The sequence below is a fragment of the Pseudomonas sp. CC11G genome (assembly GCF_056174845.1).
Genome location: NZ_JBWBZC010000004.1, coordinates 115,344 through 228,634 on the forward strand (window position 1 = coordinate 115,344; position 113,291 = coordinate 228,634).

Here is a 113,291-nt window from a genome sequence, read left to right on the forward strand (position 1 = left end):
AAAGTGCGAGAGGTCGGCCGTCAGCTGCAAATCGGGAATCGCATCGAGCACTTCGAGGGTGTAATACAGGTCGTTGAGAATGCCGTTGCGGTGGGTTTCCAGCAGCAAGTCAAAACCCATCGCACGCGCCTGCTCCAGCCAACGGTTGATCAGCGGAATGGCGCCGGCCACGCTCACCGGCATCACCTGGGCGATGGTGTTGACCTTGACCGCGTGCGCCTCACGGGCAAATTCCAGCAGCGGCTGCATCTCCTCCATGCGCCGCGGGAACAGGTTGACCATGCTCTTGAGGCCGTACTTCTCGAACAGCGGCACAGTCTCGCGGTAGTAGGGTAATTCGTCGGTATTGGGGTCCAGGCAGATGCCGGCAAAACCCGCCTCGGCGGCCATGGCGAAGTTCTCTTCATGGCTGCGCTCGGGCAGGGTCGGGTGCTTGAGTTCCATGCCCCACAGCGATTGAAACACTTCCAGTTTTTGCATGCGGCCGCTATCCAATCAGAAAGACGTAAGGAACGAAGCGGCGTTGCCACCACTGATATGGCCGGTTTGCAGCAGCGGCAGATAGTCCGCCGAATCTGCCGACGGGCCTTCCATCATCACCACCCGCGAGACGCGGAAGCGGTGAAAGCTTTTTACCTGCGCCCAGAACGGAATCAGCATCTGCTGTTGGTCACCATACAGCTCGCGGTGCACGGCCGGCAGCCGGTACCAGGGCGTGGTCGGCTTGGCGTGGTGGGCGTTGTGAAAACCGAAGTTCAGCACCAGCACATTCACCCACGTGTGGCGCGCCGACAATAAGTTGCTGAAGGTATGGGCCTGCTCATAGGTGCGGTCGCCCTTGTACGGCCCCGGTACTTTTTCAAACAAGGTGGGCGTGCCGCCGTAGTCGTGCTGCGGCGCATCCATAAAGCGCAGCACCGTCATCATCAGCAGATAAGCCACAGCGTAGAGCAACGCGGCAAACGGGAAGAACCACAGCAACGCCGCAAACAAACTGCCGCGCAGCACGATAAACGCCAGGTTGCGGGCCCGCTGGACTTTGCGCTGGGGAATGATAAAGGCGCCGAACACCATCACCCCGTGCATCAGCACGTCGTGGGCGGGGATATAAAACCACTCCAGCACCTGGATGGTTTTCAGCGCCAGCGGGTGGCGGGCAAACCATTTGTCGTACTCGAACCAGATGATGTCGGCGTTATCCACGTGGTGGCGGAAGTGCTTGAAGCGGATGTCTTCATAGGTGCCGTAGCAGCTGCCGGTTACCCAGGTGAGCAGCTTGCCCAGGCGGGCGTTTTGCTCGTTGGTTTTGAACACGGTGTTATGCGCGCACTCGTGCAGCAGATACCCGGCAATGATCATCGCGTGGGCCAGCCACAGCGTGGCCAGCAGGTTGATTGCCAGGTGCGGGCTGAACAGCCCGGCAATGCCCAGTCCATAGCCGGCCAGCGCATAGGCCAGGGCCAGACCGTGATACAGGGCGCCGCGGGTTTCCTTGAACATCTCACTCTCCAAACCTGTGCCCGTCACGGGGCATTTCATGGAGCCCAGCGTGACAAAAAGCCCACGGCGGGGGATATCAATAAAACCGCATGCCTGATATGACTAGCACGCATACCAGAAATCCCGCCGAGCCCCGCCATGACACGCTTCCCTTCCCTCGATGCATTGCGCACCTTTGTGCTGGCGGCCACCTACCTCAACGTCAGCCGCACTGCCGAAGAACTGTGCTTGACCCAGTCGGCCGTCAGCCGTCAGCTCAAGCAGTTGGAAGCACAGCTCAACATTCAGTTGTTCCATCGCACCAACCGGGGTTTGGCGCTCACCGACAGCGGGCAGAAGTACCTGGCGCAGATCCAAAAACCCATGCAGCAGATTCAACGCGCCACCGCCGAACTGCTGCCCAGCGCCAGCACGCTGAGCCTGTTTGTTGACGGTGCCTTTGCCTATACCTGGCTGATCAAACGCCTGCCGCAGTTCCGGGCGCAGTACCCGGATATCGAACTGGAGCTCAAGCTTGGCGCCTCGATGTTCACCCTCACCGGCAGCACGCTGGGTAGTGGCGCCGACGTGCAGATCATCTTCGGCAGCCCGCCGTGGCCCGGCTTTACGGCCTTGCCATTGCTGCGCATGGAAGAGTTTCCGGTGTGCAGCCCGGGCCTGCTTGCCGGTGAGGTGGCATTGAATAACCCGGCTGACCTGCTCAACCACACCCTGATTCACGAAGGCGACCGCAGCACCTGGCGCCGCTGGCTGGCCAGCGCCAATGCCCTGCCCTATGAAAGCCAGCGCGCCACCACCGCCCACGACTCGCTCACGTGCCTGAGCATGGCCGTCGACGGCCAGGGCATTGCCATTGGCGACCCGCTGACCTGCGCCGACTACCTCGCCGCCGGCCTGCTGGTGCAACCCTTCACCCACCGCGTGCAGTTGAACGAAACCTTTCACCTGGTGGTGGCCGACGGGCAACGCAGCCAGCCCAGCGTGCAGGTGTTCTGCCAGTGGCTGCAGGGGCTGTTCGCGCCGCTGGGCTGACGACAAAAACCTTTAACTTTCTGCGCGTACCGGGATCCACAGGCAACCAAGGCCTGCGCGGTTGATCGTCACCTGCAACCGGTCGCAAACATCGAAAAAAACCTGCCGCCGCGAGTGGCTAGCAGAAAGATTTCGGGCTTTAGTTTTAGGTGATATGCGTAATGGGAGGCTCATGGAATGACAGCCGTGCAACTCGCTGACCTCATCGCCCTTAGACCACAGGGGATATCCGACTCCAGCTACATCGACCGTGTGCTGAAGGCTTTGCGCACGCACTTGGGTATGGATGTCGCCTTTCTCGCACAGTTTCGCGTAGACGATCGGGTGTTCACCCATGTCGACGCCGAGGGCAAAGCGCCCATCAGCCCCGGTGACACCCTGCCGCCCGAAGCCGGTTACTGCCAGCGCGTGGTAGACGGCCTGCTGCCTGAGCTTATCGCCGATACCTCACTGTGCCCGCTGGCCATGGAGCTGCCGGAAACCACCGAATTGCCCATCGGGGCCCATCTGAGCGTGCCCATCTGGCTCAGCGACGGGCGGCTCTACGGCACCCTGTGCTGCTTTGGGTACGCCGCCGACGACTCGTTGAGCGAGCGCGACGTGCAAGTGATGCGGGTGTTCGCCGACCTGATCGCCGACCAGCTCGACAGCGAGCTCAAGCGCGTGCGCGACCGCGTGCAAAAGCACCGGCGCATTTCCGAAGTGCTGGCCAGCGACCAGCCCACCATCGTGTACCAACCGATTCTGGCGGCGCAGACGCTGGAGCTATGCGGCTGGGAATGCCTGGCGCGCTTCAATACCCAGCCGCAGCGCAGCCCGGACCAATGGTTTCTTGAGGCCGCCGAAGCCGGTCTGGGCGTAGATCTGGAATTGCGCGCGATTCAACTGGCGGTCACCGCACTCAGCGAATTGCCGGGGCATACCTACCTGGCGCTCAACTGTTCGCCGCAGCTGGTGTACAGCGGCCGGCTGACAGCGCTGCTGCAAAACCTGCCGCCGCGCCGGCTAGTGCTGGAGATTACCGAGCATGCCGCCGTGGCCGACTATGTGCGGCTGGAACAGGCGCTGGCGCCGCTTCGCCAGCGCGGGGTGCGGCTATCCATTGACGATACCGGGGCCGGCTACGCGAGCATGCGGCACATTCTTGAACTGAGCCCAGACATCATCAAGCTGGACATGAGCATTACCCAGGGCATTGATAACGACTTCAAACGCCGGGCGCTGGCCTCGTCGTTGATTGCGTTTGCGCGGGAGACGGGGAGTAGCGTGGTGGCGGAAGGCGTGGAAACGCAGCGGGAGCTGGACGCGCTCCGGGCGTTAGGGGTGCATAAGGTTCAAGGGTACTTGCTGGGTCGGCCACAGCCGTTGATGCAGGCGCTCAATGAGGTGAAAACCAAGACCGGGTAAACGTCGCCGCGTTTATTTTTCCTCGCGGCGAGCGTTCAAGCAGGCACCCCCTGAACCCCCTGCACCTGATTCCTCCCGCCCTGCTTGGCCACATACAACGCGCGATCCGCCGCACTCAACAACGCCTGTACATCCAACGCATGCTCCGCCGAATTACACGCCACCCCAATACTGACCGTCAGCTGCACCGACACACCTTCGGCATCCAGCGTAATCCCCGCCACGGCTTGTCGAACCTGCTCGGCCAACTCAAATGCATCCTTGGGATTGCTATCCCGGAGCAGCACCACAAACTCCTCACCGCCATAGCGCGCCGCCAGGTCGGCACTGCGCCGGGTAGCCTGCTTGAGCACCTGCGCCACCGCACTGATGCAGGTGTCACCAAAGGGATGTCCAAAGGTGTCGTTGATGCGTTTGAAGTGGTCGATATCAATCATCAGCACTGCCAACGCCGGGTCGTTCAGGTGCGCCAGTTGCTGATCGCAGTAACGCCGGTTAGCCAGTTGGGTCAGGGCGTCGGTGTGGCTGATACGGGTGAGCTCGGTGTTGGCCTGTTCCAGATCCTGCTTGGTACGTTGCAAGGCCGAAGTGCGCTCTTGCACCCGGTGTTCCAGCTCTTCGTTCGTACGGCGTTGCACTTCAAGCATTTGCTGCTGGGTGCCCAGCGCATTTTCGCGGGCTTCCAGCAGGCTGTGCTGGGCCTCCACGCGCTGGGCACGTTCGCGGTTCAGGCGGTCGGCCAGGGCCACGGACAGCAGAATAAATTCGACGAAAAAGCCCAGGGTCTGCGCGCGCAAGGTCATCTGGTTGATCGGCAACAGACCTTCCAGCGCGGCCACATGCACAAAGGTGCAAACGATCAGAAAGCTCCAGGCCAGGATAAACATCGGCGCCGAGGCATTGCCCCGACGCCAGGCCGACACCGCCACCACTAGGGCGAGAATGCACGAGGTTAGCGCTACCTGGTTCACACCAATCCAGTACACCCAGTCGGGCTCCACCAACACCAGCACCAGCGCCACTACCCAGTAAATCGCCAGCAGATTGGTGGTCCACAGCGGCCAGCCGCCATAGCGGGGCAACCGCAGAAAGGCGCGAATGAACATAGCCGCCGCGAAAAAGCTCCAGATCGCCGACAGCGCGTAAATCTGCCGCGCCGGCGTGCCCAGGTCGGGCCAGACGTAGAGCGGGCCAATGCCGGTAATGCTCAGCTCGTAAACAATCACCCCGAGCAAAAACAGGGTGTACCAGATATAGCTGCGGTGTTTGGTGAACAGGTACAGGCTGGCGTTGTAGAGCAGGATGGCGAGCATGGCGCCGAAGAACATGCCCAATACCATGCGCAGGCTTTTCTCTTGGGCCTGAAATTGCTCATTGCTGAAAATCTCCATGGGCAGCACGAGGTTTTCCTTGCTGCTGACCCGCATATACACCCAGGCCTCTTCGGCTTTTTCCAGGCTTAGCGGGAACACCAGCTGACGCTCGGCGCGCGGCCAGGTGCTGAAGGGCAGATGATCACCAGCCGACTGCATGGCGCCCCAGCTGCGGCTTTCGGGGTAATACAGGCGCACGTCGGCGCGGTCGAGGATGGGCCAGTCCACCGAGAGCAGCCAGTCGTTGACGTTGGCGATATTGAGCAGGTGCACGCGCACCCAAACTGCTTGTTCCTGGTGGCCGAGGTTTAGCGCGTCGGCATTGACCACCTGCCAGCCACGCGAGCGCTGGGCGTCGACAAATTGCAGGGGTTGCTGGGGGAGCAAATATTCAAGCTGCGGGCCCAGGCGCAGGGGCTCCATATCATCTTGCAATTGCACCAGGGCGGCGTGGCAGGAAAAGGCTGCCAACCAGCACAACAACACCGTTATGACGTGTAAGCGCAGCCGCATTGCTCACCCTATGCCTGTGCGTCGGTCCTTGACGAAGATTGACGTTCTGCCAACAGGCTAGCAGGGGACTTCAGTCGCCGCCCACGGCAAAGTTGGGCAAGGTGTCGACTGGCTGCACAAAATCAAACGGAATCGACTCCAGCGCCAAGCCCATATTGCGCTGAATGACGAAATGCAGGTGCGGGCCGCTGCTGTTGCCGGTATTGCCCGAGCGCGCCAATGGCGTGCCGAGGGCGATGCGCTGGCCCTCGTTGACCAGCACCGAGCCGCGCATCAAGTGCAGGTAAACGCCCATGGTGCCGTCGTCGTGCAGCACCCGCACAAAGTTGCCGGAGGGGTTGTTGCCACGCCCGCTCTGGCTGTTTTCCACTTTTACCACCGTACCGGCGCGCGCCGACACAATCGGCGTGCCTTCGGGCATGGCGATATCGATGGCGTAACGGCCTTTGGGGGTGAAGTGGCTGTATTTGCCGTTGGCGCCCTGGCTCTGCCGGAACGGCCCGCCGACCCACGGCAACGGGTAGTCGTAACCGATGGGTTGCAGGCGCGGGTCGCCCAGGGCGGTGCGTAGTTTCGGCTTGTAGCGCATCGCCTGGCTGGCATCACGCGGGGCCAGGGTGGCCAGGCGGATCTTGCTGCGCGGCGGGAGCACCCAGTGGATGGGCTTGTCGGGCATGCCGGACACGTTCACCGCGTTGTTGATGCTCAGCTCCACTTCCACCGGCGCATACAGGTCGTTGCGCACCACCAGGGTTTCGCCGGCATCGTGCTTCTGGGTTTCCAGCTTCACCTGAGTGTCCAGGCGCTCGACCATGCGGTCGCGGAACACAAACACCTGCGCGCCGGGCGCGGCTTTGTCGGTGTAGGTCACCACACCATTGGCGTCGGTGTATTTGTAGATGGTCAATGCCGCGGCTGGATTGGCGGCGGCAAGTGTCAGACCACAGAGAAGGATAATGCGCCCTAGCATAACGGCATCGTTCTAACGGGTATTTGGACGGGCAAGACTAGCAGCGCTGCGCTTGGCCCGCGAGATGCGGGCGGCCTGGCTGTGAACCACCGCGCGCCATCGGTCGGCTGAACCGCCTCACGCCCCTGGCACAAAATGCTTCTGCGTGGTGCCGCGAGCGATCAGACGCGAGAGGTAGTCGAGCTTCTGCGGGTCGCGGTCGACGAAGCGGAAGATCAGTTGCAGCCATTCGCTGTCAGGTTTTGGCTCGAAGGCGGCAACCGAGTGCAGGTAACCGTTCAGACGCGCCACTTCGCCGCCGTCGCCTTGCTCCAGGTCGAGCACGGCGCTTTCCAGCACTTGCGGCAGGTTATCCAGACGTTTTACCAGCAGCGCGGCTTCTTTCAGACTCAGGGCTTTGATAACGCAGGCCAGGTTGCCGCTGGCCAGACGCAGTTGGCCTTGGCCGCGGCCGGAAGGCGCCGCAGCCGCAGCGGCGGGCTTGGCGGCGCCGCCGAGCAGTGCGGCGGCAGAACCGGTAGCAGCAGGGCTGGGGCGGCGGCATTGGGTTTGACCACTTCGGCCTTACCGCCGGTAAGGGCTGACAGTGAGTCGTTGCCAAAGGGCGAGGCAGCGGTTTTCGGCGCGCTGCCCATCAAGGCTTCGAGTTTGCCGGCTTTGTGCAGGGCTTTTTTGACCTTGGTGATCAACTGCTCGTTGGTGAAGGGCTTGCCGATAAAGTCGGAGACGCCGGCCTGAATGGCCTGCACCACGTTCTCTTTGTCGCCGCGGCTGGTGACCATGATGAACGGCAGGGTTTGCATCGTTGGCTGTTCGCGGCACCAGGTCAGCAGTTCCAGGCCGGAAAGCTCGGGCATTTCCCAGTCGCAGAGAATCAGATCGAACGCCTGCCGACCCAGGATTTGCTGGGCTTTACGGCCGTTCACCGCGTCTTCGATCTGGATGCCGGGGAATGCGTTACGCAGGCCCTTCTTGACCAGATCACGGATAAACGGCGCGTCATCCACCACCAGCACGCTGATTTTGCTCATCGACCACCCCTTCAGTAATGGCATAAGCATAGCCTCGCCTCAGGACGAATAGCCAAACCGCGTGCAGGAAGCCGACGCTAACGCACAAAAACGACAACGCCCGGGCAATGCCGGGCGTTGTTGATGGCGCAAAACAAAGGTTTAACCTTTGTCGGCTGTGCCTTTTACTTCTTCTTCCATACGCGCTAACCCGAGGTGTTTTACGTCCGTGCCGCGCACCAGGTAAATCACCAGCTCGGCAATATTGCGTGCGTGGTCGCCGATACGCTCCAGCGAGCGCAGCACCCAGATGATGCTCAGCACGCGGGTAATGGAACGTGGGTCTTCCATCATGTAGGTGACCAGCTCGCGCAGCGCGGTTTTGTATTCGCGGTCGATGGTCTTGTCGTATTTGGCCACCGACAGGGCCAGGTCGGCGTCGAAGCGGGCGAAGGCGTCCAGGGATTCCTGAACCATCTTGCGCACCTGGTCGCCGATATGACGCACTTCCACATAGCCGCGTGGCGCTTCGCCGTTTTCGCACAGCTCGATGGCGCGTTTGGCGATCTTGGTGGCTTCGTCGCCGATGCGTTCCAGGTCGATCACCGACTTGGAGATGCTGATGATCAAACGCAGGTCGGAAGCGGCAGGCTGACGACGGGCCAGAATGCGGATGCATTCTTCGTCGATGTTGCGCTCCATCTGGTTGATCTGGTCATCGATCTCACGCACCTGCTGGGCCAGACCGGAGTCGGCATCGATCAGCGCGGTAACGGCGTCGTTGACTTGTTTTTCCACCAGGCCGCCCATGGCCAGCAGGTGGCTGCGCACCTCTTCCAGCTCGGCGTTGAACTGGGCGGAGATGTGGTGGGTGAGGCTGTCTTTGTTGATCATGTGCACGTCCTGAACCGGGGTTTTTCTCCCCTCTCCCGCTTGCGGGAGAGGGGCCGGGGGTGAGGGTCGGCTGCAACGCAAAGGCCCCTCACCCTAACCCTCTCCCGCACGCGGGAGAGGGGACTGATCGAAAACTAACCGTAACGACCGGTGATGTAGTCTTCGGTTTGTTTCTTCGCAGGGTTGGTGAACAACGTATCGGTGTCACCAAACTCGATCAGCTTGCCCATGTACATAAACGCCGTGTAGTCAGACACCCGCGCGGCCTGTTGCATGTTGTGGGTCACGATGACGATGGTGAACTTGGATTTCAGCTCGTAAATCAGCTCTTCCACTTTCAGGGTGGAGATCGGGTCCAGTGCCGAGCACGGTTCGTCGAGCAGCAGCACTTCGGGCTGCACGGCGATGGTACGGGCAATGACCAGACGCTGTTGCTGACCACCGGACATACCCAGGGCCGACTCGTGCAGACGGTCTTTTACTTCGTCCCACAACGCGGCGCCACGCAGCGAGGCTTCAACGGCTTCGTCGAGTACGCGCTTCTGGTTGATGCCTTGGATGCGCAGGCCGTAGGCCACGTTCTCGTAGATGCTTTTCGGGAACGGGTTGGGCTTTTGGAACACCATGCCAACACGACGACGCAGCTCGGCCACGTCTTCGCCTTTGCGGTAGATGTTGGTGCCGTCGAGGTTGATTTCGCCTTCAACGCGGCAGCCGTCCACCAGGTCGTTCATGCGGTTGAAGCAACGCAGCAAAGTCGACTTGCCGCAGCCGGACGGGCCGATAAAGGCGGTCACGCGCTGCTTGGGGATGTTCATCTTGACGTCGTAGAGCGCCTGCTTCTCGCCGTAAAAAAGGCTCAAGCCAGGTACTTCAAGGGTGACCGGCTCATTGGCCAGGCTCAGGTTCTGTTTTTCACGGCCAAGGGCAGAGATGTTGATGCCGTGTGGCTGGGATTCGTGCTGCATGGAGAAACCTCGATGCGTAATTTACGTTTGGCTGACCGGTGCACTGGCCAGCGATAAGTCATTCGAATTCTTTACTCCGTCATCCCAGCGCAGGGTGGGATCCAGATTCGGTCAGGAGCATGCGTTGTCCAAACCATTCTGGGTCCCGGCGTGCGCGAGGACGACGGTGTTTTTCTTAGTGATCCAGCGCTTTGTACTTCTCACGCAGGTGGTTACGAATCGCCACCGCCGAGAGGTTCAAGCCGGCGATCACCATCACCAGCAGCAATGCCGTGGCGTACACCAACGGGCGGGCCGCTTCTACGTTGGGGCTCTGGAAGCCGACGTCGTAGATGTGGAAGCCCAGGTGCATGATCTTCTGGTCCAGGTGCAGGTACGGGTAGTTGCCGTCTACCGGCAGCGACGGTGCCAGTTTCACCACGCCCACCAGCATCAGCGGCGCCACTTCACCGGCGGCGCGGGCCACGGCGAGGATCATGCCGGTCATCATGGCCGGGCTGGCCATCGGCAACACCACTTTCCACAAGGTTTCAGCCTTGGTAGCACCGAGCGCCAGCGAGCCTTCGCGCACGGCACGCGGAATACGCGCCAGGCCTTCTTCGGTGGCCACGATCACCACCGGTACGGCCAGAATCGCCAGGGTCAGCGAGGCCCACATCAGGCCCGGCGTACCGAAGGTTGGCGCCGGCAGCGCTTCGGCGAAGAACAGGCGGTCGATGGATCCGCCCAGCACGTAAACGAAGAAGCCCAGACCGAACACGCCGTACACAATCGCCGGCACACCAGCCAGGTTGTTCACCGCGATGCGGATGATGCGGGTCAGCGGGCCCTGCTTGGCGTATTCGCGCAGGTACACCGCAGCCAGCACACCGAACGGGGTAACGATCATGGCCATGATCAGGGTCATCATCACGGTGCCGAAAATGGCCGGGAAGATACCGCCTTCGGTGTTGGCTTCACGTGGGTCGTCGGAGAGGAATTCCCACAGGTTGGCGAAGTACATGCGCAGCTTGGTGAACACGCTCATGCCGTTAGGCTGGTAGGCGTGAACGATCTTGCCCAGGCTGATTTCGATTTCTTTGCCGTCAGCTTCGCGCACCACGATGCTGTCGCGGTCCACGGCCTGGTGCAGCTCCAGCAGTTGGCCTTCCAGGCCTTTGTACTTGGCGTCGAGCTCGGCGCGCTCGGCGTCGATATCGGCTTGCGCTTCGGCGGTCAGCGTTTTTTCCAGTTCCAGCTTGCGGGTTTTCAGACGCAGGCGTTCGAGATCATGGTTGATCGCGCCGATGTCTTTCTTCTCGAGCTTGGACAACTGCGCGGCCAGGCCTTCGACACGCACGATGCGCTCTTGCAGGGTCGGCCAGCCGGCCTCGCCTTCGGCGATCACCTTGCCGCTTTCTTTGACGCTGACCAGGGTGCCGTAGAAGTTGCCCCACTCGCGACGCACCAGGGTCATCAGCTCGACGGGTTTCTTCTGATCCACCAGCCAGTCACCGACCAGCCAGGTGAAGTCGGCGCCGTAGATATCGCGGTTACCGACCTTGAGCAGCTCACGGGTCATGAATTCCGGGCCGTTGTCCGGCACCGGCAAGCCGGCACCTTTCAAGCGTGCCAGCGGCACTTCTTCGGCCTGCACCACTTCACCGACCACCAGGTGGCTAGGTTGCCCCGGAATGGAGTAGGTGGCTTGCAGCAGGTCGGCTGGCCAGAAGTGGCCCAGGCCACGGAAGGCGATCACCAGCAGCAGGCCGATGGTCATGATCACGGCGATGGACACCGCGCCGCCGCTCATCCAGATACCTGGCGAACCGCTTTTGAACCAGGCGTTGAGAGAATTCTTCTTCACGGCATTCATCCTTTAGAGCGCTGCGTATTTCTTGCGCAGACGCTGACGAATCAGTTCGGCCAAGGTGTTCATGATGAAGGTGAACAACAGCAGTACCAGTGCCGAGAGAAACAGCACGCGGTAGTGGCTGCCGCCGACTTCCGATTCAGGCATTTCCACCGCGACGTTGGCTGCCAGGGTGCGCAGGCCTTCGAACAGGTTCATTTCCATAACCGGGGTGTTACCGGTGGCCATCAGCACGATCATGGTTTCCCCGACCGCTCGGCCCATGCCGATCATCAGCGCGGAGAAGATGCCCGGGCTTGCGGTAAGGATCACCACACGGGTCATGGTCTGCCAGGTGGTGGCACCGAGTGCCAGGGAACCCAGGGTCAGGCTGCGCGGCACGCTGAACACGGCGTCTTCGGCGATGGAGAAGATGTTCGGGATAACCGCAAAACCCATGGCCAGGCCGACGATCAGGGCATTGCGCTGGTCGTAGGTGATGCCCAGGTCATGGGAGATCCACAGGCGCATGTCGCCGCCGAAGAACCAGTTTTCCATGTACGGGCTCATGCCCAGGGCCAAGGTGCCGACGATCAGAATCACCGGGATCAGGGTCAGCGATTCCCAGCCTTCCGGTACGCGCAAGCGGATGGATTCCGGCAGGCGGCTCCAGCCCCAGCCGGCGAGCAGAATGCCCAGCGGCGTCAGCACCAGCAGGCTGAAGATGCCCGGCAAGTGGCCTTCCACATACGGCGCGAGGAACAGGCCGGCGAAGAAGCCGAGAATTACCGTCGGCAGCGCTTCCATCAGTTCGATGATCGGCTTCACTTTGCGGCGCATGCGCGGCGCCATGAAGTAGGCGGTGTAGATGGCGGCGGCGACGGCCAGAGGCGCGGCCAGCAACATGGCGTAGAACGCGGCCTTCAATGTACCGAAGGTCAGCGGCGCCAGGCTCAGCTTGGGTTCGAACTCGGTGTTGGCGGCGGTGGACTGCCAGATGTATTTCGGCTCGTCGTAGCTTTCGTACCAGACCTTGCCCCACAGCGCGCTGAAGGACACTTCCGGGTGCGGGTTTTTCAGGGTCAGCGGGTGCAGCTCGGTACCGGCCTCAACCACCAGACGATTAGCGCGTGGCGACATGGCCAGAACGCCTTTGCCGTCGACAATCTTTTCTACCAGCAAGGTGCGTTCGGCGGTGCTGTGGTACACGCCCAGCTCACCGGCAGCGTCCAGGGCGACGAAGCCTTTGCGGCGCTCCTCCGGGTTGATCTGCACGATCGGCGAATCGCCTTGCTGAAAGTCGCGAATATGTTTGAAGCGCGAGGAACCATCCGGGTCGCGGGCCATGAACCACTGACTGATGCCGCCTTTGGAGTTACCGATCATCAACGAGATGCCGCCCAGCAACTGGGTACTGGCGGTCACTTCGGTGTCGGCGTCTTCCAGCAGTTTGTAGCGGCCATTCAGGCTGCGCTCACGCAGGTTGAACACGTCGGCCTGGGCGCGGCCGTTAAGCACGTACAACCACTGCTGACGCGGGTCGATATACAGGGCCTTGATGGGCTCGGCGATCTGCGGCAGGGCGATGCGGTCCTGGGTCAGGGTGGTTTCGCCGGTCATCATGTTTTCTTCGCTGGTCAGCGACAGCATCAGCAGTTCGCTGCCTGAAGACGCGCCCAGCAACATGGTTTCGTCGGTGGCGCTGAGGCTTACGTGCTCGAGCGCACGGCCCTGCGGATCGATCACCAGCGGCGCTTCGCCGTAGGGGTATTCGAGCTGCGGGGTGATGGTTTTGTGGTTGTCCGGGTAGGTGACGATGTAGTTGTGCTTGAACACCAGGGCCTGGCCGTTGGAGAGGCCGAGCACCACCAGGTTGTTACCGGCTTGCGCCTGGCCGATGGACGCCACGCTGGCGCCGGCCGGCAGAGTCAGGGGCACGCGTTTGATTTCGTCGCCGTTCTTGGTGGCGAAGAAAATCACTTCACCTTTATCGGAAACGCGCATGGCGACCTGGTTCTGCTCTTCGATGGCGAGCAGCAGCGGTTTGCCGGCGTCCTGTTGCAGCCATGCAGGGCTTTGCACCTTCTTCTCGGTCAGCTCGGCGCCCTGGAACAACGGGAACACCACATAACCCAGATAGAAGAAGATCAGCGTGATGGCGCCGAGCACGGAAAGGCCGCCGATCATTACGTACCAGCGGGCCAGATGGTCTTTAAGCGCGCGGATACGGCGCTTGCGTTGCAGCTCGGGCGTATTGAAATCAATGCGTCCGGAGGAGGAATTCGCAGTCATGGGGGAATTTGCCAGATCGTTCATGCGCACACCCTAGCGGCTCTGTATGACAGAAACATGACAAAGCTGTGACGCAAAAAACCCACTGACCAATGACACCAAAGTGTAATGGAGCAGCAGGCTTGCGAGTGCTTGTCGGTTTTCCCAGTCGTCGGCCAGACGGCGTTGAGGCCGGGCCGCCCATGCTCACGTACTGAAGTACGCTGCGCTGGTCGGCCCGGCCTCGCCTTGTCTGGCTCTAGCCTGGGAATCCGAACTTAGAGACCGAGGTCTTTAAGAGCTTTTTCAGCAACTTTTGCCGGAAGCGGGATGTAGCCGTCTTTGACTACAACCTGCTGACCTTGCTGGGACAGAACCATCTTCACGAATTCAGCTTCCAGCGGAGCCAGAGGCTTGTTCGGCGCCTTGTTCACGTACACGAACAGGAAACGCGACAGCGGGTAGGTGCCGTTCAGGGCATTGGCTTCGTTGTCTTCAACGAACTCGCCGCCTTCTTTCTTGGCCAGGGCCACGGTGCGAACGCTGGCGGTTTTGTAGCCGATACCCGAGTAGCCGATACCGTTGACCGAGGAGCTGATCGACTGAACAACCGAGGCCGAACCTGGTTGTTCGTTCACGTTGGCTTTGTAGTCGCCTTTGCACAGGGCTTCTTCTTTGAAGTAGCCGTAGGTGCCGGAAACCGAGTTACGGCCGAACAATTGGATTGGCTTGTTGGCCAGGTCGCCGGTCAGGCCCAGGTCGCCCCAGGTCTTGATGTCTTTCGAGCCACCGCACAGGCGGGTAGCGGAGAAGATGGCGTCAACCTGGGCCATGGTCAGGCCTTTGATCGGGTTGTCTTTGTGTACGAATACGGCCAGGGCGTCGACGGCTACCGGAACGGCGGTCGGCTTGTAGCCATACTTGGATTCGAACGCTTGCAGCTCGACGTCCTTCATCTTGCGGCTCATCGGGCCCAGGTTAGCGGTGCCTTCGGTCAGAGCGGGTGGCGCGGTGGAAGAACCGGCGGCCTGAATCTGGATGTTGACGTTCGGGTACAGACGCTTGTATTCCTCAGCCCACAGAGTCATGAGGTTGGCGAGGGTGTCGGAACCAACGCTGGACAGGTTGCCGGAAACGCCGGTGGTCTTGGTGTAAGACGGAATCGACGGGTCAACAGCGGCAACCGCGCTTGCGGTGGCGACGCCAGCGGCGACAAAAGTCAGGGCCGCCATCAAACGCTTCAGTTTCATGCCTTGCTCCTAGCAGGAAAGGGGGGTGTTGGAACGGGGCCAAGTATCTGTAGGCCGTGTGACGACTCTATGACTTGAATGTGACAATTAGATTAAAGGCCATCATGGAGCTGCTGCGCTCGGCCAGGCGGCGTTAAAAGCAGACTCGCGATGCTCATTGGCTGTATGCCAACTCCGCTCGCTCACCTGCTTTTGCCTTGCCTGGCCTTCGCTCGCGACGCTCCACCCAGTCCCAACTAGATATCCCCTTGCTACCTTTTCATAACAAGCAGATGAACACGTTGTCCTTAAATTGAGCCATTTGAAACGACCTGGAGACTGCCCGATGCAACTCGCTCGTTTACTGCCCTTCACCCTGCTCGCCATCGCGTGCAGCAGCTGCGCTGAAACCGCTCCGCAATCGGCTGCCGTCGGCTACGGCCCCAATCCACCCTTGCCGGCTCCCGAATCCAGCCTGGTGCCCACCGTAAATGTGGCCAAGGCGGTCGGCTGGGCCAAGGGCAGCATGCCTGTGGCGGCGGCAGGCACTCAGGTCAAGGCGTTTGCCGAAGGCCTTGATCACCCGCGCTGGCTGTACGTGTTGCCCAACGGCGATGTGCTGGTGGCCGAGAGCAACACGCCGCCGCCGGAGCAAGACCCAGGCTTTAGCATCAAGAACTTCGTCGCCGGCAAGATCATGGAAAAGGCCGGCGCCGGCGTACCGAGCGCTAACCGCATCACCCTGCTGCGCGATGCTGACCACGACGGTGTGGCGGAAGTAAAAACTGCTTTCCTGGAAAACCTGCACTCGCCGTTCGGGATGGTGCTGGTCGGTAACGACCTCTATATCGCCAACGCCAATGCCCTGGTGCGCGTGCCTTACGTGACCGGCCAAACGCAGATCAGCGAGCCGCCGACCCAGGTCACCGCCCTGCCCGCCGGGCTGAACCACCACTGGACCAAAAACGTGATCGCCAGTGCCGACGGCAAAAAGCTGTACGTCACGGTCGGCTCCAACAGCAACGTCGGCGAAAACGGCCTGGATATAGAAGAAGGCCGCGCCGCCATCTGGGAAGTGAATCCAACCAATGGCGACAAACGCCTGTTCGCCACCGGCCTGCGCAACCCCAACGGGCTGGCGTGGGAACCGAGCACCGGCAAACTCTGGACGGCGGTGAACGAGCGCGACGAGCTGGGCAATGACCTGGTGCCCGACTACATCACCTCGGTAAAAGACGGCGGCTTCTATGGCTGGCCCTACAGCTATTACGGTCAGCATGTGGATGATCGGGTAAAACCGCAGAACCCGGACCTGGTGGCTAAAGCGCTGGTGCCGGATTACGCCCTGGGGGCGCACACGGCGTCACTGGGTATCGTGTTTGGGGAGAAAAGCGCGCTGCCGGACCGCAAGGAAGGCTTGTTCGTGGCCCAGCACGGTTCGTGGAACCGCGACCCGCGTGCCGGCTACAAGGTGATCTTCGTGCCGTTCAGCGCCGGTATGCCCAAAGGCGAACCGGTGGATGTGCTGACCGGCTTCCTGAACGCTGAAGGCGAAGCCCAGGGCCGCCCGGTGGATGTCGCCAACGACAGCCAGGGCGCCCTGCTGGTGACCGACGATGTCGGCAATAAAGTGTGGCGAGTCAGCGCTTCGAAGTAAGCAGGTAGAGCCCCACGCAAAAGCCCACGCCGCACAGTGCGGCGACGTAGTAGGCCGGCCCGAGCGGGTCGGTCTTCAACAGCAGGGTGACCATCATCGGTGTCAGCCCGCCAAAGATCGCGTAGGCCAGGTTGTAGGAAAACGACAACCCGGAGAAACGCACCACCGGCGGGAAGGCATTCACCATCACGAACGGCACCGCGCCGATCATGCCTACAAACAACCCGGTCAACGCATACAGCGGGAACAGCCATTCCGGGTGCGCGCCGATGCGGGTGTAGAAGGTCCAGGAACTGGCCAGCAGCAACAGGCTGCCAATGATAAACACCCGGCTCGCGCCAAAGCGGTCCGCCAGGGCACCCGCGCCCACACAGCCCACACTCAGGAACACGATGGCCAGGCTATTGGCCTGCAACGCCGTGGCCGCAGTGAAGCCGTAAACGGTTTGCAGCAGGGTCGGGGTCATGAGGATGGCCACGATAATGCCGGCCGACAGCACCCAGGTGAGCAGCATCGACAACAGAATCGCGCCACGGTGATCACGCACCACGGCTTTGAGCGGTACTTCTTCGGCCAGCGCCTTGCGCTGCTGCAGCTCGGCGAACACCGGGGTTTCGTGCAGCCAGCGGCGCAGGTACACCGAGAGCAAACCAAACACACCGCCGAGCAGGAACGGCCCGCGCCAGCCGTAAGCCAGCAATTCTTCGGGGGTGAACAGGCTGTTGAACAGGGTGGCCACCAACGAACCCAGCAGAATGCCGGCAGTCAGGCCCGAGGTCAGGGTGCCGCAGGCGTAGCCGATATGCCGCTGCGGCACATGCTCGGCGACAAACACCCAGGCGCCCGGCACTTCACCGCCAATGGCGGCGCCCTGAATCACCCGCAACAGCAGCAGGGCAATCGGCGCCCACATGCCGATTTGCGCGTAGGTGGGCAGCAAGCCCATCAGCAAGGTCGGTACGGCCATCATGAAAATGCTCAGGGTGAACATCTTCTTGCGTCCCAGCAGGTCGCCAAAGTGGGCCATCACGATGCCGCCCAATGGGCGCGCCAGGTAGCCGGCGGCGAAGATGCCGAAGGTTTGCATCTGGCGCAGCCACTCGGGCATTTCCGCCGGGAAGAACAGCTTGCCGACCACGGCCGCGAAGAACACGAAAATAATGAAGTCGTAAAACTCCAGCGCACCGCCCAGGGCAGACAGCGACAGAGTTTTGTAATCGCTGCGGGTGAGCGGACGAGTAGAGGGAGTGGTCGGCACGGCGGCGGTGGACATAAATAGGCTTCTCATCGGCTGAAAGCGCAGCCACAGCGGGCGCAAGCCCCGCGCGGCAGGCGCGCACGATAGCAAATTGCACACAGAAACCGTAGGTTGCGTAGTTTTCGGTCAATTCGAAGACTGCGTAGTCGTGCTAGGCGCGAAGCCTATATATACTGCGCCCTGTCTGCGTCTGGCCCCGGCTAGAGCGGCCGGGTCTTCTGCGAACCCAACTTGCGGCCTGTTAGCCGAGTGAGCAGTCAAGCCCGAGACTGGCCACATCCAATAAGAGTGACGGGCAAGAGGCACCAACGCATGATCGAACTCGAACAAGAAGACCCAACCCCGCAGGGCGATCTGGCGCTGCAAATTACCGCGCTCCCCCGCGAAACCAACGGGTTTGGCGATATTTACGGCGGCTGGCTGGTCTCGCAGATGGACCTCGCCGGCACCGCGATGGCCAGTAAGGTTGCCGGCGGGCGGGTATCCACCGTCGCCATCGACCGCATGGCCTTTCTGGTACCGGTCGCCGTCGGCGCGCAGCTCTCCTTCTATAGCCAAACCCTGGAAATCGGCCGCAGCTCGATCCAGATGCTGGTGGAAGTGTGGAGCGATGACCCGCTCTCCAGCGAATGGCGCAAGGTGACCGAAGCAGTATTCGTGTTTGTTGCCATCGACGGCAGCGGCCGTACGCGGCCTGTGCCACGGCGTTAAGTCCCAACTCAGTCATGCTCCCCTCGCCCACGTGTGGGAGAGGGGCTGGGGGAGAGGGCCGGGCGTAACGCCATCGCAAGACCGAGTCGCCTGCCACCCTCTCCCCAACCCTCTCCCGCCAGCGGGAGAGGGGGTTAAAAACTTCAGAACCGGAGCCCCGCCCTATGCCCACCGCCGCCCCTCAGGTCGAACGTATCGAGTTGGATGAACTGGTGTGCTGGCGCGTTCGCACCGCACAGGCGGAATTACTGGTGGCGCAACAGGGCGCGCAGGTGCTGCGCTATCAACCCCATGGGCAGCAGCCGGTTATCTGGCTAAGCGAAGAAGCCGCCTATAAAAAAGGCCAATCAGTGCGCGGCGGCGTGCCCGTGTGCTGGCCATGGTTTGGCGACCTCGCGCGCAACCCTGAACCCATTCAACAGCAGCACGCCGGCGGCGCGGCACCCGCCCATGGCCTGGTACGCGGCCTGGACTGGCAGCTGCAAGGCATCGACAGCGACGAAACCAGCGTCAGCCTGCGTTTCAGCTTCCCCACGCACACCCTGGCCACGCTGCCCAAAGGCATCGAACTCAGCTTCGACGTGCGCCTCGACGAACGCCTGACCCTCAGCCTCACCACCCGCAACACCGGCAGCCAGCCGCTGACCCTGAGCCAGGCGCTGCACACCTACTTTGCCGTCGCCGATATTCACCAGGCGCGCATCGAAGGCCTCGACCAGACCCGCTATATCGAAACCCTGGAAGACTGGCAGCAGCGCCGGCAACAGGGCGACGTCACCTTTGCCGGCGAGACCGACCGCATCTACCTGGATATTCCCGCGCAGCTGAGCATTCTCGACCCGCTGTGGCAGCGCCGCATTCACCTGGCCAGCAGCGGCTCGCGCTCGGCGGTGGTGTGGAACCCGTGGATAGACAAGGCCCAGCGCCTCAGCCAGTTCGCCGATGACGCCTGGCCCACCATGCTGTGCATTGAAACGGCCAATGTGCTGGATGACATCGTGACCGTGGCGCCGGGTGCCGAGCACGTTATGGCTGTCACCTTGTGGTCTGACTCTCTATAGATGATGGGTTTCGGCTTCGCCTCGCCTGCGCGGCCCGACCCATCCTACCCAAGGCATTTCGCGGCACCTTCCACGCTTTAGGTAGTGGCCCCTTGCCAATAACCCCGCGCTGTATTGCAATGCGCGATCACTCGAATCGCAGTGTTCGGCCCCATGCTCATCAAATTTGGTGTATCCGCCGGCAAGAACGGCCTGGAAGAAACAGGCAAGCGCTCGCTTATGCGCCTGATTCTGGTCAGCACGGGCCTGGTGCTCACCAGCTTCGCCATCCTGCAATTTCTCGCCGGTAACCCCCTGACCGCCACTTTTGAACTGGTTGCCAGCACCGTGCTGGTGTGGGGCGGCTGGAAAATTGTCAGCGCGCGTCACCTGGTGCCGTGGATCTACCTGTTTCTGGTGCCGACCTTCTGCTTCCTGCTCTACATCATCGTGATGCCCGCGGCCTCCACCACGGCCTATGTGTGGATTTACATCATTCCGTTGCTGTCGTATCTGCTGCTCGGCCGGGTACGCGGATTTCTGCTGACCACTCCGTTCGCCCTGGCCGCCATTGGCCTGTATTTCCACCGTTTCCCTCTGCCCGACACCTCTGCCGGCATGATCGACATCCTTAACGCCGTGCTCTGCGGCGTGATGATCGTCATCTTCGTGCACCTCTACGAAGCCCGTCGCGCCGCCGCTTACGAAGAGCTTGAACGGCAGGCGCAGACCGACGCGCTCACCGGCGTTGCCAGCCGTGGCAGTTTCCAGCAGGCGTTGGAGCGCAGCATTCTGGAAGGCGAGCGCAGTGGGTTGCCGTTGGTGCTGGTGATCATGGACGTCGACCATTTCAAGCGGGTCAACGATTGCTGGGGGCACGATGCCGGTGACAAGGCGCTGATCCATATCTGCGAAGGCTTGCTGCTGCGCCTGCGGGTAACCGACAGCCTGGGGCGCCTGGGCGGCGAAGAATTTGGCCTGATTTTGCGCAACACCGATCTGGCTGCGGCTACGCCGCTGGTGGAAACCCTGCGCCAGCAGATCGCCAACCATGCGTTGCAGTACGGCAATGAAAGCATTCCGCTGTCGGCGACCTTCGGCCTGGCGCAGTGGCCGGCCGATGGGCATAGCGCCAGTGAGCTGTACCGCTGCGCGGATCAGCGGCTGTATCGCGGCAAAGAGTTGGGGCGCAATCGGCTGGTGCTCAGCAGCACCGTGCCGTAATCAGCCCAACGCGGTATCCAGAAACATCATCACCGCAAACCCCGCCATCAGCCCCAAAGTCGCCGGCGTCTGGTGACCATTGCGATGGGTTTCCGGAATCACTTCGTGGGACACCACAAAAATCATCGCCCCGGCCGCCAGGCCCATGGCAATCGGGTACGCCAGGGCAAACCCGCTCGAGACGCCAATCCCGATCAACGCGCCCAACGGCTCCATAGCCCCGCTGAGAATCGCCAGCACGGCCGCCTTCACCGACGACATGCCGGTGGCGCGCAACGCCATGGCCACGGCCAGACCTTCAGGAATGTCCTGAATGGCGATGGCGGTGGTCAGCGGCAGGCCGACGCTCATATCGCCGCCGGCAAAGCTGACGCCAATGGCCATGCCTTCAGGAATGTTGTGCAGCGTCACCGCCAATACAAACAACCACACGCGGTTGATGCGCTCGGCCTCCGGGCCGCAGGGGCCGGTGCTGTCGTGTTCATGGGGAGTGAAGCGGTCCAGGCCGAGCATCAGCAATACGCCAAGACCCAGGCCGACCACCACGGTGAGCGCCGCCATCGGCCCGTTGCCGGTGATTTCCTTGGCCGCAGCCAAGCCCGGCAGAATCAGCGAGAAGGAGCTGGCGGCGAGCATCATGCCGGCGGCAAAGCCGAGCATGGTGTCTTGGGTTCGGGCTTTGATCGAACCCAGCGCCAGGGCAAACACAGCGCCCGCCGCCGTGGCGCCAAACCCGGCCAGGCCGCCGAGCAAGGCGTAATTGAGGTGGCCCGAGCCGTCGCCCTGGAAAGCGTTGTAGATGCTGATCACCACCAGTACGACCACCGCCAGGCCGGCAGCGCCGAAGCCCAAGGTGGTGAACGGGTGGGTGTGGGCCTGGTTTACCCAGGCGTTACGCATGGCATTCAGGGAAGTCGGCATAACGGCAACCAGCGGCAAATGAACTGGTTGCCAGACTAAAACCTATCGGCGCCTTCTGGCCATAAGAAAAAATCTATTACTCGCTTACATTCTCTATTTATAAGTCAGCTTCGGTGACCGCGCGCACGTTGCTGGCATCCAGCGCGTAGGCGGCATCGGCCAGGTCATTGCTGACCTTTTCTACCTTCAACGTGCCGGTCACCCACAGCGGGTTATAGATGTCGTTGAGTTTGAGGCCCTTGGGATAACGCACCAGCACCATCTGATTCGGCGGCGGTGGCGGCACGTGAATGCAGGCGCCCGGGTACGGCACGAGGAAAAACAGGGTGGCGCGGCCCTTGGCGTCGGTTTCCAGCGGCACCGGGTAGCCGCCGATGCGGATGTTCTTGTTGTTCATTTCGGCGACGGTTTTGGTGGAATACATCACCGCCGGCAGGCCCTTCTCCTGCTTCAAACCGCCTTTGCTGTTGAAGGTGCCGTCGCCTTCCGGGGTGTTGTGGCTGATCTCGGGCATGTCTTCGAGCGCCTTTTGATCGGACTTGGGCATCAGCGACAACCAGTCGGTTTCCGGGAGCTGCGCGTGGGCGAAACCACTGAGTAACAGCAGGCTGAACAATAAGCGGCGCATGAGAAAACTCGGGCGGGAGGGGAAAGCCGGCGAGTCTATCAGCCGGCTATCAAGAGGTGCAGAGCCAGCAGGGCCAGACCGATAAAGAACACCTTTTTGAACAGTGCGGCGCTAATGCATTGGCGCAACCATTGGCCCAACACCATCCCGGCCAGCGCCGGCAGTAAGGCAATAAAGGACGCACCCAGCTCTGCACCGCCCACTTCACCGCGCCAGAACAGGCCGGCACCCAAAGCCAGCGTGGAGACGGTGAACGACACGCCCAACGCCTGCACCAGCTCATTGCGCTGCAACCCCAACGCTTGCAGATACGGCACGGCGGGAATCACGAAGACGCCGGTGGCCGCCGTCACGATGCCGGTCAGCAACCCGCACAGCGGCCCCAGCCAGCGCTCCCAGCTCGCCGGGATCCGCAGCGGCGGCAGCAGCAAACCGCTTAACGCGTACAGCAGCAGCGCGGCGCCCAACGCGCGGGTCATAGATTGCCCGCTGCCCATGCCCAGCCAGGCCGTACCCAATCCGGTACCGAGCACGACCATCAGCAGCATCGGCCACAACCGCACTAGCAACGCCTGCAACGCACCGCCAAAGGCCAGCTGCCACAGGTTGGTTACAGTCGACGGCACCAGCAGCAGCGCCGCAGCCTGTGGCGGCAACATAGCCACGCTAAGCAAGCCCATGGCGACGGTGGGCAAGCCCAGGCCGATCACGCCCTTCACGGTGCCGGCGAGCAGAAAGGTGACCAGCACCAGCAGCGACAGGCCAAGGCCCAGGTGTTGATAAAAATCGAGGTAGGTCGTCATGGCGTTATGGTGCGGCGGCGCGGCGCTGATGAAAATCGGCAAGTGGCAGAGCCTGCCTCTGGCATAGACTGAGGCTTAGGAGGAACGCCAATGCACTTTGATCTGATCGACCTGCGCCTGTTTGTGCGCATTCTCGAGGCCGGCACCATCACCGCCGGTGCCGAGCGCTGCCATCTCACGCTGGCCTCGGCCAGTGCGCGGATTCGCGCGATGGAGGACTCGCTGGGTACGCCGCTGCTGGAACGCGGGCGCCGTGGAGTTACCGCCACGGCGGCCGGCACGGCTCTGTCCCGGCATGGGCGATTGATCATGCAGCAGGTCGAGCATTTGCAGTTCGACCTGGCCGACTACGCACAGGGCTTCAAAGGCCAGGTGCGGTTGCTGTGCAACACGTCAGCGCTCAGCGAATACCTGCCGGAGGTGCTGGCCGACTTTCTCGCCAGCCATCCGCATATCGATATCGACCTGCAGGAGCAGCCGAGCCTGCGCATCTTGCATGGCATCCGTCAGGGCGCGGCAGATATCGGCATCATCTCCGATGCCGTGGACAGCAGCGGCCTGCAAACCCGCCCGTTTCGCCGCGACCCGCTGGCACTGGTGATGCCGCTGGAGCATCCGCTTGCCGGGCGCAAGGCCGTGCACTTCAGCGAAACGCTAGACCATGAATTTGTCGGCCTGGCGCTAAACAGCGCGCTGGCGATTTACCTGGAAGAACAGGCACTGCATGCCGGCCGGCGCTTGCGCATTCGGGTGCGGGCAGAGAGTTTTGATGGGGTGTTGCGCATGGTGGCGCGTGGCGCGGGGTTGGGCGTGGTGCCCCAGGCAGCGATTGAACGCTGGCAAGGCACGAAAGGATTTAGCAGCGTGGCGCTAAGCGATCCGTGGGCACAGCGCACGTTGCTGCTGTGCGCCACGGACTTTGCCGCCCTGCCCGGTTATGCCCGGACGTTGCTGGAGGCGCTTACTTCTTCTTAACGATGCTGTAGATCACCAACAGAATGATCGCGCCGACCACCGCACCGACAAAGCCTGCACCCTCGCCTGCGTGGTACAGGCCCAGCGCTTGGCCGCCGTAAGTGGCTGCCAACGAGCCGGCGATGCCGAGCAGAATGGTCATGATCCAGCCCATGCTGTCGTCGCCAGGCTTGAGGAAACGAGCGATCAGGCCCGCAAAGAAACCAATAAAGATGGTGCCGATAATGCCCATGGGAACTCCTTACTCAATGGCAAGCGCCAACAGTGGCGCCTTGAGATCAGAGGATAGGGGACGGGGGAGGTTCCATGTTTGAAGAGCCGCGTTCAATCCGGAATTCTGGATCCCAGCCTGCGCTGGGATGACGGAGTTCGGCATAAAAACCTCCGTCACCCCCGCGAAGGCGGGGGTCCAGAATCCAGAGGCCAGCGCCTATTTGATCAGCGCCTGCACCTTGGCCACTTGCGCATCCAACGTCGCGCGGTCGGCACTGCGCACAGTCGCATGCCCTACCTTGCGGCCGACCTTGAACGCCTTGCCGTAGTGATGCAGATGGCAATCGTCGATCGCGATCACCTGCTCCACCGCCGGCACTTCGCCGATGAAATTGAGCATGGCGCTTTCACCCAGTTTGGCGGTCGAACCCAGCGGCAAACCGGCTACGGCACGCAGGTGGTTTTCGAACTGGCTGCACTCGGCGCCTTCGATGGTCCAGTGCCCGGAGTTATGCACACGCGGGGCAATTTCGTTGGCCTTGAGGCCACCGTCGACTTCGAAGAATTCGAAGGCCAACACGCCGACGTAATCGAGCTTGGTCAACACGCGGCTCACGTAGTCTTCGGCCAGCGCTTGCAGCGGGTGCGCGGTGCTGGCGATGGACAGGCAAAGAATGCCGTTCACATGGGTGTTGTGCACCAGCGGGTAGAAACGGGTTTCGCCATCGCGGGCACGCACGGCCACCAGCGACACTTCGCCGCTAAACGGCACAAAACCTTCCAGCAGGCACGGCACGCTGCCGAGTTCGGCAAAAGTGCCGACCACATCTTCCGGCTTGCGCAGCACTTTCTGGCCCTTGCCGTCGTAACCCAAGGTGCGGGTTTTCAGCACGGCCGGCAGGCCGATGCTGGCGACAGCAGCGTCAAGGTCAGCCTGGGATTGGATATCGGCGAACTCGGGCGTGGGAATGCCCAGCTCACGGAACATGCTTTTTTCGAACCAGCGATCGCGGGCGATACGCAGCGCTTCGGCGCTCGGGTACACCGGCACGAATTGCGAGAGAAAGGCCACGGTTTCGGCCGGTACGCTTTCGAATTCGAAGGTGACCAGGTCCACTTCGTCGGCCAGTTGGCGCAAATGGTCCTGGTCATTGTAATCGGCGCGCAGGTGCTCGCCGAGGGCGCCGGCACAGGCGTCTGGCGCCGGGTCGAGAAAGGCGAAGTTCATGCCCAGCGGCGTGCCTGCCAGAGCCAACATGCGACCCAGTTGGCCGCCACCGATTACACCGATTTTCATCTCAACAGCCCTATTCGAACTCACATACAGCGGCGCTCGGCACCGCGTAAAACCCACGGCCTATCAGGCGATGCGCGGGTCCGGGTTTTCCAGCACGGTGTCCGTCTGCTCGGTACGGAATTGCTTCAGCGCGGCATGGAACTCAGGGTGCTGGTGACCGAGGATGCTGGCCGCCAGCAGGGCCGCGTTCACTGCGCCGGCCTTGCCGATAGCCAGGGTGGCGACCGGAATACCGGCCGGCATCTGCACGATCGACAGCAGCGAATCGACGCCCGAAAGCATCGACGACTGCACCGGCACGCCCAGCACCGGCAGGTGCGTTTTGGCCGCGCACATACCTGGCAAATGGGCCGCGCCGCCGGCACCGGCGATAATCACCTGAATGCCTCGGCCTTCGGCTTCTTCTGCGTATTGAAAGAGTAAATCCGGCGTGCGGTGAGCGGAGACAACCTTCACTTCGTAAGGAATGCCCAGCTTCTCCAGCATATCGGCGGTATGGCTAAGGGTGGACCAATCGGACTTGGAGCCCATGATCACGCCAACCAGTACGCTCATCGTCGTGCCTCTTCTCATTGGCGCCTGTCGGCGCGGCAAAAACTAACAAGCCACGCTGGAAAACCAGGCGTGGCTTGTATGCGAAGACCGGAGCGGAGCCGGCCAAAGGCCGCGCAGTATAACGTAAAGGTTGGCGCTGGGAGTACCCGCGAAAAGTGACCGTTTAGCGGGGCATTCTACGATCCCGCGCCGGCTTCAAGCTTGCGCCACAGTAGGCGGATCGCGGCCTTGCGCACCAACGCACAGCGGTACAACCGAATCTCTAGCGGCAACTGCCACTGCGGTCCGCCGCATTCCACCAACTCACCTCGAGCCAGTTCAGCACCAATGCTCAGCCGCGGCACCCACGCCACACCCAACCCTTGCAGCGCCATGCTTTTCAAACTGTCGGCCATCGCCGTTTCATACACGGTGGTGGAACGCAGCCCGCGCTGGCGCAGCAGCGCATTTACCGAGCGCCCGAGAAACGCCCCAGCGCTATAAGCCAGCAACGGCACACTCTGCCCGCTCTCCAAATCGAACAGCGCTTTTCCGTCGGCATCCACACCGCACACCGGCAGCATTTCGCTGCGCCCGAGCAGCATCGACGGAAAGATTTCCGGGTCCATCTGCAGCGCGGCATCGGGGTCGTAAAACGCCAGAATCAAATCGCACGCGCCTTCGCGCAATGCATGCACCGCCTCGCCGACGTTGGTGGCCACCAGGCGGCTGGCGATATTCAGCCCTTCATTACGCAACCGCGCGATCCACGCCGGGAAGTAGCTCAGCGCCAGCGAGTGCGCGGCGGCAAATTGCAGCACTTCGCCCTGCTGACCCTCCAAATGGTGAAGGTGACGCACCACTTCACCCAACTGCTCGATCACGCTTCGCGCGGTGACCAGAAACAATTGCCCGGCTTCGGTCAGCTCCACGGGGGTGCGTGAACGGTTCACCAACGTGAGGCCCAGCGACTCTTCCAAGCTGCGAATTCGCCGGCTAAACGCCGGCTGGGTAACAAAGCGCTTTTGCGCCGCCTGGGAAAAACTGCGGGTGCCGGCCAGGGTGACAAAGTCTTCCAGCCATTTGCTTTCGAGGTTCATGGGATCTCCGTCGCGATACCGCTTATTACGCTCGCCGACAAGCGGCAGTCACACCTGCATTATGCCGTTTGTGCATACCCCAGTATCTAACAGCATTGGCCATAAAAACCGCTCAGCCCTAGTCTAGCCTGCATCGCGGCCTAGCCCGTGCCTACCCTGAGATGAACCTCATCATGTCCCCCGTTGCATCATCGCGCATCGAAAAAGATCTGCTTGGTACCCTCGAAGTTCCTTCCGACGCTTACTACGGCATCCAGACCCTACGGGCTGTGCACAACTTCCGCCTGTCCGGCGTGACGCTGTCGCACTACCCGAAATTGGTGGTAGCGCTGGCGATGGTCAAACAGGCTGCCGCCGACGCCAACCGTGAATTAGGCCACCTGAGCCCAGCCAAACACGCGGCCATCAGCGAAGCCTGCGCCCGTCTGGTACGCGGCGAGTTTCACGATCAATTTGTGGTCGACATGATTCAAGGCGGTGCCGGTACTTCGACCAACATGAATGCCAACGAGGTAATCGCCAACATCGCCCTTGAAGCCATGGGCCACAACAAGGGCGAGTACCAATACCTGCACCCCAACAATGACGTGAACATGGCGCAGTCCACCAACGACGCCTACCCCACCGCCATTCGCCTGGGCCTGCTGCTCGGCCACGACACGTTGCTCGCCAGCCTCGACAGCCTGATTCAGGCATTCGCCACCAAAGGTCAGGAATTCAGCCACGTACTGAAGATGGGCCGCACCCAGCTGCAAGACGCCGTGCCGATGACCCTCGGCCAGGAGTTCCGCGCCTTCGCCACCACTCTCGGTGAAGACCTGGCGCGCCTGAAAAGCCTGGCGCCGGAACTGCTCACCGAAGTGAACCTGGGCGGTACCGCCATCGGCACCGGCATCAACGCCGACCCGCGTTACCAGCACCTGGCCGTAGAGCGCCTGGCGCTGATCAGCGGCCAACCGCTGGTGCCGGCTGCCGACCTGATTGAAGCCACCTCGGACATGGGCGCCTTCGTGCTGTTCTCCGGCATGCTCAAACGCACCGCGGTCAAACTTTCGAAGATTTGCAACGACCTGCGCCTGCTCTCCAGCGGCCCGCGCACCGGCATCAACGAAATCAATCTGCCGGCGCGTCAGCCGGGCAGCTCGATCATGCCCGGCAAGGTCAACCCGGTAATTCCGGAAGCGGTGAACCAGGTGGCCTTCGAAGTGATCGGCAACGACCTGGCCCTGACCATGGCGGCCGAAGGTGGCCAGTTGCAACTGAACGTGATGGAGCCCCTGATCGCCTACAAGATCTTCGACTCGATCCGCCTGCTGCAACGCGCCATGGACATGCTGCGCGAGCACTGCATCGTCGGCATCACCGCCAACGAAGCGCGCTGCCGCGAACTGGTGGAAAGCTCCATCGGCCTGATCACCGCCCTCAACCCCTATATCGGCTACGAGAACGCCACGCGCATTGCCAAGCAGGCGCTGGAAAGCGGGCGTGGGGTGTTGGAGTTGGTGCGTGAAGAGCAGCTGCTGGACGACGCCAGCCTGGCGGAGATTCTGCGCCCCGAGAACATGATTGCGCCGCGCTTGGTGCCGCTGAAAGCGGCGGTCTGACGGCTACACGGTTTTACAGTCACCAGGCATTGGGGCCACTCATCCCAAGCCCTTCAAGGAGATACGGTTTAGGCCGTGTCTCCTTTTTTATGCCCGCACAAACGCAAACCTTGTAGGAGCGAGCTTGCTCGCCAAGCCCTTGATCTGAGAGCTTCGCCAGCAAGCTGGCTCCTACAAAATAAAAGGCTCCGCGCCGCCGATCAAAACACCGACCACCCAATCCGCTGACTCAACAACTCCAACGCCGCCATCCCCACCAGCGAATTCCCGGCCGCATTCAATTCCGGCGACCACACGCACACCGTAAACCGCCCCGGTACCACCGCCACAATGCCGCCGCCCACCCCGCTCTTGCCCGGCAACCCCACGCGGTAGGCAAAGTTGCCGGCCTCGTCGTACAGCCCGCTGGTGGCCATGATGGAGTTCACCTGCTGGGTTTGCCGCGCGGTCAGAATCTGCTCGCCGCTGTGTTTGCAGAACCCGTCGTTGGCCAGAAAACAGAAAGCCCGCGCCAGGTCCACGCAGCTCATGCGCAGGGCGCAGTAACTGAAATAGCTGCGCAGCACCGTTTCGACGTCGTTGTGGAAATTGCCGAAGGATTGCATCAGGTAGGCCATGGCGGCATTGCGGGCGCGGAACTGGAATTCCGAGTCGGCGACATGGCGGTCCACCGTGACGGTCGGGTTACCAGACAGACGCCGAACAAAGTCGCGCATCGACAACACCGGCGCCGCAAAACGCGACTGGTTGATATCGCAGATCACCAGCGCGCCGGCATTGATAAAGGGGTTACGCGGTTTGCCGCGCTCGAATTCCAGCTGCACCAGCGAGTTGAACGGCTGCCCGGACGGCTCATGGCCCAGGCGCTCCCAGATGGCTTCACCGGAATGCTCAATGGCCTGCACCAGGCTGAACACCTTGGAAATGCTCTGCACCGAGAACGGTGTGTCGGCATCACCGGCGGTAAACACCTCGCCGTCATTGCCATACACGGCAATGCCCAACTGCGCGGCCGGCACCTCGGCCAATGCCGGAATGTAGCTGGCTACCTTGCCCTGACCAATCAACGGGCGAACTTCATCGAGAATTTCAGTCAACAGCGCTTGCATGCGTGGGCTCCCTGGCAACCTTGTTCTAGACGCAGGCAGCGCCAAGCAAAGCACAGGGCGCGCTAACCATCACGGATTGGCACTTGTCGTAACTGAATATTTCAACCGATACTCGGCCCGGGCAGCGCCACTTGCCCACCCTCAAGGACGCAACACCCACATCAAGGAATGAAACATGGCGAAGCTCCGTAGCCCCGGGCAAAACGTAAATTGTGGATCCGCATCAGCATGGTCGTGCTGGCCGTACTGGGCCTGACAGCGGCCTACTTCATCAAAGGGCCGGCGCAAGTCGCAGCCATCCAACTCAGCAAACACCACAACAGCGCACAAGCCACCGTCGCCTCGCTCGACCAGGCCGAAGAAGAATACCGTGGCCGTAAAGGCCGCAAGAAAACCCGCATCGTCTACTCGGTGAGCTACGCCTACGACATCAACGGCACCCGCTACGAACACGAACAGTCCATCACGGCGGGGGAATACGACGCCCTGGAAGGTCACGACGACCTGGAAGTCTGGTACCTCGAAGGCAAGCCGGACAGCGCCAAACCGCAGCTGGTAGTCGAGCACCAAGCCAAAGAGCCCGCGGGCGAGCGCGTGTTCGACGCCGCCACCTGGTTTATCCCGCTGGTGGTCATCCTCAACCTGCTGCTGACCTTTCTGTTCGGCCGCGAGCCCAAAGGCAAATTGCCGGAAGGGTTCTATACCGAGAACAGCTGGCTGGACGTGGAAGACGACCGCCTGATCGTGCTCGACGGCAACCATGTGTTGTCCATGAGCTTCGACAAGAAGCACCGCGACCAGGTACAGGAGATTTATCAACGGGGCGGCCTGAACGGTAACTACCTGGAAGAGATCCTTTCCAAGGTCGAAACCAAGCGCACCCTGGTCGACCTCAGCACCGTGAGCAAAATGACCAGCGAGCACTACGACGACGTGATTCGCCTGACCTACAGTCTCGAGGGCAAGGACGAAACCCTGAGCCTGGAATTCCTGAGCGCCACCGTCAAAGCCCACGCCCTGCAACGCATCGCCCGCGCGTTGCCGGCCAGCCTGAATATGCAGGTGGAAAAGCTCACCCGCCTGCAGGCCGCCCGTGTGCCACTGGCGGTGGCGGTGGTCAGCGCCGGGGTGGCGTATTACTTCCTGGACCATATCTGGGTGGTCGGGCTGCTGGGTTTGCTTGGGCTGTACGCGTTGAAAGTCGGCCTGGCGCGTTTGATCGACCCGACCATTACCACCACGTTCAAAGCCGAACCGGCGGCTAGCAAGTTGGTGGTTAACGGCTGATCGGACCGCCGCACGGCCGCTCCTACAGAATGCGCGGTTTGTAGGAGCGAGCTTGCTCGCGAAGCTTTTCCCGCACTGAGTTAGTTTTTTTTGGGCCCAGCTACTGTATAAATCCACCCCCCATTGCCCGAGGAGAGCCAGCCATGGAAGAAGTCATCGACGAGCTGCGTGAACTCAACGAGAAAGTCCCGGTACCGCTTGAGCTGCCGGATGAAGAATTGCTGGTGGAGATCGAAGAACAGCTGCTGATCAACATCCCCTTCGAATTCCGCGAATTCCTGCTCAAGGTGAGCGACGTGGTGTACGGCCGCCTGGAGCCAGTCACCGTCACCGACCCGCAATCGCACACCTACCTGCCCGAAGTGGCCTCGGTGGCCTGGTCGCTCGGCGTGCCGCGCGAGCTGATTCCGCTGTGCGAGGACCGAGGCAACTACTACTGCGTCGAACTCGACGGCACGGTGCTGCTGTGGGACGGCGACGAAGAAGACCTCACCGACGAAGCTGGGACTCGGTGTGGAAATGGGCGCGTGAGGTGTGGTTGGAAAGCTGATTTCCCGCAGGGATATCGGGGTCCGCCTCAATGCGGATCCCGCTGCTCCAACGTTTCCAACAACGCAATCTGCATCCGCGTATGCACGCGAATCAGCCAGCGCCACAGCAACGCGCTGATGCCCGCTGCGAGCAGGGCAATCAATAGCAGCAACTCCAGCGTCGGCAGAATGCTCGCCGACAGCGCCATCAACAGCAGCAAAATCACCACCAGCGACAACGCCGGAATCAGCTCGGCCACCACCTTGCGCACCCGCGCCGTGTGGCGTCCGGCCATTTCAGGCTTCACGCCCATTTCCGCCAGCAGCATCGACAGCGCCTTGAGCTTGCGGTACGCGGCAATCAGGAATGGCAGCGACAGCAACAACGCAGCCCCCAGATCAGCCCTTTCTGCCCATTCTCGGCCTGCACCCAATCCACCAGGTACAACGCCAGGTTGTCGGCAAAGAACGCGCTGACAAAGAAGATCGCCACCACCAGCGCCAGGTTGACCCCGACCTGCAGCAGAATCCGCCGGATCATCGCCGCCAGCAGCGCGCTTTCGCCTTGCGGCTGAATGCTGCGCAGCCATTCACCGTACATGCCGAATACCCGTGCCACCGGCAGAGGCACCACGGTAGCAAGCTTGTTGGAAAGCGGGTCCGCCACGCGAATCAAATAAGGCGTGGATAAGGTGGTGAGCACCGAAACGGCCACGGCCACCGGGTACAGAAAATCGCTGGTCACCTGCAGGCTGATGCCCAACGCGGCGATGATGAACGAGAATTCGCCGATCTGAGACAAGCCCATGCCGACGCGCAGCGAGGTGCGCCCGTCGTTGCCGGCGATCACACTGCGATGCTGCACGACACCACTTTGCCGACCACCACGGCAATGGTGATAACCACGATTGGCCAGGCGTATTCCACCAGCACGGCGGGGTCGATCATCAGGCCGATGGCGACGAAGAAGATGGCGCTGAACAGATCGCGCACGGCTCCACCAGCCGCTCGATCTGCGCCAATTGCCGCGACTCGGCCATGATCGCGCCGATCAAAAGGCGCCGAGCACCATGCTGTATTCGAGCTTCACCACCAGCAGGCAGAAGCCAAAACACAGGCCCAGCACGGTGACCAGGAGCATCTCGTTGCTCTCGAACTTGGCCACATAAGCGAGCACGCGCGGCACCAGCAGAATGCCGATAACCAGCGCCACCACCATAAACAGGCTGAGCTTGCCGACCGTGGCAAACACCTCGCCGGTCTCCACGCTGCCGCTCAGGGCAATGCCGGACAGCAGCGCGATAATGCCGATGCCGAGGATGTCTTCCACGATCAGCACGCCAAATATCAACTGGGCGAAGCGCTCGTTTTTTCATCTTCAGGTCGCCGAGCGCCTGACGATGATGGTGGTGGACGAGATGGCCAGAATGGCGCCGAGGAACAGCGAGTCCATGGTGCTCCAGCCGAAATAGCGGCCGATCTCGAAGCCGAGCCAGATCATCAGCACGATTTCCAGAAACGCCGCGATAAACGCCGTGGCACCGACCTTGAACAACTTGCGCAGGCTGAATTCCAGACCCAGGCAGAACATCAGAAAGATCACCCCCAGCTCAGCGAGGGTCTTGATGGTTTGCTCATCGTGGATCAAACCGAAGGGCGGGGTGTGCGGGCCGATGATAAAACCGGCAAGGATATAGCCCAGCACCACCGGTTGTTTGAAGCGATGAAAGAGGATGGTGACGATGCCGGCGACCAGCATGATGACGGCCAGGTCTTGAATAAAGCTGATGGCATGCATGGCGTCGGACTCCTGTTTCAACGCACCCCCACCATGGGGATTGTGGGAAAAGTCCGACCATATCACCGCCGCCCGGAGGGTCTGGGTGGGGGCAATAGAATGAAACATTTAAGGGTGCGTTGGGCCGGGATTGGCGCCTGGCTTGAGATTCTGGATCCCGGCCTTCGCCGGGATGACGGATGTCTCTTATACCAACACCGTCATCCCAGCGAAGGCTGGGATCCAGAATTCATCAGGTGAGGACAATCGCCAGGTGTTAACCCCGCGCCTGGCTCTGCACATTCTCCAAATCCAGCAGATTCAGCAAAAATTACCGAAGTACGTCAGGTCCTGCTCCATCGCCGCCCGCGCCGCCTTGCCGTCCCCGGCCCGCAGCGCCTGCAGCGTGTCGTCATGGAAGTCATTCAGGCGCAGCGACAAGTCCGCCTCGGTAAACAGCCGATTGAAGAACGGCCCCACCTGCAACCACAGACTCTCGATCTGGCGCAGCAGAATCGGATTGCCGCAGGCGCTGTAGAGCGTCAGGTGGAATTGGCTGTTGTCGTTCAAATAGCCCTGCACATCGCGGCGCTCCAGCGCCCCCTCCATGCGCTCGACACAGCCTTCCAGAATGGCCATGTCGGCGGCCGTCAGTTGGCTGGCGGCGATTTCCACGGCCAGCCCTTCAAGGGCCAGGCGCACCTGGAAAATATGCAGAAAACGTTCGCGGGTCATGGCCGGCACGCGCAGTGAGCGCTGCGGCTCGCCTTCCAGTGCGCCCTCGGCCACCAGGCGCTGCAAGGCGGCGCGCACGGGCATCGGGCTGGTGCCCAGGGCACTGGCAAGGTCTCGAATCTTCAGGCGTTCGCCCGGTTTGAATTGCCCGGCCAACAGGCCGGCGCGTAATTGCTGGTACAGCAGGTCTTGGAGGTTCTCGGCCATGGCGTTCTCACTCGGCCGAAACCGGCGGTGCCGGCAGTTGGTTCAGGGTCAGGCTGCATTCGTGGGTCATGGTTAAGGTGCCTTGTTTTCGATCAGACAATTGCCACCGTCCACCACCAGCACTTCGCCGGTGATATAGCTGGCTTCGGGGGATGCCAGGAACGCCACAGCAGCGGCGACCTCAGCGGGGTGCCCGGCACGGCCGAGCGGGGTGTAATGGGCGGCGCGGTGTTCTTCTTCGGTGCTGGAGCCGGTGGCGATCCAGCCCGGCGCCACGCTGTTTACGGTAATACCCTGCTTGGCCACCTCCAGGGCCAGCCCCATGTTCATGCCGAGCATGCCGGCCTTGGCCGCACTGTAGGCCGCCTCGCCCGGGTTGCTGCCATGGGTGCCGGTGGTGGAGCTGATATTGACGATGCGCCCATACCCGCGCGCCTGCATGCCGGGCAGCAATGCGCGAGTCAGTAAAAAGGCGCTGGTGAGGTTGCGCGCGATGGACAGGTTCCAGGTGGCCAGATCCATCTGCGCCACATTGGCAAAGGGCTCTGCGCTACCCAACTGCGCCATGCCGGCGTTGTTCACCAGAATGTCCACGTGGCCCCATTGCGCCTGCGCCCACTCGGCTAGCGTCTGCACTTGCGCCTCATCGGTGAGGTCGGCCACCGCCCAGCGCGCTTCGATACCTTCGGCCTGCAATGCCTCGGCGCGCTGGGCGACCCGTTCGCTGCTGCCGGTGAGCAGCAGCCGCACGCCTTCGCGGGCCAGACGCCGGGCAATGGCAAAACCAATGCCTTGGGCACTGCCAGCGCCGCTGATCATCGCCACTTGTCCTTTCCAGGTTACGCCAGTCATGGGCTGCTCTTGTGATCACAAAGAGGCACCATCATAGCCAAAAGCGCGATTATGGCTAGCTATTGACTTATCTGTGATCACAAAAGAGGATGGCGAGATATTCGTTCGAGGCTTTTCGCATGACTGCCAGTGGCATCAGTGACCGCGTAATTACCGAATTTGCTGCCCGCGAGCGGGCGCACTTTCTGGCCAATAACCCCAATTCCGTCGCCCTGGCCGAACGTGCTCGTGGCTCGTTGTTTGGCGGCGTGCCGATGCACTGGATGAGTGATTGGTCGACGCCCTCGCCGCTGTTTGTCAGCCGCGCTCAGGGCGCTCGTTTCTACGACGTGGACGATCACGAGTACGTGGATTTCTGCCTGGGAGACACCGGCAGCATGTTCGGCCATTCCCCCACGCCAATTGCCCGCGCCCTGGCCGAGCAAGGCGCCAACGGCCTGACCACCATGCTGCCCGGCGAAGATGCCGTGGTGGTGGGTGAGCTGCTCGCCGAGCGCTTCGGCCTGCCCTATTGGCAAGTGGCGACCACCGCCACCGACGCCAACCGCTTTGTGGTGCGCTGGGCCCGCGCCATTACCCAGCGCAAAACCTTGCTGGTATTCGATGGTTGCTACCACGGCACCGTTGATGACGTGATGGTGCGCTGCCAGGACGGCCGCACGGTGCACCGCCCCGGTCTGCTGGGCCAGGCCTATGACCTGACCGAACACAGCCGCAGCGTGCCCTTCAACGACCTCGCCGCCCTGGAAGCCGCACTGCAAACCGAAGACGTCGCCGCCGTGCTGTGCGAGCCGGCGATGACCAATATCGGCATGGTGCTGCCGGCGCCGGGCTACCTGGCCAAGCTGCGCGAGCTGACCCGCCGTTACGGCACCCTGCTGATCATCGACGAAACCCACACCATCTCCACCGGCCCCGGCGGCTGCACCCGCGAGTGGAACCTGGAGCCCGACTTCATCACCCTCGGCAAACCTATTGCCGGTGGCGTGCCGTGTTCGGTGTATGGCTGCACCGCTGCCATGGCGCAGGCGATGGTCGAGGCCCGCACCCGCGCTAGCAGCCACGGTCAGGCCCACGGCCACAGCGGCATGGGCACCACGTTGTCCGCCAACGCGCTGGCCATGCACTGCATGCGGGTGAACCTGGAAGAGGTGATGACCGCTGCGGCCTACGCCCATATGTTGCCGCTGGCCGAGCGCCTGGCATCGGGCTTTGCGGCGTTGATCGGCAAATACCAGCTGGCCTGGTCGGTAACGCAACTGGGCGCGCGCTGCGAGTTCCAGTTCTGCACCCGCTTGCCGGCCACCGGCGCGGAGGCCGAAGCGGCGTTCCATGACGAACTGCAAATGGCGCTGCACCTGTACCTGATCAACCGCGGCATTCTGATCACGCCGTTCCACAACATGACCCTGTGCTGCCCGGACACCACGTCGGCCGATGTCGACCGCCTCCTTGCGACCCTCGACCAGGCCCTGACTGAACTGCTGGCGATGCCCGGCGCCCGCGAAACTAATAGGTAATTCAACATGGCCTTTGCCGACGCTTCATTCGCCGACATTCAGGAAGCGCACGCCTTCCTCGCCGCCAACCCGCAGGTGCGCAGCATTGAGCTGTTTATCATCGACAGCAACGGCGTGCCGCGCGGCAAGCTGCTGCACCGTGACGAGCTGCTGGCCATGTACGCCAACGGCCGGCCGCTGCCGAGCACCATCCTGGGTCTGACCATCAACGGCGACGACGTCGAAGACACTGGTCTGGTCTGGGAAGTGGGCGACGCCGATTGCTGGACTTTTCCCCTGCCCGGCAGCCTCACCCTGCAACCCTGGCGTGACCGGCCCACCGGCCAGGTGCAAGTGAGCATGCACCCGCAGCAAGGGTTGCCGGCCACGGTGGCCGACCCTCGGCATGTGCTGGTGCGGGTGATCGACAGCCTGAAAGCCGACGGCTACCACCCGGTGATGGCGGTGGAGTTGGAGTTTTACCTGCTCGACCGCGAACGCGGCGAAAACGGTCGGCCGCTGCCGGCGCGCCAGGCCAACGGCGCGCGCCCCCACGCCACGCAGGTGTACGGCGTGTACGAGTTGGAACAACTCCAGCCGTTTCTCAACGACCTCTACGACGCCTGCGAAGCCCAGGGCTTGCCGGCGCGCACGGCCATTTCCGAATACGCGCCGGGCCAGGTGGAAATCACCCTGGAGCACCGCTACGACGCGCTGCAAGCCATCGACGAAGGCGTGCGTTACAAGCGCCTGGTCAAAGGCGTGGCCAACAAACACGGGCTGCAGGCCTGCTTTATGGCCAAGCCCTTTGGTGACCTGGCCGGCACCGGCATGCATATGCACGTCAGCCTGGCCGACGCCGAGGGCAATAACCTGTACGCCAGCGAAGACCCGGCGGGCACCCCGCTGCTGCGCCAGTCCATCGCCGGCATGATGGCCACGCTGCTGGACTCGCTCGCCCTGTTCTGCCCCAACGCCAACTCATTCCGCCGCTTCCAGGCCAACAGCTATGCGCCGTTGGCGCTGACCTGGGGCATCAACAACCGCACCGTGTCGCTGCGCGTACCGGGCGGGCCGGCCAGCAGCCGGCATATCGAGCACCGCATCTGCGGCGCCGACGCCAACCCCTATCTGGCCGCGGCGGCGATTCTGGCGGGCATTCAGCACGGCATCCGTCAGCAGCTCGATCCGGGTGCGCCGATTACCGGCAATGGCTATGCCCAGGCGACAGAGTTTTTGCCGACGGATTGGCTGACGGCACTGAAAGCACTGGAACAGTCGGAGTGGGCGAAAGAGGCGTTGGGTGAGGCGTACCTGAAGGTGTATTTGGCCATCAAACACGATGAATACAGACAATTCATGGGTGAAGTAGGCGAACAAGATTGGCGGTGGTATTTAACTCAAGCCTGATTGAGCAACCCAGCTGCTACGTTTTAGTGAACAGTTTTCGGAGTAGATGCATGCGGTCTTTGTTGTTGCTGACAGCGCTGCTGATGTTTGGCCAGGTACAGGCTGAAACGCTGCGCGTCGGCATTGAGAGCCACGACTATATGCCGTATTTCCGCGCCCAGCCGGGGCAGCCGGTGGAAGGCTACGCCGTGGAATTGCTGCAGCGCTTTGCCGCCGACCAGGGCATGACGCTTGAGCTGCTGCCACGACCGCTCAATCGCCTGCACCACGACCTGCTCAATACGCAGAACCTGGACATGATCTTCCCCGACAACCCGCAATGGTCGCGCGCGCTCAAGGGTGACCGGCGTCTGCATTACAGCCATGCCGCCATCAACGTGGTGGACGCCAGCCTCGTGCCGCACGAGCGCATGGGTTTGGGGCCAGACGCAGTAAAACGGCTCGGTACGGTGCGCGGCTTCACCCCGCAAGCCTGGCAGGACGAAATGCAGAAGGGCGATGTGCAACTGCTGGAAGCCAACGATATTGCCGGCTTGATTCGCATGGCGCTGCGCGGGCGTATCGACGCGCTGTATGCCAACCCGGAGGTGGTGCGCCTGCAATTGCAGAAAATGGGTGAGGACAGCAACCGCCTGATGGCCGACCCTAACCTGCCGCTGGAACACACCAGCTACCACTTGAGCACGGTGAACCGGCCGCAGTTGCTGGAGCGGTTTAACCGGTTTCTTGAGCAGCATGCCGGGGAGTTGGCGGCTCTGCGTCAGCATTACGGCCTGGCATGCAGCGCCAGCGACCTCAACGAAGAACAGCCGGCCTGCCGCGCCAGAAGCCTGGCCAATACGCGGTAACGGCCCGGCTTTTGCCTATTTTTCTTCACGCCCGTGGCGCATTCGGGCGTGACGAGCTATTCCTTTCCATCGTTCCAATAGCCAATGGCAAACAGCGCCAGGCGCTGCCGGCCATTACGGTTGGCGAACCTCTTCTTCAAAGGCCAAAAGAGTCGACCATGGAACCCGGAAACTCCCAGCTGACGATGACCGTTTTAATGACCCCCGACATGGCCAACTTCTCTGGCAATGTGCACGGCGGCACGCTGCTCAAATACCTCGACGAAGTGGCCTTTGCCTGCGCTAGCCGTTACGCCGGCACCTATGTGGTGACGCTCTCGGTGGACCAGGTGATTTTTCGCGAGCCGGTGCATGTGGGTGAGCTGGTGACCTTTCTGGCCTCGGTGAACTTCACCGGCCGCACGTCGATGGAAATCGGTGTGAAGGTGGTAACCGAGAACATTCGCGAGCGTTCGGTGCGCCACACCAACAGCTGCTTTTTCACCATGGTGGCGGTCGGCGACGACGGCAAACCAATTGTGGTGCAGCCGCTGGAGCCGGAAGACGAAGAAGGCAAACGCCGCCTCAAGCAGGCGCAGCAGCGCCGGGAGTTGAGGCAGGAGCTGGAGCGGCGGTATCAGGAAATTCGCCAGGACAGCGATCACCGGTAACGCCCAAAGCATCGAGGCTAAAGCTTCTCCCACAGGGTTATGTGATCCATTGTGGGAGAGGCTTCAACCACGATGCTCTTAACCTTCCCCCAGCACGCCATAAACATCCTGTTTAAAAACACCGCAAAATCCGCGACCGAACTGGCACGTTCGCTGCGTTAGACTGTGGCTCGCCACGCGTCCGCCGACCAACGGCATAGCCTAGCTGCCTCCCCTCCAGCTTAGGCTCCCGGCAGCGCGTTGCTTCAGACTGGCCCACACTGCATGCACCGCGGCCAGCCCATCGCGCACTATTCGGGAGATTTCATGGTTCACCACACCCCTCTGATTGCCGCACTTGCCACCGGCTTCGTGCTGGCGTTTGTGCTCGGCACCTTGGCTAATCGCCTGCGTTTATCACCCCTGGTCGGCTACCTGCTGGCGGGCGTGCTGGTCGGCCCGTTTACCCCCGGCTTTGTCGCCGATAAAGACCTCTCCAACGAACTCTCGGAAATCGGCGTCATTCTGCTGATGTTCGGCGTGGGCCTGCATTTCTCCCTCAAAGACCTGATGTCGGTAAAGAACATCGCCATTCCCGGCGCGCTGGTGCAAATCGGTGCGGCCACGCTGATGGGCATGGGCCTGGCCTGGCTGCTGGGCTGGCCGTGGGGCGCGGGGTTGATTTTCGGCCTGGCGCTGTCGGTGGCCAGTACCGTGGTGCTGCTGCGGGCGCTGGAGTCTCGGCAACTGATCGACAGCCGGCGCGGCAAGATTGCCGTGGGCTGGCTGATTGTCGAAGACCTGGTGATGGTCGTAGCGCTGGTGCTGATTCCCGCGTTGGCCGGTGTACTGGGCGGTAAAGATGCCGCACCCGACGAAGGCATCTGGCTGCAACTGGCCATCACCCTGGCCAAGGTGGCGGCCTTTGTCGCCCTGATGATCGTGGTCGGCGGCAAAGTCATTCCCTGGCTGCTGGAGAAAAGCGCCGGCACCGGTTCACGCGAATTGTTCACCCTGGCCGTGCTGGCCATTGCCATGGGTGTGGCTTATGGCTCGGCGGTGCTGTTCGGTGTGTCGTTCGCCCTGGGCGCGTTCTTCGCCGGCATGATTCTCAACGAGTCGGAATACAGCCATAAGGCCGCCGAAGACTCGCTGCCGCTGCGCGATGCCTTCGCCGTGCTGTTTTTCGTGTCGGTGGGCATGCTGTTCAACCCGATGGTGCTGATCAACGAGCCGCTGCTGGTGCTCGCCACGCTGGTGATTATCGTGTTCGGCAAATCGGTGGCGGCGCTGTTGATTGTGTTGGCCTTCGGCAAACCGCTGAGCACGGCGCTGACCATCTCTGCCAGCCTGGCGCAGATCGGGGAGTTCTCGTTTATTTTGATCGGCCTGGGCGTGGGTCTGGAGTTGGTGCCCGAAGCCGCGCGTGATTTCGTGCTGGCCGGGGCAATTCTCTCCATCGTCATCAACCCGATGCTGTTCACCCTGATCGACCGTATTCAGCCGTGGCTCGACGCACGGGAAAACACCGCGCCAGTCGGCACCGTGGAGGAAGTGCCGGCCGAGGAATTCCAGCCGATTACCGAAACCGGTCACGCCATTCTGATCGGCCATGGCCGCGTGGGCAGCCGCATCAGCGCACGCCTGCAAGCCGAGGGCATTCCGTTGGTGATCATCGAAGACAACCGCACCCAGGCCCAGGAGCTGCGGGAAATCGGCCATAGCGTGGTGCACGGCAATGCCGCCAGCAGCCGCGTGCTGGAGCTGGCCAATGTGGCCGGAGCGCGCTGGCTGTTGATCGCCATTCCCAACGGTCTGGAGGCCGGGCAGATCGCCATTCATGCCCGCGCCGCCAACCCGAACCTGGACATCATCGCCCGCGCCCATTTCGATGACGAAGTGGATTACCTGCAAGCCCACGGTGCCGATCTGGTGGTGATGGGCGAGCGGGAAATCGCGCGCATCATGTTCGATCGCCTGGGCCTGCAAACCACCGCGCCCAGTTGAACCAGCCGCCTGGCAGCGACCTTGAAGTGTCACTGGAGTTGCCAGGCATCTGGCGAGTAAGCTTGGCGCTCACGTTGGAGCGCTCTCACCATGTTTACCCTGGGCAATATGTTCGTGCTGATGTTGCTGGCTGCCGGCGCCGCCTGGCTCTGGCATGCCCATGGTTTACGTGAGCAGGCCCTTGCACGGGTCAAGCAACATTGCCAGCGCATGGAAGTGATTCTGCTCGACGACAACGTGGCGCTGCGCAAAGTAGCGCTGCTGCCCGACGCCAAAGGCCGTCGGCGCCTGGCGCGGGTTTACGGCTTTGAATTCACAGTTACCAGCGAACAACGCCACGCCGGCACCATCACCATGTTTGGCGCGCACGTGGGCACCATCGAACTGGCGCCCCACCCCTTTGTGGAAAAACCCGGTCAGATGAATGAGCAGCCCATCGTGGTCGGCGACAGCGTAGTGATGGACCCGCACGCCAGTGACTCGGTGATCGAGGTGGTGCCGGAGCGCGTCAGCGTTCACCCCGCCACCAACAACGTGGTGCAACTCAGCGACTGGCGCCGCAAGCACGACAAGCTGCACTAACCCCTTCGCGTTTTACCCCGGTAGCAAAAAGCTGCGCACGCGCTCGGCGCTGTCTTCAGGTGTCTGCTGCATAAAGCAGTGCCCGCCGGCCACCACCTGGGCGCGCACGTGGCTGTTCAATGCCGTCACCCGCGCCACCGCTTTGGCCACGAACGGGTAGCTGTGCTGGCCGTGCAAAATCTCGGTGGGGGTGACGATCTTGTTCAGCGAACTCCACAACCGACGCGGATAAGAGCTGAAGATTTCCGCCTCGCGGCTGGGCCGGCATTTCAATTCGACGCCGTCTTCCACGTCCTTCAACGCATTTTCCACGTAAGCCCACAACGCCGCGTCGTCCCAGCCTTTGAACGTGCCACGGCCATGCAGACCGGCGTAGGCCGCCGCGCGATCCGGCCAATGCTTGCGCCGCGCCGCCGACTTGCGCGCCATGGTATGGCGACGGTGCAGCCCCAACACTTCCGACACCGCCATTACGCCGATCAACGAAGGCGGAAACAGCACCGGGTCGAGCAGCACCGCGCGCTTAAACAGCTCGGGGTGTTTGGCCACAATCAGGCTGGTGAGCACCCCGCCGAAGCTGTGGCCCAAAGCAAAACGTGGCACCTCACCAAACTGTCCACGCCCAGCCTCAAATGCCTCCACCGCTAATTCGGCGCTGCGGTTCCAGCCATGGAAACGGCCACCGTGATCGCTGTCGCCATGGCCCTGGATATCGCACAACCACAGATCAAAATCCGCCGCCAGGTGCTTAAGCATCGGCTCATAGGCGCGCCCGCAAAAGCCATTGCCATGCAGAAAATGCAGCAACGGCTTGCCGCTCGGCTCGCTGTGCCAGCCACGCAGGGTGAAGTGGGCGGAGCTGGCGTGGGACCAGGGGTGGAGAGTGAAGGCGGTCATGGGTGTGGGCTTTTGGGAAACGAGGGCGGGAGTTTAGCGTTGTGGTTTGGATGGTTAAAAGCATCGAGGCTAAAGCCTCTCCCACAGGGAGGCGCATTCCATGTGGGAGAGGCTTTAGCCTCGATCGATTTGAAGTCGGTCGCCTACACCAAACACCCCGCAAACCCCGCCCCCAACACCTGCTCATCCTGCGGCTCGCTAAAAATAAGCTCCAGCCGCGAGTCCTTGCGCCATTCAATGCTCTGCCAATGCAGCGCCTCGCCATTCAGGGCGTTGGCCGACAGCCAGCCGGCGTTGGTGTGCAGCACCAGCTTCGCGCGGCGCCAGGGCAAGGTGGCCAACCACATCTGTACGCGCATCAACTCGAACTGCTGGCTGGGGTGCCAGCGCCAGCCGATACTCCAGCCCTCGGCTTGGCCGCCGCTTTGGCAAATGGGTTGGCGGGGGTCGAGCCAGATACTGGTCAGGCTCGCGGCGCTGCTAGGCACGTTCAGCGCGCCAGCCTCGGCGCTTGCTTGCTCCGCCACACCGGGCAATTCGGCAACGGGAAGCGCGCCTTGGGTCGTCCAGAACAGCGGTCGCGGCGGCAGCTGACTGGCGAGTTTTTCCCGCGTTAGGGCATCCAGGCTTTCCGCTTTATTCAGCACCAGCAAACCGGCATCGGCCAGCGCAGCCTGTTGAGTAGCGGGCAGCGCTTGGCCGCTTGCCAACGCTTGCGCATCCAGCACCAGCACGCTCGGTTGCACCGCCAGAACGCCTTCCCACGGCGGCTCACGCAGCTGCTGCAGCAGCTCGGCGGGATGGCCAAGGCCGGAGGGTTCGATAAATAGACGATGGGGTTTGGCTTTACGCAGCAAGCGCGCCAAGCCGATCTGAAACGGCGCGCCATTGACGCAGCACAGGCAGCCGCCAGCGAGTTCACTCAGGGCAATTCCATCGTCGGCGGTGGTCAGCAACGCGGCGTCCAGGCCGATCTGGCCGAACTCGTTGATCAGCACGGCCCAGCGTTCGTCCGCCGGGCGTTGGGCCAGCAGGTGTCGGATCAGGCTGGTCTTGCCGGCACCCAAGGGGCCAGCGATCAGGTGCGTGGGAATATTGCTGAGCATGCGCGGCGGTTCTCGGTGCTGATGGCCTGGGTGACTATACCGGCCCAGGCGCCAGGCTGGGCATGCTAGAGTCGCCGGCAAATTTTCCGGCCCTGGAGACCGAACATGCGCGTACTGCTGTTGCCTTTGCTGCTTCTGCTATCCGGCCAGGTATTGGCCGAAGCCTGTGTGGTGCACAGCCAGGGCGATCGCCTGGATGTGAAAGTCTGCCAGCAAAACCGCAGCATCCCGGCCAACCTGTTTCACTCCGGCTTTTGCCAGCCTACGTTGAAAGGCCAGAAGGTGACCGTGGAATACGCCGACCAATGCCCGGCGGGCTCGTTCGGCGTATGCCGCTCCGCCCAGGTGGCCGGCATGCCGTATCAGCAGGACATCCACTACTACGGCGTGGCCAGCGACGCGGCTTACCTGAAACCGGCCTGCGAGAAGCAAAGCCGCGGCGTGTGGATGGACCGCTAAGCGCGGTTACGCGGCTTCGTGCCAATCTCCGAAAGGGTCGGCGTAATGCGCCCAGCCCTCGCTGCCCGAGGCCATTTCCGCATCGCTTAGCAGACAATCATCCAGCTCGGCACTGAGCAGGTTGAAGTCGATGTTCTGCCCGATAAACACCAGTTCCTGCCGGCAATCGCCGACCTCCGCGCTCCAGTGACGCATCACGGTGGCCACGCCTTCGTCATCCTGCGGCCAGTGGTCTTTGGGCACGTGCCGCCACCAACGGCCGGCAAAGCCATAACGCATCAAACCGCCGGCCTGCGACCAGCTCCCGGCATCCTGGTGCTTGCTCGCCAACCAGAAAAAACCTTTGGAACGCAGCAAGCGGCCGTTACTCCATTCGCGGTTAATAAAGTCGTAGAAGCGCTGCGGATGAAACGGCCGGCGCGCGCGGTAGGCGAATGAGGCGATGCCGTACTCCTCGCTTTCCGGCAGGTGCTCGCCGCGCAGTTCCTTGAGCCAACCGGGCGCCTGGGCGGCGCGCTCGAAGTCAAAGCGGCCGGTGTCGAGTATTTTGCCAAGCGCCACCTGGCCCATCACCATCGGCAGAATTTCCGCATGGGTGTTCAGGCTGCCCAGAATGCTCATCAGCTCGGCGCGCTCTTCGCGGGAGATCAGGTCGATCTTGCTGATCAGAATCACATCGGCAAATTCCACCTGCTCAATCAGCAGATCAGTGATCGAGCGCTCATCGTCTTCGCCCACTACCTGGCCACGGCTGGCGAGGCTTTCGGCCTCCTGGTAATCGCGCAGAAAATTCAGGCCATCGACCACGGTGACCATGGTATCCAGGCGCGCCACGTCGTTCAGGCTCAGGCCGTCCTCGCCGCGAAAGGTGAAGGTTTCGGCCACCGGCAAAGGCTCGGCAATGCCGGTGGACTCGATCAGCAGATAGTCAAAACGACCATCGCGGGCGAGGCGGTTCACCTCTTCCAGCAGGTCCTCGCGCAGGGTGCAGCAGATGCAGCCGTTGCTCATTTCCACCAGTTTTTCTTCGGCGCGGTTCAGACTCACATCGCGCTGCACTTCGCTGCCGTCGATGTTGATTTCACTCATGTCGTTGACGATCACGGCCACGCGCAGGTTGTCGCGGTTTTTCAGAATGTGATTGAGCAGCGTACTTTTGCCGGCGCCGAGAAAGCCGGAAAGGACAGTGACGGGTAAACGCGGATCGTGCATGGGAAAGTCCTCATCCGGCTGCTCGAGCGCAGCGCTGGGGGTGTCGATTGCAGTGTTATACTATAACAACTAAATCTAGCTTTCCCGCAAGCTTTCACTTTTGTCCGCCCACAAAAAACCCCTGCACCACCGCTGTAAGCCAGCAGGGCCAGGGGTTCCACATGGAACGTGCGTTTTAAACCGCTTTCGGCAGACCGCCTTAAGGTTGACGCTTTGGCAAGCTTGAGCAGTCTGCCGCCAACCAACGCCCCTGCGATTCGGAGCGCCCTTGCTGGTTCTGCCCGCCCATCAAAAACGTGCCGTTGATGGTGGTCGCAAATTCGCGCGAACTGAGAAACGTGGTCTGCCCTGGCCTTTACCCTGTGGGCAGCTGACGTTGAATTTCATCATCTGCGGCGTGCGCTGAGTGATCTGCTGGTTGCAACCGGCCTGAGTGCCTTGGGTAGGAAAACTGTCGGTTTGCGCTTGCTGCGGGGTGATGCACATGCGCACGCCATTGCCCGACATGGCCACGCCTTGTTTGGCCATCGCCTGTTCGGCCATTTTGCGTTGCTCGGGCGGCAGGCTGCCCATCAGCAATTGCAGGTCAGGCAGTTGCTGGCCGTTAACCTGCAGGGCCGTCGATTTGATTTCCCAGAGCCCGGCTCCAACTGCTGGGCGTGTGCGAAATAGGGCAAACAGCACGCAGCGGTGGTGGCGAGTACAAGGCGCAGATTCATACGACGAGGTCCTTCTGGCAGATAGGTTACTGATGTAGACGTTAACCAAGGGTGACAGTTGCAGCTGCACACGGCACATTGCGTGTCAGCACATTGCCCAAGCGAACCCGGCATGGACCTGATCATTCCACCGATCTTCGGTTACCTGTTAGCCCTCACCCATATTTTGGGCGTGTGCGCCGCGCTGCACGCCATCCTTACCGTGCGCACCGCGCAAGGTTCGATTGCCTGGGCACTGTCGCTGTTGTTTATCCCCTACCTCACCCTGATTCCCTACCTGGTGTTCGGTCGCAGCACCTTCGACGCCTATGTGCGCGCGCGGCGCCATGCCGACCGCGAGATGCGCGCCGCCATGGGCAACCTCAACTGGCGCCCCTGGGCCGAAGAGGCGCTCGCCGCGCAAGACAGCGACGCTTACCGCACCCTGCGCGCCCTGCCCGCGCTCGGCCATATGCCGTGCCTGGCCAATAACAGGTGCGTCTGCTGCTCGACGGCCACGCCACGTTCGAGGCGATTTTCGCCGCCATCGCCAAGGCCCGGCAGGTGGTGTTGGTGCAGTTTTTTATCATCCATGACGACGAACTCGGCCGCCGCCTGCAAGCCCTGCTGCTGGAACGCGCCGCCGCCGGCGTGGCCATCTACGTGCTGTACGACAGCATCGGCAGCCACGCGCTGCCCAAGCGCTACGCGCAAACCCTGCGCCACGGCGGCGTAGACGTACGCGCCTTCAGCACCCACCGCGGCATCCTCAATCGCTTCCAGCTGAATTTCCGCAATCACCGCAAAATCGTGGTGGTCGACGGTGAGTTCGGCTTTGTCGGCGGGCTGAATGTGGGCGACGAATATATGGGCCTGAAAGCGCCCTTGGCGCCGTGGCGCGACACCCATCTTGAGCTGCGCGGCCCGGCCGTGGCATGCCTGCAGGAGTCGTTTGCCGAAGACTGGTTCTGGGCCACCCGCCAGTTGCCGCCTCTGATGCTGCCGGAAGCCTACGGCGCCGAAGGCAAACTCTGCCAGGTGCTGACCACCGGCCCAGCCGATGCTCAGGAAACCTGCTCGCTGTTTTTTGTGGAAGCCATCAATTGCGCCCGCGAGCGCCTGTGGATAACCAGCCCGTATTTCATTCCGGACGAGTCGGTGTCAGCCGCCTTGCGCCTGGCCGTGCTGCGCGGCGTGGACGTGCGCATTCTGCTGCCCTCACGGCCCGACCACCGCACCGTATACGCCGCCTCCAGCCTGTACGCGTTCGCCGCGCTGCATACCGGGGTGCGGGTGTTTCGTTATCAGCCGGGTTTTCTGCACCAGAAGGTGGTGCTGATCGACCAGAAAATCGCCGCCATCGGCAGCGCCAATCTGGACAATCGTTCCTTCCGGCTCAACTTCGAAATCATGCTGATCACCGCCGACGAAGCCTTCGCCCTGGACGTGCAGCATATGCTGGAAAACGACTTTTCCCAGGCGGTGGAACTGGCCGCCGGCGATGACCAAAACATCCACCGTTTGCGCCAGCTGGGCATGCGCATCGCCCGGCTGATTTCGCCGATTTTGTGATCGGCGAACGGTCTCATCAGGCCTCGGTTTCTTCCTTGTAAACCTGCAACCCCCGCGCCTTGTAATTCCCCAACGCACTCGGGTGATCGAGCGTGCAGGTATGCACCCACACTCGCTTGGTACCTGCCCACGCCCACGCCGATTGCAGCGCATGCGTCAGCATCGGGCCGCCGAACCCTTTACCGAAAAACGCTTCCACCAGGCCGAAATAGAGAATCTCCACATCGCCTTCAGCACTGCGTTGCAGCTCGTAGTAACCAGCAATCGCGCCCTGCTCGTAGGCGACAAAGGTGCGGTGGCTGTCTTGCTCCACCAAGTCGCGCCATTGCTGATCGGTCCACACCAGTTTGTCAGTCCATTCCCACGGGCCGCCCACCAGTTGGTAGAGAAAGCGGTTCAGCGGGAACTGCTTGATGGCACATTCGACAATGCTCAGCGCGGCCGGCATCGGCTTGCCACGAATGGCGTCGCTGCTGTGCATTTCCAGGTAGTACGTGATGTTTTCAACAGCTGCCATAACCGGCCCCTGAGTGGAATTCGGCGCCGAGATTAATCCACCAGCGCGCTCAGGGGCACATCCAGCTGACGGTTTTTTTATCCGTACAGATCGGCACGTTGCAGCAGCCCTTCGCTTAGCCATTGCTTGAGCCAGCCCGCCGCCTGGGGTGCGGCGCCGTCGTCCAGATGAGCAAGGCTCAGGCACAGCTCGGCGAAGGTCCAGCTGTGTTCTGTCATGCCCGCAAAGGCTTCACTTTCGCTCGGACCCATGGTGCGAAATTGCCCCTGCAACTCGTGCCGCCACACCAGGCACAGCATCGGTTCTGACAAGGGTTCGCTGGTCGGCAACGGATCTTCATTTTTGTGCGCGCGCCAGATCGCCAGGCTATTGAACGCCAGCGGCACGCGCTGCACCGTCGGCAGGCATTGCACGCGCAGCTCCGGCCACTCGGCGGGCGGCAGGCTGGCCATTTGCGGCAAGGTGAGGGGCGTGCCGGGCGCCGCATCGAAGGCCAGGGTGAAGGCCCATTCCAGCTGCGCCAGCTCGGCCCAGGCCGGCTCGTGAATAAACGCCGGAAACTGCGCACCCAGCCAGCGCAGGCTGAAATGCTGCGACGGATGCGCCTGCAAGTAAGCCGCCGCCAGCTCGGCAAACACCTCATCCCCCACCAGCGCGAGCACGGCCGGAAAATCGCCGCGCAGGGTTTCCTGCAACCGCGCGCGGTACGCGTTGTGGTAAATCGCTAACCCGGTTTCGGCACTTAGCGTGGCACTGCCCTGCAACGTGCTGAGTAATGCCGGTGCCGGCGTTTCCTGAGCGTCTAGCAGGTACGCCTCCAGGCTCAGCTGCCACTCCCTCAGGCGCATACCGGTTCTCGCATCAAGGCCAGGGTGCCAAGGTTGCGGGCTTGCTCCAGTTCGGCCAGCAAGTCGCTTAGCGGCGGAAAATGATCATCGCGCTCCAGCAAGGTGGCCACCGGCCCCAGGTGCTGCACAGTGCGTTGGTACAGCTGCCACACCGGGTCGCTCACCGGCTGGTCATGGGTGTCGATCACATAGCTGCCGTAATCGCTGTGGCCGGCCAGATGCAACTGGCGGATACGGTCGGGCGGCAAGGCGCGGATAAATTCCCACGGCTCAAAGCCGTGGTTGCGCGAGCTGACGTACACATTGTTGATATCCAGCAGCAGCTCGCAGCCACTGAGCTCGCTCAGGGCCGCCAGAAACTGCCACTCGGTCAATTCATCGGCGGCGGTGCGCACATAGCTGGAGACGTTTTCCAGCACCAGCGGCCGACCCAGCACGTCCTGCACCTGGCGCACCCGGGCGGCCACGTGTTGCAGGCTTTCTTCGCTGTACGGCAACGGCAGTAGATCGTGCAGTTGGTGGGCGCTGCCACGGCTCCAGCACAGGTGATCGGAAATCCACGCCGGGTGAATACGTTGGGCCAGTTGCCGTACCTGCTTGAGGTAGTTCATATCCAACGCGTGCGGGCCGCCAATGGACAGCGACACGCCATGCATCACCATCGGATAACGCTCGGCGATGGCGTCGAGGTAGTGCAGGGCTTTGCCGCCGTCGACCAGGTAATTTTCGGTCAGCACTTCAAACCAATCCACAGCGGGGTTGGTCTGCAGAATTTCGTCGTAATAGGCGGTACGCAGCCCCAGGCCATAGCCCAGAACGGTGCTGCCATTAATGGTTGGGGTGACAGGCATCGTGCGCTCCAGAGCAGCGGGGCAGCCGCGAAGGCCGCCCCGTAAACCCTTATTCCCCGACCTTGCCACCGGCTTTGGTGCAAGCTTCAGAGGTCATGGCCTTGAAGCCCTGGCCTTTGCACGAGCCCTGCCCTTTGCAGGCGTTGCTGGCAGTTTTGCAGTCGTTCTGGCCTTTGCAGCCGTTCACGCCATAGCAATGCACATTGGCGTCTGCAGCGAATACCTGGGTCGACATGCCGGCAAACAGGCCAGCGGCAGCCATCGCGAGGGCGGCACCAGCAGCAGCGGTTTTCATAGTCATGTTGTTCTACCTCGGTGAAGGGTGCCGGCCGTAATAGGCTTATTCAGTCCCGGCATAGAGATAGAGTTAAGACCTATAACGGCGTTACAGCGGCCGGTAAAAATACTTCATTATTTTTTACCGACCGGTGGCCAGCCCTCGCCGTTCGTGGGTTTGCGCTTATTCGCTGGCAGGACGAAACAGGTGCGCGTGACCGGCGCGGTACAGGTTGGAATCGGCAAACGCATCGGCCGCCAGCACCCGCCCGACCACAATCAACGCAGTGCGTTGAAACCCTTTGGCCGCTACGCCGGCTTCGATATCGGCGAGCGTGCCCAGCACCCAATCCTGATCCGGCCAACTGGCGCGGTGCACCACGGCAATCGGGCAGTCGGCGCCGTAGTGCGGCAGCAGTTCCTCGACGATCTTCGCCAGGTGCTGCACGCCGAGGTGGATAGCCATGGTGGTGCCGTGGCGCGCCAGGTCAGCCAGCTCTTCGCCGGCGGGCATTTTCGAGCGGCTGCCGTAGCGGGTCAGAATCACTGTCTGGGCGATACCCGGCAGGGTCAGTTCGCTTTCCAGCAGCGCCGCGCAGGCGGCCGTAGCGGTAACACCGGGGATGATTTCGAAGGGGATATTCAGCCGGCGCAAATGGCGAATCTGCTCGCCGATGGCGCCGTATAACGACGGGTCGCCGGAGTGCACGCGGGCCACGTCCTGGCCGTTGGTATGCGCGGTTTCGATCAGGCCGATGATCTCGTCCAGGTGCAGCTCGGCGGTGTTTACCACGGTCTCGGCGTTATGCCCTTCCAGCACCGCTTCGGGCACCAAAGAACCGGCATACAGCAGCACCGGGCAGCTGCGAATCAGGCGTTGACCCTTCACTGTGACCAGCTCCGGATCGCCGGGGCCGGCGCCAATAAAATAGACCGTCATGCGTGTTCCTCTACCCCTGCCAGGGCCACGCTGGCCTGGGCACTGCTGTGTTTGCCGATACGCAGGTTGGCCCGGCGTCCGCTGACCGCTTCCACTTGAGCCAACGCGCAGGCTTCGGCGACGCTGGCTGTGCCGATGGCGCGCTGGGCGATCTCCGACACGTGACCAACTCGATCTTCCACGGCCTGCAATTGCGCCGGCGTAAAAAAGGCCAGCGGCAGGTTCAGTTGCGCCGCCAATGCCAACAACCCCGCTTCGTTGCGCTTGTGCTCCACGCTGGCCAAGCCGCTGAGGTCGGCCAGGCTCAAGCCATTGGCCGCCAGCGTCTGCTCCAGCAACTGACGCAACTGCGCCGCATCGCACCCTGCGCGACAGCCAATTCCAGCAATAAAGGGCGGCACAATCGGCACAAGAAAAACGCCTGCAAGAATTAAGAAAAAACCCGCTGGGGGCATGCCCACCAGCGGGTTTGTGCGCAGCAGCGGCGAATTAAACCGCGTTGCTGCCGGCGAAGCGACGGTACAGCCACGCGCTCAGCAGGCCCAGGGCCGACCAGAACAGCGCGTTGGTGATTAACGAAGCCCAGATGAACTGATGCTCCAGTGCTTCCGGCGCCAGGCTCGAATGCACTTCAGGCTGTGGTGCGCCGATCACATGGGGAACCACCAGCAACACGGCACCCACAACCTTCACCGCCCAGTGACGGGCAAACACCAGCAAGGCCAGGCCGACCGCAGTGCCGGTCGCGGTGCCAATCCACCAGTACTGACGCAGCTGCAAATCGGCAGCGGCGGTACCCGGCAGTTCCGGCGGCAAGCCCAGCGATGGCGCCAGGCAGAACGTGGCGAAACCGGCCAGGCCCCAGAACAGGCCATCACGGGTACGACCCGGCGCACGCAAGGTGTAGAGGCCAGCCAGCATCAGGGCGAAACCGACAGCGACCACCAGGTTGCCGCCAGTGGTGGACAGCACGCGCTGCCAGCCATCTTGCGGCGACCAGGCTTCGCTGCTGTGTTCATGCTCGTGTGCTGCGGCGCCAGCGTCATGGCTGTGTTCGGTAACCACTTGCTCGGTAGCGGGCTCGGCGTTCTCGAAGGTTTCACCCTGGAGAATCAGCGGGGCAACCCAGAAGCTTTGCAGCAAAGTGAGGAACAGGGCGCCCAGCAGGCCGGTAAAGCCGGCGGTCTGCGCAATACGCTTAATCATGACGGCTACCCCTTAGTGGCACGGAAACGCGGCACTGTGACGGGTATCGTGGGCTGCGTTGTGCACCGCCTCGATATGCGAAAAGCCGGCGAAATACACCAGCAAGGCGCCCAGCAAGCCGGCGCCAATCGCCAGAACCAGGCGTTGGGATAGCGAGGCGCTGGCCTCGGCAGAATGTGTAAGGGTGCTACTGGACATGACCGTTCCCTCTGAACTGGAAATGAAAACGTAGCAGAAGGGAACGCACGAGGAGCCGAATGCGCGCGCATTCAGACTTCCGGCTTGCGCCCGCCCACCGCGGGTTTTGCCTACTGGTATGAATTCAGGCCGGTCTCCGGGCTCGCGCTGTAAACAGCGCCTACCGTTGCGGGGGCAGCGTCGGACTAACCACAAAAGGGCGCACCGACTTCCCGTTTCACCTTGCGCACGACGACGCAAGACACCTGAAACAGCGCGCAAGGACACCATTTTCAACGGCAAAGGTCAACGGTGGACTCTTGCTGCCTACCGCCATCTACGCTTATCCGTAAATCTGGATCCCCGCCTGCGCGGGGATGACGGTGATAGCTGCAAAAAACTCCGTCGCCCCCGCGAAGGCGGGGGCCCAGACTGGCTCGCCGGGCGGGATTCTTTTGCAAGAATCTGAACTGCGTACCGACTCATCAGAATGACGGGGGCCTTGATAGGTGCCGAATTTGACCCACACCCCATCACTGCGTAGCCTTGCTCGCTTCGAGGTTCTCCACGCCGTTCAGGTGTGGAGCTAAGAGGGAACGCGGTCTAGCCGCGGCTGCCCCCGCAACTGTGAACAACCTGCTTTCTTCCAATGCCACTGCACCTGCGGGAAGGCGAAGAAAGCGGCCCGGACAACGGGCCAGGTTGAAAGCCAGGAGACCTGCCTCGTAAAGCATTCACGACAACCGGGCGGGGTGATCCGGTAGCGAACGCCTGCTGCGTGCACCCTGCTCGCCGCCGTCCTCGCCGCTGCCCGCCGATCCGATTTCGCTCGCATCACACAGGGCTGCAACCGATGAAAAGCTTGGCCAAACTTCCCGTCACCATCGTTACCGGCTTCCTTGGCGCCGGCAAAACCACCCTGCTGCGTCATATGCTCGACAACGCCGAAGGCCGCCGCATCGCGGTAATCGTCAACGAGTTCGGCGAGCTGGGCATCGACGGCGAAATCCTCAAGCAATGCTCCATCGGCTGCACCGAAGAAGAAGCCAACGGCCGCGTGTATGAGCTGGCCAACGGCTGCCTGTGCTGCACCGTGCAGGAGGAGTTTTTCCCGGTGATGCGCGAGCTGGTGGCGCGCCGTGGCGACCTCGACCAGATCCTCATCGAAACCTCCGGCCTGGCCCTGCCCAAGCCGCTGGTGCAAGCCTTCAACTGGCCGGAAATCCGCAACGCCTGCACCGTGGACGCAGTGATCACCGTGGTCGACAGCCCAGCCGTGGCCGCCGGCACCTTCGCCGCTTTCCCCGACCAGGTGGACGCCCAGCGCCGCGAAGACCCGAACCTGGATCACGAATCGCCGCTGCACGAGCTGTTCGCCGACCAACTGGCCAGCGCCGATCTCGTCATCCTCAATAAAGCCGACCTGCTCAGCCCCGAAGCCCTGGCCGCCGTGCGCGCCGAAGTGGCCGAAGAGCTGCCGCCAGCGGTCAAAGTGATCGAAGCGCGCAGCGGCGTGCTGCCGCTCTCCGTGCTGCTGGGCCTGAACTCGGAAACCGAGCTGCACATCGACAGCCGCAAAACCCACCACGACCTGGAAGACCACGAAGAGCACGACCACGACGAGTTCGACTCCTTCTCCTTCGAGCTGCCGGAAGTGGAAGAAGCCCAACTGCTGGCCGCCCTCAATGGCCTGGTCGAGCGCCATGGCGTGCTGCGCATCAAGGGCTTTGCTGCCATTCCGAACAAGCCGATGCGCCTGCTGATTCAGGGCGTGGGCAAGCGCTTCGACAAACACTTCGACCGCGCCTGGCGCAGCGACGAAGTGCGCGCCAGTCATTTGGTGATCATTGGCCAGGAGCTGGATCAGGCGGTGATTAGCAACGAACTGCGTACGGCGTTGGTGTGACGGTCACGCTCTTTGCTTTTGCCCCCTCTCCCGCTTGCGGGAGAGGGCTGGGGAGAGGGCCGCTTTTCTTCGCCGCTCATTACGGCGCTAAAGATCAAATGCCCCTCTCCCTCGGTCCCTCTCCCGCAAGCGGGCGAGGGATGCAAAACGCGGCGGGCTATTAACCATGCACTTACTCCGCACCCAACCCGGTGGTTTCGTTCCCGCTGATGGCATCGCCCATCTGGCGCAAACCCCTGCGGATGTTGTGATTCTGTGCACCGGCGACTCGCACCTATCCTTGCTCGCCGCCGCCGCACAAACCCTGCCCGACCACTACCCCACCCTGCGCCTGGCAAGCCCCGCGCAATTGCAGAACCACGCCTCGGTCGACCTGTACGTCGAGGAAGTGCTGCAACACGCCAAGGTGATTCTGGTGTCGGTGCACGGCGGCCTGAGTTATTGGCGCTATGGCATCGAGCGTCTGGTGGAGTTGGCCGAGCGCGGCGCGCAGCTGATTCTGGTACCCGGCGACGACAGCCCGGACCCGGAGCTCACCGCCTTGGGCACCGTCAGCGCCGAACAAGCCGACCGCCTCTGGCAGTACCTGCGCCAGGGTGGTGTGGATAACGCCCGGCAGCTATTCCATTACCTGGCCAGCACCTGGCTTGACGGTGAGTACGCCTGGGTCGAACCCAAGCCGTTGCCCCGCGTCGGCGTGTATCACCCGACTGTGGTCAACGCCGGCCTGGCCGACTGGCAGGCTGCCTGGCAACCCGGCCAACCGGTCGTGGGCATGCTGTTCTACCGCACCCATGTGCAGTCGGCGAACACCGCGTTTATCCACAGCTTCTGCGAGTGCCTCAGCGCCCAAGGCCTGAACCCGCTGCCCATCGCCGTCGCCAGCTTGAAAGAAGCGGCGTGCCTGGCCGTGGTGGAAGACCTGCTCGACCAGAGCGCCGCCAGCCTGATCATCAACACCACCGGCTTTGCCCAGTCCAACCCCGAGCAACCCAACCTGCGCCCGTTCCGCCGCGACGTGCCGGTGCTGCAAGCCATCTGCGCGCTGGATAACCAGCCGCTGTGGCAGGCCAACCCGCAGGGCCTCGGCTCGCGCGACCTGGCCATGCATATCGCCCTGCCAGAACTGGACGGGCGCATCATCACCCGGCCGATCAGCTTCAAGGGCCTGGCGTGGCGCAGCGAGCGCAGCCAGAGCGATGTGGTGTGCTACGAGGCGGACCTGGATCGCATGGCATTTGTTGCCGAACTGGCGCGCCGTTGGGTCGAGCTGGCGCAGCGGGGTAACGCGGATAAACGTATCGCCCTGGTGCTGGCCAACTACCCCACCCGCGACGGCCGGATCGGCAACGGCGTGGGTCTGGATACGCCCGCCGCGGCGCTGAATATTCTGCGTGCGCTGCAAGCCGAGGGTTACCCGGTTGACGGTTTGCCGGCCACAGGCACGGCGTTGATCCACGAGCTGCTCGGCGGCGTCACCAATGACCTCGACACCCTCGACCTGCGCCCCTGCGCGCAAAGCCTGGCGCTGGACGATTACCACCGCCTGTTTGCCCGTCTGCCCGAGGCCAACCAGCAGGCCGTGCGCGAACGCTGGGGCGAGCCCGAGCAAGACCCAATGTACCGACGCGATGGCCGCAGCGGCCGCATGATGATCGCTGGCCTGCGTTACGGCCTGACCTTTGTCGGCATCCAACCGGCACGCGGCTATCAGCTGGACGCCAGCGCCGTGTATCACGACCCCGATCTGGTGCCGCCCCACGGCTACCTGGCGTTCTATTTCTGGCTGCGGGACACCTTCGCCATGAACGCCGTGGTGCATGTCGGCAAGCACGGCAATCTGGAGTGGCTGCCGGGCAAAAGTGTCGGCCTGTCCGCCACCTGTTGGCCCGACGCCATTCTTGGCCCGACGCCCAACGTCTACCCGTTTATCGTCAACGACCCCGGCGAAGGCGCGCAGGCCAAACGCCGTACCCAGGCGGTGATCATCGACCACCTGATGCCGCCGCTTACCCGCGCCGAAAGCTACGGCCCGCTGCGCGATATCGAGCGCCTGGCCGATGAGTATTACGACGCCTCGCTGCTGGACGAACGCCGCGCCACCGAACTGCGCAGCGAAATTCTTGCCCTGGTGCGCGTCACCAAACTGGACCATGAGCTGCAACTGCAGATCAACGAAGACCCCAACTCCTGGCTGCCGCAGCTGGATGCGTACCTGTGCGACCTGAAGGAATCGCAGATTCGCGATGGCCTGCATGTGTTCGGCGAATCGCCGGCCGGGCGGCTGCGTCTGGATACGTTGCTGGCCTTGCTGCGTATTCCCCGTGGCGACGGCAAGGGTCGCAATGCCAGCCTGTTGCAGGCGTTGGCCAAAGACTTTGAGCTGGGTTTCAACCCGCTCAATTGCGAGATGGCGGCGGTGTGGGAAGGGCCGCGACCGCAGGTGTTGGCCGGTGTCAGCAGCGACAGCTGGCGCAGCCACGGCGATACCCGCGAACGCCTGGAGCTGTATGGCGTGCAGTTGATCGAAGCCACCCTGAACGACGCGTCACCTGTTTGCGGCGAACAAACCCAGGCCGTGCTGCACGCCCTGCGCGAACAGGTCGCGCCGACCCTGGACGCCTGCGGCCCGGCCGAAATGCACGGCCTGCTCGCCGCCCTGCGCGGCGCCTTTGTGCCGGCCGGGCCGAGCGGCGCGCCGAGCCGCGGGCGGCTTGATGTGCTGCCCACCGGGCGCAATTTCTACTCCGTGGATGTGCGCAACCTGCCCACGCCAACCGCCTGGCGTATCGGTTTCCAGTCCGCCAGCCTGCTGCTCGAACGCCATCTGCAAGACCACGGCGACCACCTGCGTCAACTCGGCCTGTCGGTATGGGGCACCGCCACCATGCGCACCGGCGGCGACGATATGGCCCAGGCCATGGCGCTGATGGGCGTGCGCCCGGTATGGCAGGCCGGCAGCCAGCGGGTGGAAGATTTCGAGATTCTGCCGCTCTCCCTGCTCGACCGCCCGCGGGTGGATGTGACCTTGCGCGTGTCCGGCTTTTTCCGCGATGCGTTCAGCAACCTGATCCGTCTGTTCGACGCCGCCGTGCAAGCGGTGGCCGAGCTCGACGAACCGGACGATATGAACCCGCTAGCGGCCCGCGTCCGCCAGGATCGTCAGCGCCTGGAGCAGCAAGGCATGGCGACCGAGCAAGCCCGTCGCGAAGCCGGCTGGCGGGTGTTCGGCAGCAAGCCTGGGGCATATGGCGCCGGCATACAAAACGCCATCGAAGAGCGCCTGTGGCAAACCCGTGCAGACCTGGCCGAGGTGTACCTGAACTGGGGCAGCTACGCCTATGGCGCCGGAGATGCCGGCACCCCGGCGCGCGAGCAGTTCGTGCAGAAGCTCGAGCGCTTGCAGGCCGTTTTGCATAACCAGGACAACCGCGAGCACGACATTCTCGACTCCAACGATTACTACCAATTCCAGGGCGGCATGCTCGCCGCTGTGGAAACCCTGCGCGGCGCGCCGGTGGCCAGCTACCACGGCGACCACAGCCAGGCCGACAACCCGCGCATTCGCACCCTGAAAGAAGAACTCAACCGGGTTGTGCGCGCCCGCGCGGCCAACCCGAAATGGATCGCCGGGATGAAACGCCACGGCTACAAGGGCGCCTTCGAACTGGCCGCCACCGTGGACTATCTGTGCGCCTTCGACGCCACCAGCGAGCTGATCGACGACCACCAGTACCAGTTGCTCACCGATGCCTATTTGCTCGACCCGGACACCCGCGACTTTATCCAGCAGCACAACCCCGGCGCCCTGCGCGATATCACCGAGCGGTTGCTGGAAGCGCAGCAGCGCGGGTTGTGGCAGGAGCCGGGCGAGTACCGTGAGGCGTTGGAGAATCTGTTGATCGACACGGAAGAATCCTGAGCCTCTCCTACAGGGTTACTCGTTCGCCATTACACTGCAGCCAACCTGCTATCGAGCTATTGCCATGACCCCTCAATTCCCCCTCGCCGCCGTCGTCGCCGCTGACTCGCTAAAACTGGCGCTGTGCCTGGCTGCCATCGACCCGGCCATTGGCGGGGTATTGATTGAGGGCCCGCGCGGGATGGCCAAATCCACCTTGGCACGTGGCGTGGCGCAGCTGCTGCCGGGCGGGCATTTCGTCACCCTGCCGCTGGGCGCCAGCGAAGAGCGCATTGTCGGCACCCTCGATCTGGATGCGGCATTGGGCGAAGGCCGTGCACAGTTTTCTCCCGGTTTGCTGGCCAAGGCAGATGGCGGTGTTTTGTACGTGGATGAAGTGAACCTGCTGCCCGACCACCTGGTAGACCTGCTGCTGGACGTGGCCGCCAGCGGCATCAACCACGTCGAGCGCGACGGCATTTCCCACCACCACAGCGCGCGCTTTGTGCTGATCGGCACCATGAACCCGGAAGAAGGCCAATTGCGCCCGCAACTGCTGGATCGCTTTGGCCTGAAGGTGATTCTCGACGCCCAGCCACAACCGGCCGAGCGTGCGGAAATCGTCCGTCGCCGGCTGGCCTTCGATGCCGACCCGGCGGCCTTTGTGCAGCAGTGGGCCGGGCCGCAACAAGTGTTGCGTGATCGCTGCCTGGCCGCCCGTGATCTGCTCACACAGATTGCCCTGGACGATGCAACCGTCAACGCCATTGCCGAACGTTGCTATGCCGCTGGCGTGGACGGCTTGCGCGCCGATCTGGTGTGGCTACGTGCGGCCCGTGCCCATGCGGCGTGGCGTGGGGATAGGCAAATCACTGCTGAAGATATCGATGCGGTCGAGGCGTTTGCCCTGGAACACCGGCGGCGCCACACCCCTCCACCGGCTGCCCAGCCGCCGCAATCGGCACCGCAGTCTCCCGCCAGTTCGAACGCGGCAACTGGCGAAGGGCAATGGGGTGAGCTGCCGGCGCAAGCCATGCCCACCGGCGCCGCACGCGAGCTGCCGCGCTGGCCAAAAAAGCCCTGAGCATCCGCCCGCGACAGGTCACTGGCGCGGATGCCCTACCCAGACCCGGCGCCCAGCGCGGCGCCATCGATTGGCTCAGCACCCTGCTACGCGGCCGCCCCAAACGCGCCAGCGAGCTGCAGCGCAAACCCCGCAGCCAACGCCCCAGCGAGCTGTGGGTGTTGGTGGTGGATGCGTCCGCCTCTACCCGTCGGCATGGCGCCCTTAGTCAGGCCAAAGGCCTGCTCGGCACGGTGCTGCAACAGGCTTATCAACAACGCGCGCGGGTCGCCGTTCTGCAAGCCACGGGCGTGCAGGCGCAGTGGCCGTTTCAGGGTCAGAAAAGCTCGGCGGCGATGCTGGCGTGGGTAAATGAATTAGGTGCGGGCGGCGGTACGCCATTGATCGAAGGGTTGGTGCAAACCACTACATGGCTGGTGCAACGCCAGCGCAGCAAGCCGGCGGAACAGCAGCGCGTGCTGGTGATTACCGATGGGCGTTTGCGTGAGTGGCCGGCATTGGCGCCGCTGGTTTGCCCGACGGTGCTGGTGGATATCGAAAGTGGGCCGATTCGACTGGGAAGGGCGCGGGTGTTGGCTGAGCAGCTGGGGGCGAATTACCAGCATATCGAAGACTTGCGCTCGAACGTATAACGATGCCGTAACTCCGTCGTCCCAGCGCAGGCTGGGACCCAGGCGCGGAGATGCACCGGCAAACGGTATTTCCATACAAGATTCTGGGTCCCAGCCTACGCTGGGACGACGGTGTAGGTTTTTCGAGAAGGGTTACTCGTAAACCGTCACCCGGTTACGCCCATCTTCTTTCGACGCATACAACGCCTCATCCGCCCAACGAATCCACTCTTCGTGGTGGTCGCAGGTCATGGACAAGTCCGCCACCCCGGCGCTGATGGTCATACGCAACACTTCCCCAGCATGCTCGATCTTCAGCGCCGCTACGTGCTGGCGTAGCCGCTCGGCAAACACGCGGCCGCCTTCCTTGCTGGTGTCGGGCAGCAGAATCACGAACTCTTCACCACCATAGCGGCCGGACACATCCATATCGCGGGTCAGCTCGCGAATGGAGTCGGCCACGCGCTGAATCGCCTTGTCGCCGGCCTGGTGGCCGTAGGTGTCGTTGATGCGTTTGAAGTGGTCGATGTCGAGCATGATCAGCGTCGCGGTGCTGTCGTAGCGACGGTGACGGGCGTGTTCTTTCTGCAGCACTTCTTCCCAGTGACCGCGGTTGTACAGGCCTGTGAGGCGGTCGGTGCTGGAGAGTTTCAGCAGCTCGGCGTTGGCCGAAAGCAGTTGCCGACGGTTGTTGGCCACGTCGGTCACGTCGTAGATCACCAGGCAGATATGGCCGATCTTGCTGTTCGCCGAACGCAGTGGGAACAGCGTGGTGTTCTGGTACATAAAGTCTTCACGGCCGGTGATCGGCTGGTAGTTCTTGAAGCGCAGCAGGTACGGGCGTTGTTCCCAGACGGTAAACGCCGGGGTGCCGAGAGCAGCTACGCCTTCAACCTTTTTGCGGAACCACTTGCCGTCCACTTCCGGAAACAGCTCGAAGAACGAGCTGCCGTGAGCGGTGCCGGGCTGAATGCCGGAGCGGTTTTCCATAAAGGTGTTCCACACCAGCACCCGATAATCCTCGTCGAACACCACTACGCCCACGTCGATGCTCTGCACAATCGCGAGCAGCCAGTGGAATTCGTTGAGGTCGATCGGCTCGTTCATGGTGGCCGCCTAGTTCATCAGGTACGCGAGTTTTTTGTTCAACAGCTGCACCGAGTCTTCACTGAACAGCATCAGCAGGTCGAAGTGAATATCGTGGCCTTCCAGGCTGTAGCTGATCTCCACCGCCAAGGTTTTCTGGTTGCGTCGGCTGTTCACGGAAATCAGCTCATCGATGGCCAGGTGCTCGCCGAGAATCTGCGGGTGGCTCTGCGAGAACACCACGTCGATCTGCTCGGCGATGCCCGAGAGGCAAGCGCCGATCAGCAGCGTCGACAGGTCGAGGAGCATTTCCAGGTCGCCGCCGTCATTGCCGTCGCGGTGCAGCAAGGTGGCCATATCGGCGATTTCGGAGTCGTGAAAAATCAACAGCGCTTCGCCGGCAATGCCGCTGCCGATATAGCCCTGGCAGATGGCGGTCAGGCGCTCGTCGCCGCGTTGCACGTCGGCCAGGGCCATGTGCAGTTCGCCGACTTCCAGCAGGTTGACGTTGGGCACCGGCAGTTGCACGAACACGTCCAGCACCCGCGCCAACATGGCACCGGCGCGGCCGATGGCGACGTTCACGGTTTCCTGCAGCGCATCGCGAAAACTGCTCGGGCCGTCGATGGCCGGCGCGTTGGCGGCCACGTCCTGCTGCGGCACGGCGAGCAGGCCGTGTTCGTGCAGGGTGGCGCGAAATTCGGAGGGGTCGAAGGGCTTGCGCAGAAACGCCAGGGCGCCGAGGTCGAGCACGCGGCGTACCGCTTCTTCCTGCACGTCGGCCGAAATCACGATGATGTGCGATTCCAGGCCTTCCTCGCGCACCGCGTTGAGCACCTGGTAGCCATCCATCACCGGCATGGTCAGGTCGAGCAGCACCACCTTGCCCAGGCCGTTGCGAATGGCCTCGAGGCCGGCCTTGCCGTTGTCCACTTCAGTGACCGATACCGCCCATTCAGGCGGCAGCGCACGCAGCAGCTGCTTGCGCACCATGCTCGAGTCATCACAGACCAACAGAGGAATTGAAGGCATTGCGGGGTCACTCTACGCGCTCGTACTACGCCGAAATCAGCCAATCGAGAACAAGGTGTCGATAATGGCTCAATGATGGCAATTGCGTCCACGGCAAAATGATGGCAAGTAACGCGCCACAACCGCCGTCGTAGAGATTTAGCCGAGGAAAACCCTGGCTATTCGGTCAGGCCGAGAATGGCCCGGGCGGCCAACTCGCTACCCGGATTGCTCTGCATGGTGGCACTGATGCCCTGCAAACGAGCAGTCAGGGCCTCGTCCGCCAGCAGTTGGCGCAGCGCTTCGGGCAATGCCGCCAGCGGTTCGGCGAACCGCGGGAGGTAAGCACCAACCCCCACTTCTTCCGCCCGTCGGGCGTTGTCGTGGCCGTCCCAGCAGTAGGGAATAACCACCGACGGCAGGCCGAAATACAGCGCCTCGCAGAAGCTGTTATTACCGCCGTGATGCACGAACAGCCTGCATTCGCGCAGTACCGCAGGCTGTGGAAACCAGCTGTCGAGGTACACGTTGTCGGGCACGCTGTCGTACATCTCGCGGTAGGCGCCCACGTTGATCAGAAAGCGGTACGGCAAGCCGGCCACGGTGGCGATCAAGCGCTTCATCATCTGCACATCGGCGGCGCCCAGGCTGCCGAAACTCACGTAGATCAGCGGCGCCTCGTTGTAGGCCGGAAACTCGGGCACCACATAGGGCGCTTCCGAGCGCACGCAACCGTCGAGGTACACGTAACGCTCGGGTGTTAACGGTTGTTCACGGTTGTAACGGACCGGCGTCGGCGACAGCAGCAGGTTCAAGTACGGCGAATCTTCGAGAAATTGCCCAGGCGGGTGCAGCGGGTGCTGGCAGCTTTCCAGAAAGCGCGAAAAGCGTGCATGGGCCGGTGCCACGGCGGCGTTATAGCGGCTGACAAACGTCTGCCTGGCAGCCGTGTCGCTCGCCGCACAACCGGACAAATACGGCGGCACTGCTGCATCGGGCAATTCGGTTTCCGCGCACGAAACCATGCGCACCCAAGGGCAGCCGGCATTGCTGATGGCCGGAAAGGTCACCACGTTGTCGAGCACGATCACGTCGGGGCGCAACCGGGCGAGCAGCTGCTGCAACGGTTTTTCCGCCTCGATGGCGGTGTCGATGATCGCTTCCCAGGCTGGCGCCACGTAACTGTCGATCTGCGCCAGCGGCGTCTGATCGAAGTACGGGATGTTCTTTTCGATAAAGGTTTCCCAGTAGTGCTGGTGCTCGGCGGCGGACAGCTTGGTCTGGGTGGGAATCGGAAATTCGGCAAAACCGTACTCGGCGAAAATCCCCTGGAAATGCCCATGGCAAATAAACACCGGCTTGGCGCCGAGGCCCTTGAGCACCTGGGCGATGCCAATGCAGTTGAGCGCCGCGCCAAAGCTGGCTTCAGGGAAAAAGGCGATTAGCGGTTCTTTGGGCATGCACGGAAATCCAGCAGGAACATCAACATTCGCATAAACCCACCGTCGCCCCAGCGCAGGCTGGGGCCCAGGTACGAAGATCGCCGACCTAACGGTGATCCCTTCCCGATTCTGGATTCCGGCCTTCGCCGGAATGACGGTGGATGGTTGGGGCTTTTAGCTATGCGGTATTTTTTAGCACAAAAAAACCAGCAATGTAGGAAATTGCTTACCGTCGCAACGGCCCCACTTGCGGCACACCCCGGTTAGCCGTCTGCGGCCGCTGCGCCGAAGACAGGCGCAAATGCAGGCGCATCAGGTCGGCGGCGATGTCCAATTGGCCGCGCTCGATATGCTCGATGATGCGCAAATGCTCGCGCAGCGCCTCTTGCAGGCGGTGCACGCTGACCATCGGCAGCAGGTTCGGCAAGCGCCGCAGCGCCTGGTGGTGCAGCAGCGCATCGCGGATAAATTGGTTACCGCAGCTTTGCGCGATGCACTCGTGAAAGCTGATATCCAGCTCGCGAAATTGCTGGATATCGAAGCTGCCGATGCTCTGGCTTAGCAGCGTTTCCATGCTTTCACGCAGCAGCGCCAGGCGCGCCAGGTCCGGCTCGAAGCCTGGGCTGAGCAAGGCTTGCGGCTCCATCAGCAGGCGGTAATGCAGGCTGTCTTCCAGTGCGGCGAGGTTGTTCAACAGCGGGCGAAACAACCACGACTGCCCCGGCCCGCGCTCCAGCACCTGGCTTTCGCTGAGTTGGGTAATCACCTTTTGCGCCGCCGGGCGGCCGATGCTGTAGCGGCGCATCAATTCGCTGACGCTGATGCTGCTGCCCAGGCGCCCAGCCATGCGGTCGCGCAGGGCCGAGGTGGCCAAGGCTTCTTCCTCGGCTTGCGGCAGCGCGGCGCTCAGCGCCTGGTCGGGCAGCGCCAGCAAGCTGTAGCCCTTGCCGGCTTCGTGGCTGAGCAACCCTTCTTCCTGCAACAGCTTGAGCGCCGCGCGCACCAACGTGCGGGACACCTGAAAGGTGCGCGCCAGGGCTTGCTCGGATAACGCCTGGCCGATCACCAAACCGCTTTCCTGCACATGCTCAAGAATGCGTCGGGCCAGTTCCAGGTGGTTGCCCCGTGGTTTTTTTTCGCTGCTGCTCAAGCCTGTTTTATCCCTGCCTGTGGGGGCGCCAAGCCGCCCCGGTCGTGGTGCTGGGCACCTTATGCCATAGCCCTCGGTGAGCAACAAGAACTGCGCACCCTGAACAAAAAACCGTTGACATAGGAATTTTCCGGTCTTAATTTCGGAAAAAAAACATATTAGCTAGATTTTGCAGCACTGCCTTCGAACACCAACAACAACAGTCGTTAGGAGCGCGCAACATGAGCAAGCTGAAAAACCTGCTGTCTTTGGGTTTCGCTGTTTCCCTGGCCTTTTCGGCCCAGGCGGTCAGCGCCAAAGACCTGGTCATCTCCATCTGGGACGGCTACATGGCCCCCGATGCGCTGGACAAATTCAAAGCCGCCAGCGGTCTCGACACCGACAAGGCACTGCACGCCACCAACGAAGAAATCATGGGCAAGCTGATGGCCAATGGTGGCGAAGGCTACGACGTGGTGTTCGTCTCTTCCCCCTTCGCTGAAGTGCTGCACAAGCAGGGCCTGCTGGCCGACATTGATCCGGTCAAAGTTCCGAACCTGAAAAACCTCTACCCCGAAGCCAGCAAACTCGAATACGACGTCGGCAATAAATTCTCCGTGCCCTACACCTGGGGCACCACCGGCATCTGCTACCGCTCAGACAAAATCCCCACCGCGCCAACCAGCTGGAAAGAGCTGCTCAATCCTAGCGATGCGCTGAAAGGCAAAGTCACCCTGCTGGCCACCGACCGCTGGATGCTCGGCGCCGGTTTCCTCGCCAATGGCTGGTCGGTGAACGACAGCGACGCCAAGCACCTGGCCACCGTAAGCGAAGAACTCATCGCGGCGAAAAAACGCATCCTCTCGTTCGACGACACCACCTTCTACTCCAAGCTCGCCTCTGGTGAAGCGCTGATGGCCCACGCGTGGGACGGCTGGTGCAACTACGGCACCACCGACAACGCCGCGATCAAATTCGTGGTGCCCAAGGAAGGTTCGGATTTGTGGGTAGACACCATGGTCGTGCTGAAAAGCTCCAAGCATCAGGGCGACGCCTTCAAGTTCATCAACTTTATGCTGGCCAAGGAAAACCACGCCTGGGTCGCGGAAAACATCCTGTACAAAGTGCCTAACCAGGCCGCCATGGAAGGGCTCTCGCCCGAGCTGCTGCAGAAATACCCCAACCTCACCACCAAACCGGCTGACTTGCTGAAGATGGAGCAGCTGCGTGATGTGGGTGGTTCTACCCAGAAGGCTTACACCAGAGCCGTCACCGAAATCATGGCCTCCGGTAGCTAACGTTATCCCTGTGGGAGAGGCTTCAGCCTCGATGCTTTTAAGGTCAAAAGCTCGAGGCTAAAGCCTCTCCCACAAAAGCCCTCGCTCTCCTTCTGAAAGAGTCGTTCCAATGAGTTCATTGCACGCTGACAGGAAACTGTCGGCCTGGCTTCTTACGCCCGGGCTTGGCTGGCTGGCACTGTTTCTGGTGCTGCCTTGCCTGCTGGTGTTGGTCTACAGCTTCGTTGAGCGCGGTGCCTATGGCGGCATCGAGTGGACCTTTACCCTGGAAAACTACCAGCGCGCCTTCGACCCGCTGTACCTGGGCATTCTGCTCAAGTCGGCAAAAATCGCCGCGCTGGCCACCCTGTTTGCCGTGCTGATCGGTTACCCGGCTGCCTATGCCATTGCCCGAGCGCCGCGCCATCGCCAACCGGTTTATCTGTTTCTGGTGATGCTGCCGTTCTGGAGCAATTACCTGATCCGCACCTACGCCTGGATCGTGCTGCTCAACCGCGAAGGCCTGCTGAACAAACTGGCCGCCACCCTCGGCTACAGCGGCGAGCCCATCAGCCTGCTCTACACCGAAAGCTCGGTGGTGCTGGGCCTGGTCTACAACTACATCCCCTTCGTGATCCTGGCGATTTACTCCTCGCTCTCGCGCATCAACGGCGAGCTGTGGGAAGCCTCGCGTGACCTGGGCGCCTCCGGCTGGATGACCTTTCGCCGGGTGATTCTGCCGCTCAGCGTGCCCGGCATCGCCGCCGGCTCCGTGTTCGTTTTCGTGCTCAGCATCGGCAACTTCATCACCGCCGATTTGCTCGGCGGCAAGCAGGTGCAGATGGTCGGCAACCTCATCTACTCGCAGTTCCTCACCGCTCGCGACTGGCCGTTTGGTTCAGCGCTGAGCTTTATCCTGATCGCCATCATGTTGCTGCTGCTGTTCGTGCAGGCACTGCTGGCCCGCCGTGCAGCGGAGGGCAAAGCATGAGCCGGCCAAGCCTGCGCAGTTCCGCGGCGCTCGGTGCGCACCTGTGGTTGGTGTATGCCTTCCTCTATGTGCCGATCCTGGTGCTGATTTTGTTGTCCTTCAACAAGTCTGGTTTGCCCACTTCGTGGAGCGGTTTCTCGTTCAAGTGGTACGGCGCCCTGGCCAATAACAAGGCGGTGTTGTCGGCTGCGCTCAACACCCTGATCGTGGCGTTGAGCTCGACCTTTATCGCCTGCGTGCTCGGCACCCTGTTGGCATTGGGCGTGGAGCTACGCCGCAAAGGAGACGGCAAAGGCCACGTCGCCGACACCCTGCTGATGGCGCCGATGATCATCCCCGACATCGTGCTGGCCATCGCCCTGCTCAGCTTCTTCAACCTGGTGAAGATGGGCCTGGGCCTGCACTCCATCGTGATCAGCCATGCGGTGTTCAACATCGCCTTTGTCTGCGCGGTGGTGCGCACGCGCCTCAAGCACTTCGACTATTCGATTCTCGAAGCCTCGATAGACCTCGGCGCCAGCTGGTTCACCACCCTGCGCCGGGTGCTATTGCCGGCGATTTTTCCAGGCGTTTTGGCCGGCGGTTTGCTGGCGTTCACCCTCTCGGTGGACGAATTCATCATCGCCTTTTTCAACTCGGGTTCAGGCCAGGCCTCGACCACGTTGCCGATGCAGATCTACGCCATGATCCGCTTCGGCGTCACCCCGGAAATCAATGCCCTGGCGACGCTGGTGATGCTGGTCAGCATCACGGCGCTGCTGGCATCGCAGCGTTTGAACAAGGCCCCGACCAATCATGAGTGAAGTAAAAAACGTGCTGGTTCTGGACAAGGTCAGCAAGAGTTACGGCGACAACCTGGTGGCCGTCGACAACGTCTCCCTGAGCATCCGCGAAAACGAGTTCTTTGCCCTGCTCGGCCCGTCCGGCTGCGGCAAAACTACCCTGCTGCGCATGCTCGCCGGCTTTGAAACGCCCAGCGGCGGCTGCATTTACCTGGACGGCACCGACATCTCGCCGCTGCCGGCCAACAAGCGCCCGCTGAACCTGATGTTCCAGAGCTACGCCCTGTTCCCGAACATGACCGTGCGCAAAAACATCGCCTACGGCCTGGAAATGGAAAAGCTGCCGGCGGCTGAAATTCGCCAGCGGGTGGACGAGGTTCTGGCCACCGCACAACTGGGTGAGCTGGCCGAGCGCAAGCCCGACCAACTCTCCGGCGGCCAACGCCAGCGTGTGGCCCTGGCCCGCGCGCTGGTGAAACGCCCACGTGTATTGCTGCTCGATGAACCGCTCGGCGCGCTGGATAAAAAGCTGCGCGAGAAAATGCAGCTGGAGCTCAAGCGCCTGCAACACGAGAGCGGCATCACCTTCATCATCGTCACCCACGACCAGGAAGAAGCCCTGGTGATGTCCGACCGCATGGCCGTCCTCGACGGCGGCAAGGTCTGCCAATGCGGCTCGCCGTCCGAGCTTTACGAAAACCCCAACAGCCGCTTTGTCGCCAACTTTATCGGCGTAAGCAACATCCTCGAAGGTGTGCGCGACAGCGACAACAGCGTGACGGTGCGCAGCCGCGCGCTGAAGGTGGAATCGGCCATCGGCGAACCGCGTGGTGAAGCGGTGGCCCTGGTGATTCGCCCCGAGCGTTTGCAGGTGCTCAGCACCACCACGCCGCTGGCCGAGGAGCAGGCCTGCAGCAACCAGGTGGAAGGCCAGATCGTCGAGGTCGCCTACCACGGCCTGGACACCAACCTGCACGTGCAAACCGCCCTCAGCGACAAGCCGCTGATCGTGCGCGTGCCGTCGTCCCAATTTGAATACGCCCAGTTCGAACAGGGCGCCAGCATTCGCCTCGGCTGGCAGTCGCGGTATGCCCGCGTACTGACCCGCTAAAGCCCACTTACTGTTGAAGGAGTAACGCAATGAAGCAAAAAATCATCGCATTCTTTCCCGAGGCCGCTTACGGCCCGGCCTTGAACTCGGTGGGCATCGCCCAAGCCTGTGAAGCCCTCGGCCACAAGGCGGTCTTTCTCACCGACCCCGGCATGAGCGGCGTGTATTCGGGCTACGGTTTCGAAGAGCATATGGTGAATATGTCGGCGCCCATGCCACCGGAAGAAATGGCCAAGTACTGGGTCGATTTCATCAACGGCCATATCCCCAACTTCCGCAAAAGCCCGCTGGAACAAATCCCCAACTACGTGAAGGAATGCTGGGCGGCCATCGTCGAAACCGCCAAGTGGGCCGAGAAGGATTTGCCCGGCGTATTGGCCAAGGTGCAGCCCGACCTGATCTGCGTCGACAACGTGATTCTGTTCCCAGCCATCAAGCAATACGGCAAGCCGTGGGTACGGATTATTTCCTGCTCGGAAAACGAGATTGAAGACGAAGACATCCCGCCGCACCTGTCGGGCATGAGCGTGCACGACAAAGCCGGCCACGCGGAATTCCGCCGGCGCTTCGATGAAGAGGTCGGTCCGATTCACGCCGACTTCAACGAATTCCTCGTCGCCCACGGCGAGCAGCCGTACCCGCTGGGCACCTTCTTCGAAGCCTCGCCCTTTATGAACCTGCTGCTATACCCGGACCCGGTGAAGTTCGAACGCCGCCACGCCCTGCCGCCCGAGCAGTTCCACTACCTGCAAGGCTGCGTGCGCGCGGACAAGGCGTATGACATTCCCGAGTTCAAAGCCAACAACGACAAGCCGCTGCTGTACGTAAGTTTCGGCAGCCTCGGTTCCGGCGACGTGGACCTGCTCAAGCGCCTGATCAGCGCCATCGGCAACCTGCCGTACCGCGCGCTGTTCAACGTGGGCGAGCACCTGGAGAAATACACCGACCTGCCGGACAACGTGCTGGTATCCAACTGGTACCCGCAGCCGTCGGTGATCGAAAAGGTCGACGCGGTGATCCACCACGGCGGCAACAACAGTTTTACCGAGTGCCTGTTCTTCGGTAAGCCGGCGATTGTCATGTCGTACGTCTGGGACGGCCACGACAACGCCATGCGCGCCGAAGAAAGCGGCCACGGCTTCAAACTTGATCGCTACGAATGGAATGAGGCAGACCTGGCCGCCAAGCTCGACGCCTGCCTCACCGACGCCGCCATGCAGGCGCGCCTGAAAGAAACCAGCGCCTACATGCAATCCCGTAAAGGCCCGCAAGACGCGGCCAAGATTCTCGATGGACTGCTTAACGATGAGTGAACAAACAAGCACTGCACCGGCGCTATACGACGTCAGCTCCCGCACCGACCTGGTGGACTGGGGCGTGCAAAGCGACGCCGTCGAAGGCGTCTCCCACTCCAGCGGCCGCCTGCTTTTCAAAGGCCCGAACAACAGCCCGGAAACCGGCTTGTGGGTGTGCACCCCGGGCCGCTGGCGCCTGTCGATTCCCCGTGACGAGCTGTGCCATTTCGTCAGCGGTCGCGCCACGTACGTCGAGGACAACGGCGAGGTGATTGAAGTGCACGCCAACACACTGGTGCTGTTTCCAGCGGGCTGGACCGGCGAATGCCATGTGCAGGAAACCATCCGCAATTTGTACATGCTGGCTTAAACCCATACCGATCTCCTGTAGGAGCGGCTTCAGCCGCGATGCTTTTGATCCATTCAAGATCTATCGAGGCTGAAGCCTCTCCCACAGAAAAACCTTACCGACAGGACCGAATGCAATGACCACCCCACACCTCTACAACCCGCTCGAAATCACCGACCTCAAAGACTGGGGCACCATCCCCACCATGCTCGAAGGCGAGTCCAAAGTCTCCGGCGTAGTGCTGCACAAAGGCCCTGAAGGCCAGTCCGAATGCGGCATCTGGGTGTGCACGCCGGGCAAATGGTTCTGCCATGTCACCAGCGACGAGTTCTGCCATTTCCTCGAAGGCACCAGCACCTATGTGCATGAAAACGGCGAAGTCATCGAGATCAAACCGGACACCGCAGCGTTCTTCCCCAAAGACTGGAAAGGCACCTGCACCGTCCACGAAACCATCAAAAAGGTTTACATGATCCGGTGACCAACATGGCCGAACAGTACGCCCGCCCCGAGCAACGCCGCGCCTTTCTGGCCGGTGCCGGGTACGCCGATTGCCGCCTCGAAGCCCTGCCCATGGATGCCTCGCGGCGCTGCTATTTCCGTCTGCCGCAGGCGGGTTTGCTGTTGATGGACTCGCCACCGTTGTATGAGCCTATCGCACCATTTTTAACCCTGGCCCTGCACCTGCGCGAGCTGGGCTTGTCGGCGCCCCATGTGCTGGCCAGCGACCGAGCGGGGGGCCTCGCGCTGATCGAAGATTTCGGCCAGGCCACCTACACCCGTTTGCTCGCCATGGGCTACGCCGAACAACCGCTGTACGAGTTGGCGGTGGATGCCCTGGTGCACCTGCATAAAGCGCCGCGTGCGCTGGCCGTGGATGTGCCGGCGTACGACCTCGCGGCCCTGCTGGCCGAGGCCGTGCTGTTTATCGATTGGTACGCGCCGTTGCTGGTGGACAAAGCAGCGGCGCAGGCCTTGCGCGAACCGTTCTTGCACCTCTGTGGACAACTTGCCGCTCCTGTCGCCAGCCGCCGCGAAACGCTGGTGTTGCGCGATTTCCATGTGGATAACTTGATGCGCCTGGACGGTCAGAGCGGCGTGCAGGCCTGTGGATTACTGGACTTTCAGGACGCCCTGATCGGCTCCTGCGCCTACGACCTGATGTCGCTACTGGAAGACGCCCGCCGCGACGTACCGGAAGCACTGCGCGACCACTTGCTCACCCGCTACCTGGCGCAACGGCCCGAGATAAACGCCGAGCAATTCAGCGCCGATTACCCGGTGCTGGCGGCGCTGCGCCACGCCAAGGTTGCCGGGATTTTTGTGCGCCTGGCCCAGCGTGACGGCAAGCAACATTACCTGGCTCACCTGCCACGGGTAATCGGCCTGCTCGACCGCGCGCTGCATACGCCAGCACTGCAACCGCTGCGCGAGTTTCTCGACCGTCATCTGCCCGGCTGGGCGCAACCGTTGCCTGCCCACTGACCCCGTTTCCGGGCTGTGGATAAACCCCCGCAGCCCACGCCTGGAGCCGTTATGAAGCACTTTATCAACCCCGACTTCATCACCCCGCAGAGCGACCGCCTGCGCGCCATCATCAACCCCGCGACCTTGGAGGAAGTGGGCAGCATCGTGCTGGGGGATGAGGCCGACGTGAACACCGCCGTGGCCGCCGCCAACGCCGCGCAAAAAGAATGGCGCCGCGTCGACGCAAAAAGCCGCGCGGCCATTCTTCATCAACTGGCCAATGCCCTTGACGGCATCAACCCGATCAACCGCGAAGCCGGCCGCTTGATGACCCTGGAAATGGGCAAACCCTTCCCCGAAGCCATGGGCGAGCTGGCCAACTGCGCACCGATTTTCCGCTACTACGCCGAGATGGCCCGCGATGATGCCGGCAAGGTCGCCGGCACCACGCAGCTGGGTTCGTTCCAGCACGTGCGCTACGACGCCATGGGCGTGAGCGTGCACATCATGCCGTTCAACTTCCCGATTTTGCTGATGTGCTGGACCGTCGCGGCGTCCCTGGCGGCCGGCAACGCCTGCATCATCAAACCGGCAGAAGCCACCACGCTGTGCACCCTGAAATTTATGGAGCACTTCCGTTTGCTGCCGGCCGGCTTGGTGAGTTGCGTGCCGGGTGATGCAAAAACCGCGCAGCTGCTGATCCAGTCCGAAGGCACCCACGCGGTGGCGTTTACCGGCAGCGTGGCGGCCGGCAAAGCGGTAGCCATGGCCTGCGCCGAGCGGATGAAACCCTGTGTGATCGAAGCCGGTGGCAGCGACGCATTGATTGTCTCCAAACATGCACCGCTGGACGTGGCCGTGGCCGGTTCGGTGACCGCTGCGTTCCACCTCACCGGGCAGATCTGCACCTCGGCCGAACGCTTTTTTGTGGTGGATGAGATTCACGATGCGTTCGTGGAACGCTTTGCCGCGATGACGCAAAAGCTGCGTATCGGCCACGGGCTTGAGCACAGCGAAATCGGTCCGCTGGTGAGTGAAGCGGCACGTGACAAGGTGATGCGTCTGGTCGCCGACGCCGTGGCCAAAGGCGCGACCGTAGTCTGCGGCGGGCGTATTCCGCCGAGCCAGCCGGTGGGCTGGTACTACGAGCCAACCATTCTTACCGGCGTTACCCAGGCCATGGATATCCTTCACGAAGAATGCTTTGGCCCGGTGGCGGCCATCTGCAAAGTGGCGGACTTTGACGAAGCTGTGCGCTTGGCTAACGACTCGCACTTCGGCCTCGGCGCCTCGCTGTTTTCCACTGATCTGGCAGAAGCCATGGAAGCAGCCGACCGCCTGGAAGCCGGCATGGTGTGGGTCAACAACCCGCTGATCGACAACGACGCCCTGCCCTTCGGCGGCTGGAAAATGTCAGGCATGGGCCGCGAGTTGGGCCGCCAGGGGTTGGATGCCTTCCGCCGCTCGAAGATGGTCATCATCGACCACCAGCCGCAGATTCACGAGTGGTGGTACCCGTACAAGGATGAGGTGTTTTACAGCGAAGGCTGAGGCGCGATGGACTCGTAGGAGGGGTGGGGCCGCAGGCGAAACCCATCGTTGCGCGAATCGATGGGTTTCGCTTCGCTCTACCCATCCTACGAAAGCGCTATCGACAGCGCGTTGGCTTCGGTGAACTCTCTATCTACCGGCGGGAGCTCTGGCCTTCGCAGCACCAGCACCGGCACCCCCAACTCCCGCGCTACTTGCAGCTTAGGTTCGGTCGCCTGGCTGCCGCTGTTCTTGCTGATCAGCACATCGCAGCGCAACCGGGCAAACAGCTCGCGCTCGCTCTCCAACGTAAACGGCCCACGGGCACCGATGATTTCGGCGCGCGGCGTGGGTGCCTGGCTTTGCAGACTGCGCACGGTCCAATGTTGGTATTCGGGGATTTCGTCGAGGTGTTCCAGCGGCTCGCGGCCGAGGGTAAACAGCGGGCGCTGGAAAGGTTTCAGGCTGTGGATAAGTTCGTTCCAGTCGGCCACTTCTCGCCAGTCATCACCGGCCTGCGCTTGCCAGCCTGGGCGGCGCAAAGCCCAGCAGGGAATGCCGGCCAGGGTGGCAGCGCGTACTGCATTGGCGCTGATCTGTGCGGCGTAAGGATGGGTCGCGTCGACCAGCAAACCGATGCCGCTGTCGGCCACAAACTGCGCCAGCCCTTCGGCACCACCAAAACCACCGACGCGCACCTGGCAGGGCAAATCTTCAGGCACCCGGCCAAGGCCGGCGAGGCTATAGATATCGTCTGCTGCGAGTTGCCGAGCGAGCGCCAATGCTTCGGCCACGCCGCCCAGCACAAGCACCTTCGGCCTCACTGCCCTGCCCCCGCATACCCGACGATGCCGCCCTGACGGTCGATGGCAAACACCTCCACCTCGACCTCGGCGGGCACGATGCTTTTGGCAAATGCCAGTGCGTGGGCACACACCGCATTACCCAGTTCGATACCCTCGGCACTGGCCGAGGCCAACGCTTGCTGGCTGGTATTGCTGGCGACAATCGCCGCTTGCAGGTCAGCGCTGGCGCCAATCGCGGCGGCCCATTCGGCCAGCTGCGGAAGATCGATGTTGGAGTGGCGGCTGTGCAAATCCATATGGCCGGCGGCCAGTTTGCTGATCTTGCCGAAGCCGCCACAGATGCTCATTTTCGCCACCGGAGCCACGCGCAAATGCTTGAGCACGGCGCCGACAAAATCGCCCATTTCCACCAGCGCGGTGTCGTCCAGTTGGTAGTGGCGGCGCATGCAATCTTCGCTGGCGTTGCCGGTGCACGCCGCCAGATGGGTAAAGCCATTGGCCTTGGCGACGTCGATGCCCTGGTGAATAGACGCGATATACGCCGCGCAGGAAAACGGCCGGACGATGCCGCTGGTGCCGAGGATCGACAGGCCGCCCAAAATGCCCAGGCGCGGGTTCATGGTTTTCAGCGCCAGCGCTTCGCCGTTCTCTACGCAAGCGGTCACTTCAAAGCCGCCGGCATAGCCGTGCTCGATGGCCAGGCTGAACAGGTGGCTGGTGATCATCTGCCGGGGCACCGGGTTGATCGCGGGTTCGCCGACCGGCAAGGTCAGCCCGGGTTTGGTGACGGTGCCCACGCCCGGTCCGGCGAAAAACGCGACGCCGGGTTCAGCACGTAAGCGCACGCGGGCGAACACCAGCGCGCCGTGGGTGACGTCTGGATCGTCGCCGGCATCTTTCAGGGTTCCGGCTTCGGCGCCGTCTTCGAACAGTCGGCAAAACTCCAATCGCATTACCACTTCGCGGCCCTTGGGCAACACGATATCCACCGCATCGCTCACCGTACCGCCAAGCAACAGCCGCGCCGCCGCCAGGCTGGTTGCGGTGACGCAACTGCCGGTGGTGTAGCCGCTGCGTAGCGGCGCGGGTTGTTCGGGGGTTTCGTCGCGCATGGGTCAGGGTTTTACCGCGTGCAACAAGGTGATGGGCAGCGCCGTGCGCCAGGTGTCGAACTCGCCTAACGGTAGCGCCTGGGCGACGCTGATGCGCGTGAGTTCGCCGCCGTGTTGTTCACGCCAGCTCACCAACTGCGCTTCGCTTTGCAGCGTGACGGCATTGGCCACCAGCCGGCCGCCGGGGCGCAGGTTGGCCCAGCAGTGCTCCAGCACTCCAGGAATGGTGACGCCGCCGCCGATAAAAATGGCATCGGCTTGCGGCAAACCATGCAGCGCTTCGGGGGCGCTGCCGGCCACCAATTGCAGACCGGGCACACCGAGGGCATCGCGGTTTTGTGCGATCAGGCCTTGGCGCTCGCCGTTGGCTTCGACGGCAATTGCCCGGCAAGTCGGGTGCGCACGCATCCACTCGATGCCGATAGAGCCGCAGCCAGCGCCCACATCCCAGAGCAATTCACCGGGCAACGGCGCCAGGCGCGCGAGGGTAATGGCGCGTACATCGCGTTTAGTCAGTTGGCCGTCGTGGGCGAAGGCGCTGTCGGGCAGGCCCGGCGTCAGCGGCAATAAACGCGCATCGGCACCGGCGACGCACTCGATGGCCAGCACATTAAGTGCGGCCACTTCCGGTAAGGCCCACGTATTGGCGAGGCCATCGATGGAACGCTGCAACGGGCCGCCCAAATGTTCCAGCACACGCAGTCGACTGCCGCCAAAACCGCGCTCATTCAGCAGCTGGGCGATGGCAGCGGGACTGCTGCCGTCGTTACTCAGCACCAGCAAACGCTGGCCGGGGTGGATATGGCTATGCAGCGCCGCCAGCGGCCGGGCCACCACAGAAAGACAGCTGACGTCCTGCAACGCCCAGCCCAATTGCGCCGCCGCAAGCGAGAACGACGACGGTGCCGGAAACACCTGCATCTCTTCAGCCGGTACTTGCCGCGCCAGGCTAGCGCCGACGCCAAACAGCATCGGGTCGCCGCTGGCCAGCACGCACACCGGCGTGCCGCTGGCGGCCAATACCGGGCCGAGGCTAAAAGGGCTGGGCCACTGCAAACGCTCGGCGCTCAGGCAATGGGGCAGCAGCGCCAGCTGACGCGGGCTGCCGACAATCAGGCGGGCGTCGAGTAACGCACGGCGCGCCGGTTTGCCCAGGCCGCTGTAACCGTCTTCGCCAATTCCCACCACTGTGAGCCACGCCGCCATGGGCACTCCTTGCAACCAGCCGACCAGCAGGCTTTTCCTGGGGTCGGGCAAAGCGGGCATAATAGCGCGTTCGCCGGCACCCACAGCCAGCCACGGCGAACCGGTGACTTTTTTGAATAACACCCAACCCACGCCCAACGCTCCCATGCCACGCCATACCGCGTGCCCGGGTTTGCTGCGCATTGTGCAGGCGCGGGACGGCGGCATCTGCCGGGTGAAATTGCCGGGCGGCCGGGTGACCGTGGCGCAAGCGCAGGCCATCAGTGCGGCGGCTGCGCGGCATGCCAGCGGCGTGCTGGAAATTACCAACCGCGCCAATCTGCAAATTCGCGGTGTGCGGGCCGGTGAAGAGCAGGCGTTGATCGATGCGCTGTTGGCCGCCGAGCTAGGCCCGAATAACTCCGGCGCCGATGATGTGCGCAACCTGATGCTCAGCCCCGCCGCCGGTGTGGATGCTCAACAATTGCTGGATGTGCGGCCCCTCGCCGAACAGGTGCTGAGCCTGCTGGAAAGCAACGAAACGCTACACCAGCTCTCGGCCAAATTCGCCCTGCAACTCGATGGCGGCGAAGGCCTGGCGATGCTCGAACATCACCACGACCTGTGGATAAGTGCCCTCGACACACAACGCTTTGCCTTTGGCCTGGCGAGCTGTCCTGGCGAAGCGCTGGCGGCAGTAAATGCCGAGCAAGTACCCGCGTTGGTGAATGCCTGCCTCGAACTGTTTTTGCAGTACGCCAATCCCGAACACACCCGGATGCGTCATCTGCTCAAGCAGATGCCCGTCGATGATTTTCTCGCTGCCTTGCAAGCCCGTCTGCCCTTCGCGCTTCAGCGATCTGCCGAGGTGATGGCTTGTCGCCGCCCCGCTGCCGAACCCTGGGCGCATTTGGGTATTCGTGCGCAGCGCCAAGCTGGCCGGGTGCTGATCGGCGCCGCGCCGGTGCTCGGCAGAATCAGCGCCGGACAATTGGCCGCCGTCGCTCAACTGGCGCATGACGCGCTGTATTTCACCCCGTGGCAAAGCCTGCTGCTGCGTGACGTGCCCGCCGCCCAAGCACCCGCCGTAATCGCACAACTGAACGACCTCGGCCTGCTTACCGACAGCGCCCTACCACTGGCCCGCATCGTCGCCTGCAGCGGTTCTACCGACTGCGGCAAGGGCCTGGCCGCGAGCAAAACCGACGCCCTGCTACTGGCGCAATTGCTCGCAGGCAAAGGCCCTATCGACCAAGTGCACCTCAGCGCCTGCACCCGCTCCTGCGCCGCCGCCCATGTGGCGCCGCACACCCTGCTGGCAGTGGCCGAAGGGCGCTACGACCTCTATAAACGTGACAGCAACGCCGTCGGTTTCGGCCGCCTGCTGGCCCGTAACCTGACTATTACCGACGCCGCCGACACCCTGACCGCGCAGCCCCAAACCATGGAAGCCCCTTGATGCTTGAGTACATCCGCGATGGCCAGGAAATCTACCGCCACTCGTTTTCCATCATCCGCGCCGAAGCCGACCTGACTGGCATTCCTGCTGATCTGGAAAAACTCGCCGTACGGGTGATTCACGCCTGCGGCATGGTCGACGTGGTGCAAGACCTGCGCTTCTCTCCCGGTGCGGGCACAGCCGGGCGCACGGCGCTGGCCAAGGGCGCGCCGATTCTGTGCGATGCGCGCATGGTCGCCGAAGGCATCACCCGTGCGCGGTTGCCGGCCAATAACCCGGTGATCTGCACCCTCAATAACGAAGGCGTGGTGGACCTCGCGCGCGAGCTGGGCAACACCCGTTCCGCCGTCGCCCTGGAGCATTGGCGCGAGCACCTGGAAGGCGCCGTGGTGGTAATCGGCAATGCGCCCACCGCCCTCTTCTACCTGCTGGAAATGATCGATGCCGGCGCACCAAAACCGGCGCTGATCCTTGGCTTTCCGGTCGGTTTTGTCGGCGCTGCCGAATCCAAAGACCTGCTCGCCGCCGACAGCCGTGGCGTGCCGTATGTGATCGTGCGCGGTCGCCGTGGCGGCAGCGCCATGGCCGCCGCCGCCGTCAACGCCCTGGCCACGGAGGTGGAGTAATGAGCGCGAAAGGACGCCTGCTCGGCATTGGCGTCGGCCCCGGTGACCCGGAGCTGATCACCCTCAAAGCCCTGCGCCTGCTGCAAGCCACGCCGGTAATCGGCTACTTCGTGGCCAAGGCCAAGGTCGCCGCCGGCCAGCACGGCAACGCCTTCGGCATCATTGCCGGGCACCTCACCGACGCGCAGCAACGCCTGCCGATGGTCTATCCGGTGACCACCGAAAAGCTCGCGCCGCCGCTGAGCTACGAAGACATCATCAGCGACTTCTACGACACCTGCGCCGAGCAGATTGCCGAACACCTGGAAGCCGGCCGTGACGTGGCCGTGATCTGCGAAGGCGACCCGTTTTTCTACGGCTCGTATATGTACCTGCACGACCGCCTGGCCAGCCGTTACCCGGCCGAAGTGGTGCCGGGGGTGTGCTCGATGCTGGGCGGCGCTTCGGTGCTGGGTATTCCGCTGGTGTACCGCAACCAGAGTTTGGCGGTGCTCAGCGGCGTGTTGCCGGCTGACGAACTCAAGCAACGCCTGGCGGCTACCGATGCGGCTGTGGTGATGAAGCTGGGACGTAACTTCGACAAGGTGCGTGGTGTGCTGGAAGAGCTGGGCTTGGCCGGGCGGGCGCACTATGTGGAACGGGCGACCATGGAGAACCAGCGGATTGTGCCGCTGGCGGATGTGGACCCGATGGCGTCGCCGTATTTTTCGTTGATTATCGTGCCTGGGGAAAAGTGGCAGGCGTGAGGTGAGGATCGGCGTTTGCCGCGGCTCTCACCCCCAGCCCCTCTCCCGCTTGCGGGAGAGGGGAGCTAAATCGGTGACAGGTTTGGAACCTCGTTTCCAGGCCCACCACAAATCAGTCCCCTCGCCCCTTCGGGGAGAGGGTTAGGGTGAGGGGCAGCTGCAACGCTAACCTCCCCGCCGAACACCGGAGCCTCAATGTCCCCCGCCATCATCATCCTCGGCACCGGCGCCCTCACCACCGCCCGGCGCATTCAGGCGCTCTACCCCGGCGCCCAGGTGTACGGCCTGGCCGAGCGCGTCACCGCCGACATCAGCTACAGCGACTTCGGCAGCCAACTGCGCGAGCTGTACCAAAGCAACCGCCCCCTCATCGCCCTGTGCGCCGCCGGCATCGTTATCCGCTGCCTCGCCCCGCTGCTGCACACCAAAGGCGCGGAGCCGCCGGTGTTGGCCGTCGCTGAAGACGGCAGCGCGGTAGTGCCACTGCTCGGCGGCCTGGCTGGCGTAAACGTATTGGCCCGCGAAATCGCCGCCGCTCTGGACGTGGCGCCCGCCATTACCACCAGCGGCGAACTGCGCTTCGACACCTGCGTACTCAACCCACCCAGCGGCTATGTGTTGGGAGATATCGAGCAGGGCAAACGTTTCGTCTCCTCGTTGCTCGGCGGCGAAACCGTGCGCATCGACGGCGACGCACCGTGGCTGGAACAGGCGCGCCTGCCGCTGGCCGACGATGCCCAGCTGCGCATCCGCATCAGTACGGATGCCAACGGCAGCGCCGATGAATTGCTGATCCATCCGCGCAGCGTGGTGGTGCTCAACCCGCCGGCCGATGCGCAAAAAATTCAAGCCAGCCTGGCCGCTGCCGGCATCAGCGCGCACGCCCTCGCCTGTCTGTTGTGCCCGCGCGAACGCATGACCGACAACGCCCTGCACGCCACCGCTCAAAGCCTCAGCGTGCCGCTGCGTTTCAGTGACGACGCCGCACTCCCCTTTGATCATCAACCTCTGGAAAGCGCAGGCCTGCACCTCGCCGTCGCGACTCAACCGGTAGTTATCCACAGCCTCGGCCAAGCCCGTGGCCGGGTCACCGTCGTGGGCCTCGGCCCCGGCGCGACCGAGTTCACCGCCCCGGCGGTAAAGCGCACGCTGCAGGAAGCCGAAGACGTATTGGGCTACGAAACCTACGTGACCATGGCCGGCCCGTTCCGCCCCGACCAGGTGCTGCACAACAGCGACAACCGCGAAGAACTGGCCCGCTCGCGGCACGCCTTCGAACTGGCCGCCAGCGGCCGGCGCGTAGTGGTGGTGTCGTCTGGCGACCCCGGCGTATTCGCCATGGCCGCCGCCGTACTGGAAGCTCTGGAAGCCAGCGCCGATCCGCACTGGCACGCCGTTGAGTTGCAGATTTTGCCCGGCATTTCCGCCTCACTGGCCACCGCCGCCAAAGCCGGCGCGCCGCTGGGCCACGACTTCTGCATGATCTCGCTTTCGGACAATTTGAAACCCTGGGACGTGATCGAGCTGCGCCTCAAACACGCCACCCTCGCCGACCTCGCCCTGGCCTTCTACAACCCCATCTCCCGCGCCCGGCCCTGGCAACTGGGCCGCGCACTCGACGTGGTGCGCGAACAACGCAGCCCGGAAACGGTGGTGGTGTTAGGCCGCGATATCGGCCGCCCCGCTGAAGCGCTGACCGTCACCACACTCGGCGAACTACGCCCCGAACAGGTGGATATGCGCACCATGGTGATCATCGGCTCCAGCACCACGCGGCGGTTTGCCAAGGTGGGGAGTGAAGTGGAGTGGGTGTATACGCCAAGGTCGTATCCGGGCGCCGCACCTTAATCCGCACACCGTCATCCCAGCGCAGGCTGGGATCCAGACTGTGAAGCCGAATGCTGATTGCGTTCGGCGAGCCATTCTGGATCCCAGCCTTCGCTGGGATGACGGGAGTTTGGGCGGGTTTTTAGGGAAGCCTGTGCCTTTGCTGACCACCCGCCTACGACGTTTATACCGTGGGATAGATCGCAACGTTCGGCTAGCGGGTTGTGGCCACACGGGCGCACTTTTATAGTCCCGCCCTCGCAGCAAACCGTCTTATGGCGGCCGTATGTGGGGCACCTTCGGGTGCGCCGGATTTCCTTTGTTGACCGGTCTGCTAACCCACGTACGGCTGCCACCTATTCGACGGCAGTCACCAGCGAACGCTGGAAGGAGTCTGGTTCCCTCTCGGGGTTGAACCAGCGGCGCAGAAGGGGCGATTGCAAGCTCCGCTGTACCTCACCCCAAGCCGCCTTCGGGCGGCTTTGCTTTGTCCGGCGTTGCCACCCCACCAAGGCCGATGCTGTAAATCAAAAGCTCGAGGCTAAAGCCTCTCCCACAAGGATCACCTAACCCTGAGGGAGAGGCTTCAGCCTCGATTGATTTCAGCCCTGCCCCAACTCCCCCGCCAACCACTGCGCCAAGGTCGTATCCGGCGACGTAACGTCTACCGGGCTATGCCGCTCCGCTCGCCTGCTTGGCACGGTCCAGCAGCTCGGCGATCTTGCGCGCCGTCCACACCGAATGGTCCCTCAATAGCAGCTCACCGTTGCTATTGAGGAGTTCGGCCAGCTCGCGGTTGGTCATGCCCAGCGACTGCATGCTCAACAGCTTTTGAATCTGCTCCGCTGCAATCGGCTCATCCACATAGGGCCGTCTTACCTTGACGTGACAGTGCCGGCAAATGGTCGCCTGCACCTGAATTCGCGCCGAACACGAGGGGCAGGCGCGGGTGCGTTCAGCACTGAAGGCAGCTGCTTTTAGACGGCGACTCTGGCGCACCCAACCGAACAGCATGCCAACAACGTGAACAGCGGCCACGCCAAGCAGGGCGGTGTTGATAACGCCGGTGCCGGCTTCAGCGGCCGCGTCGGCCAACAATTCGCCGGCTTGCAACAACAGCGGGCGAGCGAAGGTCGACAGTGGGTCATCACCAGTGGAGTTAACAAAAAACACTGCCGCCAAGGCCGCCGCCAGGGGAACGCTGAGCCACAGGCCCGAGAAGAAAAAGCGCAGGGAAGATAGGTGCATGGCGTCCTTTGCCTAGAGGGGACTTCGCAACAGGGCTAACCCTGCTCCGCGACAGAAGGCCGACGCTACTGTTTTGCGCAGACGCTGTCTACGTGGCGACCGCTCGGCCGAACGACTTTGAAGGCTACAAAGCGTGCCAAATCAACGTTTGATTTGAATACTTCGTCATCCCCGCGCAGGCGGGGATCCAGGCTCTAAAGTCGAACGCCGATTGTCGTCTCTACGCTGTTCGCCAAAAAAGTCTGGATTCCGAGTCGTCGGACCGCCGCCTACGCGGGAATGACGGAGTCGGGTCAGCCCTGCCCCAACTCCCCCGCCAACCACTGCGCCAACTTCGCCGCCCGCGCCGACGGTGTTCTCGCCGGCACCCACAGCGCCAACCGCGCGCTGGTTTCCACGAATCCCCACGGCGCCACCAGCCTGCCCGCTGCCAGTTCATCGGCCACCAGTTGTTGCGGCGCAATCGCTACGCCCAGGCCCGCCACCGCTGCTTCCAGCAGGTAATACAAATGCTCAAACCCCTGCCCCAGCTGCAGCTGCGCGCGGTTCAAGCCTTGGCTTTGCGCCCATTGCGGCCAGGCCTGCGGGCGTGAGGTGGTGTGCAGCAGCGGTTCGCTTAATAGCTGTTGTGGGGCGGCGTGATCGAGTGTCGAGAAACCGACGTAGCGCGGACTCAGCACCGGGCCGATGCGCTCCACCGCAAGTTCGAACACCTGCATATCCGCCGGCCACGGTGGCTCGGCGAACCACAGCGTGGCATCGATACCGGAGCGACGTGGGTCCAGCTCGCCGTCGCTGGCCGACAGCTGCAAACGAAGCTCCGGCAACGCGCGGTTAAGCCGATCCAGGCGCGGAATAAACCAGCGCGCCAGCAAGCTGCCGGGGCACGCCAACACGAACGGCGCATCGGCGGTTTGCTGCTTTAGCTCGGCGCAGGCGCTGCGCAATCGGTCGAAAGCCTCCGCGCTGGCATCCCTTAACCGCCCGCCGGCATCTGTGAGTTTTAGGCCGCGCCCTTCTTTGCTGAACAGGGCTAGGCCCAAATCTTCTTCGAGCACGCGAATCTGGCGGCTGACCGCGCCATGGGTCACGCTCAGTTCCTGCGCGGCTTTGCTGATACTTTGCAGCCGTGCGGCGGCTTCAAAGGCGCGGAGCGCGTTCAGCGGAGGGAGGTCTCTAGCCATCTTAACCTGTGAGTTTTTCTAACAGATGGTGGCGATCTTATCGCTTTATTCCCGCGAAAGTCGCGCCTACAGTGAACGCCATCGAAATCCAGCTTCCAGCAGGAGCCCACCATGACCCAGACTTCCTACCGCACCGGCCCCGACGCCACCGGCCTGTTCGGTTCGTTCGGCGGCCAGTACGTTGCCGAAACCCTGATGCCGCTGATTCACGACCTGGCGGCCGAGTACGAAAAAGCCAAAGAAGACCCAGCCTTCCTCAAGGAATTGGCCTACTTCCAGCGCGATTACGTGGGCCGTCCGAGTCCGCTGTATTTCGCTGAACGCCTGACTGAGTTCTGCGGCGGCGCGAAGATTTACCTCAAGCGCGAAGAGCTGAACCACACCGGCGCGCACAAAATTAACAACTGCATCGGCCAGATTCTGCTGGCGCGGCGCATGGGCAAAAAACGCATCATCGCCGAGACCGGCGCTGGCATGCACGGCGTGGCGACTGCCACCGTGGCCGCGCGTTTTGGCCTGGATTGCGTGATCTACATGGGCACCACCGACATCGATCGCCAGCAGGCCAACGTGTTCCGCATGAAGCTGTTGGGCGCCGAGGTGATTCCGGTCACTGCCGGCACCGGCACCCTCAAAGATGCGATGAACGAAGCGCTGCGCGACTGGGTGACCAATGTCGACTCCACCTTCTACCTGATCGGCACCGTGGCCGGCCCGCACCCGTACCCGGCGATGGTTCGCGACTTCCAGGCCGTGATCGGCAAGGAAACCCGCACCCAGTTGCAAGACCAGGAAGGCCGCCTGCCGGATTCCCTGGTGGCGTGCATCGGCGGTGGTTCCAACGCCATGGGCCTGTTCCACCCGTTCCTCGACGACAAAGACGTGCAGATCATCGGCGTTGAAGCCGCCGGCCACGGCATCGAAACCGGCAAACACGCGGCCAGCCTGAACGGCGGCGTACCGGGCGTACTGCACGGCAACCGCACCTTCTTGCTGCAGGACGACGACGGGCAGATCATCGACGCCCACTCGATTTCGGCAGGCCTGGACTACCCCGGCATCGGCCCGGAACACGCCTGGTTGCACGATATCGGCCGCGTCGAATACACCTCGATCACCGATAACGAAGCCCTGGCGGCGTTCCATAAATGCTGCCGTCTGGAAGGCATCATTCCGGCGCTGGAAAGCGCCCACGCCCTGGCTGAAGTGTTCAAACGCGCACCCAAGCTGCCTAAAGATCACCTGATGGTGGTGAACCTGTCCGGTCGTGGCGACAAGGATATGCAAACCGTCATGCACCACTTCGACGAACAGGAAGAACACATATGAGCCGCCTGCAAAGCCGTTTCGCCGAACTGAAACAACAGAACCGTGCCGCCCTGGTGACCTTTATCACCGCCGGCGACCCGGGCTACGCCACCTCGCTGGAAATTCTCAAAGGCCTTCCGGCTGCCGGCGCCGATGTGATCGAGCTGGGCATGCCCTTCACCGACCCGATGGCCGATGGCCCGGCGATTCAACTCGCCAACATCCGCGCCCTGGCCGCCAAGCAGGATTTGAAAAAAACCCTGCAGATGGTTCGTGAATTCCGCGCAGGCAACAGCGACACGCCGCTGGTGTTGATGGGTTACTTCAACCCGATTCACAAGTACGGCGTGCCGGCGTTTATTGCCGATGCAAAAGAGGCGGGCGTAGACGGCCTGATCGTGGTCGACCTGCCGCCGGAACATAACGTTGACCTGGCCGACCCGGCGCAAGCCGCTGGCCTGGACTTTATCCGCCTGACCACCCCGACCACCGACGACAAGCGCCTGCCGACCGTACTGAACGGCAGCTCGGGCTTTGTGTACTACGTGTCGGTAGCGGGCGTGACCGGTTCGGGTTCGGCCACGCTGGAACACGTGGAACAGGCCGTTGCCCGTCTGCGTCGCCACACCGATCTGCCGATCAGCATCGGCTTTGGTATCCGCACCGCCGAACACGCCGCGACCATCGCGCGCCTGGCCGATGGTGTGGTGGTAGGCTCGGCGTTGATCGACCATATCGCCAATGCCGGCAGCTCGCAGGAAGCCGTCAAAGGCGTGCTGGGCCTGTGCGCCGAGCTGGCTGAAGGGGTGCGTGGCGCGCGTAAATAACCGCCGCTTCGCCCAATAAAAAACCGCCATATCCTTTCGGGCATGGCGGTTTTTTTATGGCTGCATACATCTCCCTGTAGGAGCCAGCTTGCTGGCGAACCCTGCAAACGCAAAAGCTTCGCCAGCAAGCTGGCTCCTACGGGGCGGTGTTGGTCAGACGCGGAAGTGACTCACCAGCTCCTGCAACTTGCCACCCAACCGCGCCAGCTCAACGCTGGACGCTGCGGTTTCATCGCTGGCCGCCGCGGTCTGTTCCGACACATCGCGCACGTTGAGAATGCTGCGGCTGATCTCTTCGGCCACGGCGCTTTGCTCTTCGGCGGCGGCGGCAATCTGTTGGTTCATCGCCTGGATATTGCTCACCGTGGCGGTGATGCTTTCCAGCGCCGTACCCGCCTTGCGGGTGAGCACGACGCTGCTGTCGGTGAGGCTGCGGCTGTTGCTCATCACCGTGGCCACTTGCTGCGAGCCGCTTTGCAGGCCTGCTACCAAACCGGCGATTTCTTCGGTGGATTGCTGGGTGCGCTGGGCCAGGCTGCGTACTTCATCGGCCACCACGGCAAAGCCACGGCCAGCTTCACCCGCACGGGCCGCTTCGATGGCGGCGTTAAGGGCCAGCAGGTTGGTCTGGTCGGCCACGGCTTTAATCACGTCCATCACGCTGCCGATCTTGTCGCTTTCCTGTTGCAGCACAACCATGGCGTCGGTGGAGCGCGCCACTTCGTCGGCCAGGCGTTCGATCTGGGCGATGGCTTCGCCGACGACCTTATCGCCGGCACGCGCTTCCTGGTCGGCAAGGCTGGCGGCGCGGGAGGCGTCTTCGGCGTTGCGCGCGACCTCGGCTACGGTGGCGGACATTTCGTGCATGGCGGTCGCCACCTGATCGGTCTCGATTTTCTGGCTGTTAACGCCGGCGCTGGTCTGCTCGGTAACGGCCGACAGTTCTTCGGCGGCGGCGGCAATCTGGGTGACGCCATCGCGGATGCCGCCAATCAAGTCACGCAAGGTCGCGCCCATGCGCTGGATGCCTTGTTGCAGCACGCCGAGTTCGTCGCGGCGGGTGACGACCAGGTTCTGCGTCAGGTCGCCGTCGGCAATGCGTTGCACCACGGCCAGGGTTTGCGCGAGGGGGCGGGTGATCTGGCGGGTGATAACCACCGCTGCCAGCACACCGAGAATCAGCGCCAGCAAGGTAGCGGTCAGCTGCACCTGGCGGGCCTGGGCGCTTTCTTCGTCGCGGCGCTCGGTCTGAATTTTGTAGAGACCTTCGTTGAGCTTGACGATCAGCGCGCCCTGGTCGGTCATTTCCTTGCGGGCCTGGGCGATGTTGTCAGTGGCGGCTTTGTAGCTGTCGAGCGCCTTGCGGTAGTCCGTCAGGTTGGTTTCCAGCGCCTGGAGTTTGCTGGCCTGGCTGGAGTCGAGCGTATTGCTGAGGTTTTTCAACTCGGCAACGGCGGCGTCCAATTGGGCAATCGCGCTTTTTTCGGTCTGCGGATTCGGGTTGGTGGTGTAACCCCGGACTTCGAAACGGGCCAACAGCAGTTGCTCGGTGGCGTGGCTGAGCACCGCAAAACTGTTGAAGCGATTGGCATCGTCTTCAGGCAACTGGGTGACGGTGGTCTTGAGCTCGGTGAGCAGTTGCTGGGCGTTTTCGGCCGTCTTGATCAGCCCCTGGCGGGCGGTGTCATTGGTTCGGTAGCCGGCACGCATGGCGTTCAGCGAGGTTTGATAGGCGCTGATCTGCGCCGTCTGCTCGTTCAGCAGCTTGAGGTTTTCCGGGCTTTTGAAGGTGTTCAGCACACCTTGTTGCTGCTTGGAAAAGTCGTCCAGCGTGGTTTGCACATTCTGGGCAATGGTCTCGTCGCCGTTGGCCAACATGTATTGCAAGCGCGCGACGCGCAGCTTGGTCAGCGAGGCGTCGAGCTGGCCGATGTCGCCTAACCACATGCTGCGGTTGATGAGGCTGCCCAGGCTGGTCCAACCCGCGACGGCGAGCACCAGGGTAAGGACCAGTACCAGGCCGAAACCCAGCCCGAGTTTGCGATTAACGCTGATATTGCCGAACCATTCGTTCATGAACACTCCAGTGTGGGCCGCCCCGTTCTCAGGGTAGTCCAGCGGTATGACTTAGGGTTAAGTGGGAAGGAAACCTGGAGGTTTTGTTGTTCTTGAGCCAGTTCTCGCGTTGCATCGACGCCGCGTAGGCGGACCGAGCCACGTTTTTATAACGACCAGCTGGCGCAAAACCTTTAACGCCAGCCACACTCATGCGCAAAACCCGCGCTTTACGCGGCAACCATTGCTTGTGGGTCAACAATGAAAACCACCCTCGACGAATTGCTCGCCCTCACCACGGTGGTCGACAGCGGCTCCATTACGGCCGCTGCCGAGCAGCTGGGGCAGACGGCGTCTGGCGTTAGCCGCGCGCTAAGCCGGCTGGAAGAAAAGCTGGAAGTCACGCTGCTGCACCGCACCACACGACGTCTGGAATTAACGGAGGAGGGCCACGCTTTTGTGCTGCAGGCGCGGCGCATTGTGGCCAGCGTGGAAGATGCCGAAGAGCAGATGGCGTTGCGGCGCCAGCGGCCGGCGGGGCGCCTGCGGGTGAACGCGGCCTCGCCCTTTATGTTGCATGTGATCGTGCCGCTGGTGGCGGGCTTTCGCGCGCTGTACCCGGATATCGAACTGGAGCTGCACAGCAGCGACCAGATCATCGACCTGATTGAGCAGCGTACCGACGTGGCTATCCGCATCGGCCCGCTGCGCGACTCCACGCTGCATGCGCGGCCGCTGGGCAGCAATCGCCTGCGGGTATTGGCCAGTCCGGCCTATATCGCCCAGTTCGGCGTGCCGCAGACGGTGGAGGAATTGAACGGGCGCAGCCTGCTGGGCTTTACCCAACCGGAAACGCTCAACCAGTGGCCGCTACGCCATGAATGCGGCCAGTACTGGCAGGTGACGCCGACCATCAAGGCGTCCAGCGGCGAAACGCTGCGCCAGTTGGCGTTGGAAGGGGCAGGATTGGTGTGCTTAGCGGACTTTATGACGCGCCAGGACCGCGATGACGGGCGACTGGTGCAGGTGCTGGAGGCGCACACGGTGGATGTGCGGCAGCCGATTCACGCGGTGTATTACCGCAACACGGCGTTGGCTTCGCGGATTACGTGTTTTCTGGATTATGTGAGCGGTAGGTTGGGTTGAGCCAAAGGCGAAGCCCAACGATACGCACGTGTAAGCATCCCATCGCAGCCCAACAGAACGTTTTTGGCATCACGCGTTATGTTGGGCAATGCGTGGAGGCGGGCGGGTTTGTATCGTTGGGCTTCGCTTCGCTCAACCCAACCTACGCCTTACTCCGCCGCCAACTGATGCGCGCCCTGCTTGGAACGCTTATACGCCAACGCCGCAGGCGACACCGGGGACACTCGGCCGGTCTCTACCCAGGTCTTCAACCGACCGGCATCGGCGATATGGGTGTATTTGCCGAAGGCATCCAGCACCACGAACGCCACCGGGCGGCCGTTCATCATGGTGCGCATCACCAGGCAGTGGCCGGCTTCGTTGGTAAAGCCGGTCTTGGTCAGCTGGATGCTCCAGTTGGCTTTGTAGATCAGGTGGTTGGTGTTGCGAAAGCCCAGGCTGTAGTTGGGTTTCTTGAAGCTGGCGGTGGTTTCCTGGGTGGTGCTGAGCTGGCCGAGAAGCGGGTATTGCTGGCTGGCTTTGAGCAGTTTCACCAGGTCGTTGGCGCTGGAGACGTTCAGCTCAGACAGGCCGGTCGGCTCCACGTAGCGGGTGTGGGCCATGCCCAGCGCCTTGGCCTTGTTGTTCATGGCGGCCACGAACGCCGGCACGCCGCCTGGGTAGTGATGGGCCAGGCTCGCGGCCATGCGGTTTTCCGAGGACATCAGCGCCAGCAACAGCATCTCGTGGCGAGTGGCCAGGCTGCCGACCTTCACGCGCGAGAACACGCCGCGCATTTCTTTTACGTCTTGAATCTGCACCGGCAGCACTTCATCCATCGGCAGCTTGGCGTCCAGGGTGACCATGGCGGTCATCAGCTTGGTCACCGACGCGATGGGCACGACTTTGTCGGGGTTGCTGGAATAGATCACTTCGTTGGTTTTGAGGTCGACCAGCAGGGCGCTGCCGGAGGCCAATTCCTGCACCTTGAGCGGCTGGGTTTTGACCGTGACCTTTTCTGCCGCGCCCGAGGCGGCACTGATGGCGAACAAAGTGCAAAACAGCAAACGGGCGAGGGCAGGGCGAATATTCACAAGGACGGTCCACATGGCAGAAGGGTAGGGAGCCAGAGCAGTCCTTGCCGGCCCGCGCAGTATAGGAAAGGGCGCGGCGGTATGGAATCCACTGTGATGCAGTTCATCGCAGCAACATGGGGACCTGTGGGAGAGGCTTCAGCCTCGATTCCTGGAAAAGGCAATCGAGGCTGAAGCCTCTCCCACAAAAACTCTCTATTTAAAGCTTCAACTCCGCATGCAACCACTCCACAAACGGTTGCAGCAGCCGCGCCCGGCGTTTGCGTTCAGACAACACCGCGTAATAACCAAACCGCGACTGCGCCTGCCCCTCGATCACCTTGCACAGCACGCCCTGTTCCAGCAGCTCATCCACCAGGTGGCTCCAGCCAATCGCCACGCCTTGCCCGGCAATCGCGGCCTGAATCAGCAGGGTGTAGTTGTCGAAACTCAGTGCCGCCGGGCCTACCGGTTGGGTGATGCCCAGGGCCTGAAATAACCCATTCCAGTCGAACCAGCGGCTGCTCGCGTCAGGCTTTAAGTGCAGCAGCGGCAGGCCGGCGAGTTGGTCATTGCTTAACGGCAACGTGCGCCCTTCGAGCAAGCGCGGGCTGCAGATGGGGAACACTTCTTCGCTGAACAGGCGACTGGCTTCAGTGTGTTTGAAGCGGCCGTCGCCAAAGGTGATGGCGATATCGATGTCGCTGCGCAGGCTGGTCATGCTGCGGTCGCTGGTGATCAGGCTGACGTCCAGGTGCGGGTTGGCGGCGCGAAAACGCGGCAGCCGGGGCATCAGCCAATAGGCGGCGAAGGCAAAGTCGGTGGAAACCTGCAGCACCTCGTGCTGGTTCTGCGCGGTGATGGCGGCGATGCCGGCGTCGATGGCTTCCAGCCCTTGCTGCACATGCACCAGCAGCACCTGCCCGGCGTCGGTGAGGGTGATGCCGCGGTGGATGCGGTCGAACAGGCGCACCGCCAGCTCCTTTTCCAGCCGCTTGATCTGCTGGCTCACCGCCGGCTGCGTGGTGCCCAGTTCGGCGGCGGCGCTGGTGAAGCTCAGCGAGCGCGCCGCGGCTTCGAATACCCGGAGCAAATCCAAGGGCAGGCTCACCGTGTACGCTCACATAAGTGCTGCTTATCCGAAACATGCGCGGCCATGCGCTTTACCCCTGAATACATGAGGAAGAAGATCGGTACATGAACTATCGCATAACTGATCCGCATAGGATAAGCCCGCCAACATGAATCGCCCGAACATCCTCTTCATCATGGCCGACCAGATGGCCGCGCCGCTTCTGCCCCTGCACGACCCCGCATCCCCCATCAAAATGCCGCACCTGAGCCGCCTGGCCCGCGAAGGTGTGGTGTTCGACTCGGCCTACTGCAACAGCCCGCTCTGTGCGCCTTCGCGCTTCACCCTGGTGAGCGGCCAGCTGCCGTCAAAGATCGGTGCCTATGACAACGCCGCCGACTTCTCCGCCGACGTGCCGACCTACGCCCACTACCTGCGGCGCCTGGGCTACAAAACCGCGCTTTCGGGCAAGATGCATTTCTGCGGGCCGGACCAGTTGCATGGCTATGAACAGCGCCTGACCAGCGACATCTACCCCGCCGATTACGGCTGGGCGGTGAATTGGGATGAGCCGGATGTGCGGCCGAGCTGGTACCACAACATGTCGTCGGTGCTGCAGGCCGGGCTGTGCGTGCGCACCAACCAGCTGGATTTCGATGAAGAGGTGGTGTTCAAGGCGCAGCAGTACCTGTTCGACCATGTGCGCGAGGCGCCGCAGCAGCCGTTCTGCCTGACCGTCTCCATGACCCACCCCCACGACCCCTACACCATCCCGAAAAAATTCTGGGACCTGTACGAGGGCGACGAAATCCCGCTGCCGCGCCACCCGCGTGCGCAGAGTGAGCAAGACCCGCATTCGCAGCGGCTGATGAAAGTGATCGACCTGTGGGACAAGCCGCTGGCCGAAAACAAGATTCGCGATGCCCGCCGCGCGTACTTCGGCGCGTGCAGCTATATCGACAGCAATATCGGCAAGCTGCTGGAAACCCTCGAAGAAACCGGCCAGGCCGATAACACCATCATCGTGTTCTCCGGCGACCACGGCGACATGCTTGGCGAGCGCGGCCTCTGGTACAAAATGCACTGGTTCGAAATGGCCGCCCGGGTGCCGATGGTGATTCACGCCCCGGCGCACTTTGCCGCCGCGCGGATCAAAGCGTCGATCTCCACAGCCGATCTGTTGCCCACTTTTGTAGAGCTGGCCGGCGGCAAATTGCATGACGAGCTGCCACTCGATGGCCGCTCGCTGCTGCCGCATCTGCGTGGCGAGCGCGGGCACGATGAAGTGTTTGGCGAGTACATGGCCGAGGGCACCAACAGCCCGCTGATGATGATTCGTCGCGGCCCTTACAAATTCATGTATTCGGAACAGGACCCGTGCCTGCTCTTCAACACCGAGCAAGACCCGTTTGAACTGGAAGAACTCAGCCGGTCGGCGGCCCATCAAGACCTGTTTGCGGCCTTTCTCAAGGAGGCGCGCAGCAAGTGGAATATTCCCGCTATTCACGATCAGGTGTTGGCCAGTCAGCGGCGTCGGCGTTTCGTTGCCGGCGCGCTAAGCCTGGGCACCCTCAAGAGCTGGGATCACCAGCCGTTTACCGATGCCAGCCAGCAATATATGCGCAACCACATCGACCTCGACGACCTGGAGCGCAAGGCACGTTTTCCGCAACCACCTGCCCACACTAATAACTAATTCCAAGGGGACGTTATGAAACGGTTATCCACCAAGTTATCCACAGGTTTGCTCACAGCGGCTGGCGTTCTGGCGCTCGGCATCGGCAACGCTCAGGCGGCGGACAGTTGCGACACCGTGCGCATGGCCGATCCGGGCTGGAGCGATATCGCCGCTACCAACGCCGTCACCGGCTTTTTGCTTGACGGCATGGGCTACAAAGCCAAGGTGGACACGCTGGCAGTGCCGATTATTTTCGGCGGCATGAAAGACGGTTTGGTGGACGTGTTCATGGGCAATTGGATGCCCGCGCAGCAGGCGCACTACGACAAATTTGTAAAAACCGGCGCCGTCGAGCAATTGCATAAAAACCTCGAAGGCACAGAGTTCACGCTGGCTGTACCCGATTACGTGTACGCCGCTGGGGTGCATGACTACGCCGACCTGGCCAAATTTGCCGACAAGTTCGACAAGAAGATTTACGGAATTGGTGCCGGTGCACCGGCCAACCAGTCGCTGCAGGAAATCATCACTAAAAACGAGTTCGACCTGGGTCAATGGAAGCTGGTGGAGTCCAGTGAACAGGCCATGTTGTCGGAGGTGGCCAGGGCGGTAAAACGCGAGCGGTTTATCACCTTCCTGGGCTGGACCCCGCACCCGATGAACGTGCAATTCAAGATGAAATACCTCACCGGTGGCGAGAAGTATTTTGGCGCCAGCGGCAGTGTTTATACGTTGACGCGAAAAGGTTATGCACAGGCGTGCCCCAACGTGGCAAAGCTGCTCACCAACCTGACATTTACCCAGGAAATGGAGAACAGCATCATGGCCCAGGTGGACAGCAAGAAGGCCACCAATGCCGAAGCGGCCAAGGCCTGGATTGCGGCGCACCCGGAGGTGTTGGATGGGTGGCTTGAAGGGGTGAAAACCAAGGATGGGGCGGATGCGTTGGCGGTGGTGAAAGCCAAGCTGTAAAGCGACCCTCTCCCCCAGCCCCTCTCCCGTAAACGGGCGAGGGGAGCTAATCGGCGTGATGGAACAAACAGTGGCCGGGAACACAATCGGCTCCCTCTGCCCGCTTTGCGGGAGAGGGCTGGGGAGAGGGTTTATGCTTTTGAGCTGATACCCTATTCACTGCCTTCTTTCCCTGAGACTTTCATGCGCTGGCCCAATCGCCTGATGCTTCTTCCCTTTCTCGCCTGGCTGCCCATGCAGACAGGCCGCTCCCTGCGCCGCGACTTTCTGGTGGGCCTGAGCGGCGCCGTGCTGGCCCTGCCGCAATCCATCGCCTACGCCCTGATCGCCGGCCTGCCGGCCGAATACGGTCTGTACGCCGCGGTGGTACCCGTGCTGATCGCCAGCTTGTGGGGTTCGTCCTGGCACCTGATCTGCGGGCCGACGGCGGCCATCTCGGTCGTGCTGTTTACCAGCCTCAGCCCGTTGGCCGTGCCGGGCAGCGCCGACTACGTGGAGCTGGTGCTGCTGCTTACATTCCTCGCCGGCCTGTTCCAGTGGATTCTGGGCATGCTGCGCTTTGGCTCGCTGGTGAACTTTGTTTCCCACTCGGTGGTGCTTGGCTTTAGTGCCGGCGCCGCCCTGGTCATTGCCCTCGGCCAGTTGCCGTATTTTTTCGGCATCAACCTGCCGAGCCAGGCCACCGGCTTCGACAGCCTGGTGCACTTGATTGAAGCGTTGCCCACGCTCAATCCGGCCTGCGTGGTGATCGCGGCGATTACCCTCGCGGCGAGCCTGGTGGTGCGCCGGTTGTGGCCACGGGCTCCGGCGCTGTTGGTGGGCATTGTGGCCGGTGGCTTGGTGGTGTGGGCGCTGCCAACCCTGTTTGCCAGCGTGCCGCGCGTGCCGGCGTTCAGCGGTTCGCTGCCGCCGTTCAGCCCGCTGAGCCTGGACCCGGCCACCGTGCTGCGCCTGCTCCCAACGGCCGTGGCGTGCGGCATGCTCGGCCTGGTAACCAGCCTGTCCATCGCCCGCACCTTGGCCAGCCGCTCGCAACAAATGCTCAATGCCAACCAGGAGGTCCGCGCCCAGGGCTTTTCCAATATGGTCGGGGCGTGGTTTTCCGGCTATCTGTCGGCCGGCTCGTTCGCCCGCTCCGCGCTCAACCTGCAAGGCGGCGCCAATTCGCCGTTGGCCGGTGTTTGTTCGGCGTTGCTGGTGGCGACCTTTGCCCTGTTTGGCGCCGGGCTGATTGCCCGCATTCCGCTGCCGAGCATGGCCGCGAGCATTCTGCTGATCTGCTGGGGCCTGATCGATTTCGCCGGCATTCGCTCGCTGTTTCGCGTTAGCCGTTCGGAGTTCGTGGTGATGCTACTGACCCTGGCCGCCACCCTGCTGCTGGAGCTGCAAACGGCGATTTATGCCGGCGTGTTGGCTTCGTTGTTTTTCTACCTCAAACGCACCTCGCAGCCACGGGTGCAGCAGTGGTTTGAAGGCGATGAAGAAATTCTGCGTGTGGAGGGCTCGATCTTCTTTGGCGCCTGCCATTACCTGCAACTGCGCCTGCAACGCAGCAAGGGCCAGCGCGTGGTGATCGAGGGGCAGCACATGAATTTTATCGACTATGCCGGCGTCACCATGCTGCACCAGGAAGCCCACCGTTTACGCGGCCTGGGCCGGGTGCTATGCCTGCGCAACGCCAAGGGGCAAATCGTGGAGGAGTTGCTCAAACTGGAAGGCGCGGACCAGTGCCCCATCGAGTTTCAGCCGCCGCTGTAAGCGTTGCGTCAGCTGTGTAAAAGTCCTGATACAGAGGAATTTTCAGCGCGCCGTCACGCCTAATCCTGCAACCAGCGCCAATACTCGCTGGCCCGCCGCCCAGTCACGTTGCCGAGGCGGCGCGGAGCAGGAGCTACACCATGAAGACGTCCCGCCTGATCGCCAGCCTGAGCATTGCCGCCCTGTTGGCCAGCAGCCTGGCCACTGCCGCGCCACAAGGTGGCCCGGGCCAGGAGCAAGATCCGCGCAATGGCCAGCCCGGCCAAGGGCACCAGCAGGGCAATTCCCAGCCGGGCAACCAGGGCCATCAGCAAAATGGCCAACCGGCGCATAACCAGCCGCAGCGTCAGCCGCAACAGGCCAACAATCGCCACGGTCAACCGCCGCAGGATTTCGCCCCGGTGCGTCAGCAGTTCTATGACCACCGCGAACAGATCGGCCGTGGCCCGGACCTGCCGCCCGGTGTGCGCATCGAACACGGCCGGCCGCTGCCCCACGGCTACGGCAAACGCCTGGACGCCCGCGCACTGCATGGCTTGCCGCAGTACAACGGCTATGAATGGCGGCGGGTTGGGAGTGATGTGGTGTTGATCGCCATTACCACCGGGATCGTTTACACCATCTTGCAGGGAGTCCTGAACTAAAAAGCATCGAGGCTAAAGCCTCTCCCACAAGGACGGTGATCCCCCTGTGGGAGAGGCTTCAGCCTCGATTCCTGGAAACGGCTATTACAAGTCGAAGTGGGTAGCCGGCTGGTCGTTGAACACGCTGAGGTTCATGGTCAGCGGCTGGCCGATCCACAGACCGTGGTCGCGGTGGTCGATCAGGTCATTGCCGGTAATGGGATGGACGAAAATCGACAGCTCCTGACGGTGTAGCACCAGCCAGGGAATCAGCTCGGCGAATACCGCCGGCCGCAACGCCAACTGGCAGCTCCAGGCCGGGTGCGGGCCTACGATTTTCTCGTGGACCCGGCCCATCTTCAGCTCGAACAAGGTGGCGGCTTCTTCGCAGAGAGTGCGGGCGAGCTGCACGGTGCTGGCGTCGAAGTAGACATGCGCATGCCAGCCGCGAATACGTTCTTCGATGGGGCTGCTGTCTGCTTCGGTCGCCATGGAGTGCTCCGCTTACGCCAGTTGGCGGCGCAGTTCCGCCAGCACCGAGGCGCTGTCCGGACGCACGCCGCGCCAGAGGAAAAACGCTTCGGCCGCCTGCTCCACCAACATGCCCAGGCCATCAAGGGTGCGCGCTGCACCGTGTTCGCTAGCCCAGTGGTTGAAGGCTGTCAGGCCCTTGCCGTACATCATGTCGTAGGTCACGGTGTGGCCCGGTTTGATCAGGCTCGGCGAGATGGGCGGCAGCTCGCCGGCGAGGCTGGCCGAGGTGCCATTGATGATCAGGTCGACCGGTGCCTCCATCCAATCGAAGCCGCACGCCGCGACCGGCCCCAGGTCGGCAAACAGTTTGGCCAGGTTCTCGGCTTTTTCCACGGTGCGGTTGGCGATCACCAGCGAGTGCGGCTGTTCGGCCAGCAATGGCGCGATCACTCCGCGCGCGGCGCCACCGGCACCCAATAGAAGAATGCGTTTGCCTTCGAGGTTCAGGCCGGCGTTGACCGTGAGGTCGCGCACCAGGCCCGCGCCGTCGGTGTTGTCGCCCAGCAGGCCGCCGTCGGCTTGCTTGCTCAGGGTGTTCACCGCCCGGCGCGTTGGGCGCGTGGGGTCAGACTGTCGGCCAATTGATAGGCTTGCTCCTTGAACGGCACGGTGACGTTGCCGCCACGGCCGTTGGCGAAGAAGTCGCGGGCAAAGGCGGTGAAGCCGTCCAGCGGCGCCAGCAGGGGTTCATAGCTCAGCTGCTGGCCGGTCTGCTCGGCAAACAGGCGGTGAATCAGCGGCGACTTGCTGTGGCCGACGGGATTGCCGAATACGCCATAACGGTCCATTAACGTGCCGCCTCGCCCAACCAGTCGCGGTCTTGCAGGTAGTAGTCGGTCAGCCGCGCTTCTTCGCCGCCGGCCTTGGGTTTCCAGTCGTAGCCCCACTGCACATGCGGTGGCAGCGACATCAGAATGGATTCAGTACGCCCGCCCGATTGCAGACCGAACAGGGTGCCGCGGTCGTACACCAGGTTGAATTCCACATAACGGCCACGACGAAACGCCTGGAACGAACGCTGCTCGGCGGTGAAGCGATGCCTTTGCGCTTCTGCACGATGGGCAGGTAAGCGTCGATATAGGCGTCGCCGATGGCGCGGATAAAGGCGAAGCAGGTGTCAAAATCCCACTCGTTCAAGTCATCGAAAAACAGGCCGCCGATGCCGCGCGGTTCGTTGCGGTGTTTGATATGGAAGTAGGTGTCGCACCAGGCTTGTAGCGCGGGTACACGTCGGCGCCAAACGGCGCGCAGGCCTGCTCGGCCACGCGGTGCCAGTGCTGGCAGTCTTCTTGGTTACCGTAGTAGGGCGTGAGGTCGAAGCCGCCACCGAACCACCACACGGCCTCTTCGCCTTCTTTCTCGGCGATAAAAAAGCGCACGTTGGCGTGGGACGTAGGGATATGCGGGTTTTCCGGGTGCATGACCAGGGACACGCCCATGGCCTCAAAGCCACGGCCGGCCAGTTCCGGGCGGTGGGCGCTGGCCGAGGGCGGCAGGCCGGTGCCGAAGACGTGGGAGAAGTTGACCCCGCCTTTTTCCAGCACCGCGCCGTTTTCGATCACGCGGGTGCGACCGCCACCGCCGGCCGGACGCTCCCAGGCGTCTTCGACAAAGCGCGCGCCGCCGTCTTCCGTTTCCAGGGCGGCGCAGATACGGTCTTGCAGATCGAGCAGGTAGGCCTTCACGGCCGCGGAACGTTCACTCACACCATCACCTTCTTCACGCAAAATTAAAAACGTGTTCGCCGCCCAGAAGCCGCTGGGGTGGGGCTCGTGGCCCGAATAGGGGCGCAAGCATACCACCGCTCTCCAGCCCTTCGCTGTTGACGCCCATCAGGGACAAGCGTTGCATAGCGGTTTTCGCAGCAATCTTCGTAGGGATTTTCCATGCCAAAACGCATTCAGTTTGCCCAACACGGTGGTCCTGAAGTTCTGGACTATGTGGACTTCCAACCGACCGAGCTTGGCCCCAACGACGTACGGGTGGCCAACCACGCTATCGGCCTCAACTTTATCGACACCTATTACCGCAGCGGCCTGTATTCCCCGGCGTCCTTGCCTTCGGGTTTGGGTGCGGAAGGCGCTGGCGTGGTGGAGGCGGTGGGTAGCGCGGTCAGCCACCTAAAAGTCGGCGACCGGGTGGCTTACGGCACCGGCCCATTGGGCGCATACAGCGAAGTACATACCTTGCCGGCCGCGCACCTGGTGAAGCTGCCCGACAGCGTCAGCTTCGAGCTCGCCGCCAGCGTGATGCTCAAGGGCCTGACGGTGCAGTACCTGTTGCGTCAGACCTATCCGCTCAAGGGTGGCGAAACCATCCTGTTCCATGCTGCCGCCGGTGGCGTCGGCAGCATTGCCTGCCAATGGGCCAAGGCGCTCGGGGTCAAACTGATTGGCACCGTCGGCTCGGCAGCCAAGGCCGAACGCGCCAAGGCATTGGGCGCTTGGGCGACCATCGATTACAGCCATGAAGATGTGGTCGCGCGGGTGCTGGAACTCACCGACGGCAAGAAATGCCCGGTGGTGTACGACTCCATCGGCAAGGACACCTGGGAAACGTCGCTCAACTGCACCGCGCCGCGCGGTTTGCTGGTGAGTTTTGGTAACTCGTCCGGGCCGGTCAGTGGGGTGAATCTGGGCGTGCTGGCCGGTAAGGGTTCGCTGTATGTCACCCGGCCGACGCTGGGCAGCTATGCCGACACCCCGGCCAACTTGCAGGCCATGGCCGATGAGTTATTCGCCATGCTGGCGAGCGGGCAGATTCAAGTGGATATCAACCAGCGCTTTGCCCTGAAAGATGCCGCCGCTGCGCATACCGCCCTGTCTGGGCGGCAAACCAGCGGCTCCACGGTGCTGTTGCCTTAAGGCTTTAGCTGGCGCGCAGTACCTTGCCGGTAGCCAGGTCGCGAATCACGCTGGGGTTTTCCGGCCACCCAGGGCCCCGGTCAGCACGGCATCGAGTTGATCGGGGAAGTACTGCTGAATGCGTAGGCTGTTGCGTGCCGGCGGTTTGCCGGAGGGGTTGGCCGAGGTGGATACCAGCGGGCCGACCTGGGCGCAGAGGTCGCGCACCAGCGGGTGGTCGGTCACGCGCAAGGCGACGGTTTCGTGCTCACCGGTAATCCAGCCGGGCAGCAGATTCTGGTGCGGCACCAGCCAGGTGTTCGGCCCGGGCCAAGTGCTGGCCAGGCGATCGAGCCACAGCTCGGGGAAGTCTTCGAATAGAAAGTCGAACTGGTGGATGCTGTCGGCCACCAGAATCAGCCCCTTTTCCACTGGGCGCTGTTTGAGCGCCAGCAGACGTTCGACTGCCTGCGCATCCCACGGGTCGCAACCCAGGCCCCAAACGGCCTCGGTGGGGTAGGCGATCACGCCACCATTGCGCACAACGCGCGCTACCTGCTGGATACGCCAACTGCTGGTCATTGCCACCTCGGGGTTCATTTTCACTGCGGGCCATTTCACTGTAGGAAGTGTACCGAAGCGCCGCTTAACGGCCCACCCAGACACCACTTTCGTTGGCCACCCGGCCTTCCACTTCCAGCTCGCTGAGCGCCGCCAGCACCTTCGGCAAGGCCCAGCCACTGGCCACGGCCAGGGCCTCGCTGGTCTGCGGCGCGGCAAACAGCAGCTTCATCAGCGGGTGTTTGACCGCAACCGGTTTGGCGCGACGTTGGGGTTCAGGCGCCACGTTTTGCCAGCCGCGAAGGCCTTCCAGAATATGTTCGACGCACTCCACCAATGCCGCGCCATCGCGAATCAGCTGGTGGCAGCCGCGTGCGCCGGGATGGTGGATGGAGCCGGGAATGGCATACACCTCGCGCCCTTGTTCCAGCGCCAGGCGCGCGGTGATCAGCGAACCGCTGGAAGGGCTGGCTTCCACCACCAACACGCCCAGCGACAGGCCGCTGATGATGCGGTTACGCAGCGGAAAGCTGGCGGGAATGGGCGGGCTGTCGAGCGGCAGCTCCGAGATCATGGCGCCGCCTTGAGCGACGATATCGGCGGCCAGATGGCGGTGGCGGGGCGGGTAGATCTGGTTCAGCCCAGTACCCAGCACTGCCACGGTTTTACCGCCTACGGCCAAGGCACCTTGATGCGCCGCGCCGTCGATACCCAAGGCCATGCCGCTGGTGATCACGAAGCCGCCAGCGGCCAGGCTGCGGGCAAAGGCGTGGGCGGTATCCATGCCCGGCTTGGATGCGCGGCGGCTGCCGACAATGGCCAATTGCGGTTGCTGCAGCAGGTCCGGGTTGCCGGCCACATATAACAGCGGCGGCGCATCCGGCAGTTCGGCGAGCAGGGCGGGGTAGTCGGGGTGGTCCCAGGCCAGCAGGTGCTGGTTGCACTGTTCCAGCCAGGTGAGCGTGGCAGTTACCCGCTGGCGAATGGCTTCGTCGCGGCGCGCGTCTGCGCACACGGCGGGCAGCTTCAAAGCGCGCCAGGCAGCGGCAGAGGCGCTTAGTGCCGACGAGGCGTTGCCGAAGGCGTCAATCAGGGTGCGGAAACGCTTGGTGCCGAGGTCGGGCAGGCAGTGCAAACGCACACGGGCTTCAAGTTCGGCGGGGGATGTGTTGGTCATGATCATTCCTTGATCGGTGTGTTTTCAGAGAAATTTCTTACAAGACCCCAGAAACAAAAACCCCCGCATTTGCGGGGGTTTTGTCGATTACGGATTCCGTATCTTGTCCATCACTTCGAGCTGCCTTGTGGCGCTAAGCACCAGGCCGTAGCTCAACTTGTCGTAGGTGTGGAACACCATCAGCAAGCCGGCGCGCTCATCCGGAATTTTTACCTGTTCGCCGGTAACGCGGTCACGAACAGTTTCGCCGGTTTTGTAAACCGCGAGCACGTTGCCCTCTACCAGACCGTCGCGTTTGCCTTTGCTCAAGGTAACCACGTCGAACTGACCGATCTGCGAAACGCCACGCGGCACGTCGAGAATCAGGCCACGGATTTCGGTGGTCGGTGCGCTCGGCATAAGGTGGAGTTCACGTGACGCTCTTCGGTGGGGAAGAGACGGTCACCGTTACGCACTTCCTGAGTGGTGCGCGTCAGGGTAAGGGTGGCAACGCCATCTTCCTCGGCAACCACTTGGCCGCCGCCGATATCGTCGGCGTTGATGCCGAGGAATTCTTTGGTGTCCGGGTCCGTGTAGGTGCGGCCCTGGCGGAAGATGCCGTAAACCGGGTGCTGTTCATCGAAGGTGCCGCGAGCGTAGATGCGGTCGCCAGCGCCACTCACTACGCGCTCGGCGGAACCGGCTACCACGTAGTTGGCTTTGGTAAATTCTGCATCGCTATCAACAATCCGATTTTTCAGCAGGAAGCTGTCGATGGCTTCCAGCGGAATGGTCGGAATGGCCTGAGCCATCGGCGTGCTGCGTACTTGCGGCGACAGTTTGATGGTGCCTCGCGACTCGCCACGGTTGAGGGTCAGGCGTGGCTGGCCGTCAACGTAAGTCAGCGAAAGCTGGTCGCCGGGGTAAATCAGATGAGGGTTTTCAACCTGCGGGTTGGCGTGCCAGATCTCTGGCCACTTCCACGGCTCACTGAGGAACTTTCCGGAAATATCCCAGAGGGTATCGCCCTTGACCACGGTGTAGCGGTCCGGATGACCTTCCTTGAGCTGCACTTCGGCCTGAGCCAAGCCAGTGGCGGCTAGGAGTAGCAGGGCGAGTAGTGATTTCCTCATGCGGTGAATCCCTTTATTATGTGTCTTCACGTAGAACGCCCAAGGGCTGCTCCGAAAGCCTCGGAAGCCGCGGCCTGAAGCCGTTTTTCAATGCTGCTCAGCATATTAGCAGCGGATTTTGACTTTATTCCACAAGTGCATCACACAACGCATATGGCAATCCTAAACATCCTCGAGTTTCCCGACCCGCGCCTGCGTACCATCGCCAAGCCCGTAGACGTGGTTGACGACGCGTTGCGTCAGTTGATCGACGACATGTTTGAAACCATGTACGACGCGCCGGGCATTGGTTTGGCCGCCACCCAGATCAACGTGCACAAGCGCGTGGTGGTGATGGACCTCAGCGAAGAAAAGAACGAGCCGCGGGTTTTCATCAATCCCGAGATCGAAATGCTGACCGATGAAATGGATCAGTATCAGGAAGGCTGCCTGTCTGTGCCGGGCTTTTACGAGAACGTCGACCGCCCGCAGAAGGTGAAAATCAAGGCGCTGGACCGCGATGGTCAGCCCTATGAATTGATCGCCGAAGGCCTGCTCGCCATCTGCATTCAGCACGAGTGCGACCATCTCAACGGCAAGCTGTTTGTGGACTACCTGTCTACGCTCAAGCGCGACCGCATCAAGAAGAAGCTGGAAAAAGCGCACCGCCAGCAGGTTTAAACGCCGATCAAAGGCTTGCTCCGGCAAGCCTTTTTCTTTTCAGTATTCAGCCTTTCGAGTAACCCCCACATGAGCCAAGCACTGCGCCTCGTTTTCGCCGGCACACCGGAGTTTGCCGCCGAACACCTCAAAGCCCTGCTCGCCAGCCAGCACGAGATTGTGGCGGTTTACACTCAACCGGATCGCCCGGCCGGCCGTGGGCAAAAGCTGATGCCAAGCCCGGTGAAACAGCTGGCGCTGGAGAACAATATTCCCGTGCTGCAGCCGCCGACCCTGCGCGACCCGGCGGCCCAGGCCGAACTCGCTGGCTTGAATGCCGACCTGATGGTCGTTGTTGCCTACGGCCTTATCCTGCCGCAAGTTGTGCTCGATACCCCGCGCCTGGGCTGCATCAATAGCCATGCTTCGTTGCTGCCACGCTGGCGCGGTGCGGCGCCTATTCAGCGCGCCGTGCAGGCCGGCGATGCCGAAAGCGGCGTGACCGTAATGCAGATGGAAGCCGGCCTGGATACCGGCCCGATGCTGCTGAAAGTCAGCACCGCCATTACCTCTGAAGACACCGGCGGCAGCCTGCACGACCGCCTCGCCGAACTCGGCCCGCCTGCCGTGTTGAAGGCCATCGAAGGCCTGGCCGCCGGCACGCTGAAGGGCGAAGTACAAAACAACGATCTGGCGACCTACGCCCACAAACTCAATAAAGATGAAGCGCGCATCGACTGGAGCCGCCCGGCCGTGGAACTGGAGCGCCTGATTCGCGCGTTCAATCCCTGGCCCATCTGCCACAGCACGTTGAATGGCGAAGCGTTGAAAGTGCTGGCGGCACAGCCGGCCGAGGGCCACGGCGCGCCGGGAGAAATCCTCAGCGCGACCCGTGATGGTCTGGTGGTCGCGTGTGGTGAAGGCGCCCTGCGTCTAACCCGTCTGCAATTGCCTGGCGGCAAGGCGCTGAATTTTGCCGATCTGTTCAACAGCCGCCGTGAGCAATTCGCCGTGGGTACCGTGCTGGGGGCCAGCGCATGAACCCGCGTCTGGCTGCGGCCCATGCCCTCGCTGCCGTGCTGTCGGGCAAAGCCTCGCTGAACAGCTCGTTGCCCAAGCAACTGGATAAAGTTGAAGCACGCGACAAAGGCCTGACCCAAGACCTGGCGTTCGGCACCGCCCGTTGGCAGCCGCGCCTGAGCGCGCTGGCTGAACGCCTGCTGCAAAAGCCCTTCAAGGCCGCAGACCGCGATGTCGAAGCGCTCATGCTGGTGGGCCTTTACCAACTGCTCTACACCCGCATTCCTGCCCACGCCGCCATCGGCGAAACCGTGGGCGCCGCCGAGAAACTGAAAAAGCCTTGGGCCAAGGGGTTGCTCAATGCCGTGCTGCGCCGCGCCCAGCGCGAAGCTGAAACGCTGCTGGTGGAAGTTGACCACGACCCCATGGCCCGCACGGCGCACCCGCGCTGGCTGCAAAAAGCCCTGAAGGCTTTTTGGCCGGAGCAGTGGGAAGCCATCTGCGCCGCCAACAACGCCCATCCGCCCTTGATTTTGCGGGTGAACCGGCGCCTCGGTAGCCGCGATGAGTACCTGGCCGAACTGCAACGCGTAGGTTTCGAAGCCAGTGCCTGCACCTTTAGCCGCGACGGCATCGTGCTGGCCGAAGCGTGTGACGTCACCACGTTGCCGGGTTTTGCCGAAGGCCGCGTAAGCGTGCAAGACGAAGCCGCGCAACTGGCCGCCGACTTGCTCGACCTGGCGCCCGGCCAACGGGTGCTGGACGCCTGCTGTGCCCCCGGCGGAAAAACCTGTCACCTGCTGGAAGCGGAACCGGCCTTGAGCGGCGTGGTGGCCATCGACCTCGAAGCCAAGCGCCTGGTGCGGGTGAAAGAAAACCTCGCACGCCTGGGCCTTTGCGCCGAGCTGATCGCCGCCGATGCGCGCGCGACTGACGTCTGGTGGGACGGCAAACCCTTTCAGCGCATTCTGCTGGACGCGCCCTGCTCGGCTACCGGCGTTATCCGTCGTCATCCGGATATCAAACTGACCCGCCAGGCCGACGACATTCCTGCCCTCGCCACCCTGCAAGGCGAATTGCTCGACGCGCTATGGCCAACCCTCGAAGTCGGCGGCGTGTTGCTTTATGCCACCTGCTCGACATTGCCTACGGAAAACACCGAAGTGGTTGAGGCCTTTTTGGCCCGTACGCCCGGCGCCCGTGAGCTGGATATCGCCGGCCAACAAGGCCAGCAACCGCCCGGCCTTAAACAACCCCATGGCCGGCAACTGCTGGCGCAAGAGGGCGGCCACGACGGCTTTTATTACGCCAAACTGATCAAGATCGCCGCCGCGCCGCGCGCCTAATGCCTGCTTGTGCAGGCGCGGCGCAGGTCTGCTATTTTCGGGGCCGCTCACGACAGGTTTAGGGATACACACGGATGAAGATCATTATTCTCGGCGCCGGTCAGGTGGGTGGCACCCTGGCGGAACACCTGGCCAGCGAGCACAACGACATCACCGTGATCGACACCGACGGCGACCGCCTGCGCGACCTCGGCGATCGGCTGGATATCCGCACCATCCAGGGCAAGGGCTCTTTCCCCACGGTGCTACGCCAGGCCGGCGCCGATGATGCCGACATGCTGGTGGCCGTGACCAACAGCGATGAAGTGAATATGGTCGCCTGCCAAGTGGCCTACACCCTGTTCCACACCCCGACCAAAATTGCCCGCGTGCGCGAGGCGGCCTACCTGACGCGCTCCGGCTTGTTCGATAACGACGCCATTCCGGTGGACGTGTTGATCAGCCCGGAACAGGTGGTAACCAACTACATCAAGCGCCTAATCGAACACCCGGCGCCTTGCAGGTGATCGACTTCGCCGAAGGCAAAGCGCAGCTGGTAGCGGTGAAGGCGTATTACGGCGGCCCGCTGGTGGGCCAGCAATTGCGCCAGTTGCGCGAGCACATGCCCAACGTCGACACCCGCGTAGCCGCGATTTTCCGCCGCGACCGACCGATTCTGCCCCGTGGCGATACCGTGATCGAAGCCGATGACGAGGTGTTTTTTATCGCCGCCAAGGCGCACATCCGTGCGGTGATGAGCGAGATGCGCCGCCTGGAAGACAGCAACAAACGCATCGTGATTGCCGGCGGCGGTCATATTGGCGAACGACTGGCCGAGGCCATCGAAAGCCGTTACCAGGTAAAAATCATCGAGATGAATCCGGCGCGTTGCCGGTATCTGTCCGAGACCCTGGACAGCACCATCGTGCTGCAGGGCAGCGCCTCGGACCGCGACTTGCTGGTGGAAGAGAACATCAGCGATGCCGATATTTTCCTGTCGCTGACCAACGACGACGAAGCCAACATCATGTCGTCCTTGCTGGCCAAACGCCTGGGCGCGCGCAAGGTGATGACGCTGATTAACAACCCGGCCTACGTGGACCTGGTGCAAGGCGGCGAGATTGATATCGCCATCAGCCCGCAGCTCGCCACCATCGGCACCTTGCTCGCCCACGTGCGCCGCGGCGATATCGTCAGCGTGCATTCCCTGCGCCGGGGTGCGGCAGAAGCCATCGAGGCGATTGCCCATGGCGATGCGAAATCCAGCAAGGTGATCGGTCGCGCCATCGAAGACATCGCGTTGCCGCCGGGCACCACCATCGGCGCTCTGGTGCGCGATGAGGAAGTGCTGATTGCCCACGACGACACGGTGATTGAATCCGGCGACCACGTGATTCTGTTTCTGGTGGACAAGAAGTACATCCGCGACGTCGAGCGCCTGTTCCAGGTCGGCCTGACCTTCTTCTAAAGGAACACTGCGATGCTCGACTCTCTGGAAAAAATGCTCGGCAAAGGCATCGATAACGCCTTGCTGCGGTTTGGTCTTGGCAAGGGTTATCTGGACCTGAATGACAACGCCAAAGCGGCCGAGCACCTACAACGTTGTGTTGAATTCGACCCGAAGTATTCGGCGGCATGGAAGCTGTTAGGCAAAGCGCAGTTGGGCCTGGGTGACACAGCTGCCGCGCGCGAGGCGTGGGAACACGGCATCAGCGCCGCACAGGCGCACGGCGACAAGCAGGCAGAGAAGGAAATGCAGGTGTTTGTGCGAAAACTGGATAAAGCGCGCTGATCAGTCTTCGCGGATAAACCGCAAACCTACGCCGTCAGCCATTACCCGCATCACTTCCATTTTCAGCACCGGCGCTTCGATCGGCAGGTCTTGCACCTGGCCGGTGACGATGGCGCCGAGGGGTAGGGCGGTAAGGTCGTCGTGTTTGACGTACACGCCGCCGTCGGACAAATCGCGGGTCAGGGCGATCACTTCGCCGAAACTGTCATGGCAAATCTTGATGCGGCACTTCATCGACGTGCGTGGCGATAGTCGCTGGTTGGACATAGGGCCCGGCCTTCCTGGTCAACGGTCCCTGTTAATAACGCAATTCCCGGCGTTCGCCTAGAGGCCAGCGACATTCAGCGGCCTCAATTGGCTATTCAATCAGCGGCTTAGTACCTGAAGTCAGTACCAGCGCTTCTCGCCTTCGGGGCGTTTTTTGAAGCGCTTCATGGTCCACATATATTGGCTCGGGTAAGCACGCACATAACGCTCGACGACCTGGCTCATGGCGGCGACGGCCTCCTGAGTGTCCGTGCTGTACATACCTTCGGGCGCGGCTTCGAGAATCACCTTGTAGCCTGAGCCATCTTCCAGGCGTAGGGCATGCAGAAACACGCCGACCGCTTTGCCGCCGGCGAGCATGCCGGGCACGAACTTGCTGGTGAGTGCCTGAATGGCCAGAAACGGTACGAACAACCCCGCCGACAAGCTCGGCTCCGGGTCTGCCGGAATACCGACCGAACCGCCTTTGCGCACTTCCTTGATCACGCTGAGAATGCCTTCCTTGGTGGACGGCGCCACACGGTTGCCGAGCTGCACGCGCTGTTTGCGCAGCAGGTCGTCGACGGCTTTGAGTTTCGGCGGGCGGTAAAAAATGATGGGTTTGCACTGGTTGCAGTAGAAGTGGTTGAGCACTTCCCAGTTGCCCAGGTGGCTAGTGATGCCGACCACGCCCTTGCCGGAAGCCAGGGCAGCCTGGAGCACTTCAAGGCCTTCTACTTCGCGCACCAACTTAAGGGATTTACCGGCCGGCCAGACCCAGGCGCAGGCGCTTTCGGTGAGGGTTCTGCCGATGTCCATCAGGCTCTTTTTCAGCAGACGGTCGTGGGCGACAGGGTCCAACTCGGGGAAGCATTTGCTGAGGTTGATGGCCGCGACGTTGCGCGAGCCGTTGGGAAAGCGCCACATCAGCCACCCGATAGCCCCGCCCAAGCTTTGCACCGCACGCCAAGGCAACAAGGCGAACAGGCGCAGAAAGCCGACGATCAACGCACCTTTGAACTTCTCCACCGGACACTCTCCGAATTCGAACAGGGGCGCATTGTAACCACCTTGAGGCGGTTCGGTTATCGCGGGGTTGGGTGGGTTACCCGCTGAGCTCGGCGTAGCGGCTGCAATCCTGCGTATGGTCCATCACCATGCCGGTAGCCTGCATAAAGGCGTAGCAAATGGTCGGACCCACAAACGTAAAGCCGGCTTTTTTCAGCGCCTTGCTCATGGCTTCGGCTTCGGGCGTCACCGCCGGCACATGGCTGCGCCCGGGGAAGTGATTGACCTTGGGCACGCCGCCGACAAACGACCAGAGAAAGCCGACCGGGTCCGCCAGCTGCAACCAGGCCTGAGCATTTTTGCGGGCGGCCTTGAGCTTCAGGCGGTTGCGGATGATGCCGGGGTCTTGCATCAGCCCTTCGATTTCTTCATCGCTCAGTTCCGCCAGCCGCTTGGCATCGAAGCCGAACAGCACCTGGCGGTAGCGTTCGCGCTTCTTTAATACGGTGATCCACGACAGCCCGGCCTGGAAGCCTTCGAGCAGCAGCATTTCAAAGAGGTGACCGGCATCTGTCTGCGGTACGCCCCATTCTTGGTCGTGGTAGGTGATGTACAGCGGGTCTTCGTTGCACCAGAAGCAGCGTGGCATAGGGCTCCTAGGGGAGGGTGAGGGTGGTTTGCGGGGTGAATCGGGTATACTCCCGCCCTTTCTGTCGCAGCCTCAGTACAGGTGAAATTAGTGAGCCAGCCTACGCCTGCCGTGCGCACCTTCCAAGACTTGATCCTCGCCCTCCAACAGTATTGGGCCGAGCAAGGTTGTGTGGTGCTTCAGCCTTACGATATGGAAGTCGGCGCCGGCACCTTCCACACCGCCACGTTTTTGCGCGCCGTCGGCCCGGAAACCTGGAACGCCGCCTATGTGCAACCTAGCCGCCGTCCCGGTGATGGCCGCTACGGCGAAAACCCTAACCGTCTGCAGCACTACTACCAATTCCAGGTGGTGTTGAAGCCCAACCCGGACAACTTCCAGGAGTTGTACCTGGGTTCGCTGAAGCGCATCGGCCTCGACCCGTTGGTGCACGACATTCGTTTCGTTGAAGACAACTGGGAATCGCCGACCCTCGGCGCCTGGGGTCTGGGCTGGGAAATCTGGCTCAACGGCATGGAAGTCACCCAGTTCACCTACTTCCAGCAAGTGGGCGGCATTGAGTGCTACCCGGTGACCGGCGAGATCACTTACGGTCTGGAACGCCTGGCCATGTACCTGCAAGGCGTGGATTCGGTTTACGACCTGGTATGGACCGACGGCCCGTTCGGAAAAGTGACCTACGGCGACGTGTTCCACCAGAACGAGGTGGAGCAGTCGACCTACAACTTCGAACACGCCAACGTCGAGAAACTGTTCGAGCTGTTCGACTTCTATGAAAGCGAAGCCAACCGCCTGATCGAGCTGCAACTGCCGTTGCCGACTTACGAGATGGTGCTCAAGGCCTCCCACACCTTCAACCTGCTGGATGCTCGCCGCGCGATTTCGGTGACTGCCCGTCAGCAATACATTCTCCGTGTGCGGGCCCTGGCCCGTTCGGTAGCGCAGAGCTACCTGCAGGCACGTGCGCGTCTGGGCTTCCCGATGGCGGCGCCGGATCTGCGCGATGAAGTATTGGCCAAGCTGGAGGCAGCAGAATGAGTGCACACGATTTTCTGGTAGAGCTGGGCACTGAAGAGCTGCCACCCAAAGCCCTGAAAACCCTCGGTGACGCCTTTCTGGCCGGCATCGAAAAAGGCCTGAAAGCGGCCGGCCTGAGCTACACCGGCAGCCGCGTTTACGCAGCGCCGCGTCGCCTGGCGGTGATCATTGATCAACTGGCCGTGCAGCAGCCGGACCGCAGCGTGAACATGGACGGCCCGCCCGTGCAGGCGGCCTTCGACGCCGACGGCAGTCCGACGCAAGCGGCCCTCGGTTTCGCAAAAAAATGCGGTGTGGATATCTCCGCCATCGACCGCAGTGGTCCGAAGTTGAAGTTCAGCCAGAGCATTCCCGGCCAACCCGCCGTGGGCCTTCTCGCTGGCATCGTGACCGCGTCGCTGAACGACCTGCCGATTCCCAAGCGCATGCGCTGGGGTGCCCGCAAAGAAGAATTCGTGCGCCCAACCCAGTGGTTGGTGATGCTGTTTGGTGATGACGTGGTCGACTGCGAAATTCTCGCGCAGAAAGCCGGCCGTGAATCCCGTGGTCACCGTTTCCACCACCCGGACAACGTGCGTATCAGCGCGCCGGCCAACTACCTCGAAGACCTGCGCAGCGCCTATGTGCTCGCCGACTTCGCCGAGCGCCGCACGCTGATCAGCAAACGCGTCGACACCCTTGCCGCCGAGCAGAAGGGCAGCGCCATTGTGCCGCCGGCCTTGCTCGATGAAGTGACCGCGTTGGTCGAGTGGCCAGTGCCGCTGGTGTGCTCGTTCGAGGAACGTTTCCTCGCCGTGCCGCAGGAAGCCCTGATCACCACCATGCAGGACAACCAGAAATACTTCTGCCTGCTGGATGCCAACGGCAAGTTGCTGCCGCGTTTTATCACCGTGGCCAACGTCGAAAGCAAAGACCCGGCGCAGATCATTTCCGGCAACGAGAAAGTGGTTCGCCCGCGCCTGACCGACGCCGAGTTCTTCTTCAAGCAGGACAAGAAGCAGAAGCTCGATAGCTTCAACACGCGCCTGGCTAACGTGGTATTCCAGGCCCAGCTGGGCTCGGTATTCGACAAGGCTGAACGTGTGTCGCTGCTGGCGGCCTTCATCGCGGCACGTATCGGCGGTGACGCCCATCGCGCGGCCCGCGCCGGCCTGCTGAGCAAGTGCGACCTGGCGACCGAAATGGTCGGCGAGTTCCCGGAGATGCAAGGCATCGCCGGTTACTACTACGCCCTTAATGACGGCGAACCGGAAGACGTTGCACTGGCGTTGAACGAGCAGTACATGCCTCGTGGCGCCGGCGCTGAGTTGCCGACCACGCTGACCGGTGCGGCTGTCGCCATCGCCGATAAGCTGGACACCCTCGTAGGCATCTTCGGTATCGGCATGCTGCCAACCGGCAGCAAAGATCCCTATGCGCTGCGTCGTGCTGCCCTGGGCATTTTGCGCATCCTGATCGACAAGAAGCTGGACCTGGATCTCGCCGCCACCATCACCTTCGCCATCGAGCAATTCGGCGCCAAGGTTAAAGGTGATGGTCTGGCGTCCCTGGTGCAGGACTTTATCTTCGACCGCCTGCGTGCGCGCTATGAAGACGAAGGCGTGGAAGTGGCCGTGTACCAGGCTGTGCGTGCGGTGAACCCGGTTTCGCCACTGGACTTCGACCAGCGCGTACAAGCCGTACAGGCCTTCCGCAAACTGCCGGAAGCCGAAGCATTGGCAGCGGCCAACAAGCGCGTGTCCAACCTGCTGAGCAAGGCCGAGGGCAACGTGGCCGCCGGCATCGAAGCGCACTACTTCGATTCGCCGAGCGAGTTCTCGCTCAATGCCGCGATCCAGCAGGCCGACCACGCCGTACAGCCATTGGCGCAAGCCCGTCTGTACAGCGAAGCCTTGGCGCAACTGGCTGCCCTGCGCGACCCGGTGGATGCCTTCTTCGCTGCGGTAATGGTGAATGCAGAAGACCCGTCGGTACGCGCCAACCGGTATGCCCTGTTGGCCAAGCTGCGCAGCCTGTTCCTGGGCGTCGCTGATATCTCGCTGCTGGGGTAAGTCGTGAAGTTGCTGATACTCGACCGCGATGGGGTGATCAATTACGACTCCGACGCCTACATCAAACGCTGGAGGAGTGGATTCCACTCCCCGGCGCCGTCGAGGCCATTGCGCAATTGAGCAAGGCTGGCTGGACGGTGGCTGTTGCCACCAACCAGTCGGGCCTGGCGCGCGGTTATTACTCGGCCGCAGTGCTTGCGTCGATGCATGCGCGCTTGCGCGAGCTGGTGGCCGAGCAGGGCGGTGAACTGGGGCTGGTGGTGCACTGTCCACATGGGCCGAATGACGGATGCGATTGCCGCAAACCCAAACCCGGCATGCTGAAAACCATCGCTGCGCATTACGACACAAATCTTGCAGGCGTATGGTTTGTTGGCGACAGTCGAGGTGACCTGGAAGCCGCGTTGGCCGTCGATTGTCAGCCTGTGTTGGTGAAGACCGGCAAA

At 62.3% G+C, this 113,291-nt stretch carries 97 protein-coding genes, 13 pseudogenes and 2 riboswitches (2 of these 112 cut by a window edge); of the genes and pseudogenes, 51 read left to right on the forward strand and 59 right to left on the reverse strand.

Going from position 1 to position 113,291, the window contains the following annotated elements; all coding sequences use genetic code 11:
- Together AC0V2S_RS06820 and AC0V2S_RS06825 are read right to left on the reverse strand one after the other, a co-directional pair.
- Nucleotides 1-480, reverse strand: the 5' portion of a protein-coding gene (locus AC0V2S_RS06820; protein WP_475509086.1) for a sugar phosphate isomerase/epimerase family protein. It extends 372 nt beyond the left edge of the window; the window shows 480 of its 852 coding nt (coding positions 1-480); it begins with the start codon at nt 478-480; its stop codon lies off the left edge, out of view.
- A 15-nt stretch (nt 481-495) separates the two neighbouring features.
- Nucleotides 496-1,500, reverse strand: coding sequence for a fatty acid desaturase family protein (locus AC0V2S_RS06825; protein ID WP_475509087.1), 1,005 nt, complete (start codon nt 1,498-1,500; stop codon nt 496-498).
- A 138-nt stretch (nt 1,501-1,638) separates the two neighbouring features.
- On the opposite strand from AC0V2S_RS06825, the gene AC0V2S_RS06830 reads away from it, so the two are divergent.
- Together AC0V2S_RS06830 and AC0V2S_RS06835 are read left to right on the forward strand one after the other, a co-directional pair.
- Nucleotides 1,639-2,532 carry a LysR substrate-binding domain-containing protein gene (locus AC0V2S_RS06830; protein ID WP_475509088.1) on the forward strand — a complete coding sequence of 298 codons (894 nt, stop codon included), beginning with the start codon at nt 1,639-1,641 and terminating at the stop codon, nt 2,530-2,532.
- A gap of 177 nt (nt 2,533-2,709) precedes the next feature.
- The gene (locus AC0V2S_RS06835) at nt 2,710-3,939 is read left to right on the forward strand and encodes a sensor domain-containing phosphodiesterase (RefSeq protein WP_475509089.1); all 1,230 of its coding nucleotides are present in this window, start codon (nt 2,710-2,712) and stop codon (nt 3,937-3,939) included.
- Nucleotides 3,940-3,974: 35 nt separating this feature from the next.
- On the opposite strand, the gene AC0V2S_RS06840 is transcribed toward AC0V2S_RS06835, so the two are convergent.
- From AC0V2S_RS06840 to AC0V2S_RS06875, 8 genes and pseudogenes are all read right to left on the reverse strand, one after another.
- Nucleotides 3,975-5,825, reverse strand: a complete 1,851-nt coding sequence (locus AC0V2S_RS06840; protein WP_475509090.1) for a sensor domain-containing diguanylate cyclase — start codon at nt 5,823-5,825, stop codon at nt 3,975-3,977.
- 70 nt (nt 5,826-5,895) lie between these two features.
- Nucleotides 5,896-6,795, reverse strand: a complete 900-nt coding sequence (locus AC0V2S_RS06845) for a peptidoglycan DD-metalloendopeptidase family protein (RefSeq protein WP_475509091.1) — start codon at nt 6,793-6,795, stop codon at nt 5,896-5,898.
- 117 nt (nt 6,796-6,912) lie between these two features.
- A pseudogene (locus tag AC0V2S_RS06850) lies at nt 6,913-7,826 on the reverse strand (response regulator).
- A gap of 141 nt (nt 7,827-7,967) precedes the next feature.
- Nucleotides 7,968-8,699, reverse strand: coding sequence for a phosphate signaling complex protein PhoU (gene phoU / locus AC0V2S_RS06855; protein WP_475509092.1), 732 nt, complete (start codon nt 8,697-8,699; stop codon nt 7,968-7,970).
- 134 nt (nt 8,700-8,833) lie between these two features.
- Nucleotides 8,834-9,667, reverse strand: coding sequence for a phosphate ABC transporter ATP-binding protein PstB (gene pstB / locus AC0V2S_RS06860; protein WP_475509093.1), 834 nt, complete (start codon nt 9,665-9,667; stop codon nt 8,834-8,836).
- Between the two features lie 175 nt (nt 9,668-9,842).
- Complete coding sequence (gene pstA / locus AC0V2S_RS06865; RefSeq protein ID WP_475509094.1) at nt 9,843-11,522, reverse strand: phosphate ABC transporter permease PstA; 1,680 nt, start codon at nt 11,520-11,522, stop codon at nt 9,843-9,845.
- A gap of 3 nt (nt 11,523-11,525) precedes the next feature.
- Nucleotides 11,526-13,814 (reverse strand): ABC transporter permease subunit, encoded by a 2,289-nt coding sequence (locus AC0V2S_RS06870; RefSeq protein ID WP_475509095.1) that lies wholly within the window; start codon nt 13,812-13,814, stop codon nt 11,526-11,528.
- Between the two features lie 233 nt (nt 13,815-14,047).
- A complete protein-coding gene (locus AC0V2S_RS06875; RefSeq protein WP_475509096.1) occupies nt 14,048-15,019 on the reverse strand; it encodes a phosphate ABC transporter substrate-binding protein PstS family protein in 972 nt (323 codons plus the stop codon).
- Nucleotides 15,020-15,344: 325 nt separating this feature from the next.
- Here AC0V2S_RS06875 and AC0V2S_RS06880 point away from each other — a divergent pair, with 325 nt between their 5' ends.
- Nucleotides 15,345-16,655: a PQQ-dependent sugar dehydrogenase gene (locus AC0V2S_RS06880; RefSeq protein WP_475509097.1), complete on the forward strand. Its 1,311-nt coding sequence runs from the start codon at nt 15,345-15,347 to the stop codon at nt 16,653-16,655.
- On the opposite strand, the gene AC0V2S_RS06885 is transcribed toward AC0V2S_RS06880, so the two are convergent.
- The gene (locus tag AC0V2S_RS06885) at nt 16,639-17,928 is read right to left on the reverse strand and encodes an MFS transporter (RefSeq protein WP_475509098.1); all 1,290 of its coding nucleotides are present in this window, start codon (nt 17,926-17,928) and stop codon (nt 16,639-16,641) included. The two genes, AC0V2S_RS06880 and AC0V2S_RS06885, sit on opposite strands and share 17 nt — an antisense overlap.
- 297 nt (nt 17,929-18,225) lie before the next feature.
- On the opposite strand from AC0V2S_RS06885, the gene AC0V2S_RS06890 reads away from it, so the two are divergent.
- From AC0V2S_RS06890 to AC0V2S_RS06900, 3 genes are all read left to right on the forward strand, one after another.
- On the forward strand, nt 18,226-18,624 hold the full coding sequence (locus AC0V2S_RS06890) for an acyl-CoA thioesterase (RefSeq protein ID WP_108095192.1): 399 nt from the start codon (nt 18,226-18,228) through the stop codon (nt 18,622-18,624).
- A 164-nt stretch (nt 18,625-18,788) separates the two neighbouring features.
- Nucleotides 18,789-19,685 (forward strand): D-hexose-6-phosphate mutarotase, encoded by an 897-nt coding sequence (locus tag AC0V2S_RS06895; RefSeq protein ID WP_475509099.1) that lies wholly within the window; start codon nt 18,789-18,791, stop codon nt 19,683-19,685.
- Between the two features lie 153 nt (nt 19,686-19,838).
- The gene (locus tag AC0V2S_RS06900) at nt 19,839-20,888 is read left to right on the forward strand and encodes a GGDEF domain-containing protein (RefSeq protein WP_475509100.1); all 1,050 of its coding nucleotides are present in this window, start codon (nt 19,839-19,841) and stop codon (nt 20,886-20,888) included.
- Here AC0V2S_RS06900 and AC0V2S_RS06905 read toward each other — a convergent pair whose 3' ends face one another.
- From AC0V2S_RS06905 to AC0V2S_RS06915, 3 genes are all read right to left on the reverse strand, one after another.
- Nucleotides 20,889-21,809, reverse strand: coding sequence for a ZIP family metal transporter (locus tag AC0V2S_RS06905; RefSeq protein WP_475509101.1), 921 nt, complete (start codon nt 21,807-21,809; stop codon nt 20,889-20,891). It abuts the gene before it with no gap.
- A 97-nt stretch (nt 21,810-21,906) separates the two neighbouring features.
- Nucleotides 21,907-22,437 carry a DUF3299 domain-containing protein gene (locus AC0V2S_RS06910; RefSeq protein WP_475509102.1) on the reverse strand — a complete coding sequence of 177 codons (531 nt, stop codon included), beginning with the start codon at nt 22,435-22,437 and terminating at the stop codon, nt 21,907-21,909.
- 38 nt (nt 22,438-22,475) lie between these two features.
- Nucleotides 22,476-23,240, reverse strand: coding sequence for a sulfite exporter TauE/SafE family protein (locus tag AC0V2S_RS06915; protein WP_475509331.1), 765 nt, complete (start codon nt 23,238-23,240; stop codon nt 22,476-22,478).
- A gap of 90 nt (nt 23,241-23,330) precedes the next feature.
- Here AC0V2S_RS06915 and AC0V2S_RS06920 point away from each other — a divergent pair, with 90 nt between their 5' ends.
- A complete protein-coding gene (locus AC0V2S_RS06920; RefSeq protein ID WP_475509103.1) occupies nt 23,331-24,215 on the forward strand; it encodes a LysR substrate-binding domain-containing protein in 885 nt (294 codons plus the stop codon).
- Here AC0V2S_RS06920 and AC0V2S_RS06925 read toward each other — a convergent pair.
- From AC0V2S_RS06925 to AC0V2S_RS06940, 4 genes are all read right to left on the reverse strand, one after another.
- A complete protein-coding gene (locus tag AC0V2S_RS06925; protein ID WP_475509104.1) occupies nt 24,202-24,447 on the reverse strand; it encodes a GlsB/YeaQ/YmgE family stress response membrane protein in 246 nt (81 codons plus the stop codon). The genes AC0V2S_RS06920 and AC0V2S_RS06925 overlap by 14 nt on opposite strands.
- 198 nt (nt 24,448-24,645) lie before the next feature.
- Nucleotides 24,646-25,725, reverse strand: a complete 1,080-nt coding sequence (locus tag AC0V2S_RS06930) for a 5-(carboxyamino)imidazole ribonucleotide synthase (protein ID WP_475509105.1) — start codon at nt 25,723-25,725, stop codon at nt 24,646-24,648.
- 63 nt (nt 25,726-25,788) lie between these two features.
- Nucleotides 25,789-26,280: a 5-(carboxyamino)imidazole ribonucleotide mutase gene (gene purE / locus AC0V2S_RS06935; RefSeq protein WP_475509106.1), complete on the reverse strand. Its 492-nt coding sequence runs from the start codon at nt 26,278-26,280 to the stop codon at nt 25,789-25,791.
- Between the two features lie 176 nt (nt 26,281-26,456).
- Nucleotides 26,457-27,359, reverse strand: a complete 903-nt coding sequence (locus tag AC0V2S_RS06940; protein ID WP_475509107.1) for a LysR substrate-binding domain-containing protein — start codon at nt 27,357-27,359, stop codon at nt 26,457-26,459.
- A 173-nt stretch (nt 27,360-27,532) separates the two neighbouring features.
- Here AC0V2S_RS06940 and aspA point away from each other — a divergent pair, with 173 nt between their 5' ends.
- Nucleotides 27,533-28,963, forward strand: a complete 1,431-nt coding sequence (aspA, locus tag AC0V2S_RS06945) for an aspartate ammonia-lyase (protein ID WP_475509108.1) — start codon at nt 27,533-27,535, stop codon at nt 28,961-28,963.
- A gap of 200 nt (nt 28,964-29,163) precedes the next feature.
- Here the strand turns inward: aspA and glsB are convergent, their stop codons facing one another.
- Nucleotides 29,164-30,072, reverse strand: coding sequence for a glutaminase B (gene glsB / locus AC0V2S_RS06950; protein ID WP_475509109.1), 909 nt, complete (start codon nt 30,070-30,072; stop codon nt 29,164-29,166).
- A gap of 228 nt (nt 30,073-30,300) precedes the next feature.
- Between glsB and AC0V2S_RS06955 the strand changes: the two genes are divergently transcribed.
- Together AC0V2S_RS06955 and AC0V2S_RS06960 are read left to right on the forward strand one after the other, a co-directional pair.
- Entirely contained in the window at nt 30,301-31,359 is a 1,059-nt protein-coding gene (locus AC0V2S_RS06955) for a hypothetical protein (RefSeq protein WP_475509110.1), read from the forward strand.
- Between the two features lie 143 nt (nt 31,360-31,502).
- Nucleotides 31,503-31,909: pseudogene (locus AC0V2S_RS06960) on the forward strand (SMI1/KNR4 family protein).
- 27 nt (nt 31,910-31,936) lie between these two features.
- Here AC0V2S_RS06960 and AC0V2S_RS06965 read toward each other — a convergent pair.
- The 6 genes and pseudogenes from AC0V2S_RS06965 to AC0V2S_RS06990 all read right to left on the reverse strand — a co-directional run bounded on the left by AC0V2S_RS06965 (nt 31,937) and on the right by AC0V2S_RS06990 (nt 35,460).
- The gene (locus tag AC0V2S_RS06965) at nt 31,937-32,275 is read right to left on the reverse strand and encodes a hypothetical protein (protein WP_475509111.1); all 339 of its coding nucleotides are present in this window, start codon (nt 32,273-32,275) and stop codon (nt 31,937-31,939) included.
- Nucleotides 32,251-32,754, reverse strand: coding sequence for a hypothetical protein (locus tag AC0V2S_RS06970; RefSeq protein WP_475509112.1), 504 nt, complete (start codon nt 32,752-32,754; stop codon nt 32,251-32,253). The genes AC0V2S_RS06965 and AC0V2S_RS06970 overlap by 25 nt, the downstream gene beginning before the upstream one ends.
- A complete protein-coding gene (locus AC0V2S_RS06975) occupies nt 32,736-32,882 on the reverse strand; it encodes a hypothetical protein (protein ID WP_475509113.1) in 147 nt (48 codons plus the stop codon). The genes AC0V2S_RS06970 and AC0V2S_RS06975 overlap by 19 nt, the downstream gene beginning before the upstream one ends.
- A gap of 58 nt (nt 32,883-32,940) precedes the next feature.
- Nucleotides 32,941-33,795: pseudogene (locus AC0V2S_RS06980) on the reverse strand (cation:proton antiporter domain-containing protein).
- A gap of 148 nt (nt 33,796-33,943) precedes the next feature.
- Nucleotides 33,944-34,608 (reverse strand): annotated as a pseudogene (locus AC0V2S_RS06985) (GntR family transcriptional regulator).
- A gap of 72 nt (nt 34,609-34,680) precedes the next feature.
- Nucleotides 34,681-35,460, reverse strand: a complete 780-nt coding sequence (locus AC0V2S_RS06990; protein ID WP_475509114.1) for an SDR family NAD(P)-dependent oxidoreductase — start codon at nt 35,458-35,460, stop codon at nt 34,681-34,683.
- A 119-nt stretch (nt 35,461-35,579) separates the two neighbouring features.
- Here AC0V2S_RS06990 and AC0V2S_RS06995 point away from each other — a divergent pair, with 119 nt between their 5' ends.
- The 6 genes and pseudogenes from AC0V2S_RS06995 to AC0V2S_RS07020 form a co-directional block, all read left to right on the forward strand.
- Nucleotides 35,580-36,980, forward strand: coding sequence for an aspartate aminotransferase family protein (locus tag AC0V2S_RS06995; RefSeq protein ID WP_475509115.1), 1,401 nt, complete (start codon nt 35,580-35,582; stop codon nt 36,978-36,980).
- 6 nt (nt 36,981-36,986) lie between these two features.
- On the forward strand, nt 36,987-38,369 hold the full coding sequence (locus tag AC0V2S_RS07000; RefSeq protein WP_475509116.1) for a glutamine synthetase family protein: 1,383 nt from the start codon (nt 36,987-36,989) through the stop codon (nt 38,367-38,369).
- A 50-nt stretch (nt 38,370-38,419) separates the two neighbouring features.
- A complete protein-coding gene (locus AC0V2S_RS07005; RefSeq protein ID WP_475509117.1) occupies nt 38,420-39,217 on the forward strand; it encodes a substrate-binding periplasmic protein in 798 nt (265 codons plus the stop codon).
- Between the two features lie 158 nt (nt 39,218-39,375).
- The gene (locus AC0V2S_RS07010; protein ID WP_475509118.1) at nt 39,376-39,867 is read left to right on the forward strand and encodes an acyl-CoA thioesterase; all 492 of its coding nucleotides are present in this window, start codon (nt 39,376-39,378) and stop codon (nt 39,865-39,867) included.
- A 306-nt stretch (nt 39,868-40,173) separates the two neighbouring features.
- Nucleotides 40,174-41,853: a YbaL family putative K(+) efflux transporter gene (gene ybaL, locus AC0V2S_RS07015; protein ID WP_475509119.1), complete on the forward strand. Its 1,680-nt coding sequence runs from the start codon at nt 40,174-40,176 to the stop codon at nt 41,851-41,853.
- Nucleotides 41,854-41,943: 90 nt separating this feature from the next.
- Nucleotides 41,944-42,255: pseudogene (locus tag AC0V2S_RS07020) on the forward strand (DUF3301 domain-containing protein); the annotation flags it as partial.
- 192 nt (nt 42,256-42,447) lie between these two features.
- On the opposite strand, the gene AC0V2S_RS07025 reads toward AC0V2S_RS07020, so the two are convergent.
- On the reverse strand, nt 42,448-43,332 hold the full coding sequence (locus tag AC0V2S_RS07025; RefSeq protein ID WP_475509120.1) for an alpha/beta fold hydrolase: 885 nt from the start codon (nt 43,330-43,332) through the stop codon (nt 42,448-42,450).
- Nucleotides 43,333-43,475: 143 nt separating this feature from the next.
- Complete coding sequence (locus tag AC0V2S_RS07030) at nt 43,476-44,438, reverse strand: CobW family GTP-binding protein (RefSeq protein ID WP_475509121.1); 963 nt, start codon at nt 44,436-44,438, stop codon at nt 43,476-43,478.
- A 105-nt stretch (nt 44,439-44,543) separates the two neighbouring features.
- Between AC0V2S_RS07030 and AC0V2S_RS07035 the strand changes: the two genes are divergently transcribed.
- Nucleotides 44,544-44,897: an NADH:ubiquinone oxidoreductase gene (locus AC0V2S_RS07035; RefSeq protein WP_475509122.1), complete on the forward strand. Its 354-nt coding sequence runs from the start codon at nt 44,544-44,546 to the stop codon at nt 44,895-44,897.
- 6 nt (nt 44,898-44,903) lie between these two features.
- Here the strand turns inward: AC0V2S_RS07035 and zigA are convergent, their stop codons facing one another.
- Together zigA and AC0V2S_RS07045 are read right to left on the reverse strand one after the other, a co-directional pair.
- The gene (gene zigA / locus AC0V2S_RS07040; RefSeq protein ID WP_475509123.1) at nt 44,904-46,109 is read right to left on the reverse strand and encodes a zinc metallochaperone GTPase ZigA; all 1,206 of its coding nucleotides are present in this window, start codon (nt 46,107-46,109) and stop codon (nt 44,904-44,906) included.
- A gap of 288 nt (nt 46,110-46,397) precedes the next feature.
- Entirely contained in the window at nt 46,398-46,793 is a 396-nt protein-coding gene (locus AC0V2S_RS07045; protein ID WP_475509124.1) for a DUF3617 family protein, read from the reverse strand.
- A 147-nt stretch (nt 46,794-46,940) separates the two neighbouring features.
- On the opposite strand from AC0V2S_RS07045, the pseudogene cls reads away from it, so the two are divergent.
- Nucleotides 46,941-48,379, forward strand: a pseudogene (gene cls, locus AC0V2S_RS07050) (cardiolipin synthase).
- Nucleotides 48,380-48,395: 16 nt separating this feature from the next.
- Here cls and AC0V2S_RS07055 read toward each other — a convergent pair.
- From AC0V2S_RS07055 to AC0V2S_RS07090, 8 genes are all read right to left on the reverse strand, one after another.
- The gene (locus AC0V2S_RS07055; protein WP_475509125.1) at nt 48,396-48,896 is read right to left on the reverse strand and encodes a GNAT family N-acetyltransferase; all 501 of its coding nucleotides are present in this window, start codon (nt 48,894-48,896) and stop codon (nt 48,396-48,398) included.
- 77 nt (nt 48,897-48,973) lie between these two features.
- A complete protein-coding gene (locus tag AC0V2S_RS07060; RefSeq protein WP_475509126.1) occupies nt 48,974-49,744 on the reverse strand; it encodes an HvfC/BufC N-terminal domain-containing protein in 771 nt (256 codons plus the stop codon).
- A complete protein-coding gene (bufB, locus tag AC0V2S_RS07065) occupies nt 49,735-50,595 on the reverse strand; it encodes an MNIO family bufferin maturase (RefSeq protein WP_475509127.1) in 861 nt (286 codons plus the stop codon). Before bufB ends, AC0V2S_RS07060 begins: the two co-directional genes overlap by 10 nt.
- A gap of 49 nt (nt 50,596-50,644) precedes the next feature.
- Complete coding sequence (gene bufA2, locus AC0V2S_RS07070; RefSeq protein WP_475509128.1) at nt 50,645-50,896, reverse strand: BufA2 family periplasmic bufferin-type metallophore; 252 nt, start codon at nt 50,894-50,896, stop codon at nt 50,645-50,647.
- A 159-nt stretch (nt 50,897-51,055) separates the two neighbouring features.
- Nucleotides 51,056-51,811: a precorrin-4 C(11)-methyltransferase gene (cobM, locus tag AC0V2S_RS07075; RefSeq protein ID WP_475509129.1), complete on the reverse strand. Its 756-nt coding sequence runs from the start codon at nt 51,809-51,811 to the stop codon at nt 51,056-51,058.
- Nucleotides 51,808-52,221 (reverse strand): cobalamin biosynthesis protein, encoded by a 414-nt coding sequence (locus AC0V2S_RS07080; RefSeq protein ID WP_475509130.1) that lies wholly within the window; start codon nt 52,219-52,221, stop codon nt 51,808-51,810. The genes cobM and AC0V2S_RS07080 overlap by 4 nt, the downstream gene beginning before the upstream one ends.
- Before the next feature lie 79 nt (nt 52,222-52,300).
- The gene (locus tag AC0V2S_RS07085; RefSeq protein WP_475509131.1) at nt 52,301-53,017 is read right to left on the reverse strand and encodes a CbtA family protein; all 717 of its coding nucleotides are present in this window, start codon (nt 53,015-53,017) and stop codon (nt 52,301-52,303) included.
- A gap of 12 nt (nt 53,018-53,029) precedes the next feature.
- Nucleotides 53,030-53,215 carry a CbtB domain-containing protein gene (locus tag AC0V2S_RS07090; RefSeq protein WP_271193445.1) on the reverse strand — a complete coding sequence of 62 codons (186 nt, stop codon included), beginning with the start codon at nt 53,213-53,215 and terminating at the stop codon, nt 53,030-53,032.
- A gap of 110 nt (nt 53,216-53,325) precedes the next feature.
- Nucleotides 53,326-53,479, reverse strand: a riboswitch (cobalamin riboswitch).
- 256 nt (nt 53,480-53,735) lie between these two features.
- Nucleotides 53,736-53,934, forward strand: a riboswitch (cobalamin riboswitch).
- Between the two features lie 113 nt (nt 53,935-54,047).
- Between AC0V2S_RS07090 and cobW the strand changes: the two genes are divergently transcribed.
- The 4 genes from cobW (at nt 54,048) to AC0V2S_RS07110 (ending at nt 60,717) form a co-directional block, all read left to right on the forward strand.
- Entirely contained in the window at nt 54,048-55,100 is a 1,053-nt protein-coding gene (cobW, locus tag AC0V2S_RS07095) for a cobalamin biosynthesis protein CobW (protein WP_475509132.1), read from the forward strand.
- Between the two features lie 166 nt (nt 55,101-55,266).
- Nucleotides 55,267-59,022, forward strand: a complete 3,756-nt coding sequence (cobN, locus tag AC0V2S_RS07100; RefSeq protein ID WP_475509133.1) for a cobaltochelatase subunit CobN — start codon at nt 55,267-55,269, stop codon at nt 59,020-59,022.
- A gap of 64 nt (nt 59,023-59,086) precedes the next feature.
- Entirely contained in the window at nt 59,087-60,085 is a 999-nt protein-coding gene (locus AC0V2S_RS07105) for a magnesium chelatase ATPase subunit I (protein WP_475509134.1), read from the forward strand.
- On the forward strand, nt 60,067-60,717 hold the full coding sequence (locus tag AC0V2S_RS07110; RefSeq protein ID WP_475509332.1) for a vWA domain-containing protein: 651 nt from the start codon (nt 60,067-60,069) through the stop codon (nt 60,715-60,717). Before AC0V2S_RS07105 ends, AC0V2S_RS07110 begins: the two co-directional genes overlap by 19 nt.
- Before the next feature lie 132 nt (nt 60,718-60,849).
- Here the strand turns inward: AC0V2S_RS07110 and AC0V2S_RS07115 are convergent, their stop codons facing one another.
- The 4 genes from AC0V2S_RS07115 to AC0V2S_RS07130 form a co-directional block, all read right to left on the reverse strand.
- Nucleotides 60,850-61,803 carry a sensor domain-containing diguanylate cyclase gene (locus AC0V2S_RS07115; protein ID WP_475509135.1) on the reverse strand — a complete coding sequence of 318 codons (954 nt, stop codon included), beginning with the start codon at nt 61,801-61,803 and terminating at the stop codon, nt 60,850-60,852.
- 9 nt (nt 61,804-61,812) lie between these two features.
- A complete protein-coding gene (locus tag AC0V2S_RS07120) occupies nt 61,813-62,814 on the reverse strand; it encodes a response regulator (RefSeq protein ID WP_475509136.1) in 1,002 nt (333 codons plus the stop codon).
- A gap of 158 nt (nt 62,815-62,972) precedes the next feature.
- On the reverse strand, nt 62,973-64,253 hold the full coding sequence (locus AC0V2S_RS07125) for a nucleotide disphospho-sugar-binding domain-containing protein (RefSeq protein ID WP_475509137.1): 1,281 nt from the start codon (nt 64,251-64,253) through the stop codon (nt 62,973-62,975).
- A 208-nt stretch (nt 64,254-64,461) separates the two neighbouring features.
- Nucleotides 64,462-65,385 (reverse strand): GntR family transcriptional regulator, encoded by a 924-nt coding sequence (locus AC0V2S_RS07130; protein WP_475509138.1) that lies wholly within the window; start codon nt 65,383-65,385, stop codon nt 64,462-64,464.
- Nucleotides 65,386-65,606: 221 nt separating this feature from the next.
- Here AC0V2S_RS07130 and AC0V2S_RS07135 point away from each other — a divergent pair, with 221 nt between their 5' ends.
- From AC0V2S_RS07135 to AC0V2S_RS07175, 9 genes are all read left to right on the forward strand, one after another.
- A complete protein-coding gene (locus AC0V2S_RS07135) occupies nt 65,607-66,662 on the forward strand; it encodes a polyamine ABC transporter substrate-binding protein (RefSeq protein ID WP_475509139.1) in 1,056 nt (351 codons plus the stop codon).
- Between the two features lie 109 nt (nt 66,663-66,771).
- Nucleotides 66,772-67,632 carry an ABC transporter permease gene (locus AC0V2S_RS07140; RefSeq protein ID WP_475509140.1) on the forward strand — a complete coding sequence of 287 codons (861 nt, stop codon included), beginning with the start codon at nt 66,772-66,774 and terminating at the stop codon, nt 67,630-67,632.
- Nucleotides 67,629-68,435 (forward strand): ABC transporter permease, encoded by an 807-nt coding sequence (locus AC0V2S_RS07145; RefSeq protein ID WP_475509141.1) that lies wholly within the window; start codon nt 67,629-67,631, stop codon nt 68,433-68,435. The genes AC0V2S_RS07140 and AC0V2S_RS07145 overlap by 4 nt, the downstream gene beginning before the upstream one ends.
- Nucleotides 68,428-69,525: an ABC transporter ATP-binding protein gene (locus AC0V2S_RS07150; RefSeq protein ID WP_475509142.1), complete on the forward strand. Its 1,098-nt coding sequence runs from the start codon at nt 68,428-68,430 to the stop codon at nt 69,523-69,525. The genes AC0V2S_RS07145 and AC0V2S_RS07150 overlap by 8 nt, the downstream gene beginning before the upstream one ends.
- 29 nt (nt 69,526-69,554) lie before the next feature.
- Nucleotides 69,555-70,838 carry a nucleotide disphospho-sugar-binding domain-containing protein gene (locus tag AC0V2S_RS07155; protein WP_475509143.1) on the forward strand — a complete coding sequence of 428 codons (1,284 nt, stop codon included), beginning with the start codon at nt 69,555-69,557 and terminating at the stop codon, nt 70,836-70,838.
- Nucleotides 70,831-71,190 (forward strand): cupin domain-containing protein, encoded by a 360-nt coding sequence (locus AC0V2S_RS07160; RefSeq protein ID WP_475509144.1) that lies wholly within the window; start codon nt 70,831-70,833, stop codon nt 71,188-71,190. The genes AC0V2S_RS07155 and AC0V2S_RS07160 overlap by 8 nt, the downstream gene beginning before the upstream one ends.
- A 115-nt stretch (nt 71,191-71,305) precedes the next feature.
- Nucleotides 71,306-71,650, forward strand: coding sequence for a cupin domain-containing protein (locus tag AC0V2S_RS07165; RefSeq protein WP_475509145.1), 345 nt, complete (start codon nt 71,306-71,308; stop codon nt 71,648-71,650).
- Between the two features lie 5 nt (nt 71,651-71,655).
- Nucleotides 71,656-72,654 (forward strand): aminoglycoside phosphotransferase family protein, encoded by a 999-nt coding sequence (locus tag AC0V2S_RS07170; protein WP_475509146.1) that lies wholly within the window; start codon nt 71,656-71,658, stop codon nt 72,652-72,654.
- A 51-nt stretch (nt 72,655-72,705) separates the two neighbouring features.
- Nucleotides 72,706-74,187 carry an aldehyde dehydrogenase family protein gene (locus AC0V2S_RS07175; RefSeq protein WP_475509147.1) on the forward strand — a complete coding sequence of 494 codons (1,482 nt, stop codon included), beginning with the start codon at nt 72,706-72,708 and terminating at the stop codon, nt 74,185-74,187.
- An 86-nt stretch (nt 74,188-74,273) separates the two neighbouring features.
- On the opposite strand, the gene AC0V2S_RS07180 is transcribed toward AC0V2S_RS07175, so the two are convergent.
- Genes AC0V2S_RS07180 through cbiE form a run of 3 tightly spaced genes read right to left on the reverse strand, consistent with a single transcriptional unit; the run spans nt 74,274 to nt 77,290 of the window.
- Nucleotides 74,274-74,978, reverse strand: a complete 705-nt coding sequence (locus AC0V2S_RS07180; protein ID WP_475509148.1) for a cobalt-precorrin-6A reductase — start codon at nt 74,976-74,978, stop codon at nt 74,274-74,276.
- An 8-nt stretch (nt 74,979-74,986) separates the two neighbouring features.
- Nucleotides 74,987-76,084 carry a cobalt-precorrin-5B (C(1))-methyltransferase gene (locus AC0V2S_RS07185; protein WP_475509149.1) on the reverse strand — a complete coding sequence of 366 codons (1,098 nt, stop codon included), beginning with the start codon at nt 76,082-76,084 and terminating at the stop codon, nt 74,987-74,989.
- A 3-nt stretch (nt 76,085-76,087) separates the two neighbouring features.
- On the reverse strand, nt 76,088-77,290 hold the full coding sequence (cbiE, locus tag AC0V2S_RS07190; RefSeq protein WP_475509150.1) for a precorrin-6y C5,15-methyltransferase (decarboxylating) subunit CbiE: 1,203 nt from the start codon (nt 77,288-77,290) through the stop codon (nt 76,088-76,090).
- 112 nt (nt 77,291-77,402) lie between these two features.
- On the opposite strand from cbiE, the gene cobG reads away from it, so the two are divergent.
- From cobG to cobJ, 4 genes are all read left to right on the forward strand, one after another.
- Nucleotides 77,403-78,728, forward strand: a complete 1,326-nt coding sequence (cobG, locus tag AC0V2S_RS07195) for a precorrin-3B synthase (protein ID WP_475509151.1) — start codon at nt 77,403-77,405, stop codon at nt 78,726-78,728.
- Nucleotides 78,728-79,354: a precorrin-8X methylmutase gene (locus AC0V2S_RS07200; protein WP_475509152.1), complete on the forward strand. Its 627-nt coding sequence runs from the start codon at nt 78,728-78,730 to the stop codon at nt 79,352-79,354. The genes cobG and AC0V2S_RS07200 overlap by 1 nt, the downstream gene beginning before the upstream one ends.
- The gene (locus tag AC0V2S_RS07205) at nt 79,354-80,100 is read left to right on the forward strand and encodes a precorrin-2 C(20)-methyltransferase (RefSeq protein WP_475509153.1); all 747 of its coding nucleotides are present in this window, start codon (nt 79,354-79,356) and stop codon (nt 80,098-80,100) included. The genes AC0V2S_RS07200 and AC0V2S_RS07205 overlap by 1 nt, the downstream gene beginning before the upstream one ends.
- Before the next feature lie 195 nt (nt 80,101-80,295).
- Complete coding sequence (gene cobJ / locus AC0V2S_RS07210; RefSeq protein WP_475509154.1) at nt 80,296-81,948, forward strand: precorrin-3B C(17)-methyltransferase; 1,653 nt, start codon at nt 80,296-80,298, stop codon at nt 81,946-81,948.
- Between the two features lie 651 nt (nt 81,949-82,599).
- Here cobJ and AC0V2S_RS07215 read toward each other — a convergent pair.
- On the reverse strand, nt 82,600-83,175 hold the full coding sequence (locus AC0V2S_RS07215; RefSeq protein ID WP_475509155.1) for a hypothetical protein: 576 nt from the start codon (nt 83,173-83,175) through the stop codon (nt 82,600-82,602).
- A 293-nt stretch (nt 83,176-83,468) separates the two neighbouring features.
- Entirely contained in the window at nt 83,469-84,359 is an 891-nt protein-coding gene (locus AC0V2S_RS07220) for a LysR family transcriptional regulator (protein WP_475509156.1), read from the reverse strand.
- Between the two features lie 111 nt (nt 84,360-84,470).
- On the opposite strand from AC0V2S_RS07220, the gene trpB reads away from it, so the two are divergent.
- Both trpB and trpA read left to right on the forward strand, forming a co-directional pair.
- Complete coding sequence (gene trpB / locus AC0V2S_RS07225) at nt 84,471-85,688, forward strand: tryptophan synthase subunit beta (protein WP_457436918.1); 1,218 nt, start codon at nt 84,471-84,473, stop codon at nt 85,686-85,688.
- Nucleotides 85,685-86,494 carry a tryptophan synthase subunit alpha gene (gene trpA, locus AC0V2S_RS07230; protein ID WP_475509157.1) on the forward strand — a complete coding sequence of 270 codons (810 nt, stop codon included), beginning with the start codon at nt 85,685-85,687 and terminating at the stop codon, nt 86,492-86,494. The genes trpB and trpA overlap by 4 nt, the downstream gene beginning before the upstream one ends.
- 153 nt (nt 86,495-86,647) lie before the next feature.
- On the opposite strand, the gene AC0V2S_RS07235 is transcribed toward trpA, so the two are convergent.
- Together AC0V2S_RS07235 and AC0V2S_RS07240 are read right to left on the reverse strand one after the other, a co-directional pair.
- Nucleotides 86,648-87,511 carry a methyl-accepting chemotaxis protein gene (locus tag AC0V2S_RS07235; protein WP_475509333.1) on the reverse strand — a complete coding sequence of 288 codons (864 nt, stop codon included), beginning with the start codon at nt 87,509-87,511 and terminating at the stop codon, nt 86,648-86,650.
- 39 nt (nt 87,512-87,550) lie between these two features.
- Nucleotides 87,551-88,570, reverse strand: a pseudogene (locus AC0V2S_RS07240) (methyl-accepting chemotaxis protein); the annotation flags it as partial.
- Nucleotides 88,571-88,810: 240 nt separating this feature from the next.
- On the opposite strand from AC0V2S_RS07240, the gene AC0V2S_RS07245 reads away from it, so the two are divergent.
- The gene (locus AC0V2S_RS07245) at nt 88,811-89,695 is read left to right on the forward strand and encodes a LysR substrate-binding domain-containing protein (RefSeq protein WP_475509158.1); all 885 of its coding nucleotides are present in this window, start codon (nt 88,811-88,813) and stop codon (nt 89,693-89,695) included.
- A 149-nt stretch (nt 89,696-89,844) separates the two neighbouring features.
- On the opposite strand, the gene pbpG is transcribed toward AC0V2S_RS07245, so the two are convergent.
- Both pbpG and AC0V2S_RS07255 read right to left on the reverse strand, forming a co-directional pair.
- Nucleotides 89,845-90,768: a D-alanyl-D-alanine endopeptidase gene (gene pbpG / locus AC0V2S_RS07250; RefSeq protein WP_475509159.1), complete on the reverse strand. Its 924-nt coding sequence runs from the start codon at nt 90,766-90,768 to the stop codon at nt 89,845-89,847.
- 199 nt (nt 90,769-90,967) lie between these two features.
- Nucleotides 90,968-91,858: a choline sulfate utilization transcriptional regulator gene (locus tag AC0V2S_RS07255; RefSeq protein ID WP_475509160.1), complete on the reverse strand. Its 891-nt coding sequence runs from the start codon at nt 91,856-91,858 to the stop codon at nt 90,968-90,970.
- A gap of 130 nt (nt 91,859-91,988) precedes the next feature.
- Here AC0V2S_RS07255 and betC point away from each other — a divergent pair, with 130 nt between their 5' ends.
- From betC to AC0V2S_RS07275, 4 genes are all read left to right on the forward strand, one after another.
- Complete coding sequence (gene betC / locus AC0V2S_RS07260) at nt 91,989-93,515, forward strand: choline-sulfatase (protein ID WP_475509161.1); 1,527 nt, start codon at nt 91,989-91,991, stop codon at nt 93,513-93,515.
- A 15-nt stretch (nt 93,516-93,530) separates the two neighbouring features.
- On the forward strand, nt 93,531-94,469 hold the full coding sequence (gene choX / locus AC0V2S_RS07265; protein WP_475509162.1) for a choline ABC transporter substrate-binding protein: 939 nt from the start codon (nt 93,531-93,533) through the stop codon (nt 94,467-94,469).
- Between the two features lie 183 nt (nt 94,470-94,652).
- Entirely contained in the window at nt 94,653-96,227 is a 1,575-nt protein-coding gene (locus AC0V2S_RS07270) for a SulP family inorganic anion transporter (protein ID WP_475509163.1), read from the forward strand.
- 140 nt (nt 96,228-96,367) lie between these two features.
- A complete protein-coding gene (locus AC0V2S_RS07275) occupies nt 96,368-96,871 on the forward strand; it encodes an anti-virulence regulator CigR family protein (protein WP_475509164.1) in 504 nt (167 codons plus the stop codon).
- A gap of 84 nt (nt 96,872-96,955) precedes the next feature.
- On the opposite strand, the gene AC0V2S_RS07280 is transcribed toward AC0V2S_RS07275, so the two are convergent.
- From AC0V2S_RS07280 to hemF, 3 genes and pseudogenes are all read right to left on the reverse strand, one after another.
- A complete protein-coding gene (locus AC0V2S_RS07280) occupies nt 96,956-97,342 on the reverse strand; it encodes a DOPA 4,5-dioxygenase family protein (protein ID WP_475509165.1) in 387 nt (128 codons plus the stop codon).
- Nucleotides 97,343-97,354: 12 nt separating this feature from the next.
- Nucleotides 97,355-98,172 (reverse strand): annotated as a pseudogene (aroE, locus tag AC0V2S_RS07285) (shikimate dehydrogenase).
- Nucleotides 98,172-99,090: pseudogene (hemF, locus tag AC0V2S_RS07290) on the reverse strand (oxygen-dependent coproporphyrinogen oxidase). Before hemF ends, aroE begins: the two co-directional pseudogenes overlap by 1 nt.
- Nucleotides 99,091-99,270: 180 nt before the next feature.
- On the opposite strand from hemF, the gene AC0V2S_RS07295 reads away from it, so the two are divergent.
- Entirely contained in the window at nt 99,271-100,248 is a 978-nt protein-coding gene (locus tag AC0V2S_RS07295; RefSeq protein WP_475509166.1) for an NADPH:quinone reductase, read from the forward strand.
- A 4-nt stretch (nt 100,249-100,252) separates the two neighbouring features.
- Here the strand turns inward: AC0V2S_RS07295 and tsaC are convergent.
- The 3 genes and pseudogenes from tsaC to AC0V2S_RS07310 form a co-directional block, all read right to left on the reverse strand.
- A pseudogene (gene tsaC / locus AC0V2S_RS07300) lies at nt 100,253-100,809 on the reverse strand (L-threonylcarbamoyladenylate synthase type 1 TsaC).
- Between the two features lie 64 nt (nt 100,810-100,873).
- A complete protein-coding gene (dprA, locus tag AC0V2S_RS07305; protein WP_475509167.1) occupies nt 100,874-101,965 on the reverse strand; it encodes a DNA-processing protein DprA in 1,092 nt (363 codons plus the stop codon).
- Nucleotides 101,966-102,052: 87 nt separating this feature from the next.
- A pseudogene (locus AC0V2S_RS07310) lies at nt 102,053-103,077 on the reverse strand (LysM peptidoglycan-binding domain-containing protein).
- A 153-nt stretch (nt 103,078-103,230) separates the two neighbouring features.
- Between AC0V2S_RS07310 and def the strand changes: the two are divergent.
- The 5 genes and pseudogenes from def (at nt 103,231) to AC0V2S_RS07335 (ending at nt 107,853) form a co-directional block, all read left to right on the forward strand.
- Nucleotides 103,231-103,737: a peptide deformylase gene (gene def, locus AC0V2S_RS07315; RefSeq protein WP_475509168.1), complete on the forward strand. Its 507-nt coding sequence runs from the start codon at nt 103,231-103,233 to the stop codon at nt 103,735-103,737.
- A 69-nt stretch (nt 103,738-103,806) separates the two neighbouring features.
- Nucleotides 103,807-104,757, forward strand: a complete 951-nt coding sequence (gene fmt / locus AC0V2S_RS07320) for a methionyl-tRNA formyltransferase (protein ID WP_475509169.1) — start codon at nt 103,807-103,809, stop codon at nt 104,755-104,757.
- Complete coding sequence (gene rsmB, locus AC0V2S_RS07325; protein ID WP_475509170.1) at nt 104,754-106,082, forward strand: 16S rRNA (cytosine(967)-C(5))-methyltransferase RsmB; 1,329 nt, start codon at nt 104,754-104,756, stop codon at nt 106,080-106,082. The genes fmt and rsmB overlap by 4 nt, the downstream gene beginning before the upstream one ends.
- A 74-nt stretch (nt 106,083-106,156) precedes the next feature.
- Nucleotides 106,157-107,529, forward strand: a pseudogene (gene trkA, locus AC0V2S_RS07330) (Trk system potassium transporter TrkA).
- Nucleotides 107,530-107,541: 12 nt separating this feature from the next.
- The gene (locus AC0V2S_RS07335; RefSeq protein ID WP_475509171.1) at nt 107,542-107,853 is read left to right on the forward strand and encodes a tetratricopeptide repeat protein; all 312 of its coding nucleotides are present in this window, start codon (nt 107,542-107,544) and stop codon (nt 107,851-107,853) included.
- On the opposite strand, the gene AC0V2S_RS07340 is transcribed toward AC0V2S_RS07335, so the two are convergent.
- The 3 genes from AC0V2S_RS07340 to AC0V2S_RS07350 form a co-directional block, all read right to left on the reverse strand.
- Nucleotides 107,854-108,120: a PilZ domain-containing protein gene (locus AC0V2S_RS07340; RefSeq protein WP_475509172.1), complete on the reverse strand. Its 267-nt coding sequence runs from the start codon at nt 108,118-108,120 to the stop codon at nt 107,854-107,856.
- Between the two features lie 120 nt (nt 108,121-108,240).
- Nucleotides 108,241-109,128, reverse strand: coding sequence for a lysophospholipid acyltransferase (locus AC0V2S_RS07345; protein ID WP_475509173.1), 888 nt, complete (start codon nt 109,126-109,128; stop codon nt 108,241-108,243).
- Between the two features lie 76 nt (nt 109,129-109,204).
- Nucleotides 109,205-109,756, reverse strand: coding sequence for a DNA-3-methyladenine glycosylase I (locus tag AC0V2S_RS07350; RefSeq protein WP_475509174.1), 552 nt, complete (start codon nt 109,754-109,756; stop codon nt 109,205-109,207).
- Nucleotides 109,757-109,846: 90 nt separating this feature from the next.
- On the opposite strand from AC0V2S_RS07350, the gene glyQ reads away from it, so the two are divergent.
- From glyQ to gmhB, 3 genes and pseudogenes are all read left to right on the forward strand, one after another.
- A complete protein-coding gene (gene glyQ, locus AC0V2S_RS07355; RefSeq protein WP_457436979.1) occupies nt 109,847-110,794 on the forward strand; it encodes a glycine--tRNA ligase subunit alpha in 948 nt (315 codons plus the stop codon).
- The gene (gene glyS / locus AC0V2S_RS07360; RefSeq protein ID WP_475509175.1) at nt 110,791-112,845 is read left to right on the forward strand and encodes a glycine--tRNA ligase subunit beta; all 2,055 of its coding nucleotides are present in this window, start codon (nt 110,791-110,793) and stop codon (nt 112,843-112,845) included. Before glyQ ends, glyS begins: the two co-directional genes overlap by 4 nt.
- A gap of 3 nt (nt 112,846-112,848) precedes the next feature.
- A pseudogene (gmhB, locus tag AC0V2S_RS07365) lies at nt 112,849-113,291 on the forward strand (D-glycero-beta-D-manno-heptose 1,7-bisphosphate 7-phosphatase); it runs 93 nt beyond the window's last position.

Coding starts and splice junctions, on each gene's coding strand:
- AC0V2S_RS07055 (WP_475509125.1), bottom strand. CDS start 48,896: ATGGCAGCTGTTGAAAACATCACGTACTACCTGGAAATGCACAGCAGC.
- cbiE (WP_475509150.1), bottom strand. CDS start 77,290: ATGGCGGCGTGGCTCACAGTGGTGGGAATTGGCGAAGACGGTTACAGC.
- AC0V2S_RS06940 (WP_475509107.1), bottom strand. CDS start 27,359: ATGAACCTCGAAAGCAAATGGCTGGAAGACTTTGTCACCCTGGCCGGC.
- AC0V2S_RS07220 (WP_475509156.1), bottom strand. CDS start 84,359: ATGGCTAGAGACCTCCCTCCGCTGAACGCGCTCCGCGCCTTTGAAGCC.
- AC0V2S_RS07105 (WP_475509134.1), top strand. CDS start 59,087: ATGACCCCTCAATTCCCCCTCGCCGCCGTCGTCGCCGCTGACTCGCTA.
- cobW (WP_475509132.1), top strand. CDS start 54,048: ATGAAAAGCTTGGCCAAACTTCCCGTCACCATCGTTACCGGCTTCCTT.
- AC0V2S_RS07005 (WP_475509117.1), top strand. CDS start 38,420: ATGCGGTCTTTGTTGTTGCTGACAGCGCTGCTGATGTTTGGCCAGGTA.
- AC0V2S_RS06845 (WP_475509091.1), bottom strand. CDS start 6,795: ATGCTAGGGCGCATTATCCTTCTCTGTGGTCTGACACTTGCCGCCGCC.
- AC0V2S_RS06905 (WP_475509101.1), bottom strand. CDS start 21,809: ATGCCGACTTCCCTGAATGCCATGCGTAACGCCTGGGTAAACCAGGCC.
- AC0V2S_RS07000 (WP_475509116.1), top strand. CDS start 36,987: ATGGCCTTTGCCGACGCTTCATTCGCCGACATTCAGGAAGCGCACGCC.
- AC0V2S_RS06900 (WP_475509100.1), top strand. CDS start 19,839: ATGCTCATCAAATTTGGTGTATCCGCCGGCAAGAACGGCCTGGAAGAA.
- AC0V2S_RS07060 (WP_475509126.1), bottom strand. CDS start 49,744: ATGCGCCTGAGGGAGTGGCAGCTGAGCCTGGAGGCGTACCTGCTAGAC.
- choX (WP_475509162.1), top strand. CDS start 93,531: ATGAAACGGTTATCCACCAAGTTATCCACAGGTTTGCTCACAGCGGCT.
- AC0V2S_RS07035 (WP_475509122.1), top strand. CDS start 44,544: ATGCGCGTACTGCTGTTGCCTTTGCTGCTTCTGCTATCCGGCCAGGTA.
- AC0V2S_RS07280 (WP_475509165.1), bottom strand. CDS start 97,342: ATGGCGACCGAAGCAGACAGCAGCCCCATCGAAGAACGTATTCGCGGC.
- AC0V2S_RS07185 (WP_475509149.1), bottom strand. CDS start 76,084: ATGCGCGACGAAACCCCCGAACAACCCGCGCCGCTACGCAGCGGCTAC.
- AC0V2S_RS06835 (WP_475509089.1), top strand. CDS start 2,710: ATGACAGCCGTGCAACTCGCTGACCTCATCGCCCTTAGACCACAGGGG.
- pstB (WP_475509093.1), bottom strand. CDS start 9,667: ATGCAGCACGAATCCCAGCCACACGGCATCAACATCTCTGCCCTTGGC.
- bufA2 (WP_475509128.1), bottom strand. CDS start 50,896: ATGACTATGAAAACCGCTGCTGCTGGTGCCGCCCTCGCGATGGCTGCC.
- AC0V2S_RS06895 (WP_475509099.1), top strand. CDS start 18,789: ATGCCCACCGCCGCCCCTCAGGTCGAACGTATCGAGTTGGATGAACTG.
- trpB (WP_457436918.1), top strand. CDS start 84,471: ATGACCCAGACTTCCTACCGCACCGGCCCCGACGCCACCGGCCTGTTC.
- AC0V2S_RS07010 (WP_475509118.1), top strand. CDS start 39,376: ATGGAACCCGGAAACTCCCAGCTGACGATGACCGTTTTAATGACCCCC.
- AC0V2S_RS07115 (WP_475509135.1), bottom strand. CDS start 61,803: ATGAACGAGCCGATCGACCTCAACGAATTCCACTGGCTGCTCGCGATT.
- AC0V2S_RS07120 (WP_475509136.1), bottom strand. CDS start 62,814: ATGCCTTCAATTCCTCTGTTGGTCTGTGATGACTCGAGCATGGTGCGC.
- purE (WP_475509106.1), bottom strand. CDS start 26,280: ATGAGCGTACTGGTTGGCGTGATCATGGGCTCCAAGTCCGATTGGTCC.
- AC0V2S_RS07175 (WP_475509147.1), top strand. CDS start 72,706: ATGAAGCACTTTATCAACCCCGACTTCATCACCCCGCAGAGCGACCGC.
- AC0V2S_RS06875 (WP_475509096.1), bottom strand. CDS start 15,019: ATGAAACTGAAGCGTTTGATGGCGGCCCTGACTTTTGTCGCCGCTGGC.
- AC0V2S_RS07170 (WP_475509146.1), top strand. CDS start 71,656: ATGGCCGAACAGTACGCCCGCCCCGAGCAACGCCGCGCCTTTCTGGCC.
- AC0V2S_RS07270 (WP_475509163.1), top strand. CDS start 94,653: ATGCGCTGGCCCAATCGCCTGATGCTTCTTCCCTTTCTCGCCTGGCTG.
- AC0V2S_RS06910 (WP_475509102.1), bottom strand. CDS start 22,437: ATGCGCCGCTTATTGTTCAGCCTGCTGTTACTCAGTGGTTTCGCCCAC.
- AC0V2S_RS07350 (WP_475509174.1), bottom strand. CDS start 109,756: ATGCCACGCTGCTTCTGGTGCAACGAAGACCCGCTGTACATCACCTAC.
- AC0V2S_RS07140 (WP_475509140.1), top strand. CDS start 66,772: ATGAGTTCATTGCACGCTGACAGGAAACTGTCGGCCTGGCTTCTTACG.
- pstA (WP_475509094.1), bottom strand. CDS start 11,522: ATGAATGCCGTGAAGAAGAATTCTCTCAACGCCTGGTTCAAAAGCGGT.
- glyS (WP_475509175.1), top strand. CDS start 110,791: ATGAGTGCACACGATTTTCTGGTAGAGCTGGGCACTGAAGAGCTGCCA.
- AC0V2S_RS06915 (WP_475509331.1), bottom strand. CDS start 23,240: ATGACGACCTACCTCGATTTTTATCAACACCTGGGCCTTGGCCTGTCG.
- AC0V2S_RS07155 (WP_475509143.1), top strand. CDS start 69,555: ATGAAGCAAAAAATCATCGCATTCTTTCCCGAGGCCGCTTACGGCCCG.
- AC0V2S_RS06870 (WP_475509095.1), bottom strand. CDS start 13,814: ATGAACGATCTGGCAAATTCCCCCATGACTGCGAATTCCTCCTCCGGA.
- AC0V2S_RS07275 (WP_475509164.1), top strand. CDS start 96,368: ATGAAGACGTCCCGCCTGATCGCCAGCCTGAGCATTGCCGCCCTGTTG.
- fmt (WP_475509169.1), top strand. CDS start 103,807: ATGAGCCAAGCACTGCGCCTCGTTTTCGCCGGCACACCGGAGTTTGCC.
- AC0V2S_RS06840 (WP_475509090.1), bottom strand. CDS start 5,825: ATGCGGCTGCGCTTACACGTCATAACGGTGTTGTTGTGCTGGTTGGCA.
- AC0V2S_RS07025 (WP_475509120.1), bottom strand. CDS start 43,332: ATGACCGCCTTCACTCTCCACCCCTGGTCCCACGCCAGCTCCGCCCAC.
- AC0V2S_RS07235 (WP_475509333.1), bottom strand. CDS start 87,511: ATGGGCGCGACCTTGCGTGACTTGATTGGCGGCATCCGCGATGGCGTC.
- dprA (WP_475509167.1), bottom strand. CDS start 101,965: ATGACCAACACATCCCCCGCCGAACTTGAAGCCCGTGTGCGTTTGCAC.
- AC0V2S_RS06890 (WP_108095192.1), top strand. CDS start 18,226: ATGATCGAACTCGAACAAGAAGACCCAACCCCGCAGGGCGATCTGGCG.
- AC0V2S_RS07125 (WP_475509137.1), bottom strand. CDS start 64,253: ATGCCCAAAGAACCGCTAATCGCCTTTTTCCCTGAAGCCAGCTTTGGC.
- ybaL (WP_475509119.1), top strand. CDS start 40,174: ATGGTTCACCACACCCCTCTGATTGCCGCACTTGCCACCGGCTTCGTG.
- AC0V2S_RS07085 (WP_475509131.1), bottom strand. CDS start 53,017: ATGATTAAGCGTATTGCGCAGACCGCCGGCTTTACCGGCCTGCTGGGC.
- AC0V2S_RS06955 (WP_475509110.1), top strand. CDS start 30,301: ATGGTCGTGCTGGCCGTACTGGGCCTGACAGCGGCCTACTTCATCAAA.
- AC0V2S_RS07160 (WP_475509144.1), top strand. CDS start 70,831: ATGAGTGAACAAACAAGCACTGCACCGGCGCTATACGACGTCAGCTCC.
- betC (WP_475509161.1), top strand. CDS start 91,989: ATGAATCGCCCGAACATCCTCTTCATCATGGCCGACCAGATGGCCGCG.
- phoU (WP_475509092.1), bottom strand. CDS start 8,699: ATGATCAACAAAGACAGCCTCACCCACCACATCTCCGCCCAGTTCAAC.
- AC0V2S_RS06995 (WP_475509115.1), top strand. CDS start 35,580: ATGACTGCCAGTGGCATCAGTGACCGCGTAATTACCGAATTTGCTGCC.
- AC0V2S_RS07150 (WP_475509142.1), top strand. CDS start 68,428: ATGAGTGAAGTAAAAAACGTGCTGGTTCTGGACAAGGTCAGCAAGAGT.
- AC0V2S_RS07030 (WP_475509121.1), bottom strand. CDS start 44,438: ATGCTCAGCAATATTCCCACGCACCTGATCGCTGGCCCCTTGGGTGCC.
- AC0V2S_RS07340 (WP_475509172.1), bottom strand. CDS start 108,120: ATGTCCAACCAGCGACTATCGCCACGCACGTCGATGAAGTGCCGCATC.
- AC0V2S_RS07335 (WP_475509171.1), top strand. CDS start 107,542: ATGCTCGACTCTCTGGAAAAAATGCTCGGCAAAGGCATCGATAACGCC.
- cobM (WP_475509129.1), bottom strand. CDS start 51,811: ATGACGGTCTATTTTATTGGCGCCGGCCCCGGCGATCCGGAGCTGGTC.
- cobN (WP_475509133.1), top strand. CDS start 55,267: ATGCACTTACTCCGCACCCAACCCGGTGGTTTCGTTCCCGCTGATGGC.
- AC0V2S_RS06885 (WP_475509098.1), bottom strand. CDS start 17,928: ATGTCCACCGCCGCCGTGCCGACCACTCCCTCTACTCGTCCGCTCACC.
- cobJ (WP_475509154.1), top strand. CDS start 80,296: ATGTCCCCCGCCATCATCATCCTCGGCACCGGCGCCCTCACCACCGCC.
- AC0V2S_RS07200 (WP_475509152.1), top strand. CDS start 78,728: ATGCTTGAGTACATCCGCGATGGCCAGGAAATCTACCGCCACTCGTTT.
- AC0V2S_RS07165 (WP_475509145.1), top strand. CDS start 71,306: ATGACCACCCCACACCTCTACAACCCGCTCGAAATCACCGACCTCAAA.
- AC0V2S_RS07245 (WP_475509158.1), top strand. CDS start 88,811: ATGAAAACCACCCTCGACGAATTGCTCGCCCTCACCACGGTGGTCGAC.
- AC0V2S_RS07090 (WP_271193445.1), bottom strand. CDS start 53,215: ATGTCCAGTAGCACCCTTACACATTCTGCCGAGGCCAGCGCCTCGCTA.
- AC0V2S_RS06830 (WP_475509088.1), top strand. CDS start 1,639: ATGACACGCTTCCCTTCCCTCGATGCATTGCGCACCTTTGTGCTGGCG.
- AC0V2S_RS06930 (WP_475509105.1), bottom strand. CDS start 25,725: ATGAAAATCGGTGTAATCGGTGGCGGCCAACTGGGTCGCATGTTGGCT.
- rsmB (WP_475509170.1), top strand. CDS start 104,754: ATGAACCCGCGTCTGGCTGCGGCCCATGCCCTCGCTGCCGTGCTGTCG.
- AC0V2S_RS06925 (WP_475509104.1), bottom strand. CDS start 24,447: ATGGGCATTATCGGCACCATCTTTATTGGTTTCTTTGCGGGCCTGATC.
- AC0V2S_RS06920 (WP_475509103.1), top strand. CDS start 23,331: ATGCACTTTGATCTGATCGACCTGCGCCTGTTTGTGCGCATTCTCGAG.
- def (WP_475509168.1), top strand. CDS start 103,231: ATGGCAATCCTAAACATCCTCGAGTTTCCCGACCCGCGCCTGCGTACC.
- AC0V2S_RS06990 (WP_475509114.1), bottom strand. CDS start 35,460: ATGACTGGCGTAACCTGGAAAGGACAAGTGGCGATGATCAGCGGCGCT.
- zigA (WP_475509123.1), bottom strand. CDS start 46,109: ATGCACGATCCGCGTTTACCCGTCACTGTCCTTTCCGGCTTTCTCGGC.
- AC0V2S_RS07135 (WP_475509139.1), top strand. CDS start 65,607: ATGAGCAAGCTGAAAAACCTGCTGTCTTTGGGTTTCGCTGTTTCCCTG.
- AC0V2S_RS07145 (WP_475509141.1), top strand. CDS start 67,629: ATGAGCCGGCCAAGCCTGCGCAGTTCCGCGGCGCTCGGTGCGCACCTG.
- AC0V2S_RS07295 (WP_475509166.1), top strand. CDS start 99,271: ATGCCAAAACGCATTCAGTTTGCCCAACACGGTGGTCCTGAAGTTCTG.
- AC0V2S_RS07215 (WP_475509155.1), bottom strand. CDS start 83,175: ATGCACCTATCTTCCCTGCGCTTTTTCTTCTCGGGCCTGTGGCTCAGC.
- AC0V2S_RS07205 (WP_475509153.1), top strand. CDS start 79,354: ATGAGCGCGAAAGGACGCCTGCTCGGCATTGGCGTCGGCCCCGGTGAC.
- trpA (WP_475509157.1), top strand. CDS start 85,685: ATGAGCCGCCTGCAAAGCCGTTTCGCCGAACTGAAACAACAGAACCGT.
- glsB (WP_475509109.1), bottom strand. CDS start 30,072: ATGCAAGCGCTGTTGACTGAAATTCTCGATGAAGTTCGCCCGTTGATT.
- bufB (WP_475509127.1), bottom strand. CDS start 50,595: ATGCCTGTCACCCCAACCATTAATGGCAGCACCGTTCTGGGCTATGGC.
- aspA (WP_475509108.1), top strand. CDS start 27,533: ATGTCCCCCGTTGCATCATCGCGCATCGAAAAAGATCTGCTTGGTACC.
- AC0V2S_RS06825 (WP_475509087.1), bottom strand. CDS start 1,500: ATGTTCAAGGAAACCCGCGGCGCCCTGTATCACGGTCTGGCCCTGGCC.
- AC0V2S_RS06880 (WP_475509097.1), top strand. CDS start 15,345: ATGCAACTCGCTCGTTTACTGCCCTTCACCCTGCTCGCCATCGCGTGC.